We start from the raw sequence: 115,343 nt of genomic DNA, 5'->3' as shown, positions 1-115,343 counted from the left end.
ACAACGTCGGCCGCGCCGCAGGATCTCGTCGTCCTGGCAATCGATCTTGGCGGCTCGCATGTCAAAACGCGTCTGAGTTCCGGCAGCGACCGGCGGGCAGCCGTCTCCGGTGCGGCAATGTCCGCGCAAAAGATGGTCGAAGCAGTCAAGGAGCTTACCGCCGACTGGCAATACGACGTCATCGGCATGGGATATCCCGGCCCGGTCGCCGACAATAAACCAGCGGCGGAGCCGCACAATCTGGGGGCCGGCTGGAAGGACTTCGATTTTTCCGCCGCTTTCGGCAAGCCTGTCAGGCTCGTCAACGACGCAGTTTTGCAGGCGATCGGCAGCTATGCGGGCGGCAACATGCTGTTTGTTGGGCTGGGCACCGGGCTGGGTTCGGCAATGGTCGTCGATCACGTCTGCTTGCCCATGGAACTTGCACATCTGCCCTACAAAAATAATGAGACGTTCGAGGACTTCGCCGGCGAGCGCGGTCTCGTGAAATATGGCAAGAAGAAATGGCGCAAATCGGTCGAGAAGATCGTCGGCAGATTGCAAGCGGCCCTGCTGCCGCATGAAACTGTCATTGGTGGCGGCAATGTCGACAAGCTCGAGAAGCTGCCCGACGGCTGCCGCGCCGGCGACAACGAGAATGCATTTCTTGGCGGCTTTCGCCTATGGACGGACGAAAGCCTGAGATTTTAGGCTGAATCCGGCATGGCTTGCCCGCCTGCGCCTCCGTCTCAAAAACGAAGGAGATCGGAGATCGTCGATCGTGTTCCTGCGATCTGCGAGGATAGAACGGCTTCCTTCCTGACATACATCTAAAGAAACAGCTCTCGACGCGGAACGGCGTCGTGATATCGTCTAGCCGTCCGACGGCACGCTCCGCCAAGCTAAGCCGCGACAAAAGAAGGGGAGAACTTCATCAAAATCCTACCTTGATGGCTGAAATCTCCGGAAAATGGGAAACTCTTGAAGAGTTTCGGATTGTTGATAGTAAAGCACACGCGCTATAAGGTCAGTGCGCGAGCTAGATGGCCGTGGAAGTGAAGAGGAAATACGATGCCTACAGGTACTGTGAAATTTTTCAATGAAGACAAGGGATTTGGCTTCATTACTCCCGAGAACGGAGGAACGGATGTGTTCGTTCACGTTTCCGCTCTGCAGCGGGGCGGTTCTCTCAGAGAAGGTGAGAAGGTTAGCTACGAATTGGGCCAGGACCGGAAGACTGGAAAGTCGAAGGCTGAAAACGTCAGCGTGCTCTGATCGCATGAGCTAGCGGACCCGCCGCGGATTTAGCCTGCTTCATGATTAGAACAGGCTAAATCAACCCCACTGCTTGAGTGGAATCGAACCAGCCGCTCCGGCGTGCAGACAACGACTATTTCAGAACCCGGCCCGACATGGCGCCGCTTTCTTTTGGCTTGCTCTCCGAGCATGCCTGCTTTGTTCCGATCCGCGGGATTTTTGCGCCGTTTCGCTGCAAGGCTATCCGCGCAGTCGTCAGCGCGCCACGCCCCGACTGCGGCGCCCTCAACCCTCTGCGGTATCGACCAACCCAGCTGCGACATCGCGTGAGCACTCTTCGAGATCCTGTATTGCGCGCCGGCGATCAACTCGACGCCTCACAAGAGCGGTTTCCACGGGAGCAACACCAATCTCGATATATCTGATGGCGGGATTCGAATAGTAGCGCTCAAGGTGCTCGCCAACGATGACGACAGCCTCGCGTGATTCGACGACCGCAAGACGTTCCCCGATCGCCGTCATGACCGGCTCGCGCGCAATGGGCTTCCCAGAGGGCGTGTGGTCAGGGAAATGGATCGCCGCCCACGCTCCCAACCGATGATTATCCGGTAGTGTCGGCAAGGTCTCGAACGCGCGTTCCTTCGGATCGATCAGGTCTCTGTCGCACACCCTGTGATCGGCAGGCACGACCAGCTTCTTCTTCTCCTCGAACAGAACAGCGCATTGCACCGAGCCGTCACGGAAAAGCGGAAGTCTGCGAAGCGCTGCATCGACACATCACCAAGGGCCTCGCGAGCGGCGCGCTGAAGGCGATTTCGACAGATATGACTTTGCCTCAGGCGGTTTGAAGGGGCTCGAACCGCCAACCCATTTGCAGAAAGTTCCATGCTTACAAAGGGTTGGAATGGCAGACGGTAAATTGGCTTGGAATGTTTGCCCGGCATATCCGATCTATTGCAGCCGTTAGGCGCCTTCGCAGCGGGGCTATCTTGAATGCTTTCTGGCAAGGAAACATGGTCCAAAACGAAAAAGCCTGCCGCGGGAGGAGGTGCGGCAGGCTTTTCGAAAAGAACCGAACAGCGACTGGGAGGAGGAGTGGGCCGTCTGAAACTCGAAGCTCTGCGGGAGGAGGTGCATCACTTCGATGGAGCTAACAATACCCCAATCATCGAGATTTCATATAGCTTATGCTGCACTGCAGCTATGCAAGAAACACAAGTCGGAAAACTCGGTACAGAAGGAGGAGAAAACCGATCTCGAACAGGAGCGGCTGACGCAAAAACGCCCGCGTCATCAGCGGGCGTCGAGCAGTCGTAAAGACTATGCGGTTAGCGCGCGATCGATGCGCGGGCAACGCTGCGGATATCGGCACGATCGATGCCGAGGTCCTGCAGTTCGCGGCTGGACATGCGACCGAGTTCGTTAACAGTCTGACGGAACTTGCGCCAGTTGTTGAAAGAGCGTGCTACGTTCATGATAATCCCCTTTCCTGAGGCTTTCTGACGTCAGCAACCTTGTTTGGCCCCGGCGTCGTTTCGATGATTGGAATATAGGCGTTTCAATCGGTTTAAAACAGAGATAATCCCGCACTGCACCTATGCATTCAATGCATTGGTTTCACGGATTACATGAGGGATGATCGTTTTTTAGGCCAAAATCTGTTCGACGGTCCAAACATTGCTCGGCGCACCAGGCAGTTGTCTCGCATCTATCTCGATGAGGACAAGCTTCTGGGGCAGCTGCGCCATCGTGACCAACCCGGTCGCGGAAGCCTCGAAGAAAAATGCCACATCGCCCCGTTTCTCCGACGTGGATCCGCGCTATTCTCAAAGGGAGATTCACCCGGCGAGATAGCGCCCACAAGCCATCTGCGCCCCGTCTCACGACCGAAGGAGCAACTCCATGACGCAGACCCTTGCCGATCTGTTGGCTGAAACCTTGGCGGAAGCCGGCGTCGAGCGCATATGGGGAGTGACGGGCGACAGCCTGAACGGCCTCAACGACAGCCTGCGGCGTCTCGGCCGGATCGATTGGATGCATGTGCGCCATGAGGAGACCGCCGCTTTTGCGGCCGGCGCGGAAGCTGCCGTCACCGGCAAGCTTGCTGTCTGCGCAGGGAGTTGCGGACCGGGGAACCTGCATCTGATCAACGGGCTCTACGACTGCCAGCGCAACCACGTGCCCGTCCTGGCGATCGCCGCTCATATCCCGTCCTCGGAAATCGGCCTGGGCTATTTCCAGGAAACCCATCCGCAGGAGCTGTTCCGCGAATGCAGCGATTTCTGCGAACTGGTATCCAATCCCGCCCAGATGCCGGAGATCCTGCACAGGGCGCTCAACACGGCAATCGGTCGCAATGGCGTGGCCGTGCTCGTCATTCCAGGCGACGTGGCGCTCGCCGACGCACCAGCGGGCGCGAAAACAGGCTGGGCGCAACTGCAGCCGCCGCGCATTCTCCCTTCGGACGCAGAGATCAGCCGGCTCTCGACGCTGCTCAACGGATCGGACGCCATAACGATCCTGGCCGGCAGCGGCTGCGCCGGTGCCCATGATGCTGTGGTGGCGCTGGCTGAAAAGCTCGGCGCGCCGGTCGTTCATGCCCTGCGCGGCAAGGAACATGTCGAATGGGACAATCCCTATGACGTCGGCATGACCGGACTGATCGGCTTTTCGTCGGGCTATCATGCCATGTTGAACTGCGACACGCTCTTGATGCTGGGAACTGATTTCCCCTACCGTCCCTTCTATCCCAAGGATGCCAGGATCGTTCAGATCGACCGCAACCCAGGCGCACTCGGCAAACGGACGCAACTGACCCAAGGCATCGTTGGCGATGTGTCCGAGACAATCGCAGCGCTACTTCCGCACCTTAAGGATCGACCGAACCATGCCTTCCTCGATGCCGCCCGCAAGCATTATGCCGAGGCCCGAAAGGGACTCGACGATCTCGCCGTGCCGTCGGCGAAGGGCAATCCCATCCACCCCCAGTATCTGGCGCGGCTGATAAGCAAAATCGCGTCTGAGGACGCGATCTTCACCGCCGATGTCGGCACGCCGACCGTATGGGCGGCCCGCTATCTGACGATGAACGGCAAGCGTCGCCTGCTCGGCTCGTTCAACCACGGCTCGATGGCCAATGCCATGCTGCAGGCCATTGGTGCTCAGGCAGCCGCGCCCGACCGGCAGGTCGTGTCGCTCTCCGGCGATGGCGGCTTCACGATGATGATGGGCGACTTCATCACCCTTTCCCAGCTCGAACTGCCGGTGAAGATAGTCGTCTTCAACAACGGCTCGCTGGGCTTCGTTGCCATGGAAATGAAGGCCGGCGGCTTCCTCGACACCGGGACCGACCTGAAGAACCCGAACTTTGCCGCCATGGCCCAGGCGATGGGCGTCAAGGCGTACCGGGTCGAGGATTCCGGTAATCTCGAGGGCGCGCTGCGCGAGGCATTGGCGCATCGCGGCCCGGTGCTCGTGGATGTCGTCACGGCAAAGCAGGAACTGGTCATGCCGCCAAAGATCAAGCTCGAACAGGCCAAGGGCTTCAGCCTCTACATGCTGAAAGCGATCATCAATGGTCGGGGCGACGAGGTCGTGGAACTCGCCAAAACCAATCTCAGGCTCTGACAGGAGAGCGGCGCGTGACCGGACTGGAGCTCGCCAGGCATGTGGCCTTCGTATTGCGCTGCTCGGCTGCAGCGACATTCTCCTACATGCTGGCATCCGCTATCGGCCTGCCGCATCCGGTATGGGCGGCGATGTCGGGGATCATCGTCTCGCAGGAGAAGCTGACCGAAACGCGCAGCGCCATGGCCTGGCGGCTGATCGGCACGGTGATCGGCATCGTCGTCGCCGTGGCCGTCGGCAGCCTCACCGCTCCGCTTGGCGCCGATGTGGCAATCCAGATCGCGCTTGCCGTCGGGCTCTGCGCCATCGTCGCGCGCCGCTATCCCGCAGTTAGGGTCTGCATGTGGACAGGGCCGATCGTGTTCCTGACGGTAGATCCGGGCATGCCTCTCTACATGGTCGGCCTTTATCGCGGTACCGAGGTTTTTCTCGGCGGCTTGGTCGGTGCGGCGTTGCATGCCGTCTCGGAAGCAGTGATTAGGGGCATGTTTGGCAGAGCGGGGCCTGATCCTGCCGATTTGCCGGAAAAGCCGTGATGGCGCTCTCCCGTGCATGCCTGGAGAAACAACTGAAATCAAAAGCGTGGACATGCCCGTGGAAAAGGCGGTGATAACCGAGGCAATGTCGCGCTGCGTTTGAAGTGATAGATCGAGCCGCAGTCTTGACGGCTACCGAGATTCCGACTGCCACAAGCGTGGCGGTCACGGCTTTCCAGTGGTCCGGAGCGCGGACACGATGGGTGTGGGCGGCAAACGGACAATCAAAGATTAGATTCTTGTTAACCATCTTGACGCTATAAATTTCTGATCGAAAGGCGCATCCGCTTTTCCAGTTCTCGCGAATAAATCAGCAATGTCGATCATCCATGCTTTAAGCGCAAACAGCGGCCGCCTCGTCAGGCTCACCTTCGGCCCCGAATCGCGCGGGCGCCCTTCCGTGCAAACCAAAGGTCATGCCAAGCTTGCGAAAACCCGCATCGTGATGCTCAGCGGCGGGCTGATCATGATCTACGTCGTGATCTTCGCCAGACTTATCAATTTCGGCATGGGGCCAAGGGACGACACGTCATCGATCCCGGCGGAACATGTGACAGCCGCACGTCCCGATATCGTCGATCGAAACGGCGAGTTGCTCGCGACTGACATCCGTACCGTGTCGATGTTTGCCGAGCCGAACCGTGTTGTCGATCCGGACGAGGCGGTGGAGAAAATAGCCGAGGTCTTTCCCGATATCGACCGCAAATCCCTCTATAAAAAGCTCGCCGACCGTCGCTCGCACTTCGCTTGGCTGCGCCGCCAATTGACGCCGAAGCAGCAGAGCGAGATTTTGGCGCTCGGCATTCCGGCGATCGGTTTTCGACCGGAAATCAAACGTTTCTATCCAGGCGGCCGCACCGCGGCCCACATCCTCGGCTATGTCGATATCGACAATCATGGCGTTGCCGGAATGGAGAAATATCTCGACACTCAGGGCCTCTCGGATCTCGATTCCACCGGCTTGACGAGTCAAGACTCGCTGCAGCCTGTGCGACTTTCGGTGGACCTGCGCGTTCAGAACATCGTCCACGACGTGGTGTCGGATGCGATCGGCCGCTACCAGAGTCAGGCGGCCGGCGCCGTCATTCTCGACATCCACACCGGCGAAGTGCTGGCCATGGCCTCGGCCCCCGATTTCGATCCGAACGATCCGCAGGCCGACGGCGACAAGGGTTGGCTGAACCGAATGTCGAACGGCACCGACGAGATGGGCTCGGTGTTTAAGACCTTCTCGATCGCGTTGGCCCTCGATACCGGTACGGTCAAGCTGACGGACACCTTCGACGCCAGCGCTCCCCTGCATTACGGCGGCTTCACCATCCATGATGACCGCGACGTGCCGCGGCGTGTTCTTTCGATCCCGGAAATCTTCCGCTATTCCTCCAACATCGGCACCGCCAAGATGATGGACAAGGTGGGCATGAGCGACCAGAAGGCCTATCTGACCCGCTTCGGACTGTTGTCAAAGATGCAGACGGAACTGCCCGAGGTGAAAGCGCCGAGTCAGCCAAGAGTTTGGAAGAAGCTCAACTCCATAACCATAGCGTTCGGTCATGGCGTCGCCACCACGCCGATGCAGACCGCCGTCGCCGGCGCAGCCCTCATTGACGGCGGCAAGCTGATCGAGCCTACCTTCCTTCCGCGCACGCAGGAAGAGGCGGAAAAGACCGAAACGACGATCGTCAAGAAGAGCACCAGCGACACGATCAGATATCTGTTCAGGCTGAACGGCGAGCAGGGCACCGGTAGGTCTGCTGACGTCCCCGGCTATCATGTCGGCGGAAAGACAGGCACCGCAAACAAGGTGATCCACGGCGTCTATTCGCATAAGCTCAGCTTCAATTCCTTCCTCGCCGCCTTTCCCATGGCAAACCCGAAATATGTGGTGCTAGCCTTCATCGACCAACCGTTGACGGGGTTACACAACCTGAACCTCGCCGCCGAAACGGCCGCGCCGATGGTTCACGACATCATCAGCCGTGCGGCGCCGATCCTCGGCGTCGAGCCGGATTTCGGGACGAACGTGATTGCCGCCTATTGAGGGCGCCGTTGTTCCAACAACGATGAGATACGAGCACCGACAGGTCGCTTTACGAATAAATCTCTTCGAAGCCCTGTAGTCGGGTCTCCAGGGCTGCGCATGTTGCAGCGTAGAGCCAATCGGTGCAACAGGCCGCCGGCTATTACAATAGCGTCACGCGACGAAGCGGAAAAATCACCAAGCTTTTGTGCTCCCGCTCTGCCGAAATACATGTCATAATCTATGGCCAGACACAGCTGGAGCAGTATTTTATGCAACGCGAAGCAGTCTGGACGCTGGCTTTATTTATTCTCCTCATGATTAGCGCCACGGCTGGTTCGGTATTGCGCGACAGATTGCCTGCTCCGCACCGCGGCAACGAGACAATAGACTTTCTTCGAGTTGTAACAGCTTTGCTCGTGACCTTTGCCGCGCTCGTGATGAGCCTGCTGCTGGCGTCAGAGCTCAATGCATACACAACGGCTTCCCACGATCGCAACCACTACGCTGCCGGCCTCGCGGAAATGGACCTTTGTCTGAGAAATTACGGCTCCGCATTGGACAACGAAAGACAACTTCTGCACAGCTACACCGCCGCCGTCATTGCCAGCACATGGCCCGAAGAGCCACAGCCACCAGGGGTGGCGTATCCTGACATATCAAAACTGCCGTTGGTCGGCGAAGCGCCGGCTCTGGGGGTAATTCTGAACACCATAGGGCTCGGCATTGCCCACCAGCAGCCCGCCGATCCGTTCCATCAGGCGCTCGTCACACGTTGCCATCAGGTCTTCACCAATCTCATGATGGGGCGATGGACGGTCATAGAAGACGCGCATGGCTCACTGTCCGCGCCCTTTCTGGGAGTCCTGATCTTCTGGCTTATGCTCGTATTTCTAAGCTTCGGCCTTCAAGCTCCGAAAAATCTGCTCGCAGGCTCGATTGTCGCTGTCGCCATCGTTTCAGTCGCGAGCGTCATGTTTGTCATCCTGGATCTTGATCTCCCCTATGGCGGTCTTTTCGGTATCTCGAGTACATCCATGCGGAATGCGCTCGCCGATATGCTGGCACAATAGCGGTCGGCTACGTGCCGCTTGGCAGCCAAGGCGGCGGCTGGCTGGCAGATCATCCCGTGCTTCGGGGGTGTCGAGACGCTGCGCCACCTCGTCGACGAGTGCATGGGCGATACGCAGGCACCGTCCCGCCAGGCGACATGGACACGCGATCTGAAGATGATGCGAAAATGAATTAAAAATGATGCGAAAATGAACCTGAAATGTTGACATACGGATTCTTCGAACTAGTTCCTGCTTAGACGCCGGGGTTGCCCTTTGGTCGCCCTTTCACAGCGACATGTAATTCTGCCCAGCTGTTCCAGCCCGTAAGGGGTTGGTACGGCAACGAATATCCGCGCGGGTAACGGTGTGGTCGCATCATCGCACAGTGGGAACTTTAACATCGTATGGCCAACATCACCGGACGGCTCGTCAAGGGAAGCATGTGGTTAAGCCTGTCTCGGACGATCGTGAACGGGCTTGCCACCCTCAGCACGTTCGTTCTGGCACGCTATCTCGCACCCTCCGATTTCGGCGTGGTCGCTCTGGGCATGACGATACTGTTGATCGTCACGACAGTTACCGAGCTCTCGCTCTCTGAGGCGTTAATCCGTCATGCGGCGCCGGAAGAATCCCATTTCAGCGCTGCCTGGACCCTCAATGCCGCACGTGGGCTGGCAATCTGCATCCTGTTCGCGATCTTTGCCTATCCTACCGCCGTCCTGTTCGACGAGCCCAGACTGACAGGCGTAATGCTGGCACTTGGCGTCAGCATGCTGATGGGTGGTCTCACCAATCCGCGCCGTATCATGCTCCAGCGCGATCTGATTTTCTGGCAGGAATTCGTGCTTGCCGTTTCACAGAAGTTCGCCGGCTTCGTCGCCTCGGTGGCAATAGCGGTCATCTATCAAAGCTATTGGGCGCTGGTCGTCGGTACCCTCATAAGCCAGGCAACGAATGTCATCGTCTCCTATCTCGTGCTGCCGTTCCGGCCCAGGATCACCTTTCAGCATATGCGGGAGTTCTTCTCCTTTTCCGCCTGGCTCACCGCCGGCCAGATCGTCAGTACACTCAACTGGCGCTTCGATTATCTGTTGGTCGGCAAGATGCTCGGCGGGGTCCAGCTCGGCTTTTATTCGGTAGGAAGCAACCTCGCCATGATGCCGACGCGGGAAGCGGCCGCGCCCCTCACGCAAACAATATATCCGGCCTTTGCCGGCATTCACAACGATCCGGCCAGACTCGCCGCCGCCTATCAGCGTGTGCAGGCGCTCGTCGCCGCCATTGCGCTTCCCGCCGGCATCGGCGTTGCGGTGACCGCCGAGCCACTGGTCAGGCTTGCGCTGGGCGACAAGTGGACGCCGGTCATCTTCATCATCCAGTCACTTGCCTCAGTCTTTGCGCTGCAGACGCTGGGCTCGCTGGTGCAGCCGCTCGGCATGGCGAAGGGCGAGACGCGGGTGCTCTTCGTTCGCGATACCCAGATGTTCTGCCTGCGGGTGCCGATCATGATCGCCGGTCTGATGCTCTACGGCCTTCCGGGGGTCATCCTGGGCCGCGTGTTCACCGGCCTGTTCAGCACCGTTGTCAACATGATGCTCGTGCGGCGCTTCACCGGCGTTACCGTACTGAAGCAATTGTCGGTGAACCTTCGGGCGCTCGCAAGCGTCGCGGTGATGGCCGCCGGTGTCTCGCTCGCCTCGAGCCACCTGGCGCCCACGGACGACAAGGTCGTGCTCGTCACGCACCTCGCAATACTGATCCTGCTTGGCGGCCTGCTCTATTGCGGTTCGACCTTACTGCTGTGGACGTTGATGAAACGACCGGCCGGCCCCGAAACGGAGGTTCAAACCATCCTCGGCAAAGTGCTGCCGAAACTACGCCTTGCCTGAAGAATGTGCGGCCGATGTCGGCCGGACTGCCTTGTCGTCTGAATGGGGGAATGGGGAAATGACATTGCAATCCAATCTAACGCTGATCACGAAACTGGAAAGCACGGTCCACGATTGCCTGAGGGACTACATCAGTGATGACGAGCCCTTGGCGATCCTCGACTTTCCGGACATCCGCAACTGCGGCGACTCTGCCATCTGGTTGGGCGAAATGGCCTATCTCCAGAACAGGCACCGTAAGCGGCCGGCCTATGTGTCGCGGATCGATGACTTCTCGCCCGAGCAGCTCGAGCGTATCATGCCAACCGGCCCGATCTTCATTCATGGGGGCGGCAACTTCGGCGATATCTGGGACGCACATCAGGATTTCCGCGAAAAGGTCCTGGAGAGGTTTCCGAATCGTCAGGTGATTCAGTTCCCGCAATCCATCCACTACAAGTCGCAGGCACGTCTGGACGAGAGTGCCCGCGTCATCGGGCGCCACAAGCACTTCGTATTGCTGGTACGCGACGAAGAATCGAAGGAGTTTGCCCTCAAGCATTTCGATTGCGAGGTGCGGCTTTGCCCTGACATGGCCTTCTGCATCGGAGCAATCGAGCCGGAAGCGCCGGAATTTCCCGTCCTTGCCATGCTGAGATCCGATCTCGAAAAGGTAGGAGATGCAGACCTCTCCGCCTATCCCGACATTCCCAAAGAGGACTGGACCACCGAATCCGCCAGGCGCGTGCGCATCTCCAAGGCCGTCGGCGCGGCGACGGCTCTGCTGGCACTTAAGCCGGCCGAAATACGGCTGCGCAAACTCGACGCGGCGGCACATAACCGACTGCGTCGCGGCATCCGCCAAATCTCCCGTGGTCGCGCGATCGTCACCGACCGGCTTCATGTCCATATCTGCTCTCTGCTGCTTGGACGACCGCACGCGGTGCTGGACAACAGCTATGGCAAGATTCGTCGATTCATGGCTGCATTTTCCGGCGGCACCGATCTAGCCTACCGGGCGACATCGCTCGACGATGGGATTGCCTGGGCGCGTTATCAGGCCGACCAGCAGCTAGCGCCGGCTGCGTAACGCGTCGGCACCAGGGCTCATCATTGCCTTCGCCAAGTTGCCTCATCATGGGTTTCCCAGGTCATCCGACAAGGGCGTCAAGGGCTCCTGCCCATCGATCGCGCACCATTGACCTCATCAATGCCCTGACCGTCGGCCCAAGCGAAAACTCGCCGCGCTTGGGCCGACACCCGGCTGTCGCGCGTGACCGTGAGAATTGCACGCCAATGATTTCAGACGGTTCATCTCCCGCCTGATTTGAGAACGGTGCCGGCCAGTTGCTATTTAAGCTGAGAAGCGGCTTCGGTGCGTATGACGGCCGAGGATTTCAGGATTGAGGCATTCAGGCTTCATAGAATACAAAAGTTGCGGCGGCCTAGTTTGGAAGGCTCCCATGGCCAGCTCCAGGGGTCCACTCCCTCCTGGCGGAAATCAAGAGGATCGGGGAAGCGAACGGTCGAGACTTGTGTAGGAACAAGAGCTAGACTTCTTTTGCGGTGACACGCAACAACGTGACGAGGGGATTGACGGGGGAGATAGCGATTGCAATGGAGAGCGGCCCTGCAGCCCTCTCCATCGGCTTGCCCGGGCATGGGACAAGACACCGACGCATTCTATAGCGCAGAAGGAATATGAGCGATGGCCAAGCCTCCAGAGATGACGAAGTACCGCGGCTTTCCATCCGGCATGCCGGGAACGGGCATTCAATTCACCATTCGCCGCGCGAACTCCAAGGGCGTTACCCCGATCAAGAGCCTACCCCGCCGTGCCCGGCCAGGCTCTTCGGAACACCGCGTCGATGCAGCGTTCCTGCATGCGCTCTGGCACTATTTCGGTGCCGAGCCTTTCGCGCGTGGCAATTTGGACGCTGCCCGATTGAACTTGCTCTTTGGACGTGAGGTAGTGGCGGCCGACAAGGATTTCGATCCGATCTCTTACGATGCGATGCTCGTGATCAACGAAAAGCTGGCGCGGGAAAATTTTCCGGAAGCCTTCGAAGATGTGATGGAGGTCTGACAATGCGCTCTTGAGGTGGCGTCCCCGTCGCTCCGGCCATAGCGTCTGCGGTTTTCATTCCTCTATAATTTCAAACCGGACCGACGCATGATAAGCATTTCAAAGCAGACGCCGAAAAGTCTTAATCGATGACCTCTGCAACCAAATCGATCCTCAAACCTACGTCGCCTGTGGGGGCATTCAGGAATCTTTGCGGACGGAGTGCATCCGTCTAGTTGCCAAAAAACCATAATTGCTCCACGAACATCATACATTGAACACTCAACGTTGAGAATCGGGTCAAAGCTTAATGCGTATACAATATGGTTTCCTCTGCATGTTCCTGGCAATTGCCCCGTCGGCATATGCGCTGGAAACCGGTTCACCGCCAGTTCTGGCGCCGCTAGAGCAGCAGGCGCAAGCAGCTCATTTGAGCGCACAATTTCTGACGCGTTTCCACTATAAGCCGGTGCCGCTTGATGATGCCTTGTCGGCCAGGATCATGAACCGGTTCATCAAGTCTCTGGATCCGGACCGTGTCCTCTTCCTGAAGGCGGATATCGACAAGTTCATGGCCGACAGCGCCAAGATTGACGATGCCATCAACCGCGAAGACTTGCAGATCCCGTTTACCATTTTCAATGTCTATGAGCAGCGCGTTGTCGACCGCATGAACTACGCGCGCAGCCTGCTCAAGCAGGGTTTCGATTTCAGCGTACAGGAAGACTATTCCTTGCTGCGCGACAAGGAGCCTTGGCCGCAATCTGAGGCGGAAAGCAATGAACTGTGGCGCAAGCGCGTCAAGAGCGACTGGCTGCGCTTGAAACTGGCGGGCAAAGCCGACGCTGCCATTCGCGATACGCTCGACAAACGCTACGAAAACTCCCTTGAGCGCGCTTACAAGTACAAGAGCGACGATGTGTTCCAGTCATTCATGGACGCCTATACAACGTCGGTTGACCCGCATACCGACTATTTTGGCGCGACCGCTTCGGCTGAGTTTGATATTTCCATGAAGCTGTCGCTGGTTGGTATCGGCGCCGTATTGCAGGAAAGAGATGACTACACGACGATCCGTGAGCTTGTGCCTGGTGGCCCGGCGCAATTGTCCGGCAAGCTTGCGGTCGGTGACCGCATTACCGGTGTTGGCCAGGGCGAGAACGGCGCGATAAAGGAAGTTGTGGGGACGCGCCTTGATGAGATCGTCCAAATGATCCGGGGCGCAAAAGATTCCATCGTGCGCCTGGACATCTTGCCGGCGGATGCCGGACCGGACGGCAAACATCGCCTCATCAGCCTCGTGCGCGATAAGATCAGCCTGGAAAAGCAAGCTGCCCAGAAGACCATCCTCTCGGTAAAGGATGGCGACGCCACTCGTAAAATCGGAGTGATTACCCTGCCGGCGTTTTATGAAGACTTCGAAGCGCGACGAAAAGGCGACAAGGACTATAGAAGCGCAAGCCGCGATGTCGCCAAGCTTCTCGTTGAACTGAAGCAAGACAACGTCGACGGCGTTCTGGTCGACTTGCGCAACAACGGCGGCGGTTCCTTATCCGAGGCGATCGATTTGACAGGTCTGTTTGTCGGCAAAGGCCCGGTGGTTCAGCAGCGCGATGCAGGCGGCAAGGTCAACGTGGAGAGCGATGATCTTCCCGTACCTGCCTGGACTGGTCCGGTCGGAGTTTTGATCAATCGCGGCTCGGCGTCGGCGTCCGAGATTTTTGCCGCTGCGATACAGGACTACGGTCGAGGCGTGATTATCGGAGAACCCAGTTTTGGGAAAGGCACCGTGCAGACCGTAGTCAATCTTGACCAGGTGGCTCACAACATCAAGCCGAAATTCGGCGAGCTGAAATTGACGGTTGCCCAGTTCTTCCGTGTCAATGGCGGCACGACACAGCTGCGCGGCGTGACGCCTGACATCAGCTTGCCGGGTCTTTCCGACCCTAAGAGTTTTGGTGAGGCAAGCTATGACAATGCTCTGCCGTGGACGCAGGTCAAGCCGGCGAACTATGCGCCTGACGGTGATATAAAGGCATTGCTGCCGCAGCTGCAAAGCCGCCACGATGCTCGGATAAAGAACGATCCGGATTTCCAGCGCTTTGTGGAAGATATCGGCGAACTGAAGGCGCAGCGCGAGAAAAAGGTTATTTCACTCAATGAAACCGAACGCCGCAGTGAAATGACCGCTCAGGCAAAGCGTTTGAAGTCGCGCGAGCAGATAAACGATGGTGTGGATACAGGCGAAGACGATGGCCTGCAGGCGAACGAGCGCAGCCTGAGTGCCGATATTGCCATTGAAAAAGCCCGCAAGAACGCAAAGGACGTCCTGCTGAACGAGGCCGCCGCCATTCTTGCCGATGAGGCGGATCTGCAGGCAGGTGGGCAACGATAGGGAAGCGTTGACGGAAATTAGTATTTTCTCGATGAACACAGCCGCGGAGGTCGGATGAGCTATTCCAGCTCATAGGCCCGCCCGGCCGGAAGCACGACAGTGGCGTCGTGACGCCCTCTTTTTTTCGCTCCAGCAATACTAGAACGCGCCAAGTGGCAGAGGCGGCGCCTTTGGCCGCCTTGTCCTTCAAGCTTCGTCAAGCGCCAGCGCCAGATCGGCAATCAGGTCGTCGGGATGTTCGATGCCGATCGAAAGCCGGATCGTCGATTCAAGCACGCCGATGCGTTGGCGCACGTCCACCGGCACACCCGAATGCGTCGTCGTCGCCGGGTGGGAGGCCAGGGACTCCGTTCCGCCGAGGCTGACGGCGAGTTTGAAGATCGTCAAGGCGTTCAGGAACTTGAACGAGGACGGCTCGCCACCCTTGATGTCGAAGGAGAAGGTGGAGCCTGCGCCGGTGCACTGGGCGGCGAATGTCTGGCCGACAGGCGATTTCGGGTCGCTGTAAGACAGGTAGTGAATACTCTCGACCTTGGGATGCTCCCGCAGGAAATCGGCCACTGCCTTTGCATTGCTGTTCGCGCGCTCCATGCGGATCTGCAGCGTTTCGAGCGAGCGCCCGAGCATCCAACAGGAATGCGGATCGAGCTGTGTGCCGATCGCGCCTCTCAGCGCCTTCACCTGCTTCATGACCGCCTTGCGGCCGAGCGCGGCACCGGCGATCAGGTCCGAGTGCCCACCGACATATTTCGTCAGTGAGTAGAGCGAGATGTCTGCGCCGTGCTCGATCGGCCGCTGGAATACCGGCCCGAGCAGCGTGTTGTCACAGGCGATGATCGGCGTATGGCCTTGCTTCTCGCCGATTGCGTCGGCAACCCTGCGGATCATCGCGACATTCACGAGGCTGTTGGTCGGATTGGCAGGCGTTTCTATCAGGATGACAGAGACGCGGCCCTTGGCCATGGCCTCCTCTGCCGCAGCCTGCACCGATGCTTCGTTGACACCATCCGCGAAGCCAACGGCGGAAACGCCGAGATTGGCGAATGTCTTGGCAAGCAGCGTCTCCGTGCCGCCGTAAAGCGGCTGCGAATGCAGCACCGCATCACCCGGTCGAGCGAATGCAAGAAGCGTGGTGGCGATAGCCGACATGCCCGACGAGAACAGCACACAGCTTTCCGTCCGCTCGTAGACTGCCAGACGGTCCTCGACGATCTCGCTGTTCGGATGGTTGAAGCGCGAATAGACGAGTCCGGCCCCCCTTCCCGCTGGCGGTTCCTTACGGCCTGAGACGTAGTCGAAGAAATCGCGGCCGTCTTCCGCGGACTTGAAGACGAAGGTCGAAGTCAGAAAGACCGGCGGCTTGACGGCACCTTCGGAGAGCTCAGGATCATAACCGTAGTTCAGCATCTGTGTTTCGGGATGCAGGGCATGATTGCCGATATGGGTTCTCGGCGGGTGCGGCGCAGTCATGAGACGTCTCCTCCATCGGTTTCACGAGCCTTGCGCTGCAGATTATATCAAACGTGGCGGTGTATTCTTGCTATTTGGCGCGTTCTTTTGTTGTTTGAGGCAACTTCTTGCAATGACAACGCATCGCTTCGAACAAGCGAGAAGCGTTTTCCGGGATCAGACGAAGCCCAACAGGTCAGACCTCGCATCCTTTCAGGAAGATGTCGGCGCAAATTCGCGCGCGCTGGGCGATCTCCTCGATACCAGCCGGCTTCCGTTGACGCAGGATGGCGGCGCGCTGCGGCTCCATGATCATCATTCCGCGCAGCATGCCCGAGGCCATGTGCGGATCCTCGAGCTTGATCAACCCGCGCTCGGCCTGCCTTGTCAGCCATTTCTCCATGACGGCATTGGAACCGACGATAGCGGTCTCATAGAAGCTTGTGGCGATCTCGGGGAAGCGGTCGGATTCTGCGATAACGAGACGGGTCATGTCGACTGTATCGTCCGACATCGTCAACATGCCGTAGGTCGTCAGCAGCCGCTCCAGCCCCTGCCGCAGATCCATCGTCGCGAGCGTCGACTGGTCGAGTGCCAGGAAAAACCGATCGATGCGATCGGAAATGATGCTGGAAAACAAATCCGCCTTGGTCGGGAAGAGCCTGTAGAGCGTCTTCGTCGAGACGCCGGCCGTTTGCGCGATCGCACTGATGCTTGCGGCCGCATAGCCGTTTTCCCGGAATTGAGCGTCGGCCGCCTCGATGATCACGCTTTTCGTATCGTCGTCGCACCGGATTTGGGGGCGGCCTCTCGACCGCTTCTCAATTAATTGAATTTCGACCATGTTGATTTTCCAAATTCCTATTGACTTCCATTTTATAGCGCATATTTTGGAAAATATCAAGTTTCCTAAATATCCGTCCGAGAATTTTCGCGGGGCTATCCGCCCTCCCAAGACGATCGGCCTATCCGGAGAAACAGCAGTGGAAAACAAGGTTCACGTATTGAGTGCAAGCAAGCAGGCACCCGTCGCCGAGGCCCCGACCATGGACGCCGGCAAGCCGGATGTCTCGGCCGAACTGGCGCGTATCGCCGCTGAGGAAAAACCGGCGCCGAAACGCGGCAAGTCATTCCTGCTCGGAGCCACTGCGCTCGCTGTCATTGCTGCCGCCGCCTATTACGGTCATAACTACTGGACGGTCGGCCGCTTCCAGGTATCGACCGACGATGCCTACGTGCAGGCCGACAACAGCGCGATTGCGCCGAAGATTTCCGGCTACATCACCGATGTCGTCGTCAACGACAATCAGACGGTCAAGACAGGGCAGGTGCTTGCCCGCATTGACGACCGCGACTTCAAGACGGCGCTGGATCAGGCCAGGGCCGACGTCTCAGCCGCTCAAGCGGATGTCGAGGCCAAGCAGGCGTCCCTCGAGATGCAGCAGTCGTTGATCGCCGCCGCCCAGGCGACCGTCGATGTCGACAAGGCCAACGAGACCTTTGCCGAACAGAACGACAAGCGTTATGCGAGCCTCTCGGTCAGCGGGTACGCTGCGGTGCAAACCGCACAGCAAGCCGCATCACAGATCGCCGCCGCCCGCGCTGCGATCGACCGCGACACGGCATCGCTTGCTGCCACCACCAAGCAGGTCGATCTGTTGAAGGCGCAACTGGCGCAGGCCAAGGCAACGCTCGCCCATGACCAGGCCGTCCAAAGCCAGGCCGAACTCAATCTATCCTATACGGCGATCACCGCACCGCTCGACGGCGTAATCGGCAACCGCACACTTCGCGTCGGCCAGTATGTGCAGGCAGGCACACAGTTGATGTCGGTGGTGCCGACATCAGCCGCCTATATAATCGCCAATTACAAAGAGACCCAGTTGACTGACGTGCACGCCGGTCAGCCGGTCGACATCGAAGTCGATATGTTCCCCGGCCGGACCTATCACGGCCATGTTGACAGCCTGGCGCCCGCCAGCGGCCAGGAATTCGCGCTGCTGCCGCCAGACAACGCCACGGGCAATTTCACCAAGGTCGTGCAGCGTATCCCGGTCAAGATCGTCCTCGATGCCGACAGCGCCACATCGGGCGATCTGCGCCCCGGCATGTCGGTTCAACCGAGCATCGACATCAAGACGGCCGGTCAGAGCCACGGCGCGTGAACGGTGAGGGATGAGGAGTATTGAACCATGTCCACCATCGCAGCCACCGCCGTCCCACAGCCGAGTGCGAGGGCCAGCACCAGAGAATGGATTGCCGTACTCGCCGGCATGATCGGCGCCTTCATGGCCATTCTCAACATCCAGATCACCAATGCCTCGCTTCTCGATATTGAAGGCGGCATCGGCACGGGCGTCGACAACGGCGCCTGGATTTCGACCTCCTATCTGATCGGCGAGATCGTCGTCATTCCATTGACGGCTTTCTTCAGCAACGTCTTCTCGTTTCGCCGCTATATCCTGGTGAACTCGATCCTGTTTCCGCTGTTCTCGATTGCCTGTGCCTTTGCGCATGATCTCGGCACGATGATCGTGCTGCGCGGCTTGCAGGGCTTTGCCGGCGGCGTGCTGATCCCGATGGCATTCACCATGATCCTTACCAAGCTGCCCAAGGCGCAGCAGCCGACCGGGCTTGCCCTCTTTGCGCTCTCGGTCACTGTCGCCCCGGCCATCGGCCCGACCATCGGCGGTTATCTGACGGAAAATTACGGCTGGCAGACGATCTTCTTCATCAATGCCCTGCCAAGCGCCATCATGGCGATCGCCCTTGCGCTGACGCTCGATAAAGGGCCGATGCGGCTCGGTCTTCTGAAGCAGGGCGACTGGGCTGGGATCGTGACGATGGCGATCGGACTTTCAGCGCTGCAGACCGTGCTTGAGGAAGGCAACAAGGACGACTGGTTCTCCTCGCCCTTCATCCTGAAACTCAGCGCCATCGCTGTCGTCTCGCTCAGCGCCTTCATCTGGATCGAGCTGACCGTCCAGAACCCGCTGGTGAAGCTGCGGCTTTTGAAGCAGCGCAATTTCGGCATCGGCGTTCTCGTCAACGTCCTGGTCGGTTTCGCCCTCTTCGGCTCGGTCTATATCCTGCCGCAATATCTCGGCCAGGTGCAGCGTTACAATGCTGAGCAGATCGGTAATGTGCTTGCCTGGACCGGTCTGCCGCAGCTCATCCTCATTCCGCTGGTGCCGATGATGATGAAGCGTTTCGACGTCCGCTATATAGGCTTCCTCGGCATCGCAATCTTCGCGATAAGCTGCTTCATGAACGTGACGCTTTCGGCCGATACAGCCGGCGATCAGTTCTGGATCCCGAATATCGTGCGCGCCATCGGCCAGGCCATGGTCATCACACCGATCACCGCGATCACAACCGCCGGCATCGCCGCGGCTGACGCCGCCGCAGCATCGGGTCTTACGAACATGCTGCGAAATCTTGGCGGCGCCGTTGGAACGGCGACGCTCGGCACGGTACTCACCAAGCGCGAGCAGTTCCACTCCAACATCATCGGCCAGTCGGTGACATTGTCACGCGACGAGGTACGGGAACGGCTGACGCAGGTGACCAATTATTTCCTGTCGCATGGCGTCTCGGATCATGCCCTTGCCGCACAGAAGGCGACGGTCGCGCTTGGCAGCATCGTCAAACGGCAGGCACTGATCATGGGCTTCAGCGATACGTTTGCCGTGATCGGCATTCTATTGGCAACAGCCGCAGTCGCCGTCCTCTTTGCCCGCAAGCCCTCTCCCGGTGGGGGAGCAGGGGCTCACTGACGCCCTGCGGACTGACCACCGGGCGCCACGAGACCTTCCAGCCCGGTGGCAACGACCGATACCCTGAACACGCCATCGAGGTTTCTGTCAAAGATCGCTCCAACAACAATATCGGCATCATCGAAGACTTCGTCGCGTATGCGACTGGCGGCCTCATCGACCTCGAACAACGTCATATCGGTCCCGCCGGAAATGGAGATCAGCACGCCCCGCGCGCCCTTCATGCTCATGTCATCCAGAAGCGGGTTGGCAACGGCGGCATCAGCGGCTCTTAGTGCACGGCCTGGTCCTGTCGCCTCGCCTGTTCCCATCATCGCTCGACCCATTCCACGCATAACGGATTTGACGTCGGCGAAGTCGAGATTGATGAGACCTTCCTTGATGATCAGATCCGTGATGCAGCTGACGCCGGCATACAGGACCCGGTCCGCGGTCACAAAAGCATTGGCGAAGGTGGTCGTGGCATCCGCAATACGAAACAGGTTCTGATTGGGAATGACGATGACGGTATCCGCACTTTCGCGGAGCCGCTCGATACCCTCGTCGGCGGTGCGCATGCGTCGGTTGCCTTCGAACGTAAAGGGCTTGGTGACGACGCCCACCGTGAGAATCCCCGCCTGCCGTGCGACCTGAGCGATGATCGGGGCAGCGCCCGTGCCGGTGCCGCCACCCATTCCCGCCGTGATGAAGCACATGTGCGTACCCTGAAGATGATCCATGATCTCATCAATGGATTCCTCAGCGGCGGCGCGTCCGATTTCCGGCAAGGAGCCCGCGCCGAGACCTTCCGTCACCTGTGCACCAAGCTGAATGCGCCTGCTCGCCTTCGACGTCGCGAGCGCCTGTGCATCCGTATTTGCCGCGATAAATTCGACGCCCTGAAGCTCTTCCGCGATCATATTGTTGATGGCGTTGCCGCCGCCGCCGCCGACACCGACGACGGAAATCTTCGGTATCACCTCGGAAACTGGTGTGCGGATGTCGGCCATGAAGGACTCCATTGGATCAATTGCATTCTCAATCGCAATCGCCTGCCGCTTGCGGGAAGGAACATTGAAGCGATTCGCGAGAGCATAGAGATCCTAGTGAGGAACGTGTGCGCATTGCGGCACGAGCCGGCCGCCCTCCACAGGATATTGAGTCCGGCAAACGGCCGAACTTCAACGCCTAGTCATTTCCAGCGTGCTGACGTCGCTTTTGGCCCCCAATCCGTGCTCCGATCTCTGCATCAGAGGCCTGTGGATCGTAATTGCGAAGCCAGGCCACGTGCCTGCTGACTCGTGAACGTGAAACACGGCTATGAGGCAAGCGCCTCGCTCGCCTTGATGGGGACCGAACCGACTGCCCGTCATCTCGATTTCCTGGGATAACAATGATTTATGGAACCCATGAACCGAAGAAAGATTGGTGGCAGCTGCGTTCCCTCAGAATCAGTCTAAATATCAGACATTTTTCAGCGCAGCCGTTTCAGCATTGTAATATCAAGCAGCGCTATTGTAGTTCAGGAATGCAGCCCGTACTCGATTATGTCTCCATCTCAACTCTTCTTGCCGCATGTTAAGTAGTGATGGCCGCAACGCCTTCACACTGTGATTGCCTAAGCTCGGGCTTGCGCGATTTCTTGATTGTGATGACGTATTTGTGATAGGTTATGTTCTTTCGCGCCGGTGAGGCCGTCCTGTTGGACGAGGTACGCGATGAGGGTCGTCAGCGGATTTATAGCATGCCTTCTACTCTGGACGCCGCTCGTCTATGCAGGGCCGCTGCATGACGCGGCCCGGACCGGCGATCGGGAACGCGTGGCCCAATTGATCGCGGCCGGCATTGATATCGCCGCACCGAACGAGTCTGGCGAACCGCCCCTGCTAATTGCTGCGCTCGCCGGGCAGAAGGATATCGTCGCACTTCTGCTGGAAAACGGCGCCGATATCGAATGCCGCAACAAAGGCGGCCTTACCGCTCTGCACGCCGCGGCCTACGGCGGACATCTCGACGTGGTCGAGCTGCTCGTGTCGAAAGGTGCTAAAGTCAATGACGACAAGAACTTCTATCACATGTCGCCGCTGCATGCTGCGGCGGAGGAAGGACAAGCCGATGTGGTTGCCTTCCTGGTGGCACACAAGGCCGACCTAGAAGCGAAGGAACGTAATGGCTACACGCCGTTGACCCAGGCCGGATGGCGGTCCCACTGGGATACCGTCGAACTTCTGCTGAAAGCCGGAGCGGTCTGCCAAAAGGCTGATCTCGTCGGCGACTGGCTTTTTGCCGAATGCACCAAGCGCCAATAGCGCCATATTCACTGCCCGAAAAGGGAGGACTGATAACATGTCTCGCAAACAGACAGGACCCGCCGCGCTGATCCTCGCAGGCCTGGCAATCGCCTTTGCCGCGCCGGTCTGCGCCGAGGAGCTGGTCAACACCGGCTATTTTGGTGACGTCGCGATCAAGGGATACGATCCGGTGGCATATTTCGTTGAAAACAAGGCTGTGGAGGGATCCGCGGCCTATTCGCACCGCTGGCTGGGTGCAGAGTGGCATTTCGCCAGCGCCAAGAACCGTGACCTGTTCATCGCCGATCCCGGCAAATACGCGCCGCAATACGGCGGTTATTGCGCAGACGGCGTTTCATTCGGCACGGTGACCACCAATATCGACCCGAATGCCTGGCGCATCATCGATGGCAAGCTGTACCTGAGCTACGATCCGGGCGCCGCCGACGGCTTCGAGAAAAAGCCGACAAAGGTCGTCGACTCCAAGAAACACTGGTCTGAAGTGCAGAACACGCTGATTTCGGACAAAATGCAAAAGGACTGGCAGCACATGCCGGCAGACTGACCTCATGGCGCCGGCGAAAAGAACATCAGTGCCTGGGGGGTCACGTGGACATATTGGGCGTCGAGCTGTCCGGCGTCCCTGTTCCGGTAGACCTGCCCACAGACCATACGATCCAGGAAGTAACCGCTAAACCTTTCGCACAGCCTGTTTCCCTTCACGTCAACCGTGCCGGTAATATTGGTATTGGCGCTCCTGTAGGCGGTGTTGCCTGCCTTGTCGAAATACTGGACGAAGGCCGTTCCGTTCTTGTGTTTTCCGGCCCAGGTCTTTCCGTCGATGAGATCGCGCAGAGCCTTCTCGCCGAGCTGATCGGCATCGTTCCCGACAAATCCGAAAGGCCATGCCGGAATGCCCGCAGCCTTCAGCCCGGTCAGATGGTGTTCCAGGTCGGCGGGACGCCAGTAGTCGTAGAGATATTCGTAATAGGCGAGATTGCTTTCCGGAAAGAGTTCCAGAAGCTTGGTCTTCTCCGCCGCGCTGCGTACCCGGTCGCCATCAAAGCCATAGGCCGCCGTCAGATATTCGCGCGCTGGTTCGACGTTCGGCAATGCGTCGCGCGCCGCTTCTATCAGAGGGACGGCACGGCCATTGTCTCGCGCCGTGTAGAGAACGATGCCCGCCAACAGCTGGAAGCTCGGCGATGGCGACGGATCGAGCCTGAGCGCCCGGTCGATTTCGGCAATGGCCTCGTCATGGTTTCCTGTTTGGGATAGGATCAGCGCTAAGTTACCAGCAGCTTCAGCACTGTTCGGCTGGGCCGCCACAGCCCGGTTTGCCGACTCTCGGGCTTCTGCCTCCCTCCCGTCGACCAGTTGCAACAAGGCGAGCACGGTATGAGCGCGCGCATTGTTCGGGTCGAGCTTCAGCGCCTGCCCCGCCGCGTCATAGGCGATCTTGCGCGCCACCGCCGCCGACCAGAGAAAATTGTAATCGTTGCGCCAGACATCGACTGCGACGCGTGCGATACCGGCATGCGCGTCGGCGAAATCCGGATCGAGATCGATCGCCTTCTGGTAATAAGAAAGCGTCCGGCGATAGGTCTCCACGTCGCTGTAGAGCAACCCTTCGTGCTCCGCGCGCATGTAATAGTCGTAGGCCTCGAGGTTATCGCTTGGGATCTTCTCGATCTGGGTGCGCTCGCCTTCGCTGAGCTCCACCTTCAACGCCGAGATGATCTTGCCGGTCACATCGTCTTGAATTGCAAACAGATCAGCATATTGTCGGTCGTAACGTTCCCCCCACATGGAGAGCCCCGTCAGCGCGTCGATCAGTTTGACGTTGATCCGCAACTGTGGCCCCGCTCGCTGCAGCGTGCCTTCGAGCAGATAGTGCACGCCGAGCTCCGCTGCCACGTCCTCCGTCTTGCCCGCATTGCCCTTCAACGCAAAGACCGAATGCCTAGCGATGACGAAAAGCCCCGACACTTTGGAAAGTTCGGTAATCAGATCGTCCGTCAGCCCCTCGGCCAGATGATCTTGTTCTGAATCGCCGCTGACGTTGATGAAAGGAAGGACGGCGACCGAAGGCTTATCTGGCAGAGGATAAGCGAAGCGACGGACGAATGCAGGCGTCTCACCTATATCCAGTCTCTGCCACAGGTAAGCACCGCAGCCGGCAATCAGGGACAGTGCGACGGTCAGGATCGCGCCGCGGCGCACGCGCTGGGACCATCGCGGAAACCGGCGGGCCGCAGCCGGATCGAAAACAACTCTGTAGACCCGGATTGGCTCGGCAATGCTTCTGACTTTCTGCCGCCCGAGCGAAAAGAAACCCGCATCGATCTTCGTCTTCACCTGATCGTATGTCGTACCGGAGATGGCGATGCCGCCCGGTTCGGCTAGCGTCTGCATGCGATCGGCGATGTTTACGCCATCGCCGTGAATATCCTCGCCCTCGACGATAATGTCGCCGAGATTGACCCCGATGCGGAACCGCAGCGGTATGGCGTCACCGGAGGCCGGGTTCTGCTTCGCCTTCTCCCGCTGGATCGCGATGGCGCATTGCAGGGCGTCGACGACGCTATGAAACTCGACGAGCAGGCCGTCGCCCATCGTCTTGACCAGCCGGCCGTGATGTTCAGCAATTCTGGGCTCGATGAGATCATCCAGGTCGGCCTTAAAGCTGCGGCGCGTCGCTTCCTCGTCGATCTGGCTCAGGCGGCTGTAACCTGCGACGTCAGCGATCAGAATTGCTGCAAGACGGCGCTCCATGCCCCTCCCCGCTGACCGTGATGGCCCCTCCCGCACATCTTATCGCAGGTCGACTGGCGAAGCCATTCGTCGAGGACTATCTCTCATGCGAGATAGTCCATGGTGGCTTTGAAAGGATTCGAACCGGCGACTGGCATCTGGTCGACCGCTGTTGACAACGGCCGCTGGGCCTCAAACCCTGGCATCCCGAATGCGATCTCGATCGGCATGTGCGAGGGCACCGACCGCGCTTGACGATCCCGGCGGCCTGCACATCGCGGCTGTCAGGCGGGCGCCCTTCGATGGACAAGCCCGGCAAGCCCATTGTCGCTATGACTGAGGATTGCTCTTCGCAATTCCAGCATCGCCGATCGGATGTTGCGTAGCGACGGGGAGCTCTCCTCTCTTGAAGACTAATTTGATCCCGCCGTTGCCACCCAACTTTCCGCCGCTGCCAAACACACGAACCTCTCCCTCCGAGCTGATCTCAACCGAGAGCTCGACTTCGTCGAGCATCAGTCCCAATCGGCTCGGTGACTGATCGAAGACATGTTGAACCACTTCAAGCAGATTGGTCATCTGCTCTTTCAGCGCGTCGGCGCCAAGTCTGACCGCCTTGAACGGGGACCCGAGGACGGAGCCGAAACCGCCGCCGACGTCATCGCCACCCCGCGCACCCCGGTCACTAACGATGGGTCCGGTTGCAAAGCCGGGTGTTGGAGCTGCGTTGGTAATAAAAGTAATTTCTCTGTTCATGTCAGGCGCTCCTTGTTCATCCGTCATCGGACACGCTCGAGAAAACCTATTTCCCCGCGGCTCAGACCTCGCAAACCACCCTGAAACCGACACGCCCCTCCCATCCCGCCGTCGTCTCCTTCATCCAGTCCCGATATGCCGAGCGACAAATCGCCGGATTATGCGAGAAAGATCCGCCTCGAAGAACGCGGGTAGAGGAATCAGCATCGATGAACGGCCGACCGTCATGCGGTATCGATCGCACGTCGGGATTCCAATTGTCGAGGCAATGTTCCCAGACATTCCCATGCATCTCGAAGAGCCCATAACGATTGGGTGGGTAGGATCGAACGGGCTTCGTTGATCCGTAGAAGGTGCCTCGAGGGCCTTTGGCATAGGCGCCATCGGGATAGGCAACGTCGGCATAGCTGGCACGAGAGACATTCTCGCCGAAACTCATTCCGCAGACCGCGCCGCCCGTACCGCAGTAATTGGCAAGCGCCGGGGTCAGTGTCGACCCGAAGTGGAAGGCCGTCAGCGTGTCCGCCCTGCAGGCGCGCTCCCACTCGGTTTCGCTCGGCAATCGGATGACGCGCTCGGTCAATTTGGAGAGCCTGGCGCAGAACTCCATCACCTGCAGCCAGGTAACGGTTTCCACAGGGCGGTCGTCGCCCGGAAATGAGGATGGTGCCATCGGTAGCGAAAGGCCGGTCTGTTCGTGATAGGCAGCGATCACGGCACGCCATATTCGCTGCGTAATCGTCGTCCGGCTGACGGCGATGCGGCCGACGGTGACATCGACCTGCTGCTCAAACTGGCCGATGCGCAACAGCTCGCCATCAGGCGAACCCATCTTGAAGCTGTGGGCCGGCAGCAGGCTGAATTCGATGTCGTTTTCCGCATCGACTGGCTGACTGAAGGTTTCGACCGTCTCCCAACGCGTATCAAACAGCGTGCCCTCGTCGTTGACGGTCGTCACCGGCACCGTTTCGGCGCGGATCGGCGAGGGCCGCAGTTTCCCCCGGGTCCGGGCAACCCATGCCCCCGCTCCGATCGTGGCAACAAGACCGGCCGCACCAATCCCGTAAAGAAGCGTCCGTCGCGGAACCGTGACGGAATGCTGCATAGTCGATCTGTTCGCGATCGATGCGGGTGGGCCAACGTGTCCACCGGGCTGCTTCAGAGTGACGCGCCTGATGCCCTCTCTGGTTTGCGCATCTGCCGGAGCAACGGCATTGATGCGCCACCACAATTGTTCAGCCTCGGCGAGATTGCCGTTCGCTTCGGCCTCCAGCGCTTCGAGCTTCAGCGGCTCCAGATCTTCGGGTAGCGCACGCGCCGGAAGCAAGATGAAGTGGCGCTTGGCAAGCGGCTCGACAAAGGTCGAGGGTGTCTGGCGAGGCTTGCCGTATTTGCGGCACAAATCGGGGACAGCGAATTTCAGATAGTTGTCGAGCCGCTCGACCGTGGCACAATTTTGTGGACCTTCCAAGCCGAGCCCCTCGAGCAGCCCATAGGTGAAGGCACCGTGACCAAGTTCGGCAATCTCGTAGGAGAATTCCGAAGGACTGCACGAGCAGACGGTAACGGCGCCCTGCTGCCTGTCGAGACCGAGGCCTTGCCCATCGCGTGCGCCCTCATTGCGGCAGGCATCGAGAAGCAGGATGACATTGTCCGCGCCGCAGCGCTTCAATCGCTCGGCTATATGTTGCACCGAGATTCCTGTCTCCTCGACATTGCCGGGATCGGCATCGATCGGCAGCAGATAGTCCTGCTCTCGCTCCCGCCGCCCGTGGCCTGCAAAGAAAAACCAGAGATTGTCACTCGGCCGGAGGAATGGCTGTTCGAAACGCACGCGCAGAAAACGCATCAGATTGCCGAATGTCGGACGAGATTGCAGCGGGCTTCCGAAATCCGAAGGGAGTGGCGGCGCGTCCTCAGCCAGATAATAAACCTGGCTGAAATGGGCTGAAGCGCGAAAAAAATCGCTCATCGCTTGAGCATCCTGTTGGGCGTACTCGAGCGGTTTCAAATTATCGTAGCGATTTATCCCTATGCAGATCGCCCAATTCTCACTCATGCCCCAAATGCTCGCTCCGTGGCCAATGTCGACCAGCGCAGATAGCTTCCCCGTGTGCTCTCGATCGGGACAACCATCCTGTGTGCGGCTGCCACCCGGGCCTCCGCCAAACGCCGGCTTTACCTCACTTCATATTTCCGCTGCCGCCCGTGCCGCTGCCACCCATGCCACCGGAACCGCCTGTGTTGGTGCCTCCACTGGTGCTACCACTGCCCATACTGCCGGCGTTGCTCGTGCTGTTACCACCCATGTTACCGGCGCCGCCTGCGTTGGTGCCTCCACTGGTGCTACCACCGCCCATACTACCGCTGCCGGAATTGCCTGATCGCCCACCATAGGTGTCGTCATTACGGTTTCCGTGCCACGGCTTTTTCTTCTTGGCCGAGCTGTCCTGGGCTGGCGACGATGCCCAGGGCCACATAAACGGTTTGCGACCGGATTCACTATCGGCAACTGCGCGGCCCGTTGACCATTCGCTACGAATGTCGCCGTAGTTCTCAACCTTGCAATCATTCGCCTGCGCGGGAATCGCAAGTCGCCGGGTGACCAAACCGTCACTGCCGGAACCCGAATCCACGATCGGATCAACGAAAACAAAATACTCGGAACTAAATCCATGAGCGCTGGCGACGCCTGCACAGAAACCGGAGCTTAACATCGCAGCTCCCGTTAATATCACGCATAAGTCGTTCATCTCGACCTCCCCATATTGCGTGAAAACAGCACTATATAAAACTATCACTTGTACTTCGAATCACTTTTTACATCGCCGGATATTCAGCACATTTCAATCAAGCGCAGAAATGCGCCTTTCTCTAGTGCCAGTCCTGACGATGAGAGCGATGGGCGTCCGTCAGCCCGTTTTTGAAGTACCGGTCGTAGTAGCCAAGTTCGACATGATGTGCCTGGAGCCAGACGCCAGGCACATGGATCGCGTCGCAATGCGCCGGAAACCGCCCATGCGTCTCGTAAATGTAGGTGCAGATGTCGCGTGCGCAGTTGACGACGTCGTCGTTGTAGACGGCCGCTTCCGCCAGATAACGCCTGCCATAATCGTCCTTGTAGATTTCGGCAAACAAGGCCTGGTCGTTGAAAAGGCCGCGCTTGCCGAACTTCTCCTCGATGACGAAAGCAACGGCATCGGCCATGCTGTCGTAATAGGGTGGCGACATGCCCTTGATCAGGTGCTCGCCCTTGTAGCGCAGTCCGATCGGGTTGCTACGCAGATTGGAATAACGCGGCAAAGGAATCTGCCATCGCAGGATGTCCATCAAGCGCCAGCGCGGCGTAACGACGTCGAAGCCCAGCATCGCACCATAGGTTTTCAGGAATTTCGGATCGCCGACAAGGACAGGCGGGCTGATGGAAGCATGGATCCAGGCGCCAAGCCCCATGGCGTCGGCAGTCAGGAATATATTCTGCAGAAGAAGATCAGCTTCGATCTGCGTACGCAACGAACCGATGACGCCGAGCGGTATCTTGATATCCTTATTCAGAAAGCCCTTGTCCACCCAGCGCTTCACACCCGCGAGCCGATAGAAGTTGCGGTCGTCGACGATGGCCGGCCGGGCACCGTCCGGTTGGGTCAGAAGATACATCATGCCATTGATATATTGCCGGGAAAGGTCGACGACCGGCAGGAAGATCGTCGTGCCTGGCTGGTTCGACAGGAAACGATTGGAATCCAGATAGACCGGAAAGGCACGCTTGCCGTCCGGAACATCGAGGCGGTGATCGAGAATGCGCACCTTCGCCTCCGCCGCCCGGGCGATCAATCTCTCCGGCGTCAGCGCTTTTTCACCGTCCGGCGGTGGCGGCAATTTTCGGATGAAATAGGTGCCGCTGTCGTTGATCATGAAGAAATGCGTGCCCTGGGCATTGTCGGGGCTGCCGGCGGTGCGGCCTTCCATGGTGAGGTTCGGCTTGGCCATGATCGGCTGATGCGTGGCGGGGTCCTCGAAGGGCCGGTCCGGCATGGTAAGCCCGGTCGAACCGGTAATGGCGATCAGCACCGCCTCCTCGAGTTCCGAAAGAGGCTCGCGCGGCTGATCCGATTGATAGCTCATGGTGCCGGCGAGCACCGAGCTTCCCTGGCTGACGCGATGGGTGCGACGGCGCCATATCGCCTCGATGAGCGGCCGGCGGAAAAGCGCGTCGAGACCACGATTGCCGGTCGAAGTCTCCGACGCGGCGGCGTTTGCTGGCGAAGAACCATCTGCTCCGGATATGTTGGTCATGATGCCTTCCTTTCCAGATCCTGCTTTTCACCGCCTGGAAGGATCGGCCGCCAGGGCACAAAGGCACTGGCATTGCGCGGCACCATCGAGGCGAGGTCAGGACAGTGGCGCAGGATCAGGCTCGTCATGCCATTATTGGCGATCCAGTCGATCCCGAAGGGCGAATAGACTTCGGGGCGGAAATCCACCGTCAGGAAACGGTCGCTTTGCAGCCGGCGCGAAGCCATGAGGATAAAGATGCGGAATGCGGTGTCGCTGAAGCCGAAACCGGTCGGCGGAGGCTCCGCAAATAGGCCGACCACCGTGTCGACACGGTCGATATCGCCGTAGATTTCCTTGATCAGCCGCACATCTTCCGGATTGGTCGACAATTCCTCCCAGTTCTTGATCCGTGGCCGGTGCAGGCCGGCCCTGAAATCATTGTAGCGCGGCACGCCACGGTGCCGTGTGCGCACGAGGTCAACAACGGAAAGATCGATAATCTCGTTGTCGCGCGTGAAAGCCTGCAATGCACGAGGGAAGTTGTGCAGCGTGATCGCGCCGGGGTGGGCAGTGCCAAAGGAATAGAGCGTGTTGCGAAGGCCGTATTGCCGCATGATGTCGTCGGCGCCTGGGCCTTGGATATCCATGAAGCTCTTGTCAGCGATCTTGCCGCCCGTTTTGTGGTCGTAGAAGCAATAATCATCAGGCAGCAGCGGGTGCATGCGGTAGACGGTGACAAAATCCTCCGTCAGCGAATAGGGCGTGCCGTGGTGATCCGGCATCGTCTTCGGAATGCCGGTGGACGCATGTTGGTCTATCAGCCACAGGCCCGCCCTTGTCAGCCAGTCATTGGCGGGCGGACCGTTCCAATTGCTGGAGAGGCCGACTTCGATCGCCTTGGTGGCAAGGATCGCCGGCGTCCATTCGACCGTATGGATCTTGGCGATCAGTGCCGAGACGATCAGCCTCGCCGTCTGATAAACGCGCTCATCGTCCCAATTGCCATACTGGCGGCGCAGTTCGTCACACAGCAGATTATGTTCGCGCGCAAACAGGGTGTGCATCGCACTGAGGCCGAGCCACCAGCTCTCGTTGAAACCGGTAACCTCGAAGCCATGAACGTCGACCGGCAGATGCCCATTGACGAGACGGATCTTTGGTCCCTCCCGCAACAGCTTCGCCTTCTCGCTGTCAGGGCCGTAGACCTCGGATCCATCCCACCAATGGGAGGCGGCGTTGCCGAAATAGATGGGCGGCTTGCCGGCATAGCCGGCGATCTCCATGTTTCCGGCAATTCGCATCACGTCTTCCGGCTGGCCGCCGACCTCGCTGGTCCATTTCATGCCGGCGGGAAGGCCAACGACCACGTCTTTTTTCCCGAGTGGATGGCGGGCATGGTTGACCCAATCATGGACCTGAAACTGGATCCAGGCGGCGGCGAGGATGTTGAGCGAGCGCGCCGGAATGAATGTATCGCGATGCATCAGTTGCTGCGCGACCACCACCGGATTGGGCGTGTCGAACAATTCGGGCGCGAAAACCGGTGCCAGGTTGCGGCCAAAAGTCGAGCCGACTGCGCCCATCTGCGGCGCCGACAGATCATTGAAAGTGCCGTCATAGGTCCGCATTTGCCGCTCGCCTTCGGCAATCGCCGGCGGCGGCGTCGGGCGCGCGACGGGCGGCGCTTCGACGGGATCCGTTCCGATCAGGTTCTTTTCACGCAGGACATAGCGGAAAGCATCGAGATTGAGCAGGCTCAGCCGTAGCGACAGGCGATGCCAGGCGATGTAGCGATTGATGACCAGAAAAGCACGGCGCACTATACTTCCTGCCAGCCGGTTGCGAAAGGGCACCGGGCTTGTCCAGCGGAAACTGTGGCGATAGGCAGCACTGGCATCGTAGACCACCTTGCGTGCCCGGTTGAGATTGCCGAGCGGCCTGAAGGCGTCGGTCGTGTTCCAGGGGTTGAAAGCCAGTTCGTCGACAAGGCGCGCATTGGCAATGGCCTCGGCGTCTCCGGTCGTCGGTTTGCTGACCTTGAGATCTGCCACCTTGATCGGAGGCGAGGCGGTCTCCGTCCATTCGACGGACGTGTCTTCGATTGGCGTTGACTTCGGATCGGCGAAAAGCTGGAGACAGAGTTCGTAATGGATGTCTCCAACCTCCAGCCGCCGGGCGAGTTCGGTGGAGAGATAGCCAGGATCGGTCTTGGACGGATCGGGAGCATGTGGCGCATTCGGTGCGGGACGGAATAGATAGCGCACGGCCAGCTTGTCGCCCCAACAGATCGCGCCGCGGCTCCAGAAGGTCTCGAGCGCCAGGCTGCGGACTTTGCGGTTGCGGCCGGTCGTGGCGTTGCGGATCATCCGCAGGGTTTCCGAGGGTCCGAAGGTGAAGGCAAGGCCGATCACACCCAGGAGCCGACTTAAGCCTCCTCCCGCCGTCGCCTTGGCGAAAGCAACGAATTGCTTGGCATCGCGGGCATGTGAAACCGGAAAGTTGGTCGCCAGCAGATCGTGCTGCTCCTGGTCCGAGACATTGATCCGCACCGCCAGCCCGCGCAGATCGGGCTTATAGTCCGGTTGACCGTAGCCGCTGGCATTGGACAGGCGCAGTATCGCGGAATAGCTCTTGCCAGGCCCGGCAAAACCCACTCTGAGATCATCGGGCAAGTCGTCTATGAAGGTCAGTTTAGCATCTATCGCCGCAAAAACGGCCTTGCTGTGAAAGGCGCGCTGAATGTCGGCGGCCTTGGCATAGGCGCGCGTCTTATACTGCGCGCGCATCATATCCTGAGCGAGGCGCTCGAACAGGAGGCGCTCGGCCTCGACATCTCCTTGATAGGATTCACTCCACGCCATTACCGCTCGCCCTCCGTGAACGCATCGAACAATGGCCCTCGGCGCATCGCATCGATGGACTGCATGGGATACAAAAGAGGCGGACGTTCCCCCGTTTCCCGTCGCCGTCCGCTATGCGACCGGGAAACGCCTGCTTATTTCGGCTTGTCCCGCCGACGACCAAAATGGCTATTGCCCACTGTGACCCGGCAAGACCCGATCCTCGACCATCTCTGCGATGCCGGAAAGAAGCCCTTTCGGTGATGGGCTGTAATGCGGCAGCGCGAGCCTGGTGATGTGGGCATCGATGATTGCCGGCTTGCCCAGTGCCAGCGCCTCGTCGAAGGCGCTTTCGAATTCATCGATTGTCTCGACTCTGTATCCCTGCGCGCCGCAAGCCCTGGCATAGGCAACGTAATCGGGATTGCCGAATTCGACGAGGGCCGATTCCGCATAGGCTTCGAGTTGATAAAGCTTGATGAGCTTGAACTCGCCGTCGTTGAAAATAATCCAGATGACAGGAATATCGTATTGAACGGCGGTCAGAAGCTCGAAGCCCGACAGCAGATAACATCCATCGCCGCAACCGACGATAACCGGACGGTCGGGATTGGCGCATTTGGCGCCAAGCGCGCCGTTGACATGCCCCGCCATCGGTCCGAATCCGCCAGGCTTTCGGAAAAACTGTCCCGGCGACAGCTCCAGATAATAGCCGAGCCAGGCGAGATGCGCGCCGGCGTCCGCAAGGACGATGGCATTCTTTGGCAAACGCTTGGACAGGGATTGCGCAAGCTGTCCTGGATGGATTTCATCCAGAAGATGGATGATCCGCTCCGCGTCGTAATCGCGCCCCTCGGCGGGTCTTGCTGCAACAGCCGCGGCCTTGGGCGATATCTCCTTGTTGAGCGCCGCAACCGCAAGTTTTGCATCGCCGATGATGGCGGCATCGGCCTTGTAGACCTTGTCGATCTCGCCGATATCGATGTTGATATGGATGAGCGTCTTGCCGGCCAGAAGATCATCGCGAAAATTGAAGGTGGCGTGCTGCGCGAAGGAGTTCCCCACCGCAAGGATGACATCGGCCTGCAGGAAAGCTTTCCAGGCGGCGCTGTGGCCACTGTCGCAGAACACGCCAACCGAGAGAGGATGACGCTCCGAGATGATGCCTTTTCCATCGAGCGTCGTCGCGAACGGAATCTGATAGCGCTCCAGAAGCTCCCTCAGCTCCGGCCCCGCGCCACTGCGAACAGCGCCGAAGCCGATCAGCGCCAATATCTTCTTGTCCTTGGCAACGGCGTCCGCCAGAAGCTGGGCAACTTCGGTCACCCGCTTGGACTCCGGCGTCACCGGACGTCGCCGGAGATCGATAGCGCGAAAATTGTCAACGGAAACGCCATGATGCGTCAGGTTCTCCGGGACATGGATGTGAACTGGGCCAGGGCGGCCGTCGAAGGCCAGGTTGACTGCCTCCTCGACGACGTCGCAGGTCTTGGCCGCATCCGTCAGCAGAAATGACTTCTTCGTGGTGGCGGCAAACATCGCCTGGGAATCTGGAGTGCGACTGGTGCCGGAGGTTTCGTTCAACGCCCCCTTTCCCTTCCAGTCAAGGGAAGCATAGCCGGAAACGGCCAATACCGGATAAGAATCCGACATGGCGACAGCCAATCCGGAAAACAGATTGAACGCGCCCGGTCCCGCCGTCGCGAAGCAGAAGCCCAACTGATCCGAATGCATGGCGTAGCCGCAAGCCATGAATGAGGCCGCTTGTTCGTGGCGAGTAATGACGGGGCGGATTGAGGAATGTTTGAGGGCAAGCATCAGACCGGCGGCATTTTCGCCCGCTCCACCAAAGGCGGCGCCGACCCCCACTCCCTCCAGCGCCTTCACGATCGCCTCGTAGACTCTCATCGAGAATGCCCTCCAGACAGACACCCAAATTGACTGGGCGTATTTAGTCTCCCACCGAATTGCGCATGCAGAATACTGCTATTGCTATGCTTCAAGGCCAATGAATATTAGAAGATTACGATTTGAAATCGGTCCACTGCGTCGCTTTGCAACGCCCTGCGAGCGGACGTTCAAGCTGCTGATTCGAAACATGCTATCGAACGAAAGTGCAGCTGGCGGATGATGTATCCCATCTCGCCCTTTTCCAGGCTTGTCGCGTTATATTCGCGCACTTTGTAACAGAATTCAACTTCAGATTACCACGGGGCCTCATGGCGACGGGCAGACAAGGCCGCGCCTTGTTCTTTTCTAAAGCCGGGCGGTGAAAGCCTCTCGCATCGCCGGTGGAATATTGAGCAATGCAAGCGCTGCGACAAGCTCATCGATCCAGCCGGGCTGGAAAGCCGAAGGTCGGGCAAAATTGTCCTTGCCACTGAAGAAATGCTGGACGGCGTGAAAGCCAAGCGCCCTGTAAACCTCGAACTGCTCCTCGCTAAAAAACTGGTCGAGGGTCGTCTCGTGTGGGAACGTCGGGTTCCGCCTCTTGTAGTCCATGATGTAGTCGTTCTCGTCGCCGGTCAGCGACGATTTGATGTAAAGCAATATGCCCCTTTCGTCCTCGCCATACTCGATGATTCCGACGGCGATGTGGGGTCCTGCGGATTCGACCGAAGCGGCGACGTTCGGTGCCAAATGCTCGGCCACTTCCAGGGTTTTCCTCTGTATATCCTGCCACGGAAGCTCGATGCGGACGCCAAGGTCGATACGCGCCATGATCTGAAGCTTTACGAAGGATTCGAAGGTCATGCTTGGATCGGCGTCGGCGTCGACTGCCACAATGACCTTGCAGCGTCGGCGCAGCAGTTCGTATATGCCGAGATTTTCGATGTGGCCGCCATCGGTCAGATAGACATTCAACTTCTTCTCGTCCAAACGGCCGGCGGTTTCATTGGCAAAGTACCACGTGCCGAAATTCGACCACCATCGGTTCCACCAATGACAGAATGCGTCGAGTCTTGCCGGGTTGGCAAGCCAGTAGCCCAGACGGACGTTGAGCAGGGAAAGGCTGAAGGTCAGGATCCGGATGGTATGGCTGCCCATATTCGCCGAGGCGGCGGCGCCGGATGTGGCCATCGCCGTTGCGAGCGTGAGCGACGGCACGGTATCTTCCATATCCTGGGTCGCCACATAATGCGTTGCCTGGCTGCCGACATGCAGTGGACTGAAGATGAAGCTGTCGGCATTGCGGCCGCGCTTGTTGAGGTTCTTCGATCCGATCAAATTGATCGTCGTGTTGACGAGAAGATAGGGAGAATAGGCAGCCCCCTCGGACCAGCCGTCGCTTGCGGCATCAAAAGGTTTCAGCGATGAAAACTTCCAACCGTCGACATCGACCGACGGCTTGTTCTTCTTAAGGAGTGCGCGCTCAAACAGAAAAGCCCGGCTGAGACGGTCCCGATAGAGCTGGTTGAGCGAGTTGGAATTGGGGCCGATGAAAAGGCAGGCGAAAGCGAGCCCCAATGCGATCCATAGGTAGAACGAGCCGATTGCTCCCAGGCGGCCGATCACGGGGAGGCAATGCGCGACAAGGAGAGACAGGTCGGACAGCCATGTGGGAGCGACTGGCGCAGGCGGATCGGCGCTGGCCGCACCGATCGCAGGCGTTATCGCCCAAAAGCTGAGGTAGAGATAGGAAACCCACAACAGCAACGGCACGACGATAGCCGAGAGATAGAGCGCGATGCGGCTCGCATATTTCTGCAGCATCGCCGTCCAGGTCGCCTCCCCGAGCGTCGATTTTGCGATGTTTGCCAGCTTCTGCGCCGCGCCGATCAGAACAATGGCCGTTGGGATCAGGGCGCTTGTCAACGCAGGCACGATATGCGCGATCGCCAGAAGGACACTTTTCAAGTTGCCGTCCTCCAGGCCGGTAACCGCAGCCGAACCGGCATCTGTCTTTTCGAACATGCCGCTGAGGATCAGCGGCTGCAGCTCGATGAGAAACGCAAGGGCGATGGCCGCCACCAGCCAGCCAAGGATCCGCGCAAGCCTTTCGCGCGCCGCCAACTGGCTTGTCTGAAAGGTCAGGGAGGTCGTGATTGCGCTTGCGAACATCAGGATCGAGACGGCGATCAGAACATTGACCGTCAAGGTGAAGGCTTCCATGCCGCTGACGGTGACGAGCGGAAGCCCGTCGAGCGGAAAGCCGAAGATATCCGGCTGCCCAAGATCGATTGACCGCGGATTGCAAGCGACGGTCAGCACCGCCAGAAAGAGCAGGCCAGGCAGGACGATCAGCGCGTTTACGAGCAATCCGCGCATCAAAAGCGCGGCGCTGGTCAGATAGTCGATCAATCCGTTCGGGACGAGGAAGTTCGAATAGTTTCGCAGATGTTGAATTTCCGGCGTTTCCTGAGCGTCGAGTTTGCTGGCGAAGGGAAACGTATAGGGCTCCTGCATCATGCCTGAAACGATCGAGGTGCCGATGTAGCCGCCGCCGGACACTGTGGAGAGATAATCGAAGGCGTCGAGAACGCGCGGTTCACCGTCATGCGAGAGCGAGTCCAGCGCCTGTGAAGCGCCCAAGCAAAAGGCCGCGGAACGGATACCGCCGCCGGAAAACGAAAGCCCCGTCAGGTTGCTGCCCGTCTCCATTCTTACCGTGCCACGCTTGTCCGCGCCGACGTGGTCTTGCGACAGTTTTGCCGCACGACGAGGGATATGAAACCGTGCGCTATCCTCACTCGCCGCTCGCTCGGTGCGATGAGCTTTCGCACCGCCATTCTGAAGTGACTGACGGCGGAAATTGATGACATCCAGTTCGCGTCTAAAGATTGCTTCGAAATCCAGCTTCATGTGCCCCACCCAATTGCCAAGAATGGTTGCCACTCAACAGAAATGCGCGCTGCAACTGTATCAGAAATATTTCGCGGCCCAGGAAGCATTTTCCTTTGCACCGCATGCACGGCCCCATCAGGACGTGCGAGACTGATCATCCATGTTCGTCACTTCCCGATGGAGCGATGACGTGGACGACCTCCACCTCCGATGCTCATCAATGCGTGGGAGCCGGCTCTGCTTCAGACGCTTCCTGCTTGTGATGGTCCGCAGCCAATAGCATGTAGACAGCGGGCACCACGAAGAGCGTGAACAATGTACCGATAGCCAACCCCGTTGCGATCACCAACCCCATATTGTAGCGGGAAGCCGCGCCAGCGCCGGTGGCCAGGATCAGCGGCACCACGCCCAGAACCATGGCGCCGGTCGTCATCAGGATCGGACGCAACCGGATGCCGCAGGCGCCCTCGATTGCCTCGCGCTTGGACTTTCCGGAAGCCTGCAACGTGTTCGCCACCTCGACGATCAGGATGCCATGCTTGCTGATCAACCCCATGAGCGTCACCAACCCGACCTGCGTATAGATGTTCATGGTCGCGCCGCCGACACCAACGCTTATGAACGCGAGTGCGCCTGCTATCGACATCGGCACCGACACGAGAATGATCAGAGGGTCTCGGAAACTGTTGAACTGAGCCGACAGCGCCAGAAAAACGATGATCAGCGCGAGACCGAAGGTGGTGGCCATGCCGCTGGATTCCTGCACGAACTGGCGCGACTGGCCGCCATAGTCGACCGTATAGCCCTGCGGCAGGGTGCGCGCCGCGATCGACTTGAGGGTATCAAGAGCATTGCCGACGGCGACGCCCGGTGCCGGCACGCCGGAGATGGTGGCAGAGTTCAATTGCTGGAAATGCGCGACCGAGCGCGGGGTTGCCTGGAGTTTCGCCGTAGCGATTGCCGAAAGCGGGATCTTTTCGCCGTTCACGCTTGCGATCGGATAATTCATGATCTGATCGATGGTCTGGCGTGAGCGTTGCTCCACCTGCGGGATGACCTGGTAGGAGCGGTTGTCGATGCTGAAATAATTGACGTAGCCGCCGCCCAACATGGAGGAGAGGGCCGCACCGACTGTGTTCATGGATAGCCCAAGCGCCGACGCCTTGCTGCGGTCGATCTGGATCGAATATTGCGGATTGTCGATGTAGAGATCCTTTGTCAGGAAGATGAACTGACCGGATTTCTGCGCCTCCTGCAGGAAGGTGTTGGATACCTCATTCAGCTGGTCGAAGCCGCTGGTGCCACCGATGGCGAACTGCACCGGCAAGCCGCTGGCGCCAGGCAGCGGCGGTATCTGGAAGACCACTGCCTGGCCGCCGGCAATTTTTGCCATGTCGGCCTGCACCAATGGCTGCAGATCGTTCGCCGTTCTCGTGCGTTGATCCCATGGCTTCAGCACCATACCCTCGAAGGACGTGCCTGGCGCCTCGACCTGCAGGGTCTTGTCGGTCTCCGGGAAGCTCTTGAAGATCTTGGTGACCTGATCGGAATTAAGCAGTTTCTGTTGAAGCGTCGCGTTGGGAGCGTTGGTGACCTGCGCACCAAGGAAGCCCTGATCCTCGTTAGGGGCCAGCTCGTTCTTGGCGCTGGAATAGAGGAAATAGATGCTGCCCAGAACGATGGCAGCGAACAACAATGTCACCGGTACCGTGTTCAAGCTGCCGTGCAGCATGCGCGTATAGGGCCGATGGATCTCCGAGAAGCGGCGGTCGATGAAATCCGAGACACGCTCCTCCCAGCCACTGCGGTCGGTCAGATGCGGCTTCAGGATGCGCGAGCACATCATCGGCGTCAGGGTCAACGCGATGATCATCGAGACGGTCACGGCGCCGACCAGCGTGAAAGCAAATTCCGTGAACAGAGCACCGGTCAGGCCGCCCTGAAAGCCGATCGGCACGTAGACGGCGATCAGCACCACGGTCATGGCCAGGATCGGCCCGACCAGTTCGTGCGCAGCGGCCAGCGCCGCCTGCATCGGTGCGGCACCCTCCTCGATGTGACGGTTGACGTTTTCGACGACGATGATGGCGTCGTCGACCACAAGGCCGATGGCCAGCACCAAGGCGAGCAATGTCAGAAGGTTTATCGAGAAGCCGAAGACCAGCATCATCGCGAACGTGCCGACCAGCGACAACGGTATGGCGACGATAGGAATGGCAACCGAACGCGGCGAACCGAGAAATGCGAACACCACGAAGATGACGATAACCAAGGCTTCGAGCAGGCTTTTCACGACCTCCTCGATCGACGTCGTGACGAAGGTACTGGAATCGTAGACGATATAGCCCTCGAGCCCCTGCGGCAGTTGCTCCTGAATGCCCGGGAACACCGCACGCACGCCCGCGATCACGTCGAGCAGGTTTGCCGTCGGTGCGATCTGGATACCCATAAAGACACCGGTCTGCCCATCGAACCCGACCTGGACGTCGGTGTTCTGCGACCCGAGCACAACGGTAGCGACATCCTTCAGGCGCACGGTTGCGCTGCCGATCTGCCTGACTACCATCTCGTTGAATTCGTCGACCGAATGCAGGTCGGTCCGTGCGGTGAGCACTGTCTGCGTCATCTGTCCGCGCGTGGTGCCGATGCCGGAAATATAGTTATTGGCTGCAAGTGCGGTCCCCACATCGCCGGCCGTCAGCCCATAGGCGGCCAGCTTGTCGGGTTTCAGCCAGGCCCTCAAAGCGAACGTTCTGCCGCCAAGAATTTCGGCTGTCTGAACACCGTTGACCGTTTGCAACTTAGGCTGGACCACGCGCGACAGATAGTCGGTGATCTGGTTCCCGGCCAGAACATCGCTGCGGAAGCCGATATACATCGCGTCGATCGACTGGCCGATGGAAACCGACATGATCGGCTGCTGCGTGCCCGTCGGCAGTTGATTGAGAACCGAGGACACCTTGGCGTTGATTTCCGTCATTGCCGCATCCGCATCATAGTTGAGGCGCAGGTTGACGGTGATGGTCGACGTACCGCTGGTGCTCGTCGAGGTCATGTAATCGATGCCGTTGGACTGGGCGATGGCGTTTTCGAGCGGCGTCGTGATGAATCCGGCGATCACGTCGGGTGCGGCACCCGGATATGTGGTCGTCACCGTGACGACGGCATTCTGGGTCCGTGGATATTGGCGCACGGTCAGCGTGCGGAACGACTGGTAGCCGATCACGATAATCAACGCGCTCACCACCAGGGCAAGAACGGGGCGGCGGATGAAGATGTCGGTGATATTCATCGTCACGCCTCAGTTGGGATTTGCAGGATTGGCATTGGGATCGTTCGAAGGCTGCACCTCATTGTTGATAATGACAGGCGAGCCGTTGTTCAGTTTCAGCTGGCCGGAGGTCACCACGACGTCACCTGCGTTCAACCCCTTGGTCACCGCAATCTGATCGCCCCGCGCCTGCCCGGTGGAGACGAACTTCTGGTTGGCGACGAGCTGCGGCTTTCCGTCCGCGCCGTTGCCTTTGTCGGTCACGATATAGACGACGTTGCCGTAAGGGTTGATGGTGACGGCGGTCTGCGGCAGGGAGATATAGTTTTGCGGCTCTCCGACGACGACAGACACGTTGCCGAACATGCCCGGCAAAAGCCTGCGGTCGGGATTGGCGAAAGTCGCCCGGATGGTGAGATTGCGGCTCTGGCTGTCCACCAGCGGGCTGATCGCCGTGATCTTGCCGTCGAAGGTCTGGCTGCCATAGGCGTCGATCGTTGCAGTCACCGCCTGGCCGACCTTCAATTGTGACAGAGCCTGCTGTGGCATCGAGAAATCAAACTGGATCGGGTCGAGCGACTGCAAGGTCACGACTGCGGTTCCGGCCGCCAGATATTGACCGAGGCTGACCAGCCTGACGCCGAGGTGCCCATCGAAGGGGGCACGTATGGAATATTGGTCTATCAACGCCTGCTGGGAGGCGACCTGCGCCTGCGCAGCCTTCCAGGTTGCCAGATCGCTGTCGACCTGGCTTTGCGCGATGGTGTTCGCCTTGATAAGCTTGGAATCGCGATCATAAGCGATCTGCGCATTCGCCGCCGACGCCTGGTATTGCTGCAGCGTGGCAATCTGCTGATCGGCAAGCAACTGCACGATGAGATCGCCATTCTTGACGTCCTGGCCATCCTGAAAACCGATCTTCTGCACGATGCCCTGGACCTGAGCCGAGAGATTGGCGCCCTGGACGGCATTGAAGCTGCCTATGGATTGCAGTGTTGTCTGCCATGGGCTCATTGCAGCCGTAATTGTCGAGACGGTCTGCGGCGGCGCCTTGAGATTAGCCAGATACGCCGCGATCATGCGGTTCTTGAATGCCTGAAAGCCGAAAATCCCGCCCAGGATCAGGCCTATGACGATCAACATGATCACCATGCGTTTTATCATGATTGCAAACTCTACTCTTCAGGGACGGAAGGGAAGAAGATCTGATTGGCATCGGCTCTGGCGCGTCTCACCGAAAACGTCTCTCCGTGGGCGTGGTGGCGAGCGCGCCGCCAGCCGCATTCAGAGCCTGCACGACGGCCGATGGTGATATGGATCGGTGGGGTCGAGTGGACAAAGGCGTGTGCATCGAAAGGCGCCGCAGACCAACATCTCCCGCGCGCTGAAGGCGAGGTTTACTCGGCCATGATCGAAGCAGATCCCGTCGATCTCGACCATCCTCACGCAAACCGGACCAGTCAAACCTCATCAGCAGGCCTCCGTTTCCGATCGAGCACGATTTGTCTCGGTCATATTCACGATAACTGATTCAGTATGCCGCGACCATATCGAGGAGCCTCGAAACTATCTCCAGCGAAGTCAACCTTTGTTGACCTCAGTTGTTGCAGGTCACTTCATCCGAAATGCGATGGTTGCTGTCCATTTCAGGGCAAAATGGATGATCGGCGACACGAAGTCCATGCGGCGGATTTGCTCGTTTTGAAAGGTCTTCCAAGACATTTCGCTGGAAATACAGATACCAGGCAAGAGGAACGGCGCCCAAGGGTATTCGAGCGATGTCGCGCTGTTCAAACTATGGAAACAGAAGAAAAGCAGCCGCTAGGCCGCCCCAATTGTTGTTAAGCAGTCGGCAAATCAGGGCTCTAACCCACGGGAATGGCGACCAGCGCCGGGTCGTCGGCCGGCGGCAAGGGCGGCAGCGGAAAACACGGCTCACCGATTACCTGAACACCGATCCCGAGCACACTCACCTGTTCGACATTCGACGTGCTCCCAGTCGTGGTCTGTGGAGCCTGCATCAGAAGAGGTCCCAGGAATGCGTCGTTGCGGCTTTTACGCCTGTGGCAAACATTCAATTTACAGCCGCTTCATTTGCGGATATATATTGTCCTTAATAAGGAGCATCGGCGCCCCGCCGGCATCAAGTGAGCTAGAATGATCCTCAAAAGCCAGGTCGAGTGGGCGTTGCATTGCTGCGCTATTCTCGCAGGTCTGCCGCAAGGGCGGTATCTTTCCACGAAAGCCTTGGCCGAGCTCCATGGCCTGCCGAAGGAATATCTTTCCAAGGCGTTGCAGAGCCTATCCCAGGCATCGCTGGTCGAGACGACGCTTGGGCCGAGCGGCGGTTATCGCCTGGCAAGACCGACTTCGGAGATCAATTTTCTCGATATCGTCGAGGCGGTGGAAGGGAAGTCGCGCACCTTCACCTGCTCCAATATCCGGGCAAACAACCCCTGCCGTCCGAAAGATTTCTGCGACAGCAAGCCCTGCTCGGTTGCACGCGTCATGTGGCAGGCCGACGAGGCCTGGCGCAACACGTTGAAGAGCGTTAGCCTCGCAGACCTCGTTGAGACCCTGTCGGAAGACGTCCCGGCCGACATCTGGAAAAACACCTTCGAGTGGGTTTTGCAGCGCGCCGGGTAAGACATCCATGGCCTGTTTCAACGGCCGAAGATCATTCGCATCGCCTTCAGCATCCTCAGCGTGCGTCGCTCCCGCTCATGCGGCAGCGCGTGCTCTGGCAGATGTCCGGTGTGCCGCGAAAGATGGGCGGCGATCTCCTCGGCAAGAGCGGGGCGCGCTGCAAACAGCGGTTCGAAGGCCGGTTGGCCGATGTCGTAGACCGTCACCCGCGTCAGCGCCTCCAGCGTGAAGGCCTCTTCCATGCCGGCTAACAGGCCAGTTTCGCCGAAGTAGTCGCCAGGCGAAAGCCGTTTCAGCTCCCGCCCCTCCTCGCGCATCACCACTATTCCTGCGCGGATCATCATCAGCGACGGCAGCGTCTGCCCCTCCTGCACGATCACATCGCCCTTTTGGAATTCGCGCGTGACTGCCGCGTCCGCCAGGCTCTCCTGTTCCTGCGGTGTCAGGCTTGTAAAGATCGGGATCGCCCGGATGAGATCGAGTGGCGTCACTTCCGGCGGCTTCGCCGCCTCCTCGCTCGGAAGTGCCGCCACCACGGCGGTGACGGCCGGCGGCATGGCAAGCAGCAACCCGGCCGACTTGCAATGACGATAGAAGAGATCGATGACCTCGTTTCTCGCCCGGATGCGCACGGACGAACTCGTCACGCGAAACTGCAGCTCGATCTCCAGCGCGGTCGCATCCACGCCCTTCAGCGCCACGAGGGGCGGCGGCTCGCGGAGGATGGTGTTGCAGCCGGCAAGAACCGTGCACATCACATCCTCGACGATCGAAGGCATTTTGGTCGGGGCGACGCGGAACGTCATGGTGACGAGATGCGTCTCGTCGGGCTGGCTGACATTGGTGAGCGCAAGCTTGGCCAGCAGACTGTTCGGAAGGATGGCGATATTGTTGGCGCCGGTCAGGATGTGGGTGGAGCGCCATGTGCTGGCGATCACCCGCCCTTCAATTCCGTCGCCAAGCGCGATCCAATCTCCGAGTGAATAGGGCCGGCCGATTGTCAGCGCAATGCCGGAGAAGACGTCGCCGAGCGTATTCTGCAGGGCAAGGCCGAGGACGATCGCGACCACGCCCGAGGTCGCGACCAGCGTTCCGATCGGCACACCGAAGACGAAAGCGAGAACGGAAAGGGCGACGCAGAGATAGACCAGGCCGACGACAATATCCTGTAGCAGGCGAGCTTCGCGCGGGCGCCCCTCCAGCACCAGATAGATGCGTACGAAACCGATCAGCGCCCACGAGAGATGCAGCCACCAGAGGGATTTCGCCAGGATGACGTTGAGCGAACGGGCATCGTCGGTGCCATAGCCCTCGAAACTGTTGGGGGCGATCTTGCCGTTGAGAAGAATGGCAGTCATGACGCCGAAGAAGATGATCTGCACCACGAGCCGTGTATAGGCCGAAGCGCGCGGGATCAGATGCCAGACGAGGATTCCCGCAAGGCCCACGCCGATCAGCGAGGTAAGAGGTGAACTGGCTACCACATCGGGAAGCAATTGCGACACAGCGAGCTCCTCTCCTGCACTTCAAAGAACGCCGCACCCACGCAGAGCCAGTGCGGCGCGCTTTCAGCACTCACTTCTTAAGGGGATAGGTGAGCTCTTTCTGACTGGTATCGACGACGAAGACGGCCAGCAGCTTGGCGGGCGCGGTCTTGCTGTCATTGGCGCTGACGCCGTGGCGGTCGCCCGGCATTTCGGAAAAGCTTTCGCCAGCCTTATAGACTTTCACCGGGCCGTCATTGACCTGGCTTTTGATCGCTCCTTCAAGAACCGTGGCATAGATGAAGGCCGAGCTCGGATGGGTGTGACCCTCGGAAAAGCCGCCCGGCCCGTATTCCACGAGGATGCCCTTGATGCTCTTGCCGGGAACGTTCGGCAGTTCGTGCTCGTAGACGAGGCTGACTTTGGCGGCGTGGTTGTCGTCTGCCTTCGCAGCGCCTGCGGCGGCGAGCAGCATGCTGAGTGCGATAAGTTGCGTTCTGAACATCTCGATCTCCTTTTGGTGAATAGCATGCCAGGCAGCTAAACCGCCGGGCACGCGGGGTTACATCAAAGATTGCAGTTCACTTCGGCTGGCCGGCCTTGGCGAACCATTGCTCGAAGGTGATGTGGCCGAGGCGCGGATTGTTGTCGGAAACGAGCGAGCCATCGTTCAGTTTGGCGCCGAAGTAGCGAGCCTCCGGATCTGCCTCAACCTTGCGGGCATCGCCCATTGCTTTCAGATAGCGAGCAACAAGCTCGTTCAGCCGGACGCGCTCAGGCCCCGAGATCTCCAAAATCCCATTGATCGGCTCGGCTGTCGCAACGGCGGCCATATTGTCCGCCACATCGTCCGAGGCGATCGGCTGGACGTAGGCTGGCGACAGATGCACGGTGTCCCCGATCGTGCCGGACTGGGCGATGCCACTGAGGAATTCCATGAATTGCGTCGAGTGGACGATGGTATAGGGAATGCCGGCCCCCCGGACGATCTTTTCCTGAGCGACCTTGGCCCGCATATAGCCGCTGTCAGGTATGCGATCGACGCCGACGATGGAAAGCGCGATGTGATGCTTGACGCCGGCGGTCTTCTCGGCGGCAAGCAGGTTGCGGCCCGAGGTCTCGAAGAATTCGAGCACGGCCTTATCCTCGAAGGACGGCGAGTTTGCGAGGTCGATGACGACGGAGGCGCCGGCAAGCGCTTCAGCTAGTCCCTCGCCGGTGATCGTATTGACGCCGGTGTTTGGAGCGGCGGCAATGACTTCATGGCCTTGCTTGCGAAGGCGGTCGGCTGTCTTTGAACCGATCAGGCCGGTTCCGCCAATGATAACGATTTTCATAAGCTTCTCCATTCGCGGCCGCTCAACGCGCCGCATTGTCCATTCGTTTCTGGATGGTGGTTGTGGTTCAGGCCGCGTAGATCTTATCGGCCAACAAGCGTCAGTAGTCCCAGAAGGCCGGTACCCAGCGAAAGGCATCGCCATCGACCGCCACCCGACCAACGGAGGGGAATGGCAGGTGAGTGGCTACCAGCTGCTCGCCAGTCGCCGCCAGTTCCTGCAAGAGACGGATCCGAACGCGAGCCGCCTCTTCGGGGTCGTGTTCGAAACCGTTAAACCAGTCGGGGTGGTCGAACCCGACCGTGAACACGGCGTCGCCGGCAAACGTCAGCCGATCGCCGCCGGATGCCAGGCGGACCACGCTGTGTCCGGGGGTGTGGCCGCCGGTGCGATGGACAACCACCCCAGGCGCCACCTCGTACTCATCATCGAACAACCGCAGTTGGCTGCCGTACTCTTTCGCGAACCGCTTGGCGGCCAACCGAAGCGCATCCGGGAAGCCTGGCGGCATGGAGACATGGGTGAAGTCGGGCGCCTCCCAGAATTTGACCTCGGCGGCCGCGACGTGAATCCGCAGGTCCGGACGCAGCCGGTCCTTTACCCCGTCGACGAGCAGCCCGCCGATGTGGTCCATGTGCATGTGGGTAAGCACCACGTCGGTTACGGACGCAAGATCGATACCGGCGGCCTCCAGTCGCTTGATCAACTGCCCGGCCCGCGGCAAGTTCAGGTTCGGGTCCAATCCCAGTCCAGCATCGATGAGTATGGTCTGCTCGCCGCTGTGCACCACGACCACGTTCAGCGACCAGTCGAAAGCGTCCGGCGGCAAGAACATGTCGTTCAGCCAGGCCGCCCGGACGGCCGGGTCGGCGTTGTGCGCCAACATCGTGGTGGGGAGCGGCAGCACTCCATCGCTGATCACCAGCACCTCGATTTCGCCGACGCGCACCGCGTAGCGTGATGGAACCAGCTCGTCCTTGGCTGGCTTACCGGGATGGGAGATAGTGTCTACGGTCATGTCTGTCTCCTGTGGAACACGGTCTTGGAACCGGGCAGGCCGGTTACACCGATAATGACGGTTGTCGTAAGATGTCTTCTGTCGCAGCTGCCCATGCGGACAGGCATTATTTGATGGGTCCTCGGGCGAGAGGCTTAGTTCAGGCCGGCCTTGTCGAGACCATAGGCCTTGTCGGCCGAACCGGGCACGGCCTTGAAGGCGATGCTGGCACGGTTCCAGGCGTTGATCGCCATCACGAGGAAAGTGAGATCGGAAATCTCCTTTTCCGAAAGCTGGCCGCGCACACGCTCATAGATTTCGTCCGGCACGCCGCCTTCCGGCAGCTTCGTCAGCGCTTCCGTCCATGCAAGTGCCGCGCGCTCGCGGGGCACGAACAGGTTGGATTCGCGCCAGATGGCGATGTGGTAGAGGCGCAGTTCGGTCTCACCGTGGATCTTGGCTTCCTTGACATGCATATCGAGGCAGAAGGCGCAGCCATTGATCTGCGAAGCGCGGATCTGCACGAGATCGTGGATCCTGTCCTCGATCACGCTGTTCTTCAGCGCCATGCTGAATTCCATGAATTTCTTGAACAATTCGGGGGACTGTTGGGCATAGTTCAAACGCTGGGTCATCGTCTCTCTCCTATTAAGGATATTATCTATCCTTATGGATATAAAATATCCGTAATTGCTGGACTGTAAAGCCTTCCCGGCCTATGCTGCGTGCATAAGGCTTATGTCGAAAAGTATGGGGGACAGCGAAATGGATATCGTTTCGGCGTTGCGCACATTTCTGCGGGTAGCGGAAACCGGCTCGTTTTCCGCCGCAGCCGCCGATCTTAATCTGACGCAGCCGGCGGTATCGCGGCAGGTTGCGGCGCTGGAAAAACACTTCAATACGAGGCTTCTGCACCGCACGACGAGCGGCCTGTCTCCGACGGCGGAAGGCGAGCGCGTACTGCCGATCGCGCTGCGGATCTTGGGCAATGTCGACGATCTTGGCGACGCCCTATGCCCGGATGGCACGCGCACATCAGGGAAGGTGAAGCTCGCCCTGCCCGCTCCCCTCGGCCTTCTCGTCAGCGACCGGCTGGTGGACCTGCTCAGCGCGCACCCGAACCTGTCGCTCGAACTCGCCTTCCGGGAGCAGGCCTCCGCTCTCATCGAAGAGGGTATCGATCTCGAAGTACGCATCGGCGCCGTGGCCGACAGCAGCCTCATCTGCCGCCGTATCGGCTGGACGACGGCATTCCTCGTCGCAGCTCCGTCTTACATCGCTCGGCGCTCGCCGCCGAAGGTCCCTGCCGATATCTCAGCCCATGACTGCATCTGCTACGCCAGGGGCGGCCACGGCCGCGCCTGGCTTTTCTCCGATGGATCCGAGGATATCGCGGTGCCGATATCGCCGCGGCTGGTGGCGGACAATGCCCTCTCCATCCACCGCGCCGCCCTTGCGGGTGCCGGCCTTGCCATCCTTTCCCACATCATCGCCGTGCCGGATATATACGCCGGCCGGCTGATCCACTTGATGGAGGACTTCCCCCCGGCAAGGCTGCCGATCTACCTCGTCTACCCCTCGCGCCGGAACATTCCCCAACGCGTCAAGATCGTCCTCGATTTCCTGACCGCCCTCATCGATGCCGATCCCTCCATGTCGGAGCGAACCACCACGACGCCCTGCGAGACGCCGCATATGCCGGCGGCATGACTGCACCGTGGAAGGGCTCGCCTGGCCATCGGAAAGAAGGACTTGGCGTTTGCGTTCATGACGCTGTCCCACTCGTCCTCGGAGGTTTCGTGGACTGACCTCGAAATGATGAAGCCTGCGTTGCTGACCAGACCGTCGACAGGCCCAAACTTGCTCTCTGCGAAATCATAGATGGTGTTCACATGGTCCGATTTCGTGACATCGCCAGCGATCGAGGCCACCTCGTCTGCGCCACTCGCCGCGAGCTCCAGAACGTTGGCGACAGATCCGTTGCGCAGACGCGCGCGCCCGTTGCCGCGAGCTTGCTGACGACCGCGCGACCCATGCCGCCGGCAGCGCCCGAGACCACGATTGTCCTGCCAGCCAGATCCAATGGCATGATGCTTCCTTCTCCCACCTAGACGGCCGTATTTGCCGCGGCAAGTCGCTGCGGATTTGGTCGAAAATCAACACACGTCTGGTCCGTATGTTCTGACAGGCGTTTCGCATTTTTGCGCCGCCATTGTTCAGGCGTCTGTCAGGCTCTTGCGGCATGTCATGGAAACTTCACAGAAGGACGGGCTGAAAGAGCAATGACTGTATTTCGCAAGGTGGCCCTCGCCGCCCTTGGCGCCATCGGAATTCTGGGCGCGAGTTGCGCGGCTTATGCTGGCCTTCTGCAGGCCACCGGTAACTTTCATTCGGTGATTGATGGCCAATTTTACCGCTCGGCTCAGCCAACATCCGATGAGCTCATCTCCTACATACGGACACACGGAATCAAGACAGTCATCAATCTGCGCGGAACGCATCCGGGTGCTGCGTGGTATGACGATGAAGTCACGACGGCTCGTGGCCTTGGCATAACGCATATCGATTTTGGTATGTCGGCTTCGAAAATTATCTCGCCTGAAAAGGCGCAGCGGCTTGTCGAGTTGATGGCCTCGGCCCCGAAACCCATCCTTATTCACTGCCTCTCGGGTTCTGATCGCAGCGGTTTGGCCGCAGCACTTTATGTCAGGAAGATTGCCGGGTTGGATGAGGCCAGAGCTGAAGAGCAACTATCCTTCTATTATGGGCATGTGGGCATACCCGTAGTTTCAGCGGCCTACGCAATGGACAGGAGCTGGGAGGATGTCGAGGCTCAGGACAAAAAGCAGGCGCGGGCCGAGCTTGTAAACGGTGCCACTGTGCGATAGCGACGGAAGCTGAGCGGCGACTTTTTTGAAGTGAATGCGTCCAGCTGGGCGTCGATGGTAGCTCGCAGGCCTTCGGCACGACCGAGAGACGCATCAGGCTGGTCTTGTCCGCTGCCCATCCAGCAACGTCGCTGGCTAGAGATACCCCTCGGGCACGCTGGATCATCGGCAACAAGAGAAAATTGAGATCGGATAATATCGTGCGACAGGTTCAGGCTCTTGGGGCCACACACAAGCACACTGTCATGCGCCTTTTTGTCGTTGGCATGATATGCGCGCTTCTCGATTTTATGGCTTTCGTGGTGCTGATCAGAGTTGGCATCGACCCGATGAAAGCTCACGTTCTGAGCTTCGTCTGTGGTGTTCTCTTATATTTTGTCTGCATTGCGACCGGGATCTTGGCGCGGATCGATCCCGCTGTGGACAGCAATTCCAGTTCGCAGCAGCTGGCAATTTTCCTCTTCCTGAGGCTTTTGACGCTCAGTCTGAGAGGCGGAATCTTCGTTGTCGCAATGACAACCCTCAATCTTCCGGTCGTTCTTTCCGGCGCCTCCGTGGTGCTTGCAAGTGCTGCCATTGGTTTGCTGGGCGACACGCTTTTCTTATGGCCGACCATATCCATTGAAAGGCGAAAGCTGTTCGCGGCGGTTGGCCTCATCATCTATCTTCTTTCACTTCGCCTCGTATTTCTCGGTTTCGCCAACCTTCTGCCTGAAGAGGCCTACTATTGGAATTATGCGCAGCATCTGGACATCGGTTATCTTGATCATCCGCCGATGGTCGCATGGTTGATCTGGCTGGGAACCACGGTCTTTGGAGATAACGAGTTCGGTGTTCGCGTCGGCGCATATATTTGTTGGCTGTTGACCGCCGGTTTTTCCTTCTATCTCGCGCGGAATCTCTTCGATAAGGCGACGGCAATAGCGTGCGCTCTGCTGGTTGCCGTGCTCCCATTTTATTTTTCAACCGGCTTTCTGATGATGCCGGACGCGCCGCTGGCTGCAGCATGGGTGGCCACGCTGTATTTTCTGGAGCGAGCTCTCCTTGGTGAGAAGCGTCTTGCCTGGTTCGGGGCTGGCCTGTCGTTTGGTATAGGCCTGCTGTCGAAGTATACGATACTGCTATTGGGGCCGGCAGCGTTGCTGTTCGTTTTGATCGACCCGAGATCGCGCCGATGGCTTGGTCGAAGAGAGCCATATCTTGCCGCTGCAATCTCGGCCCTGTTATTTTCGCCAGTGGTTTACTGGAATGCAACGCACCAATGGATGTCCTTCGCATTCCAGGGGTCGAGACGCGTGGGTGAGGCATTTCAATTCACTTTGCCATCTCTCATCGTCAGCGCCGCTGTTCTATTGACCCCCACCGGCCTCATCGCCGCGGCCGCCAGCCTGAAGGAAAATGTCTCTGCACTCCGATCACGACCAGGCGCGACCAGAGCGCTTTTCGTTCTCCTCTTCACGCTTATCCCGCTTAGTGTGTTTGTTCTCTTCAGCCTTTTCCATGAGAACAAGCCGAATTGGACCGGCCCTCTGTGGCTCGCGGTCCTTCCCTTCATCGCATCCGTGCTTGCCCGAGCGGCAGGAGAAGAGCGGTGGCTGGGACGGCGCCTGAGACGCGCATGGATACCGACGATCGGAATCACAACGGCTGTTTATGCGGTGCTTTTTCATTACGTGGTTCTGGGTTTACCCGGGGTCGGCTACATTCATAACATCCGCACATTACCGGTCGCGTGGAGCGAATTCGGCGAGGCGGTCGGCGCAATTGAGGCCACGGTAGCCAAGGAGAATGCAGCTCCCGTCGTGCTGATCGGTACGGACAACTACTTCCTTGCCAGCGAAATGGCCTTCTATGCGCGCCAAGCACAGCGCATTCGAGACAATTCAATAGGGCTGAGCGCCATTGGCGGCAGCAGTCTGATGTATGACGTCTGGCATCCGGCCAAAACAGTGCGAGGAAGTACAGCAGTGCTCGTTTCCCTGAAACGAAACGAGTTGGAGCAAGACGACATCCCTCGATACTTCTCGCGTCTGACCGACATTCAAGAGCAGGTCGTGCGAAAGAACGGCGTCGTCGTTGGGAGCTTCTATTATCGCGTGGGTTTTAATCTTGGTGGTTGCGAGAATGCAGGCATGCAGTGCGTCTCGTCGTCGGGAGGCTAAACATTTCCTGTGCCGGCTACATGTGCTATGGGTGGATAGGTCCCAAATTTCGACGCGAATTCAGAGTATTGTCAGGTGATCGTGGCATATAGGCGATATCGAAGTCGCTCCGGCGTCATGGCGGGCCAATGGGCGAGGAAGATTCGTGGGAGCAAATTGGCTTCATGAGCCGCTGAAGCGGTCGCATGTGTTCGGCTCGAACCTTCCGCGAATTCGTCGACAGGACTCGCTCTTCCCTCCAAGGAATATTAGACCCATATGACTTCATCTCGTTTGGCTCCCATCAGCGCATGGCCTGGGGATTTGGCAATCTTAAAGAGCGAAATCCCACGGCAGGAGGGCTTTGAGCTCTCCATCGTCATACCGACCTTCAATGAACGTGAAAACATCGTCCCGCTCATCGAACGCCTTCGGGCTGCGCTTGTCGGTATCGCATGGGAGGTGATTTTCGTTGATGACGATTCAAGCGACAAGACCGTGGATGTCGTGCGAAGCCTGTCTCTAACCGATCGGCGTATCCGAGGGATCCGACGGATCCATCGGCGCGGACTTGCCGGTGCTTGCCTAGAGGGCATTCTCTCGACATCGGCGCCTATCGTTGCCGTTATGGATGCTGATCTGCAGCACGATGAAACACGGCTGGTAGCCATGCTTGCCATGATGCGCAGCAATCGGACCGATCTGGTGGTTGCAACGAGATATGGCGGGGAAGGCTCGTCGTCTGAGGGGTTCACTGGCGTCCGCCAAGTGGGAAGTCAGATGGCCATCCGGATTGCCAGGCGTCTGCTGAGGATCGAGACGTCCGATCCGATGAGCGGGTTTTTCATGGTCAAACGCGCGCTGATCGACGAGCTTGCTCCGAAGCTCTCGCAGCAAGGCTTCAAGATCCTGCTGGATATTATAGCGTCATCGCCCGTTCCCTTGAAAATTGGGGAGATTTCATACGTGTTTCGGCCGAGGATTCACGGCGAGAGCAAACTGGATGCATTGGTGGTATTCGAATATCTTGGGCTCCTCGTCGCAAAATGGTCGGGCGATATTATCTCCTCGCGAATGCTATTGTTCGGCTTGGTCGGCCTTAGCGGTGTTGTCGTTCACCTGACTATCTTGCGGCTGCTGCTGCTGGGCGGGCTGGAGTTTCCGGTCAGCCAGGCTGCCGCCATGTTGGCCGCAGTCGTCTCGAATTACACGTTCAACAATGCCCTCACATATAGAGATCGACGCCGCCGCGGCGTGCGATTCCTGACAGGCTTGATGTTGTTCTCGGCATTTTGCAGCATTGGAGTTCTCGCAGGGACCGGTGTGTCGTCACTTTTTTACAGTCGGGAGCCGCAATGGTGGCTCGCCGGCCTGGCGGGAGCCGTCATTGGTGCAGGCTGGAACTATATTACCAGCTCCATGATTACCTGGCGGCGAGCAGGCTGATTGGAGGCTTCGGCTTAATCTGGACAGGGACACAGGATGAGCGGAGTTGTGGACCTACCTATGAGGGCAATCGACAACACGATTTCGTGCCAGGTTGCCACAGCGGCGGTACGGCATTGACGATGGTCGGAAGCGCCAAGTGTTTGCGGTGCAGATGAAAAAGGTGAGCGATCGGGCCCATTGATTGCTAACCCCGGGTCATCTCTGAGGTTCTAGGAATAGGCCGCCTCATGGAAATCGATCTCCAAGCGTTGCACCAGTCCGAAAATCATGCTCAGGCGTTTGCGCTCGGCGGCATCCAGCGTCTCGCCGGCTTCGTCCAGCACGGTCTTCAACCATCGCGCCTGCGCCTCGAATGCCGGTTCGGCGTGGAGCGCAACCCATTCCTTCAGAAGCGGATCGTTGATCGTGCATCTGCTGGCGGTCTTCGACCAGGTCCAGTACATCCATTCGGCGGCAAACATCGCCGCAATCGTATCGAGGAAGCCGCCATTGCGCGCGATCGCCAGCATCCCGTCGCGGAAAGCGGCGACATCCTCGCGGCTGGTGTCATAGCTGGCCGGATCAATGCCACGGACGACGAAGGTCTTTTCGAAATAGGCGATCTGCTGATTGGCTAAAGCGTCGAGCACGCCGATCAGCCAGCGCTTCTGCGCCATCGTCTCCGCTTTGGCGGTGGCATAGGCGAAGATCGCGATCGCGGTATCGACAAAGGCGCCTTCGAAAACCAGATAGCGCTCGAAAGCGGCGACTGGCAGTCGATCAGCCTTGATGTCCTCGACAAATCGATGATGAACCATGGCATCGAATATATCGCGGTTTTCTTCGAGCATCTGGTCGGAGAGGCTTTGCATCATTTGCTCACGCCTCCAGGCCGGGTGCAGCAGCGGCCACAAAAGCTGCGACGCGGGCTGGATCGACTGGGCTCCACCAGACACCCCCCTCTTTGAGCGAGGAGGCAACAATGACGCCGTTCGTACGCCTGAGGATTTCAACGATATTGTCCTTGGTGACGCCGGATCCGACGAGCAGCGGCAGATGCGTTGCCGCGCCGATTTCCTCGATCTCTTCAATCGTCGCGCTATTGCCCGTTCGCTGGCCGGTGGCAATCACCACGTCGGCATCGAAGAAGGCAAGATCGCGCGTCAATTCATCGATCGTCCGGTCTGCGGTGATGGCATGCGCGCCATGCTTCACGTGGCTGTCGGCAAAAACCCTTATATGCTCGGCGCGCAGCAGCGACCGATAACGCATCGCCTCGGCAGCCCGGCCCTCCATAAAGCCCTCATTGGCGACATAGGCATTGGCCCATTGATTGACGCGGATGAAGCGCGCGCCTCCGGCCATGGCAATCGCGAAGGCGGGGATAGGCGCATTGGCAAGCACATTGATGCCAAGCGGCACACCGACGGCACGGGCAATGCGATCCGTGATAACAGACATGAAGGCGGCCGTCTCGTGTCCAATGTCTTCGGGCTTGGAGAAGGGAATATCACCGTGGTTTTCAATGATCAGCCCATGCATGCCACCTTTGACAAGCGCTTCCGCATCGCGCATGCAGGCGTCATAGATCGTGTCCATCGCGGCACTGCGATAACGCGGCGCGCCCGGAAAGGCCGGGCAATGAATCATGCCGATCAGCGCCTTGTCAGTCCCGAATATTTCCCTTATGGCGCTTGAAGCTCTGTCCGATATCAGTTGCATTTCTCTTTCCCTTCCGAAGGTGTGCCATGCGTGCCTATGTCATCGGTAACGTCGCCATCGACGAAACCATATCCGTATTATCGATGCCCGAAGCGGGCGCCTCTATCCTTGGTCGGGAGGAAACCCGCGACCTAGGCGGCAAGGGCGCCAACCAGGCAGTCGTGATGAGCCGGACCGGCCTCTCCACGACGCTCGTCGCAGCTGTCGGCGAGGATTTTCGCGCCCAGACGATCCGCGACCAGCTTGCCGGAGAAACCCTGCATGCCCGGCTGTCGGGCAGTCCTGCCCGCTCCAGCGACTTTTCCATCATCTTCACCACTCCCGACGGCGAAAACGCCATCGTAACCACCACGGCTTCCGCCGAAGCGCTGTCCCTTTCCGAGGCTCTTGCGCCGCTGGACGACGCCGCAGCCGGCGACCTCGTCGTGTTGCAAGGCAACCTCAGCCAGGATGTCACCCGAGGCATCCTTACCGAAGCAAGGCGCCGCGGGCTCACCACGGCCTTCAACCCCTCGCCGCTTCGACCCTACTTCACCGACCTCTGGCCGCTGATCGACATTGCCTTCCTCAACAAAGGCGAGGCGGAAAGCTTGACCGGATCCTCGGGCGAGAACGCCATTCGCCACCTTGCCGAAGCCGGTGTTGCCCAGACCGTTCTGACGCTCGGCGGCGAAGGTGCGATCCTTGCACATGCAAACCAAATCGTCGCAACCGTCCCCGCGCTTACCACTGACGTCGTCGACACGACCGGTGCCGGCGATACATTCATGGCCATCGCCCTCGCCTCGGCAGCGCTCAGAAACGCCGCGCTCGACATCAGGGCTATCGGCCATGCGACGGCGGCTGCGGCCATTACCGTCAGCCGGCGGGGAACAAGATCCGCATTCCCCAGCCGCCAGGAGCTTGCCGACATTCTTGCCGGCGGCTGAGCCTACGACCTCTCGGTCAGCCAACCGAGAATGTTCTTCCAAAGGCGTCCGTAACCCTCCCATTCGCAGAAGGCCGGCGATAGCCAGTGCGGCCCGATATCCGACGTCCACGCAGCCGTGCGGCCCTTGCCGAATTTGCCTGTGACGAGCAGCGGATGGCCGCCTTGGTCGTCCGGCAGGCGGGCAATGACTTCGATGTCGGCCCGTTCCCGCACCTCGACCTCATTGACACCCAGGAGCAGAGGCCATTCCTTCGGCATGCCGGTGACGGTCGCATGATCCGGCTTTTCGATGACGGCCATGGTCCCTTCCGGGATTTCGACGCGGTCGTCATAAGGCAGGCATGTGACCGGCAGCACATCCTCGACGGCGGTGCGACGCCAGCGGGCCTTGCCGTCGATCCCCTGGAACGAAAAGTAGCCGCCGACCATCAGCAGGCCGCCGCCCTTCTCGACCCAGGCCTTGAGCAGCTTCAGGCGGTTCGGCACGGTCTTGGAATGCAGCCAGACGTCCGGTGGCAGAAGAAGAGAATTCGCACCGATATCGGAAAGGATGATGGCATCATAGACGTCAAGTCCCGCCATCTCGAAGGGCAGCTTTTCGACCGCTTCGTGGGCGGGCATATAGGTCAACTCATACTCGCTGCCTGCGAGAGCCTTGACGAGCGGCTCGGCGCCGAGATGAAAAGTGACGCTTCCGAATTGGTCGAACCCTTTGTAGTGCGTCGCCGAACTGACCCAGCTTTCGCCGACCAGAAGAACCTTCTTCGTCATGATGTTTCCATTTCTGTTTTTTCTTGATGGTTAGATCGTCGCTTCGAAGACCGACCGTGGATTGGCGCGCATGAAAATGTCGAGCATCTTGTCATCCAAGCCGTGACGCTTCAGTCGCGGCAGGAAGTGGCGCAGGATATAGGCATAGCCGTTGCCGCCATAATGCTTGAGCATCATCTTCAAGAAGACGTCGTGCGACAGCAGTATCCGGCCGGCATGGCCCATCTCGACCAATTTGACGATCGCGCGGGCCACCTCCTCATCGCTCGGGCACTGCACCTGCTGGTCGGCATAGAAGAAATCCATGCCGATCATGTCGTATTCGAGGAAGGCGCCGCGGGCGGCCAGCTCCGACTGATAGGTGAGATCGTCATGCGACGGGTTCATGTGGCAAAGGACGGTATGCCTGAGATCAGCGCCCTCGGACGAGACGATGTCGAGGACCTTGTGACCCAAACGAAACCAGCCGGGCAAATGCACCATGAGGGGCAGGCCGGTGCGTGTCTGCGCCTGCGCTGCGCCACGCAGCGACTTTTCCTCCTGCGCGGTAAAGTCGGAAGAGACGCCGATCTCGCCGATGAGGCCGATCCTGACATCGGTATTGTCCGCCCCGACCGTGGCTTCAAGGACGATTTCGTCGGCGATATCACCGACCGACATGTCGGCGACCCTTGCCGGATGCGAGGAGCCGAGATAGAAGCCGGCCCCCATGACAATGTTCAATCCCCTCGCCTTCGATATGCGCCGCATCGCCAGCGGATCCCGTCCGATGCCCTGGCAGGTAGGTTCGACGACGGTCTGGCCGCCAAGCCCCGCGAAATCCTGAAGCTCGGTGACAGCAAGCTTTTCATCATCGAGCGTAATATTATGCTTGTTGACGAAGGGATCCTGCCGAAGCTCACTCAAGATTTCCATGCAGACGAAGCCTTCGGCAAGGTATTGCCGTTCGGGCGTCTTCGGCGCATGCCACCAGCAGCGGCAATCGTTGAGGATATGCTCGTGCATCAGCGTGACGCCGAGGTCGGATACCGGAATTGGTCCGTCCACGGTCATTACCATGCCGGAGCGCACATGACCTGGTGAAAGCTCGTCGATCTTCATGTCAGGCTTTCCTCTTGCGGGCGAACCGGAAATTGGTGGTGAAGATGCGAGTGTTGAGCCAGATGGCGACGAGGATGATCGCGCCGGTGACGATCTGGGTGAAGAAGGGCGAAATATGCATCAGGATCAGGCCGTTGCCGATGACGGCGATGGTCATGGTCCCGAGCACCGTGCCGATCATCGTCCCACGCCCGCCCATCAATGACGTGCCCCCGAGGACAACCGCCGCAATCACCTGCAGTTCGAAACCGACGGCGGCATTCGACGAGCCGGAACCGAGACGCGCCGCGATCAACAATCCGGCCAGCGCGGACGCAAGGCCCGATACTAGATAGACCGAGGCAACGATCCATTTGGCGGGCATGCCGACACGGCGAGCCGCCTCCATGTTGGAACCGACCGCCACGATCTGCCGGCCGTATTTCGTGGCCGCAATGACGACATAGCCGAAGACCGCAATGACGATTGCGATCAGCGCCGGCACGGGAAAGCCCGCCAGTTCGCCGCGCCCCATGTAGAAGAAGCCCGGGACGTCATTGATGGGGATCGAATAGCCCTGCGTCAGATAGAGTGCCACGCCGCGCAGGATGGAGAGCCCGGCCAGGGTGACGATGAAGGCCGGAATGTCCTGATAGGCAATGAACCAGCCCTGCAGCAGGCCAATAATACCGCCGAACAGAAGCATGCCGAGCGACACGAGGGGCCAGGGCAGGCCCGTGGCGAGCGTGATCGCGGCAACCGCATTTATGAGCGCCAGCATGGAGCCGACCGACAGGTCGATGCCCCCGGTGACGATGACCATGGTCATCGCGATCGCCACGATGAGAATGGGGGCGGCCTGACGCACGATGTTGAGAATATTGCCGGCGGTCATGAAGGTGGTGGTCGTCAGCGAAAAGAAGACGAGGCAGGCCAGGAAGAAAAAGGCGATGGATAGAACCTGGGCATGCTCGCCGAAGAAATCGGCCAGCGGCGAACCCTTGGCGCGTTCGGTATAGAGGGTCAATGTCCTTCTCCCCCGACGATGAGCTTAACGAGATCCTCGAGATTGGTCTTACCGATATCGCGCTCGGCGACCTTGGTACCCTCGTACATGACCGCGATCCTGTCACAGACCCTGAAGAGATCCTGCAGGCGATGGGTGATGAGGACGACGGAAACGCCTTTGGCCTTGACCCGATTGATCAGGGAAAGGACCGCCTCGACCTCAGCCACTGCCAGAGCCGATGTTGGCTCATCCATGATCAGAACCTGCGGATTGAAAGAGGCAGCGCGCGCAATCGCGATCGCCTGGCGCTGGCCGCCGGACAGTTTCTCGACCTTGGCCGAAAGGCGCGGAATGCGGATTTCCAAGGCATCCAACATCCCGCGAGCCTCGACCAACATTCTCTTGCGGTCAAGAAACGGCCCCCTGGTCAGCTCGCGCCCGAGGAAGAGATTGCCGACGACATCGATATGATCGCAGAGGCTTAAGTCCTGGAAAACCATCTCGATATGGCGGTCGCGAGCGTCCGCCGGACCGGAAAGGCGGACCTCTTCGCCGTTCAATGAAATCGTCCCCTCATCCGGCAGATAAGTGCCGGAGATAATCTTAGTAAGCGTTGACTTGCCTGCGGCGTTATCGCCCACAAGGCCGAGGCACTCGCCGGGAAAAAGATCAAGATCAACGCCGCGGAGCGCCTGATGCGAGCCGAAAGTCTTTCGGATGCCCCGCAAGGAGACGGCCGGCGTCGGCATCGATCGGCCGGGAGGCTGCGAGGAGGCTTTCGCCTCCCCGGCTCCGGCATGAACAGGCCGATTCTCTGTGATCATTTGAAAACAGCCCGGTACGGCTCGACATTCTCCTTCGTCACGATTGTGATCGGCACGGAGATGCTTTTTTGGACGCTGCCGCCGGACGTCAGCTTGGCAAGCGCTTCGACGGCCGCCGTGCCTTCGCCTGCCGGATCCTGTTGAACCACGGCAACAACATAGCCCGCATCAAGGCCGGCGATAGCCTGTGCGGTGAGATCCCAGCCAAACACCTTGATGCTACCTTGCTTGCCTTGGCTTTGGACGGCGGCGATCGCTCCAAGAAGAGCCGGTTCGCCGGTCGCGTAGATTGCCGTCATGTCGGGATTGCCGGTGATGAGATTTTCGGCGGCAGCCAGCGCGTTATCCTGGATATTCTGGCCATCGACAACGCCGACCGTCTCGATCCCATCACCCTTGATGGCGTCTTCAAAGCCTTTCTGACGAACGTTCTGGATATAGGAGTTCAAGGCGCCGACAATTCCGACCTTTGCCTTGCCGCCCATGTTTTTCTTCACGTAGTCGAGGAAATGGGCGCCGATGTCGGCACCTGCCTTGCCGTTGTCGACGCCGATCTGCGATTTCTGTGGGCCCTCCGGCAGGATAGCGTCAATCGCGACGGTCGGAATACCTGCGTCGGAGGCCAGTTTGACGGCCGGCATGATACCGTTCACGTCGATGGCGACAACGATCAGGCCGTCCACTTTCTGCTGGATATAAGTCTCGATGGCGCTGTTTTGCGCCGCGGCGTCATTGTTGGCGTTGAAGATGACCAGCTTGTCGCCCGACGCATCGGCCGCCTTCTGCGCACCTTCATTGATCTGGTTGAAAAAGAGGGCCTGCTGGTTGATCTGCACAAGCGCATAGGTCTTGCCCGCGGCATGAGCAAGCGATGCGCTCATGGCGACACCGGCAAGGGCTGTGAAAGCGAGCGCGGTATTGAACGCCCGACGTCTGATCTGTTTCATCATGTTCTCATCCTCTGGTTTCGTTATCTTTGCTTATTGTTACCGTTGCTTATTACGGGTCGACGGCGGTGCAACGGAGTTCCGCACGACGATTTCGACCGGCACGAGTTCCTCGGTGGCAAGCACCTCGCTCTCTTGCCAGTTTGTTTCTAGAAGAAGGGATAGGGCACGCCGGCCGATGGCACGCACCGGCTGGCGGATCGCCGTCAAAGGCGGTGCAAAGAGATGCAAGGGGCTGACATCGTCGAAACCGATGATCGACAGATCATCGGGAATGGAGATGCCGTGTTCGCGCAGCACTTCGATCATGCCGATCGCGATTTCGTCCGAGCTGGCAAAAATGGCCGTCGCAGGGGATCCTTCCTCAAGGAAACGCCGTGCCATCTCCCGGCCGCACGCGACCGTATATTCGCCGCTATAGCGCCGGATCGAAAATGCCTCGCCAAACCGTTCCTGCAGACCGCTGCGCAATCCATTGAAGCGGCGCTGCGTGCTGATCATCGCGTCGGGGCCTCCGACAAAAAGCACGTTACGATGACCGAATTCGGCCAGGTGACGGCCCGCGAGATAACCACCCTGCAAGTTGTCGGAAAAAAGTTTGGGCACCATCGCGAGCGGTACGTCTTCGTCGACAACGATGACCTTCCCGGTTCGATTGATGAGTGCCGCCAGTTCGCCGTCGTCCGGATGGTTGGTCACGAAAACAAGGCCGTCGACATGATTATGCTCAAGCAGCCGAAGATAGGCGACTTCACGCCCGGTGCGATTGAGGGTCGCATATAGCGAGACCGCAAGGCCCAGATCATTGGCTGCCTCCTCGACGGCGGCAACCATGGTGGCAAAAAAGGGATTCGCGATGTCGGGGACGACGAGCCCGATCGTATCGGAACGGCCACGGCTCAAACGACGCGCATGAGGGTTGGGCTGATATTTTAGCGCGGAGATCGCTTCGTCGATGCGTTGCTTGGTTGCGGCCGGCAGATCGAGTGACCCATTCAGCATGCGCGAGACGGTTGTCACCGATACCCCGGCGGCTTTCGCCACATCTTTCAAACCGGGAGCTCGTTCATGCGCCATTGTCTTGTAAACCGCTTTAGTAAATCGCTTTACTAATCCTGTTTGACAATCGCGGATCTGTCAAGCGCCGCACTGTGTGTTCATTCATTGACAAACACGGCGTGTCCGTCGGCCAAGCATTCCAACGAATGGATCCATTGACTTAGGTGTTCGCTCCACGCCGCTCGACGGATGCAACATAAGCATCAAGGAACTCACCTATTGAGGGTCGAACACCTTGCTCACCAATTTGAAGGGGCTGGCGACCGTGGCTCCCGCCGCGTCGAAAATGAAGGCGCCGACCTGTCCAGCGGATCTGCGGTTGGGCGGCTCATCGAGCGATGCCAGTTGCGGATAAAGTTTGGCAAGGCTCACAAAACGATCATGGCCAAGCCCATCGGATCCTTTGACGGATGTGATGTCGATGACCTTAACCCCGAACCTAACTGCCGCTTCCCTGACTTGCGGATCATCGATATCCAGACGTCCTACCCTCGGATGATTGGCATCAAGAAAGCTGGACGCGGCAAGCGCACGGTCGTCTTTCGAAACAAGCAGGTTTAGCGGTATCTTCAGTTTGCCGATCACGTCCATCTGCCGGCGAAAAACGTCGGCATCGATGTCAGGTGCGGCCAGCACGATGCGCAGCTTCGACAGGACATCGTCCCGGCCTTCGAGCTTGAGCTGCCGCACGGTTTCCATGATCAAAAATCCACCCATGCTGTGCCCAAACAGGATGATATCCCCGCTGTTTCGATCAGCCGAGATCGAGACCAGAAGCGAGGCGAGATAATCTCGGGAATAGAGTACGGATTCGCGATCGGCGACGTAGCCCGTCAATGCCCCTTGCGACGGCCATGCGAATAGAATCGGAACCACGGCCATCTTTGCGTCGGCCGCCATTTGCGCCAACCGGAAAAGCGATTCCTGAAATGTATAGTTATAGCCATGGACAAATATGGCGACGGGCCGGTGCCGCATCTGTTGGGTGGCCACATCCTTGTCAAAGACCGGTGCCGTCAGTGTGCTTTGAGAGGTGACAACGAAATCGGTTTTTGCATTCGGCGCACCCTTTGGCCATTCGATCGTCGAAGCCTTGTGAGCCGGCGGGATCGATATCGTATATTTGGTGTAATTCAGATCATCAGCGCGTCCCACGGAAAACCCGTTGTCGTTTCCCTCGTCCTTTGTCCTGGTCGTCGCTGCGTAGAGGGTAACTTCTTGTGTACCGGCGCTCTTTGCCGAGACGACCTTGAGAACCTCAGGCCCAGGACGTCCGGCACATGCACCGAGGATGAGAAGGATGCCAAGCGGGAAAAGCAACCGTGGGAAACGGCGGAAGGAGGCGAGAAACTGCATTGTGCTGAAATCCGATAAAATCACTATTTCGTGGATTGTACCGACGTCGGCTGCTCAACAGCTTTGCCGACACCGTTCTCGCTTAGCTTCAGCCCTCTGCTTGGATCATATCCCGTGCCGACGAGCCCGAGTTGGGCCGAGCGACATGGAATTTCCAGCGCACCGCCGTCCGGACCGGCGATGCGCTATGCCTCGTCAAGTGTGTGGCACGCCTTCACTCCCATGGGGTGACGTGCGCTTGATCCTGAACCACGCGACATAGAGCGCCGGCAGGAAGAGCAGCGTCAGGACGGTGCCGACCACGATGCCGCCCATCATGGCGTAGGCCATCGGTCCCCAGAACACTTCCCTCGATATCGGGATCAGCGCGAGCGTGGCGGCCGCTGCGGTCAAAAGGATCGGCCGCATTCGATGCTCTGTCGCCTCGACGACGGCTTGCCAGGGGGGCACGCCGCTCTCTCTTAGATGCTCGATCTGCACGATCAGGATGACTGAGTTGCGGATCAGAATGCCGATCAGTGCGAGAATGCCGAGGATCGCCACGAACCCCATGGGCGCATTGCTCGACAGTAGCGCGATGACGACGCCGATCAGTGCCAGCGGGGCAACGGCGAAGACCAGAAACAGGCGGTGGAAGCTCTGAAGCTGGATCATCAGGATGGTCGCCATTGCGAACAACATCATCGGCGCCACCGCTGCGATCGGGCCTTGCGCCTTGCCGCTTTCCTCGACGGCGCCGCCCACGGCGACCGAGTATCCGACAGGGAGGGTCTTTTCGAACTCGGCCACCTTCGGCTCCAGCTGCGTGACGATCGTTGCCGGCTGGATCGCGCCGACGACGCCGGCCTTGATCGTGATCGTGGGCACCCTGTTACGCCGCCAGACAACCGGCTGCTCGAGCTCGTAGCGGAATGTCGCGACCGCTGACAGCGGCACCGATTTGCCATTGGAGCCAGGCAATTGCAGGTTCTGCAACGTGTCGATAGATCCGCGTTCCGATCCCTGGGCGCGGCCGATCACATCGACGAGATAGATGTCGTCACGGACTTGCGTGGTGCTGGAGCCCTCGACAATACCGTTGAGCGCCGTTGAGATGTCCTCTGACGTCACCCCAAGCTGCCGTGCCTTGTCCTGAAGAACATCGACCTTGACGACACGTGCGGGCTCATTCCAATCGAAGGTCAGGGCCGCGAGAGAGGGGTTCGTGCCGACGATGCCCGCAAGCTTCTGCGCAAGATCGCGGACGGTCTGAATGTCCGGACCACTCACTCTGTACTGCACGGGCTTGCCGACCGGCGGGCCGATATCGAGAAGCTTTACGAACGCGTCCGTTCCGGGGAAGGTCTTGTTGAGATAGGCCTGAAGATCGGCCCGAACCTTGTCACGCACGTCCAGCCCCTTGGTGACGATGACCGTCTGGCCGAAGCTGACGTCGGCGGGCTGAACATCGAACGACAACAGGAAGCGCGGGGCGCCCTGGCCGACATAACTGGACCAATGGTCGATCGACTGATTTCCGACCAGCATGTCCTTTTCGAACTGCGCCATCTGGCGATTCGTCTCGCCGATCGAGCTGTTTTGCGGCAGATTCCAGTCGACTACGAGCTCGGGCCGGTCGGAAGACGGAAAGAACTGCTGCTGGACGAAGCCCATTCCGGCGACGGAAAGCCCAAAAGCGGCAACCGTGATGATGATCGTGACGTAGCGGAAGCGCATGGCGAGATCGAGCGCGGCCGCAAAGATCGACGCGAACCTGCCCTTCTTCTCGTGATGCTGCTTCATCGTTTTCGGCAGGATGCTGACACCGAGCAGCGGCGTGAACAGGACCGCCACGATCCAGGAGACGAGGAGCGAGACAGCAATGACGACGAATAGCGTAAAGGTGAATTCACCGGCGGCGCTGTCGTTGAGGCCGATCGGAATGAAGCCGGCGACCGTAACCAGCGTGCCGGTCAGCATCGGAAAGGCGGTGGAGGTGTAGACGTAAGTGGCTGCCTTGCGCAGGTCGTCTCCCAATTCCAGCCGCGCCACCATCATTTCCACCGCGATCATGGCATCGTCGACGAGAAGGCCAAGCGCGATGATAAGCGCGCCCAAGGAGATACGCTGCAGCGATATTCCCGAATAGGCCATGACCAGGAAGGTAATCGCCAGCACCAAGGGGATCGAGATCGCCACCACGAGACCGGCGCGAAGCCCGAGGCTGATAAAGCTGATGGCAAGAACGATGACGATCGCTTCGAACAGTGCGCGTGTAAAGCCCGAAACCGCCTCATCGACCACGGCCGGCTGATCGGACACTTGATGGACGTCGACGCCGATAGGCAAATCGCCGACGATGACGCCCATCTCCTTTTCGAGGGCCTTGCCGAATTCCAGCAGGTTCGATCCGTCCTTCATGCCGATCGCCAGACCGATTGCCGGCTGTCCGTTGAAACGGAAGAGCGAAGACGGCGGATCGACATAGCCGCGCTTGATCGTCGCGATATCCGTCAACGGGAAGAAGCGATCGTTGACGCGAAGGTTGATGGCGCGCAGGCTCTCCTCGGACGTGAACTGCCCTCCGACGCGCAAAGCGATGCGCTCGGGGCCAGCTTCCACAAAGCCCGACGCCGTCACTGCGTTCTGCGCTTGCAACGTCGAAATCACAGCTTGCCGATCGATGCCGAGAGCTGCGATCTTGCGGGTCGAGAATTCCAGGTAGATTGCCTCGTCCTGAGCGCCGATGACGTCCACTTTACCGACATTGGGCACAGTCAGGATCTTCGAACGGGCGTCCTCGACCCGGTCGCGCAGCTGTCGCTGCGAGAGACCGTCGCTGGTGAAGGCAAAGATGTTGCCGAAGACATCACCGAACCGGTCGTTGAAGAACGGCCCGACGACGCCGGACGGGAAGTCGCCCTTGATATCGGCGATCATGTTGCGGATGCGCACCCAGGTTCCGGCGACATCCTTCGCTTTCGTTGTTGCGAGGAGGTCGACAAAGACAATCGTCTGTCCGGCGGTCGTGATACTGCGCGTCACATCGAGCGACGGCAGTTCCTGAAGCTTCTTTTCGATGCGATCGGTGACCTGCTTCGTCACATCCTCGGCGGATGCGCCCGGCCATTGGGCCTGGATGACCATCGTCTTGATCGTGAAATTCGGATCTTCCTCGCGTCCCAGGCTGACGTAGGAGAAAACCCCGGCGATGATGAAGACGATCATGAAATACCAGACGAGGGAGCGATGCTCGAGCGCCCAATCGGAGAGGTTAAACGTCTTCAAGGGGTCGTCTCCTGATTAATTCTGACTTGCTGGCCTTCGGAGAGGTGATTGACACCGGCTATCGCGATACGGTCGCCGGGCTTCAGCCCCGACAGAACGGTGACCGGGCTTTCGTCGCCATCCGGTTTTGCGATTTCCACCGAGTGCAGCGAAACGGTTTTTTTCTCCGGATCGACGACCCAGACGCTCGCCTTGCCATCTTTCTGCAGAATTGCCGGTGGCGGGACGGAGATCGTCGGCGAGGCATCGGTCGTTGCCGTGACGGTGACGACCGAGCCGAGCCGGAAGGCCGACGGCGGATTGTTCAGACCGATCTTGATACGCTGCGTGCGGGTTGCCGCCTCGGCTTCCGGAGCGATCTCGCGAACCGTGCCGCTGGCGCGAATGGTGGTGTCGAGCTGAAGGGCGATCTCGAACGGCGAGCCCATCTTCAGACCCTGCATGTCGGCTTCCGGAATATCGACGACCACGTCGCGGAGGTCCGGCTGGGCGACCGTCAGAACGGTATCTCCCGCGGACACCACCTGTCCGACTTCCGCCGATGCCGCCGTGACGACACCATCGAACTCGGCTTTCAACTGCGCATATCCAAGCTGTTCTTCCGCCTTTGCAAGATTAGCCTGCGCCTTGGCAACGGCGGCGCTGGCGGTTTTCTCGGCCTGCTGTGCGCTCTCGAGAGCTGCCTCGCTGCCGGATTTCGCGTCCGCAAGCGCCTGCTGCCGTTGCGCGGTCGTGGAGGCGTTGGCCAATTGCGCCTGGCTGTTCGAAAGATCGGCCTGCGCGCTGCGAACCGCGAGCTGCAGCGACAACGGGTCGATGGCGGCGACGACTTGTCCCTTGGTGACGACGTCTCCAACCCCGACCTCTCTGGCAATGAGGCGGCCGAGTACCCTGAAGCCGAGATCGGTTTGAATGCGGGGCTGTACGACGCCTGCCAGCTTCAGAGTGGCGGCCGCTTGCGGCTGTACCACGACCGACAACAGTGGACGGATTTTCTCCGGTGGAGCATCGGTTTTCTGCCCGCAGGAGGCAAGGGCGACGGCTATTGCGGAGATCGCGATGATCGAGCGTTTATTCATTATTTCGTCTCCGGTGTGGCCGATACCTGCTGCCCGGGCCGGAGGAACTTGCCTCCTTCAACGACGACCAGCTCCTTCGGCTCAAGACCGCTGCTGACGGCGAACTTGCCCGTTTGATACTCCGCGACATCGATCTTCTTCATCGAGACCGTCTGCTTGGATGGATCGACAACCCAGACGGCAGGCGTGCCGCCGCTCGAGGTCATTGCGCTCCATGGCAGCAGGATCGCCTGGCGTGGCTGCGCCGTGAACGTGCCGACGACCACCGCACCGAGCGGCATGCCGTCGCCGCTTTTATCGAGGCCCACTTTCACGCGGATCGTGCCCGTGGCGGAATCGATCGTGGGAGACACCTCGCGAACGGGCACCGATATCCGTTTTTCGGGGCTCGACAGAAGGCTTACCTGAACATCCGCTTTGGACTTTTGAAGGAACAGCGATTCGAATACGTTAAAGACCGCATCGCGCGGTCCGTCATGGGCAAGCGTAAACACCGACTGGGCGGCTTGTGCCACCTGCCCTACCTCGGCATTGCGTGCCGTAATCACACCATCCGCATCTGCCCGCAACTCCGTGAACGAAAGCGCGTCCCTGGCGGTCCCGAGCTGAGCCTGCGCCGCGTCGAGCGTGCCTTGCGCAGTCAGAAGCGCTTCCTGCGCCGCGTCATAGCTGGCGCGGGTCGTCACTTGATTTGCGAAAAGACTTTTCTGGCGATCCGAGGCAAGTTGGGCCTGCATCAGCTGAGCTTCGGCCGAATGGAGGCTCGCCGTTGCGACATCGACATCCGCTTGCTGCTCCTGGGGATCGATCTTCGCCAGAACCTGACCGGCCTTCACCTTGGAACCGACGTCCACCGATCGCTCAATGATCCGGCCGCTGACGCGGAAAGACAATTCCGATTGAATCCGCGCTCTGACCTCGCCGGTCACCGCCGTATTGGAGGCATAGCTGGAGAGCTCGGCGCTCACGGTGCGCACTTCCCGGCTGACAGCGGAGTGATCACCGCTTTTTTCGCTACATGACGAAAGAATGGCTGCCGACATCGCCAGCCAGATTAGATTTCTGGAAATTCCCATGAAGGCCCCGATCGAACACCGAACCACTTTACGTTTTCGGACAGATAAACTTGACTAACCGATTAGTCAATGAGATGGTTTCTCGTCAGCATTGGAATGCCTGTCGGAGGGATAATGGCGGAGAAAAAAAAGCTCGGGGTGCGTGCGCAGCGAAAGGCTGCCAGGCCGTTGGAGATCCTGGACGCCGCTTTTGAGGAATTCGTTGCTCATGGCTATGTGGCAACCCGCGTCGAAGATATCGCTGCTCGGGTCGGAGTGACCAAAGGAACAGTGTATTTCTATTTTGAGACGAAAGAGGTTCTTTTCGAGGCAATGTTCAAGCACATGGCGGTTCCGTTTGCCGATATAAGAGCTCAGCTGAAGACGCTCACCGGCCCTTATGCGGACCGCATCAAGGCATTCTTCTATTTCTTTTACGAACGGATCGTCCTCGACCGCAGATCGAGAGAAATGCTGCGCTTCATCATATCAGAAGGGTCGCGGTTTCCGCAGGTGGTTGATCGCCACTATGAAGAGACCATCGCGCCAATGTTCGATGCAGCAAGAGAGCTCTTCGAAGAGGGAGTAGCCGCCGGCGAACTGCGGGCTTCTGCTGCTTTGCAAATCCCCGAACTTACCCTCAGTCCTGCGATAATGCTGAGCTTTTGGTACATGTTGTTCGCCGATCGAAAACCTCGCGACGTAAAAGCCTTCATCGACGGACACGTTGACCTGCTTCTCAACGGGATGGTGACACGAGCCGAGCGCACAATAAAATAGGGTTCACAGGGTGCCGATTACGCCGCCCGCCACGAGCGCTGAAGGTCGGCAATGGGATAAGCGCGGCCGGTTCCGGAGCTTCTTGAACAAACCCATAGCCCTACCGGAACGAGAAGCGCCATAAAAGTCCGTTGCAAGTATCCAGCACCAAGCAACCTGCTCCTAGCTTTTCAGCCCAAAGCGCTTTTCAAGCTGCTCCCAGCTTTCGTCCATCGCATAGGTGGACGAAAGATAGGGGATCCCTAAGTGACCATAGAGGATCGATAGCTGCCCTTCCGCCTTTTTCTCGTCAACACCCGCGATTTGCTGAAGATAAATGGCCGACACGAGGCCGGTAGGGTCGGCACCGGTTTCACAATGAACAAGGATCGGCTTTGGTGAATCGCGCAGAATGGCGACTAGCCGGTTGGCCTGCGCTGGTGTTACTTCCTTAGATGGTGGCAACGCAAAATCAATATGGGAGATACCGGCATGCTGTGAGGCACCGATCTCGTCCTTATACCAAAGGGCGTCGCTCCTGCCTCTAAGGTTGATGATGGTCCGGATACCATAGTGCTTCACATAATTGTCAATATCGGCCTGGGAAGGCTGCGCGGAACGATAGAGCTGACCCGGCACCACCTCGTCGAAATTATCCGTAAGCTGGATCGCACTCAGATGCGAGCCGAGAAGCACCATCGAGATACCGGCGATCCAAATAGATGTCTTTAGTAGTTTGATCATGGTCTCATTCTCGTTTCTGCGGAAAATCCAGTATGACGCCGCCCGATGCTGAGGCGAACCGATGCCGGTACTCTTTCTTGATCTTCGCTGCTTGCATCGGCTCCTGCCGTCGAAAGATGCAGGACATCGAAAGTTCGCAAGCTTCGCAGATCATTATGTCCTCAAGGCGGTAATATTCTTACATTTTCGTAAGTATAGCTTGGAGCTCAAGCGCTATCGTAGCCAGTGGTGTCCGCACGGGAACGGCGACTGAAGGAAGAAAGCCGCTGTTTGCGTCTTGCAATATGCGCTTGCGATGATTTTGGGTTCGTATTCGGTCAACGCGTGATGAGACGAATGCGCGATCCCGCAGGTCACTGGTCGATGGCCAGATCCATGTTGTGAAGTCACGCGATTGCCGCAACCAGACTGAGGCCGGCCCGTTACCCGGAGAGTGCCTGCTGCGTTCTGCTCTATAAAATCGCCTTAAAACCGCTTCGGATTCCTCCGGCCGGATGCCGGGACCTGTGTCTTCGACAACAAGCACAGTTCCTTGGCCGTCTTGCGCAGGTTGCGACGCTTTTTACGCAAGTCAGCCAATATCACGTCGTCATGGAACTCGACCCGCGCTTTGTCCTCTCCGCTGACGCGCTCTCGCATTTGTACTCGAAGTCGTCGACCGCCGACAAGCTCGTGCCGCTCAACATGCTGGGCACCCTGCAAACAGGCGTGCCGCCGGTCTCCATCAATCACCAGGGCAATTGGGCGAGGATATCACGGTTGAGCGCACGCCGACGATCATGGTCACAAGATCTGTCCCGCCGGGATCGGCGATGAAATATTTTGGATCGATCGCCGGATATTCCGTCGGGTCCGCCAAGCGCAGCATGATCTCGCCCCGGCTGTTCGGTCGCTGGAGCACCCAATTGGCGTTCAAGCCCGATCGGCTGCTCCACCGCGCCAAAAATAACACGACATCACCGTCATACAGTTTTCAAGCTTTGCCCATTGACAGACGGCCACCCCGCGGCAATCATTCGTATACAAACGAAGGGCGGCCAAGACCCTTGGGAACAGAGCCTATGAGAATCCTGACAACGCGCGGCTGCGACCGCCCGATTTCGCGTGGCGTCCTGCCATCCTCTGCGGTTGGCGGGATTGTTCCGGGACGGCAGGGAACGGCGAGCCCTTCCATTGCTTTCGCGTCAGGAAGGGAGCTGCGGTGAAGACTCGTCCGATCGCTCTTAGTGTCAATGGGCACTGCCACACGCTCGACCTGCCTCCCGAAACGCCTCTCCTCTATATCCTGCGCAACGATCTCGGTCTCAACGGGCCGAAATTCGGATGCGGCCTCGGCGAATGCGGCGCCTGTGCGGTGCTGATCGGCAAGCGCGCCGTGCGGGCCTGCACGATATCGGTTGCCGCCGCCGAGGGACGCGCCATCGTCACCCTCGAAGGTCTTGGCACAAAGGACAAGCCGCATCCGGTGCAACAGGCCTTCATCGAGCAACAGGCCGCGCAATGCGGCTATTGCCTGAACGGCATGATTATCGCGACCACGGCCCTGCTCCTGCGCGACGCGCAGCCGGACGAAAGTGCCATTCGCGCAGCCCTCAGCCGCCACCTCTGTCGCTGCGGCACGCATATCGAGATTCTCGCAGCGGCCCGGCGGGCCAGCGAACTGATGGCTGCCCTCCCCTTGTGGGTGATTGCGGAGGATGCGCCATGACCGCACTGCAAGAGACGCCCCGCACCCGCTATCTCGAAGCGGATGAAATCCTGCTGGTGGTCAAGCCTGGAGACGCGCTTCAGCCCGACATTTTCCTTGCCCTTCATCCCGATGGGACCGCAAGCGCCTTCAACGGCCATGTCGATCTTGGCACAGGCATCCGGACGGCTCTGGCGCAGATCGTAGCGGAAGAGCTCGATCTGCCTTTCGAGCGGGTCCGGATGGTGCTCGGCAGCACGACGGCGGCACCCGATCAGGGTGCGACGATCGCCAGCGAAACGATACAGGTGACAGCGATACCGCTGCGCCAGGCGGCGGCAACCGCGCGGCAATGGCTTCTCGAACAAGCTGCCCTTCGATATGGCGAAGCACCGCAGACACTCACGGTCGAAGAAGGCATCATTCACCCCGAAACACCGGCCAATTGGTCGATCACCTTCGGCGAGCTGATCGCCGGGCGCCATGAGCGGATCGCCATCGACGTTACCGCGCCATTGAAGCGGGTAGAAAACTACAGGATCGTCGGCAAGCCGCAGTCACGCAACGACATCGCCGCAAAGGCGACGGGACAATGGACCTATGTCCATGATGTCCGCGTGCCGAACATGCTGCATGGCCGCGTCGTCCGCCCGCCCTATGTCGGCTTCGACCATGGCCCGCATGTCGGCCATAGCCTGATCTCCGTCAACGAGGCCTCGATCTCGGATATTCCCGGCTTGGTCGGCGTCGTGGCGATCGGCGATTTCGTCGGCATCGTCGCCACGCGCGAGGAAAACGCTGCCGAGGCCGCACGCCGGCTCGAGGTCGTATGGCGCGATCCGCCACTTCTGCCCGACCTCAACAATCCCGAGCAGGCGCTGCGCGACAATCCGGCCAAGAAGCGCATTCTAGCCGATCAGGGCGATGTCGACCGCGCACTCGAAGGCGCCTCGCCGCGTTTTGATCGCAGCTACGTCTGGCCCTATCAGATGCACGGCTCTATCGGCCCATCCTGCGCCGTTGCCGATTGGCGCCCGGAGCGATTGGTCGTCTGGTCCGGAACGCAAAACCCATATCCGATGCGCCGTGATCTGGCGCTTCTTCTTGACATGCCGGAAGAGGCTGTTCTCGTCGAGCGGCTGGAGGCGGCCGGCTGCTACGGGCGCAATTGCGCTGACGACGTGACCGCCGATGCCGCCCTTTTGTCGCGCGCAGTCGGCCGGCCGGTGCGCGTGCAGCTCACCCGCGAACAGGAGCATGGCTGGGAACCGAAGGGCGCCGCGCAGGTGATCGATGTGCGCGGCGGGCTCGATTTCGAAGGCGGGCCGGCGGCCTATGATTTCGAGACGCGCTATCCGTCGAACCTGTCGCCGACGCTTGCCCTGATCCTGACCGGCAAAGCCTCGAACATCGCGGCAACATCGGACATGGGTGACCGCACGGCGATCCCGCCCTATGCTTTCAGCAATATGCGCATCGCCGTGCAGGACATGCCGCCGATCGCGCGGGCGTCGTGGTTTCGCGGCGTCTCAGCCATGCCGAACAGCTTCGCGCATGAAAGCTATATCGACGAACTCGCCTTCGCGGCCAAAGTCGATCCAATCGAATACCGGCTGCGCTACCTGAAGGATCCAAGAGCGGTCGATCTGGTCCATGCGGTGAGCGCGCGCGCCGGCTGGACGCCGCGCACTGAGCCGGGAACGATAGGCGGCGAAGGCGACCTGCTCTATGGCCGGGGCTTTGCTTACGCGCTCTATGTCCACGGCAAGTTTCCGGGAACGCCGGCCGCCTGGTCGGCCTGGGTCGCCGATGTCGCCGTCAACCGCAAGACCGGCGAAATCGCGGTCACGCGCGTGACGGTCGGCCAGGATTCCGGCATGATGATCAATCCGGATGGCGTGCGTCACCAGATCCACGGCAATGTCATCCAGTCCACCAGCCGCGTGCTGAAGGAGAAGGTGGATTTCTCCAGCACCGCGGTCGAGAGCGCGGAGTGGGGCGGCTATCCGATCATCACCTTCCCGGAAGTGCCTGAGATCGACGTGCTGATGCTTTTGCGGCAGGACGAAGAACCGCGTGGCGCCGGTGAATCCGCGTCGGTCCCATCGGCTGCAGCCATCGTCAACGCCGTCTTCGACGCCACCGGCATTCGGTTCCGCGAACTGCCGCTGACACCCGAACGCGTGCTAGCAGCCCTTGGTGAAACACCTCCGGCACTCGCTCCGCCGACACCGGTCAAGAAACCATGGTGGCGGCGCGGATCGACGCTCGCAGGCGCAGGCGGCATCGTCGCAGGCGTGCTTGCCGGCGGCATTCTCGCCGCCTCGCCCTGGCGCGGGGCCTATCCCGAGATCACGCGACCGGACCCCGGCACCTACAGCGCCGCCACGATCGAACGCGGACGGCTGGCGGCGGCGGTCGGTGCCTGCAATGTCTGTCACACCGGACCGGACGGAACACCCTTTGCCGGCGGCCGCGCCTTCGACACGCCGTTTGGCGTGATCCATGCCACGAACATCACGCCCGACGCCAAAAGCGGCATCGGCGCCTGGTCCTATCCAGCCTTCGAACGGGCGATGCGACAAGGCGTGCGCCGTGATGGAAAACATCTCTATCCCGTGCATCCCTATCCGTCCTTTGCCGGTGCCACCGATGCGGATCTTCAGGCGCTCTATGCCTTCCTGATGACGCAGGCACCTTCTGCCACAAAGACCAAGGACAACGCCTTGCGCTTTCCCTTCAACATCCGGCCATTGCTGGCCGGCTGGAACATGCTCTTTCCCGGCGGAATGACAGTGCCGGCGGACGCAACGAAAGGTGAAGCCTGGAGCCGCGGCGCCTATCTCGTCGAAACCCTCGGCCATTGCGGCGCCTGCCATACGCCGCGCAACGTGCTCGGCGCCGAGAAGAAGGGCGAGTTCCATCTTGCGGGCGGTGTCGCGGAGGGCTGGAATGCACCGGCGCTGAACGGTGCCGGTCTTGCCCCCGTCGGCTGGAGCCAAACCGCTCTCTACGACTATCTGCGCACCGGCACCGCCAAGGGCCATGGCAGCGCCGGCGGGCCGATGGGCGCGGTCGTCAAGGCGCTTGCTCCCCTTCCCGACAGCGATATCCAGGCCATGGCGACGTATCTGGCAAGTTTCTCTGGCCAAACCGAAGACGGTGCGGCCGCGCAGCAAACGACCGCGCTCGCTGCCACAAAGGCGGCCGAGGCGATGGCGGCACGCATCGCGCCGGTGGGAGCAAGGCTATTCGAGGGTGCCTGTTCAGCCTGTCACACCGAAACTTCACCGCTCGGATCGCTCACCTTCAATAGCAACCTGCACGCTGACCGACCCGACAATGTCCTGCTGACGATGATGCACGGGGCGGAAGCTCCGGCGCTGCTCGCCCAGAAGGCAGGTGCCGATGCCGCCGAGATCATGTCCATGCCGGCTTATGGCGAAAGCCTGAGTGATCGCCAACTGACCGACCTCGCCACCTATCTACGCGCCCGCTTCGCCCCCGATAGACCCTCCTGGCAGGAGCTTGGTGCCGCCATCGAACGCGCTCGCGCCGCCCAGCCGATGGATTGAGGTGGGAGCGAATGCGCACGATGGAGGAGGCCGGAAAAATGGAAAGGACTGAGCAGACAGCGCCGGACTGGTTTGCAGCTCCGCAATCCCGTTTCCGTCCAGCCGCCTACTGGTTCTGGCACAGTCTGCCGTCTCCAGACGAGATGAGGGCGCAACTGACGGACTTTCGCGACAAGGGTTACGGCACGATCCTCATCCAGGCGCGCCTTGCACTCCCGCGCTCGGTCTACCTCTCGCCTGCCTTTCTGCAGGCCTATGCGCAGGCAGTCGCGATTATGGGCGACCTCGGCCTCACCGCCGGGCTGTACGATGACTACAACTGGACGAGCGGTCAGGCCGGCGGGCGCACGGTCGAAGGCGCGGACCACTTGCGCGAACGGCATCTCTTCTGGGCAGCCGAAGAGACGCCCACAGGCGAAATCGACGGGATCGAGGCGCCATTCGCGGCCGCATTAGGCCCGGATATTGCCGATTGGCTATATGACGGCGGTGTGCCGCGCTTCGGTGACTGGCAACGCGTCGCCGCCTTGCTGCATCCCGTCGATGCGCCGTCTCCGGACCTGATCCTGGACGTGAGCGATCGGGTTCGCATTGTGGGGACAGACGAGGGCTGCCGCTTCTCTTACGATGGCCAAATTCCGAAGGGATGGAGGCTGACGGTGTTCGCCTCGGCGCGCTGCCTAACCTCTCGGCTCATCAACTATCTTCTGCCGGAAGCCGGCCAACGGTTCGTGGACGTCGGCCTCCAACCCTATGCGGATGCGCTCGGCAGACTGATGCCGAAGCCGCTTGAATTCCTGTTCTTCGACCAGCCGGGTCCCGGCTTCTATCGCTGGCGACAGCAGACCGGCAACCTTGGCAACAGCCCGCTCTATGCGCCGCTGCTGGAAGCCGCGGTCGAGACGGCAAGCGGAACCGCGTTCGGCACTGTGTTGCTGTCGTTGGTGACGGACCTGGGTCCGTCGACCGCACGGCTGCGCTGTCTCTTCTACGGAACCTATACCCGGCTAATGTATGATGGCTTTTTCCAGCCGCTGAAGGCGTTTGCGCGAAGGCATGGCCTGTCCCTGACCGGACATGAGATCCTGCCACATGTCGGCAGCTTCGCGCTCAATGGCGGCTTCTCCTCGATCGACCCGCGGGTCACCCCTGCTGTCGACTTTTTCGGCCTCGACGCATTGCGTGACGAGACTGCCGTCGATGCCAATAATTTCGCGGCACAACTCGCGCCGAAGCTCGGCGACTCCGTTGCTCGCGCCCACGGACGTTCGCGGACGATCGTCGAACTCTACACGACCGCCACCCGCACCGAGCGACGCGGTGCCGGGCAATGGGAGCTGACGCCAGCAACGCTGCGCGCGCAATCGATACGGCTGCATCTGCTAGGCGCCCGCCAGGTGCTGATGCACGCGCTCTACCAGACCGACGGCGACGATGATGACGACAGGCTGTTCGTCAATCCGCGTTTCGACTTCGCGCCCGGCCTGAATTTCGAGCCCTGGTGGCCGCATCATGCCACCATTGCTGATGAGACCGCACGGCTCTCGGCTTTCCTCGAGGATACGGCACCGCTTGCGCCCATTGCACTCTTCTACCCGCTCCACACGGCATGGGCGGAAGGGCCGCGCCATGCACACGCCCGGCATTTCGGCAGATGGTGCGAGGCTCTTGCCGAAAACGGCTGCGACTACATGGTGATCGACGAAAAGAGCCTGATAGATGCCGAGATCCGTGACGGGCGGCTGCATGTCAACGGTCTCCGTTTTGCAGCCCTCGCCCTGCCGGCGGTCAGAATTCTCGGGAGCGTTCGGACCACCCGCATACTCGGCGAGTTTGTTGCCGCGGGTGGCGAGCTGTGGACTTCGGGCGACGCTCCGGAAGGCGCATGCGACGGAAGCTTGTCAATCAGCTCGACAGCCCATCTCGACACCGAACCGGACGCGCAGATGATCACCCAACTGCTGAACAGGTTGCCGGCGCAAGGTCCGACAATATCCTTCTCCGGCAAAATAGGCCGCCACATCGCGAGTGATCGCGAGGATTTTTTGCGCGTTGTGCTCTTCAACGAAGGAAACGACGCGGACGACCTGCTGATATCGCTTGGCGCTGGCATGGAATACGAAATCTGGGACGCGGTTAAGGGGACGCACACGCCGATCGCAACGGCAACATCCTTGAGCATCACCCTCGAGCCGCAACAACTCGTGTGTCTTCGCCTACGCGAAAGTCCGGCAGCATCCGGAGCAATCGCGCCCCTGTTCAAACAACCGAATCCATCGCGTGCGGTGGCTCTCGATCGCGGCTGGACGTTCAGGACATCGGAAGGCGGCGATGCCCTCGCGATCAATGTCGATGAAGGCTGGCAGGTGCAGGGTTTTGCGAATTTCTCCGGCATCGGCCTCTATCGCCTTACATTCGATCTCGACGCCGCCGCCGATATTATCCTGGATCTCCCCTCGGTGGCGACGGCCGTCACGGTTCGCATCGATGGGCGTGATGCTGGCATGCGCTGCTTTCCGCCCTTTCGGATTGCTCTCGGCTGCCTGTCCGCGGGGCCGCACGATCTTGAACTTGCGGTCAGCAACACGGCTGCCAATCGCTATTATGCCGGAACGCCCTATGCCGGCTCGGTCTGGCCCGATGAAAGCGGCTTGACGGCAGCGCCGAGGCTGCTCTTCTACGACCCGTTCAGTGTGAAGGAATGAATGTAATGCCCGGCCATGTCACGATCCCACTTGCCCGCGCCTGGAACAGCTGGTCGTCCCGCCCGGCGGAATTGACCTTCCTTCCGCTTGGCCTGCGCATTACGCCGGTGCTCTATTCGACCCGCGCGCGACGGGCGAGCGCCATCGAACCGCGCCACGATCCCGTCCGTTTCGGCCGCCACACGATCGACAATAGTCTGATCGAGCTCGAAACGGAGCTTGGCGGAACGTCGATACGGTTTCAGGCGAGTGCGTCGGATCCTTTCGCCGTCCGGGGACAATGGGAAGCGCCTCAGCTCGGTGAGTGGGGGACGCGGTTCTGGTTGACGCTGGCCATATCGTCCGATGGCGGCGAAGTGGTTCGCTACGACGCGGAAAAGGGCGCCGCCATCATCAAGATCGACCGCCGCTTCGCGGCCATCGTCACCCGCGCACCGGCAATCCAGGTGACAGGTCACGACAGCATCGATGCCCTGCGCGCCGACTTCGAGACCAACGGCTATTTCTATACCGCGACCCGCAGCGACAGCGCACCGGTACTCGGTCTTCGCTTCAACATGGAAATGATGCGCGAAGGCGCCTACGCCGCTGCGGTCGCCGACAGCGAGGACCTGGCGGTCCTGAATGCGCGCGCCTGCCTCGAAGCGGCCTCCCGACCGGCGCCTTCTCTGCATGACGGACAATTTGCCGGCGCGCTCGATGCCGTGCGCGATGTCGTCGGCTGGAACACGATCTGGGACAAGGTCAACCATCGCCCCTACACCGCCGTCACCCGGATCTGGAACCTCGGCGAGTTCGCCGTCTGGTACAATGATCAGACATTCGCGGCCTTGCTGGCCGGTGTTTTCGACACCGATATCGCCCGCGAGAACATGGCTGCGGCGCTCGCCGGCGCCACACCGCAGGGCAATATCGCCTGCATCGTCACCTCGAACGACGCCTGGGTCGACCGCAGCCAGCCGCCGCATGGCAGCCTTGTTGCCTGGCTGCTGTATCTGAGAAATGGCGAGCGCTCGATGATCGAGGCGAGCTATGAGGCGCTCGCGAGAAATCAGCGCTGGTGGCGAAGCCATCGCGATCCCGATGATTTCGGACTTATCTCCTGCGGCACCAGCGATGTCGGTGAAGGGCTCTATAAAGGGACGATTTTCGGCGCCCGCAACGAGACTGGAATGGACAATTCCGCGACGCATGACGAGGCCGTCTACGATCCCGTCACCCGAACCCTCTCGACCTACGATCTCGGATTGAACTGCGCCCTGGCGCTCGACGCGGAAATGTTGTCGCACATGGCCGCCCTTCTCGGCCGCGCCGAAGAGGCCGATGAGTTCGCGGCACTCGCAGACCGGAGCCGGCGATTGATCCGAGAGCATCTCTGGGATGCCGATCGCGGCATCTTCGCCAATCGCCAGCGCAAGGGCGGCTTCGTCCGCTCGCTGTCGCCGACAAGTTTCTATCCCCTGATGTGCGGCGCGGCGAACGCTGAACAGGCCTCGCACCTCCTGGCATATCTTGCAGATCCCGCGACCTTCGGCGGTGCCTTCGTGCTGCCGAATGCCACGCGCAACGATCCGGCCTTTGCCGAAAACGTCTATTGGCGCGGCCGCATCTGGCCGAATGTCAACTTCATGGTATGGCTTGGGCTCAAGCGTTATCGCTTCGATGCCGAGGCCAGCCATCTGGCGAAGCAAAGCTATGATCTCTTCATGCAGTCCTGGCGGGACCGACGCATCGCCGCCGAGAACTACAATGCCACGACCGGCGAGGCGATGGACCAGGGCGATACCGATCCTTTCTACATCTGGGCGGCGCTGCTTCCCTTGATGGTGGTCGAGGAGCTCTGCGGCTTCGACCCATGGAACGGCTGGAGCCTTTGCAACAACGGTGCTGACGCAAATTTCGGTCCGCTGTTGTCACCCGCAGGACGTATCCATGTCAGCTCGGAAAACGGCGTGCTGACGGTGACGCGCGATGGTGTGCCGTTCCTGTCGACAAATAATCTTGGGCGGTTCACCCATCTCGTCGTCGGGGATGGCTACATTTCCTGCCGCATCGAAAGCGCATCGCAGAGTGCGGCGGAACTGCATCTCGTCGGGATCGATGCAGGCGAGGTCGTGGCGGTGAAACTTGGCGAGATGGATGCCCAATGGCGCGCGGCCGACATCGGTATTGTCGTTGCTCTTCCCACAGCGGACAAGACCCGGGAATTTCACCTATGGCATCGCCGGCAAGTAAAATGAAGCCTAGATCACATCAACTCGTTGCCCGTGCTTGACAAGACAATATCTCCGCATTAATCGTTTGTGTACAAACAAAAAAGAATAGGGAACGACCGAAGAACTTATTTCGCGCCAGATGCGAAAACCTTGGAATTGGCGATCAATTCCGGGATGTATTCTTTCGCTCAAGAAACTATACGGAAATAGGCCGCGTTCCGAGAAAGCCGGCGATTTCCACTTCACTGATACGTATCCATTTCGATATCCGCTAGGACTGCGAGCAAGACGAAGCCTTCACCACCATCGGTAAATGGACCAAAAATCAGACAAAAGGGGAACATCAGGATGAACACCACACGACGTCAAACTCTGGGCCTGATCGGCGCCGGCGCCCTCGCCGCCGCCACATCGTCCCTGTTGTCGCGCCAGGCGCGCGCCGCCACCAAGATCACCGTTCTCAACTGGCAGGGCTACGGCACCGACGAAGCCTGGGCTCTCAAAGCCTTCACCGAAAAGACCGGCATCGAGGTCGTTCACGACTATTTCAGCTCTGAGCCGGAAATGCTGACGAAGCTCAGGACCAATCCCGGCGTCTACGATGTGGTGCTGATCAACAGCGCCCGTTCGCAGCAAGCGGCGAGCGAAGGTCTCATCTCTCCCATCGACTTCTCCAAGGTGCCGAATGCAACGGGCCTGTCGCCCGAACTGAAGAACCATGCGAACCTCCAGCTTGACGGCAAGACCAACGGCGTCTCCTGGGTCTGGGGCATCACTTCGCTTGCCATCACCGAGGGGTCGCCCAAGCCGGACAGCTATGCAGCGCTTGGCGATCCCGCCCATAAGGGCCGAGTCGCCCTGTTCGACGATGCCGTCACCGGCGTTGCGATCGGCGCACTGTTGTCCGGCCAGGACATGAACAATCCGAAGGACCTCGCCGTCGTCACCGAGAAGCTGAAGGCATTCAAGCCGAACATCAAGCTGCTCTGGTCGAGCGAAGACGAATGGAACAAGGCATTCGCCGCCAAGGAATTCGACCTTTCGATCTTCTGGTCGGGTGCGGCCGTCCGCTCCAAGCGCAACAGCAAGCTGCCGGTCGAATTCGTGGTTCCGAAGGAAGGCGGCATCGGCTGGCTGGACAGCCTGTCTGTCCCGGCGACGAGCACCAATCCGGATGCTGGCCTTGCCTTCATCAACTACATGATCGACCCTGACTTCTATTTCCAATGGGCAACCAAGGTCGGGGCGCCGGCTTCGGCCAATGCTGCCGCCATGGAAAAACTGCCGGCCGACGATCTCAACCGGGTGATCCACAAGCCGGAATATCTGAAGACGATGACGATTCAGTCGGCCCTGCCCGACGATCGCCGCGAAGCTTTCAATAACCTCTGGCAGGAAGTGAAAGCCTTCTATGCAGCCTGAGGCAGTTTCTGCATCGACGACGCGCGGACCGGAAGGTTCGCGCGCCCGGCCAGGCATCCCCGGTTGGCTCGCGACGCTGGTGCTGCTGCTGCCCACCTATGGATGGCTCTTCATCGCGGTTCTCCTGCCGCTTTGCACGATGTTCGTGTTCAGCTTCATGAATGCGACACCGATGGGCAAGGCCCCCATCGTCTTCACGCTCAGGCAATACCAGGTCTTCTCCACACAGCCCTATCTCCTGGGCATCGCCTGGACGTCGCTGCTGATGGGTTTCTGGACGACATTTGCCTGTGCTGTCCTTGGTTTCTTCGCGGCGCTGGCGCTGGCGCGCGCCACCATCGGCCGTACGCGCGAAACCCTGCTGATCCTCATCCTGCTGCCGTTCTGGACGAATGGTCTCGTGCGCATCTTCTCCTGGACGATGGTGCTGCGCGAAGGCGGCTTTCTCGACGATGTGCTGCACTGGGTCTGGCCGGGAGCCGGTTCGATCGGCTTTCTCTACACCAGATCGGCAATCGTGGTCGGCCTCGTGCACGGTTATCTGCCCTACATGATCCTGACCTGCTACATAGCACTGGTCACGATCGACGATGCGATCATCGAGGCCGCCGCAAGCCTCGGCGCCCGCTGGTGGACGATCCTCTTCCGCATCCTCATACCGATGGCGGCACCCGGCCTGATCTCCGGCGCCGTGCTGACTTTCGTGCCGGTGCTGGGCTCCTTCATGGAGCCGCGCATTCTTGGCGGCCGTGTCGGCGTCACCATGGGTACGGTCATCGAGGACCAGTTCACCCAAGCCTTCAACTGGCCGCTGGGTGCAGCACTATCCTTCACGATGCTCGCCGTCGTGCTTGCGATCTTCGCGACGTTTTCGGGCGTGCTTCGGCGCGGCAGCGGGGCCGTCGCATGATCGGTCTTGCGCGCTTCTATCTCGCTGCCATCCTGGTCTTCCTCTATCTGCCGATCGTGGTGATGATGGCTATGGGCTTCAACGAGTCCTCGCTCTATGAGCTGCCGTTTCACTTCTCGACCAAATGGTATGTGGCTCTTGCAGGCAACGACCAGCTGATTTCAGCCGGGATCAACAGCATCGTCATTGCCGTCATCACCGCTGTCGTCTCGACAATCCTCGGAACGATGGCCTCGGTGGCGCTTGCCCGGCGAACATTCAAGGGGAAAACGCTGTTACAGCTCATGCTGCTGCCGCCGATCGCCATTCCCTGGCTGATCACCGGAACGGCCATGCTCGTCTTCTTCTTCTGGACCGGTATCGGACGCGGCATGCATGCACTGCTGATCGGCCATGTGGCGCTCGCCATTCCCTACGTGGTTCTCGTCGTCGGAACCGGCTTCCAGACGATCCGGGCCGATCTTGAAGAGGCGGCCATGAGCCTGGGTTCGACACCGATCCATGCATTCTTTTCGGTGACGCTGCCGCTTCTCGCCCCGAGCATCCTTGGCGCGGCCCTCTTTGCTTTCGCCGTTTCGCTCGACCAATTCGTCATTTCCTATTTCCTCGCAACGCCCGGCTTCACCACCTTGCCGGTGCAAATCTATTCGGCGATCCGCAAGGGCTTCACGCCAGAGATCAACGCCATCTCGACGATCCTCTTGATCGGTTCGATGGCCGCCATCCTCGTCTTTGCGATCTTTGCCAGGCCCGGAGGCGTCAGTGACAAACGTTGAAGTATCATCGGTCGCCAAGACCTACGGCCGGACACCGGTGCTGGCCGACATCTCGACGGATTTCACGGAAGGATCCTTCACCAGCCTGCTCGGTCCCTCCGGCTCCGGCAAGACGACGCTTCTGCGCATCATCGCCGGCTTCATCACACCCGACAGCGGCAAGGTCGCGATCGGCGGCCAGGACGTGACAGAGACACCGGTCTGGGCGCGCAATATCGGCATGGTCTTCCAGTCCTATGCGTTGTTCCCGCATATGACGGTCGCCGAAAACGTCGCCTTCGGCCTGGCGCGGCGCGGTATTCGCGGTGCGGAGGCCAGGCAACAGGTCGATCGCGCCCTGGAAATGGTACGCCTGCCGGGCTTCGGCGATCGCAAACCGAAGCAGCTCTCCGGCGGGCAGCAGCAACGCGTGGCGCTTGCCCGTGCCATGGTCATCAAGCCGAGCGTCCTGCTGCTGGATGAACCGCTCTCGGCGCTCGACCGGCGACTGCGGCAGGAGATGCAGGTCGAACTGCTTCGCATCCAGCGCGAGACCGGGTTGACAACGATCTTCGTCACCCATGACCAGGAAGAGGCGCTGACGCTCTCCGACAAGGTCGCGATCCTCGATCGTGGTCGTATTGTCCAGATCGGCGCTCCTGCGGAGGTCTATGAGCGCCCGAAAACGCGCTTTGCAGCGCAGTTCCTCGGCGATTCCAATTTTCTGAACGGCACGATTGCCAATGGTGGTGTCAGGCTTGCGGATGGCACGCTGGTGCGCTGCCATGGCCCGCTTTCGTCCACAGGCAACAGCGCGACGCTCGCCGTGCGGCCGGAAAAGATGTCGATCCTCCCAGCAGGTACATCGCCCGAAGCGGGCCTCAACGCCTTGGCGGCTCGCATCGAGACTGTGATCTATGCCGGCCCGGCGCTCACCTATGTGCTGGTAACGCCGGATGGAACTTCGCTGAAACTCTTCGCGCAAAATCGCGATGGCACCGTGCTCGCAAGCGGAACGGACGTGACCCTCGCCTGGTCGCCGGACCACACCATTGCCGTCGAGGATTGAAGATGACAGCGCCGTCGCTCACCAATTCCCGCCATATCGTCATCGACATGCAGCGGCTTTTTGCCGAAGAAACGGTCTGGCACACGCCGGCGGTGACCGAGATCCTACCGAACGTGCTTGATCTGACGCACGCCTTTGCCGACCGGACGCTGTTTGCCAAATTCATGGTGCCTGCCGCACCAAGCCACGCAACGGGGCGGTGGCGAACCTATTACGAGCGCTGGTCGATGCTGACGACGGGAACGATGGATCCGGCGATGCAGGATCTGGTCGCCCCGCTCGCGGCCTTGGCTGAGCCTCGGAACGTGATCGAGAAGACCACCTATTCCATTTTCGGCGCGCCGGGTTTTCATGAGCGGATGATCGCAGAGGGTGTCGATACGCTAATTTTCAGCGGCGTGGAGACGGATGTCTGCGTTCTGGCGAGCCTGTTTCACGCGATCGATGCCGGCTTTCATGTCATCGTCGCGAGTGATGCGATCGGCAGTTCGACGCCGCTGTCACATGCGGCAACCCTCGAACATATATTGTCGCGCATGCCCGAGCAGGTCGAATTTCGGACCACGGCCGAGCTGGTCACTGCCGCATCCCACGCTTGAATAGGAAATACTCGAAACCGCTTCTACGGTTTCGAGCCTGATCGATGCGCTCAGCCGACGAAGGCGCGCTCGATGACGAAGGTGGCCGGGGCATTGTTGGCGCCTTCAACGAGACCGAAGGATTCCAGAACAGCCTTGGTATCCTTCAGCATCGCCGCCGAGCCGCAGATCATGCCGCGATCCTCGTCCGGATTGATGCGCGGCAGGCCAGTCTGTTCGAAGAATTCGCCGCTGGTCAGAAGGTCGGTGATGCGGCCCATGCGCGCAAAGGGCTCACGCGTCGTTGTCGTATGCAGACGAAGGCGATCGCCGACGAGTTCGCCGATCAGCGGATCGTCCTTCAGCGCCTCGACCATCTCCGTGATGTAAGTGAGTTCGTCTACGTCCCGGCAGGTCTGGACGAGAACAATCTCCTCGAATTTCTCGTAGGTCTCCGGATCGCGGATCAGGCTTGCGAAAGGCGCGACACCGGTACCGGTCGACAGGAGGTAGAGCCGCTTGCCTGGGATCAGCGCGTCGAGCACCAGCGTGCCGGTCGGCTTCTTGCGCATCAGCACGGTGTCGCCGGGCACGATCTTCTGCAGATGCTCCGTCAGCGGGCCGCCCGGAACCTTGATGGAATAGAATTCGATCTCCTCGTCCCAGAAGGGGCTGGCGATCGAGTAGGCACGGAAAACAGGACGCTCGGCATTCGGCAGGCCGATCATGATGAATTCGCCGGAACGGAAACGGAATTCCGCCGGGCGCGTGATGCGGAACTTGAAGAGCCGGTCGGTGAAATGCCGTACCTCGGTCACCGTCTGCACAAAGACATTGGCGGGCACCGGAAAGGCCGGCGCGGTACTCGCCTGCTGACTGTCGGTGATGACTGCTTCTTCCGCTGACAAGCTCATCCGTTTTCCCTCGTCTTATTTATTTATTTCATTTGTACACGAATGAATTTTATCGCGCAATCCATTCCTTCCACCGAGAACGCGATGTTTTGTCATAATCGAAGACGTAAGGATGGAATCGAGGGTTTGACGGCAGCCGCTCAGCAGATTTTCTGCAGCAGTTCGAGGAACATCATCCGCTCGCCGGAGGTCAGCGGCGCCAATGTCTCCTCGGTCGCCGCGACCGCCGCGCCGACATTCGCGGCGATGACCGCGAGGCCATCTTCGGTCAGCGACAGGACGACCCGGCGCCCATCATTTTGGTCCGGCGCGGTGGCAACGAAACCGCGCTTCACCAGGCGGTCTACGACCCCTTTGACGGTCGCGACATCCATCGCCGTTTCGCGCCCGAGCTGGTTCTGCGAGCAGGGTTGGATTTCCTTAAGCTTCGAAAGCGCCGACCATTGCGTCGTCGTCAACTTGTCGCCGATGGCATTGGCGAAGATCGCGACATGCCGCTGGTTCGCCTGCCGGAGAAAGAACCCGACCTGCCGATCGACATGGTATGCGGGTGCGGCGGATTGTCTGTCTTCATGAGATTTCTGCATTTGTCCCGCCCCGGATCTGCGCATATGGTTGCGATGTGGATAAGCTGTTCCAGATTCAAAAGATTAGAGCGTCATTGTCGGTTGATGTAAACGCTCGAGGTCCCAAGCCTCTACTTTGAACACCATATTTGTCAACGCCATAGCCCGACCGATAACAGGGCTGGTCGCAGGCGGCGGCAAAGTCCATCCAGGCCGACGGCCGCATTTTTGCCAGGGCTCCCCACCGTCGCTTGACAGGACGGAAAGACCGGCTGATACTCATTCGCATACAAATGAAAAATTGGGAACAATGACGGTCAAATATCCGTCCATGGGCTAATGGCAGCACCACCGGACAAGCGGCCGTGTTAAAAGGAGAGTGCCATGGTCAAGCAACGCGTGGAAAGCGTCGCAAACGGCAAGATACGCTGCGATGCCTGTCCCGTCATGTGCTACATCTCCGACGGCCGGTCCGGCGCCTGCGATCGCTATGCCAATGTCGGCGGCGAGCTGATCCGCGTCGATCCGCTGACGATCATCGAGAACACCATTTCCGAAGGCGGCAATGTCGTGCCGTTCCTGGCCCAGCCGGGCGAGAGCGAATGGGACGGCGATATCGTCCACGCCACCAGAAGCTTCATCACCGCCGTCGGCGCCGGAACGACCTATCCCGATTATAAGCCGGCACCCTTCATCGTGTCGCAGCAGGAAAGCGGCGTCGACATGGTGACCGTCGTCACCGAAGGCATCTTCAGCTATTGCGGCGCCAAGGTGAAGATCGACACCGACCGCTTTCTCGGCCCCGAAGCCGCAACCGTGTTGGTCGACGGCGAAGCCATCGGTCACGTCACAACAGGCGAATACGGCTCGCAGATGCTGTCGCTCGGCGGTGTGCACCACCTGACCGGCGGTTCGAAGAAGGAAGGCCGCGTTACCTGCGACGCGCTCTTGAAGCTCTGTAATGGCGAAGCCGTCGACATGCAGGTCGACGGCGGGGTCAGCCTGACCATCAAGGCAGGCGCTGCTCCCGTTATCAACGACGTCGAGGAAAGCCGCATGCGCGTCGGCTGCGGCTCGGCGACCATTGGCATGTTCGCCAAGCAGTGGATGGGCCATGTCGATGAGGTGGTCGTTGTCGACGACCATATCACCGGCGTGCTCTCCGAACACCAGGCGGGACGCCTGCTCGACGTGCCAGCCACCGGCATTCGCATCAAGGGCCGGCGCTCGACGCCCGGCCGTTACTTCCAGGTCGCCGAGCCCGGCATCGGCTGGGGCGGCACCAACATCTCCGACCCCCTGACGATCCTCGGCGATTTCGACCCCAAGACGGCCTGGCCGGGCATGCGCATGCTGATGGTATCGACCACCGGCGAGCAGTACGGCTATTATATTCTCGACGACAATCTGCGACCGGAACTGCAGACAATTCTTCCCGCAGCCTTGCAGGAATCGGTCGAGATCATTGCCGAAAATTGCGAACCGGCACTCACCTCGGTCCTGTTCATCGGCGGTGCCGGCGGCAGCCTACGGGCTGGTGTCACCACGAACCCTGTCCGCCTGACGCGCTCCGTCAAGGAAGCGCTGACCCATGTTTCCTGCGGCGGCGTTCCGGCCTACGTTTGGCCGGGCGGCGGCATCACCGTCATGGCCGATGTGACGCAGATGCCGAGCAATGCCTTCGGCTACGTGCCGACGCCCGCGCTCGTCGCGCCGATCGAATTCACCATGCGGCTCGATGATTACCGCGCGCTCGGCGGCCATATGGACGCCGTCATCCCGATCGAGCAGGCGCTGGAAATGGCCGAGCGTAGGGTCACACCGATCGGACGCGGCCCCTGGCCGACGGAAAGCAGAAATTTCCGGTGGGGCGGCTGACGACAAAGGGAGCGATAGCATGTCGCGGCCTGTTGCCCGATATCTCGATGGCGATCCAAACGGCCGGCTGCATTTGCAGCACGGACCGATCGACCTCGTCATTGGCGTCGATGACGGCAGTGCTGAACGCAAGGACGAAGCCGAACGGCGCGCCCGTGCCTTCACTGCTGCCATCGCCCGTTTCCAGACCGTCCTTGACGAACTGGTGAGCGAACTGCCCCTGCTTCGCACGGCAGCCGAACTTGCCGGCCCGATGCCCGAGGGCTCGGTTGCCCAACGCATGGTCACCGCGGTCCGGCCGTTTGCTGCTGACCATTTCATCACGCCGATGGCGGCAGTTGCCGGTGCCGTCGCGGACGAAATCCTGGCGGCGATGTTGGCCGCGTTCGACAAGGAAGACCGCCCTGCCCGCGCCTATGTCAACAATGGCGGCGACATTGCCGTGCATCTTGAAAGTGACGCGGAGTTTCATGTCCGTATGGCGCGCGAAGACGGAATTTCGCTCGGCGATTTCGCGCTCCATGCTTCCAGCCCCACACGCGGCATCGCCACCAGCGGACGCGGCGGACGCAGCCTGTCGATGGGCATTGCCGACTCGGCGACCGTATTGGCAGCGAATGCGGCGGCGGCCGACGCGGCGGTCACGATTGTTGCCAATGCCGTCGATCTCCCCGGCCATGCCGCCATCAGCCGGGCACGCGCCATCGATGTCGTCGACGACAGCGATCTCGGCGAGCGCCTGGTCGTCACCGGCTGCGGCCCCCTGACCGATGCGGAAATCGACATGGCACTTTCCTGTGGCCTTGCCAGAGCAGAGCGCTTCATCGCACTCGGCCTCATCGATCGCGCCGGCCTCTTTCTCAGGAACCAGGGCCTGCTCGCCATGCCGACCGCGGCCCGGCCATTTACAGCCTCACCTCTTTCAATCGATCAATCCATGGAGCGGTTTTCCAATGCCTGACGTCAAGATCCGCAAGTTCCTCACCATCGTGGAGGAGATTTATCACGAAGGCGGCAAGCCCGTCGCAAAGCCGCTGAAGCGGGGGGCGATCGTCGCGGTCATCGAGAACCCCTTCGCGGGCAGCTATCATGAGGAAATCACCGGTTTCATGAAGGATCTGGAGCCGCTCGGCCTCGATATGGCAAAACGGCTGGTCGCCGCGCTCGGCGGAAATGTTGCTGACGTCGAAGGATACGGCAAGGGCATCATCGTCGGTCAGGCCGGCGAACTGGAGCACGGCGCCCTCTGGCACGCGCCGGGCGGCTACGCCATGCGCGAAGTGCTCGGCGGCGCCAAGGCGATCGTGCCTTCCTCGAAGAAGGTCGGCGGGCCCGGCACGCGGCTCGACGTACCGGTTACCCATATCAACGCCTCCTATGTGCGAAGCCATTTCGACTCGATAGAAGTCGGCGTGCCGGACGGCCCGCGCGCTAATGAGATGGCGGTCGTGCTTGTCATGACCACCGGTCCGCGCGTCCATGCCCGCAGCGGCGGCCTTAAGGCCGAGGACATCAAGGGCGAGGACGGCCTGCGTTGAGCGCTGAGATCCGCAAGATCACCGTCTTCGTCGAGGAGACACTGACCGAGATGGGTCAAACCATCTCGCCATCCACGCGCAAGGCTGCTGCGGTCGCCGTCATCGCCAATCCCTTCGCCGGCCGTTATGTCGAGGATCTGACGCCGCTGATCGAGATCGGCGCGGAACTCGGCGGCCTGCTTGGCCGCAAATGCGTCGAGGTGCTCGGAATTTCGCCGGCGCAGGTCGAAAGCTATGGCAAGGCGGCGCTGGTCGGTGAGGATGGCGAGCTGGAACATGCGGCCGCCCTGCTGCATCCATCGCTCGGCAAGCCGCTGCGCGAGGCGGTGGAAAAAGGCGCCGCACTTGTGCCCTCCTCGAAAAAGCGCGGCGGCCCCGGCCGGCCCCTCGATATTCCGCTCGGGCACAAGGATGCCGCCTATGTGCGGTCGCATTTCGACGGGATGGAGGTGAGCCTCGCCGACGCGCCGCGTCCGGCGGAAATCATGGTGGCCGTCGCCCTTACCGATAGCGGCCGGCCGCTTGCCCGCGTCGGTGGGCTGAAGGCGTCGGATATCGAAGGCAAGGATGGTCTGCGCTAGGGGCATGCTCGAAGATCGCGCCGCTTGACAGCGGTTCGATCTCGTCCATAAATTCATTTGTATACAAACAATAATGGGAACAGTCGTGACTCAGTCTTTTCCGAATGAACCGTCGGGCCCGACACCTGAACAATCGCAGGTCGCGGGCATCGATGTCGGCGGCACGTTCACCGATCTCGTGCTCTTCGACACGGTCTCCGGCAAGGTCCGTCTCGCCAAGACGCCGACCACGCTCGACAATCAGGCTTTCGGCGTTCTCAACGCACTGGATGCGGCTGAGGCCGATATAGCGGCGCTCGACCTCATCGTGCACGGCACCACCACCACCACGAATGCCGTTCTGGAGCGCAACCTCTGCCGAACAGGTCTCATCACCACACGCGGCTTTCGCGACGTGCTGGAGCTCGGCCGGCGCACGCGCCCGAACCCCTACGGCATGAAGGGCGAGTTTCGCCCGATCATCCCGCGCGACCTCAGGCTCGAAGTTCCCGAACGCATGGATGCCGCCGGCAACGTGCTGATCCCCCTCGACGAGGAAGCGCTCCGCATTGCGCTCAAAGCCCTGGTGGATACAGGTTGCGAGTCGTTGGTCATCCACTTCCTGCATGCCTATGCCAATCCGGCGCATGAGTTGCGCGCCGGCGAGATCGCCGCCGAGATCTGGCCGAACGGCAATATCACGCTCGGCCATGCGCTTCTGTCCGAAAGCCGTGAGTTCGAGCGCGGCGTCACGGCGGCCGTCAATGCATCCGTGCAGCCGCTCCTGGCGCGCTACATCGAGCGCCTCGCCGATCAACTCGCCACCAAGGGCTACAGGCACGACGTTCTCGTCATGAACGGCAATGGCGGCATGGTGTCTGCGCGCCACGTCGCCAAGGAGGCCGCAAAGACCGTCATGTCCGGTCCCGCCTCCGGCGTCATGGCAGCGGCCTATACCGGCCGACGCGCCGGCATCCCCAACCTCATCACCTATGACATGGGCGGCACGTCGACCGATGTTGCCCTGATCCGTAACGCCGAACCGGCTGTTTCCAACGAGATCGAGATCGAATATGCCATGCCGATCCATGTGCCGATGGTCGATGTGCGCACCGTCGGCGCCGGCGGCGGTTCGATCGCCAAGATCACCGCCGCGGGCCTGCTCCAGGTCGGCCCGGAAAGCGCCGGCGCCATGCCGGGGCCGATCTGCTACGGCCGCGGCGGCACGACGCCGACCATCTCCGACGCCAACCTGCTGCTCGGCCGCCTCAACCCCTCCAGGCTCAACTCGGTTCCCGGCAGCATTTCCATTGACGACATTCGTGACCTGTTCGAGGAAAAGCTCGGCCGTCCGCTCGGGCTCGACGCCACGGCGGCGGCGGCGGCCGTCATCCGCATCGCCAATGCCCGCATGGCGGACGCCGTGCGCATGGTCTCGGTCAGCCTCGGCGAGGATCCACGCGATTTCGCGCTGTTCTCCTTCGGCGGAGCAGGCCCGCTGCACGCGACCGCGATCGCGCGGGAGCTCGGCATTCCAAGGGTGCTGACACCGTCCCGTCCGGGGATCACCAACGCGCTCGGCTGCGTCGTCGCCGATCTCCGGCACGATTTCGTCAATACGGTCAACCGCCCGCTCGATGTCGCCGATATGGACGCGGTGCACGCACTCTTCGAAAGGCAGTCGGCGGAAGGGCGTCGGCTGATCGGCAAGGAAGCGGTCGCCATTCGCGAGATCCGCGAGATTTACTCCGTCGATATGCAATTCATCGGCCAGACGCATCTGCTGCGCGTCCCGCTGCCGAGCGCAATGCCGACCAGGGCCGAACTGCAGGCACGGTTCGAGGAGGCTTATTTCAACCGCTTCCATGTCGAACTTCCGGAAATCCGCGCAAGCCTCGTCAACGTCAACACCTCGGTCATTGGCCGGCGCACCGAGATCGATCTGTCCATGCTGATCGATGCGGCCGGACGCAAGGCGACACTCGCCGAAGCACAGACCGGCATGCGGCCGGTCTGGTTCGACGGCTGGCGGGAAACGCCGATCTACTGGCGCGATCACCTGCCGCTCAAGGCAACCATATCCGGACCGGCGATCATCGAGCAGATGGACACGACCATCATCCTCGAGCCCGGCGACGTCGCCACACAGGACGACGACGGCAATATCATCATCACGATCGGAGCCGGCCAATGAGCATCGACCCCATCACGCTGAGCGTCATCCAATCCGGCCTGCAGCAGGTCTGCGATGAGATGGACCTGACCTTCTCCCGAGCCGCCTTCTCGCCCGTCATCGCCGAGGCCAACGACCGTTCGGACGGCATCTATTCGGCCGAGGACGGCTCGCTGATCGCCCAGGGGGCCGGCGGCCTGCCGGTCTTTGTCGGCACCATGCAATATTCGACCCGCACGCTGATCGAGATGATCGCCTCCGGCAAGGCAGCGGCGCCGAAGCCGGGTGACATCTATATCGTCAACGACCCCTATCTCGGCGGCACGCATCTGATGGATGTGCGTTTTGCGATGCCCGTTTATCGCGATGGCAAGATCTTTTGTTGGTTATCGAACACCGGTCACTGGCCGGATACGGGCGGCGCTGTCCCCGGCGGTTTCTCGGCGTCGGCCACCTCCGTCGAACAGGAGGGCCTGCGCCTGCCGCCGGTCCGGCTTTTCAAGGAAGGCAAGCTCGACACCGAGATCTATGCGATCATCTGCTCGAACATCCGTGTCTCCGAACAACGCATCGGTGACGTAAAGGCACAGGCGGCCGCCCTTCTTGTGGGGCAGGAACGGCTGGTGCGCATTCTCGAACGCTACGGCGACGATACGGTCGCCCAAGCGATCGGCGAGTTGCGCCGCCGCGCGGCCGAGCAGATGCGCGCCAATATCCGGCTGATCCCGGAAGGCACTTATCGTTCCGTCGCCTATATCGACAGTGACGGCGTCGTCAACGAGCCACTCGAAATCCGTCTGACGATCATCGCGACAGGCGATGAACTCTCCTTCGATTTCGAGGGATCGTCGAAGCCCTGCGCCGGACCGATGAACTCGGTGCTGGCGACGACGCTATCCTCCGTCTACCTTGCCATGCGCCATATCTTTCCTGATGTCCCGATCAGCGCCGGTGCCTTCGAGCCGTTGAAGGTGAAGACGCCAGAGGGAACCTTCCTCGACGCCCATTATCCGCGCCCGGTTTCCGGCTGTGCTGCGGAAGTCAGCCAGCGGATCGCCGAGGCGGTCTTTGCGGCATTGGTCGAGGCACTGCCCGATCGTGTGACGGCCTCGCCCGCCGGAAGTTCGGGCAATTTCGCGCTCGGTGGCCACGATCCGGAGCGCGGGCGCGGCTACGTCATGTACCAGATTTCCGGCGGTGGCTACGGCGGCAACAGCGATCACGACGGGCTTGCCAACGGCTGTTCGACCATCGGCATTTCCAAGGCACCGCCGGTCGAGATCATGGAACAGCAATTCCCCGTCCTCTACCATCGCTATGCCCTTCGCGAGGGGTCCGGCGGTGCCGGCAAGCATCGCGGCGGCTTCGGTCTCGACTACGAGATCGAACTCAGGCGCGGTGCTGCCACCGCAAGCTTTGTTATGGATCACGGTCGTTTCGGGCCGCAGGGCGCACTCGGTGGCAGCGACGGGCGGACGAACAGCGTCACGGTCTGGCGCGACGGCGAAGCGATGACGCCCGAGCATCTGTCGAAGGCGCAGGATATTGCGCTGAAACCCGGTGATCGCGTTCGCGTCGGCACACCGGGCGGCGGCGGCTACGGCGATCCGCTGACACGCGATCCGAAAGCGGTGAGCGAGGATGTGCGGCTCGGTCGTTATACGACGGCAGAAGCGCTCGATCTTTTCGGCGTTGTCGTGACGGCGGATTGCCATTCGGATACGACCGCCACCGAACGAGCCCGCGCCAGCCGCAAGGCGTAGACTGACAGCGATCGAGAAAAGAAAGATCTGGGAGACGACAGCATGAGCCGCGAGATTTTCGACTGGGCCGATCCGTTCCGGCTGGTGGAGCAGCTGAGCGATGAAGAACGCATGGTGCTGGATACCGCGCATTCCTATGCGCAGGAGAAGCTTGCCCCCCGCGTGCTCGAAGCCTTCCGCCATGAAAAGACCGATCCGACGATCTTCCGCGAGATGGGCGAGCTCGGCCTGCTCGGACCGACGATTGCGCCGGAATATGGCGGCGCCGGCCTCGGCTATGTCGCCTATGGCCTGATCGCCCGCGAAGTGGAACGCGTCGACAGCGGCTATCGCTCGATGATGAGCGTGCAGTCCTCGCTGGTCATGGTGCCGATCGATGCTTTCGGGTCTGAGGCGCAGAAGCAGAAATATCTGCCGAAGCTTGCCACTGGCGAATGGATCGGCTGCTTCGGCCTCACCGAGCCGAACCATGGCTCCGACCCCGGCTCGATGGTGACGCGGGCAAAGAAGGTCGATGGCGGCTATAGCCTCACCGGCGCCAAGACCTGGATCTCCAACGCACCGATCGCCGATGTCTTCGTCGTCTGGGCAAAGACCGAGGACGGCATCATCCGTGGCTTCATCCTTGAAAAGGGCTGGAAGGGACTGTCGGCACCCGCCATCCACGGCAAGGTGGGCTTGCGCGCCTCGATCACGGGCGAAGTGGTCATGGAGAATGTCTTCGTGCCGGAGGAAAACCTGCTGCCGAACGTTTCTGGCTTGAAGGGTCCGTTTACCTGCCTGAACTCCGCCCGCTTCGGCATTGCCTGGGGCGCATTGGGTGCGGCCGAGGATTGCTATGCCAAGGCGCGGCAATATGTGCTCGACCGCAAGCAGTTCGACCGGCCGCTTGCCGCCAACCAGCTGATCCAGAAGAAGCTCGCCGACATGGTGACCGAGATCACCCTTGGCCTGCAGGGCTGCCTGCGTCTCGGCCGCATGAAGGAAGACGGCCATCCGCCTGTCGAACTGACGTCGATCCTCAAGCGCAACAGCTGCGGCAAGGCGCTCGACATTGCCCGCGCAGCGCGCGACATGCTCGGCGGCAACGGCATTTCCGACGAGTTCGGCGTTGCCCGCCACCTCGTCAACCTCGAGGTGGTCAACACCTACGAGGGAACCCACGACATCCACGCCCTCATCCTCGGCCGCGCCATCACTGGCATCGCCGCTTTTGCGAATTGAGGCCGGCTTTGCGGTCACGATTGACCTGAAAAAGGAGATGCTGTCCAGCGATGGCATTTCCTGCCGGTCTATTTCTCCGTCGCGTTCGATGATTTGTCATCATGATAGTTCAGGATGCGGCGCAGCAGATAAAGCAGGGCCACTCGTTCGGCGGGATTGAGGTCGGCCATCGTCAACTCGCTGATGAGGCGGGCGGCCGGTATCATTTCCTCCAACAGGTGCTCGGCGGCCGGCGTCAGGGACATGATGATCTTGCGTCCGTCCTGCTCATCCCCGGAAGTCGTGATTAGGCCTCGTGCGGACAGTCGTTCGATGATGCCCCTGATCGTGCCCTGATCGACGGCCGTGGCCTTGACGAGTTCGGTCTGGGAACTTGGCCCATGATCGCGCAGCGCACAGAGGGTGACGAATTGCACTGAGGTCAGATTGGGATCGGAGGCGTTTTCCTGGAAGATGGAGAGATGACGTTGATACACTCTGCGCAACAGGTGGCCCACCTGCTGCGTGACATCATAGTCGTCCGTATCCGGCCTATCGTGCTTCACATCAGCCATCCGCTGCCAAGATTAGTGTGTACACGCGAATTTCCACGTTCTTCGAACGATTGGCAAGCTGGAAATACGGGATTTTCGCGCAATTTGCCTAAAAAATGCACAGAGAAAGATCTTGCATTTATAGTGAACACACCAGATCATACCTTCAGGCGACAAGCTATGGATCGCGATTGCACGCGCTCGAAATTCGATGCCGCCGATGACGTGCCGTAATAACAAGAATCAAAACAGATCAATCCAGAGAGGACGGAAATGAGAGGACTTTTTGCGATTATGGGTACGGCCCTTTGTCTGGCGGCCGGGACACAAGCGATGGCCGGTGAGATCAAGGTCGGCGAGATCAACAGCTATTCTGCCCTTCCCGCGTTTACCGACCCTTACAAGAAGGGCTGGCAACTGGCGCTTGACGAGGTCAATGCGGCGGGCGGCATCAACGGCGACAAGCTCGTAATCATTTCCAAGGATGATGGCGGCAAGCCCGGCGACGCGCTGACGGCCGCAAACGAATTGGTCGCAAAGGAAGGGGTGGTGATGATCTCCGGCTCCTTCTTCTCGAATGTCGGCATGGCGGTTGCCGATTTCGCCAAGCAGAAGAAGGTTTTTTACCTGGCCGGAGAGCCTCTGACCGACGCGATGATCTGGTCGAAGGGGAACGACTATACTTTCCGGCTGCGCCCGCCAAACTACGTGCAGGCCGCCATGCTGGCGCAGGAAGCCGCCAAGCTGCCGGCGAAGCGCTGGGCGACCATCGCGCCAAACTATGAATACGGACAAAGCGCCGTGGCTGTGTTCAAGGAATTGCTCCAGAAGGCCCGACCCGATGTGGAGTTCGTCGGCGAGCAATGGCCGCCGCAAGGCAAGATCGATGCCGGCTCCGTGGCGCAGGCCATCGAGGCCGCCAAGCCGGATGCGATCCTCAATGTCGAGTTCGGCGCCGATCTGGTGAAGCTGGTGCGCGAGGGCACGACCCGCGATCTCTTCAAGGGCCGCTCGGTCGTTTCCTTCCTGACCGGCGAGCCGGAATATCTCGATCCGCTGAAGACAGATACGCCGGAAGGGTGGATCGTGACGGGCTACCCCTGGTATTCCGTCGACACATCAGCGCACAAGGCCTTTCTCGACGCTTACCAGAAGCGCTACAACGACTATCCTCGCCTGGGCTCGGTGGTCGGCTATTCGCTGGTCAAGTCGATGGCCGCCATTCTGACCAAGGCCAAGTCGACCGACACGGACGCGCTGATTGCCGCCGCCAAGGGTATTTCGGTCGACACGCCGTTTGGCCCGATCACCTATCGTGCCGCGGATCATCAATCGACGCTCGGCGCCTTCATCGGCAAGACCGCCCTCAAGGATGGAAAAGGCGTGATGGTCGATTTCCAGTACCATAGCGGCAACGACTTCCTGCCGAGCGAGGCCGACGCCGCCAAGCTCCGCCCCTAGCGGAACCGTCAAAGGCCGGCGGTCGCGGCTTCATGCCCTTCCGCCGGCGAAACGGGCATGTATTCCGTCATAACGCATCGCGCCGGCATTCATTCCGTGGATCGAATGCCACCCTTGTTAAATGGGCAGGGAGCCTCCGTTGGACCTTTATCTTCTGCAGTTCCTGACCGGGCTTTCCAATGCCGCCTCGCTGTTCCTGGTCGCCTCCGGACTATCGCTGATCTTCGGCGTGACGCGCATCGTCAATTTCGCTCATGGCGCCTTCTACATGTTGGGCGCCTATCTGGCCTACAGCCTGACGACCCGTTGGGAAAGCGCCTTCGGCTTCTGGGCAGCACTGCTTGTCTCCGCCGCCATCGTCGCAGCCTGCGGTGCTCTGCTGGAAATCCTGCTGCTGCGCCGTATCTACCGTGCTCCCGAACTGTTGCAGCTTCTGGCCACATTCGGCGTTACGCTCGTCGTCGAGGACGGCGTGCGGCTGATCTGGGGACCGGAGGACCTCGTCGGGCCACGGGCACCCGGATTGTCCGGCGCCGTCCAGATTCTCGGCCGACCCTTTCCCGCCTATGATCTCGTGCTCATCGCTCTCGGACCCGCCGTTCTCGGCCTGCTGTGGCTGCTGCTGCACCGCTCGCGCTGGGGCATTCTGGTGCGCGCGGCTACCCAGGACCGCGACATGGTCAGCGCGCTCGGAGTGAACCAGAAATGGCTTTTCACCGGGGTCTTTGCTCTCGGCGTCTTCCTGGCAGCCTTCGGCGGCGGCCTGCAAATCCCGCGCGATGCCGTCACGCACTTCATGGATCTGTCCGTCATCACCGAGGTATTTGTCGTGGTGGTAATCGGCGGGCTGGGCAGCATCGGCGGCGCCTTCCTGGCCGCCATCGTCGTCTCCGAGCTGAACGCCTTCGGCATCCTGGTGTTTCCAGGCATTTCCCTCGTGCTGATGTTCGTGGTCATGGCGGTCGTCCTTGTCCTGCGTCCTTGGGGCTTCTTCGGCAAGCCCCTGCCCGCCTCCCGCGCCGGCTATGCGGCAAGGACGACGTGGCGGCCGCTTGGCCCACGCAGCCGTGCTACCGCCGGCATACTCATCCTCAGCGCGATCCTCTTGCCGCTGGTGCTCGGCAATTACGGCCTCGGTGTCGCCAGCGAAGTCCTGATCGCCGTTATCTTCGCCACCAGTCTTCAGTTCATGATGTCGGTGGGCGGGCTGGACTCCTTCGGCCATGCGGCGAGCCTCGGATTAGGTGCCTATGGGGCTGCGCTATCGGTCCAGTGGTTTGGCGCGCCGATGGAGCTTGCCGTCCTCATCGGGCCTGTTGTTGCAGCTGCCATATCCCTCGTCTCGGGTTGGTTCTGCGTCCGGCTGTCCAACATCTATTTTGCCATGCTCACCTTGGCCTTCGCGCAGATCTTCTGGTCGATCGCCTACCAGTGGGTCGACGTGACAGGTGGCGACAATGGCATCGTCGGCGTCTGGCCGTCCGAATGGGCAAGCGGACCCAAGGCCTTCTATTGGCTGACGCTCGTGGTGGCCGTCCTATCGGTCGGCTGTATCCGCTATCTGACCTTCGCGCCGTTCGGTCATGCCCTGAGGGCGCTTCGGGATTCACCGCAGCGCGCGGCGGCAACCGGCATTCCGCGCCGCACCGTCCAGCATACCGCATTCGTCGTGTCGGCCTTCTTTGCTGGCCTTGCCGGCTCGCTTCTGGCCTTTCAGAAGGGAAGCATCTTTCCTGAGGTGCTTGCTATTCCGATGTCGATCGACGGGCTCGTCATGGTCCTGCTCGGCGGTTTCGGTACGGTATCGGGCGGCATCGTCGGTGCAATCGTCTACAAGACCGCCTCGATCTGGCTGATGAGCAATACCGATCTCTCCCGCATGATCCTCGGCGGCCTCATCATTCTCCTGGTCGTCGCATTTCCGGAAGGGATCGTCGGGACGCTGGGCCGAATATTGGGGACTCGCAAGCAACGGCTCCAGATCCTGCCGCAAACCCTTTCGCAACCGGCCGCCAAAATGGGGGATGCGCCATGACCCCACCGCTTCTGTCGGTATCGCATCTAAGCAAGAGTTATCAGGGCGTCAAAGCGGTCACCGACGTCTCCTTTTCGCTTACCCGTGGTGAACTGATGGCGCTTATCGGCCCGAACGGCGCCGGGAAAAGCACCTGCTTCAACATGCTGAACGGCCAGATCAAGCCCGATGCCGGATCGGCGGTCCTCGATGGGGTCAAGACATCGGGCCTCTCGCCTGCCAGGATCTTCCGCCTCGGCGTCGGCCGTACGTTCCAGATCGCGGAAGTCTACCTGTCCATGACGGTTCGCGAGAATGTGCAGGTGGCGATCCTGTCCCATGCCGGACATCTTTCCGGTTGGACCGGCTTCTTCGGGCGGCTGGACCGCAAATTTCGCCGCGAGGCCGAAGAACTGATCGGCCTGATCGGTCTTGGCGACCAGGCCGATCGCGCCTGTCGCGAGCTTCCTTACGGCGACGTCAAGCGCCTCGAGCTTGCCATCGCGCTGGCCGGCGATCCGAAGCTGCTGCTGATGGATGAGCCGGCCGCCGGAATGGCCCCGCGGGAGCGCATCGAGCTGATGAAACTGACCGCCAGGATTGTCGAGGAAAGACAGATCGGCGTTCTCTTCACCGAGCATGATATGGATATCGTCTTCGAGCATGCGTCGCGGATTCTAGTGCTCAATCGCGGCACGATCATCGCGGAAGGAGCCCCAGAGGCGATCCGGGCCAATCCCGACGTCCAAGCCGTCTATCTCGGCTCCGGCTTGCTTTACGCCAACAGATCGGAGGGCTGATGCTGGAAGTATCCCGTCTCAATAGCTGGTACGGACCCGCCCATATCCTGTTCGACGTGGAATTGCAGGTCGCGGAGGGCGAGGTGATCGCCCTGCTTGGCCGCAACGGCGCCGGCAAATCGACAACCTTCAAATCGATCATGAGCCTTCTCCTGTCGAAACAGGGGGAGATCCGGTTTCGAGGAGAGGATATTTCCAGGCTTCCTCCGTTCGACATCGCCCGCCGGGGGCTCGGCTATGTGCCGGAAGACCGGCGCATCTTCACCACCCTCACGGTGGAGGAGAATCTCGAAGTCGGACGACAGGCGGGCCGAGACCAGCGCGCGGTGTGGACGCCCGAGCGCATCTACGAGATCTTCCCGAACCTCGGCAACATGCGCAGGAGACCGGCCGGCAACATGAGCGGCGGCGAGCAGCAGATGCTGACAATCGGCCGAACCCTCATGGGCAATCCCCATCTGATCCTGCTTGACGAACCATCCGAAGGGCTGGCGCCCAAGATCGTCGAGCAGATGGCCGATGCGATCCTCACGATGAAGCGCGAGGGACTGTCCATCCTCTTGTCGGAACAGAACCTGCATTTCGCCCGGCTGATATCCGACCGCGCCTATATTCTGGAAAAAGGCGCAATCCGATATTCCGGCACCATTGTAGAACTCGAAAGCCGGGAGGATATCCGGCAGGCCTATCTCGCAATGTAATGGGCGAATGCGGGTCGAAAGAGAGGATCCGGCGCGCGTCTCAACGAAGGTTGAGCAACTCGCGTGCGCGAATGAGCTCACGGGCTCTTTGGACCTCGCCGTTCGCGATCCAGATCTGAGCGAGTTGCAATGCTGCTCTCAATTCATATGAAAGTGCCGATTGCTTCCGGGCCAAGATCCATCGATCTCATAAGGCCGGCCTGTGGTGTGCTCACGCCGATCATGGCCGCCGTATTGTCTCGGCAAGCCCACCGGCGGCAAGGCGTCGGATCATTCCAGGCGTTAAGCATCAGGCCCCACAAAGGCCTGAACAATCGACCGAGATGCGCGCATCTGCCGTTTCGAAAACGAGAGAGAATGCGCCGGGGCTTTCGCTCAATAGACGTTTACAGCATTTCGTTTCGCTGTTTTCCGCCGCCCGCGCCCACATCGTCTGAAACCGTCAGCACCGGACTTAACGCGCTTGTCATTCAAACACGCTGACAACACCGCCCGCGGGAAAGGGATATCTCAAGCACGAGAAAGTCATTTCCTCGACAGCCGAAACATCCGTCACTCGATCTCCGCTAGCGAGCGGAAGCTCTTGCCTTCTTGGGGCTCGAAATACCGCTTTCCCGCTCAAGCTTTTTGCGAGCGAGTTTGCGGACACGCCTGATACCCTCAGCCTTTTCGCGAGCACGCTTTTCGGAGGGCTTTTCAAAACGCTCCCGAAGTCGGGCCTCGCGGAAAACGCCCTCGCGCTGCAACTTCTTTTTCAAAAAACGGAGCGCTTGCTCAACGTTGTTGTCACGTACCAAAACCTGCATTCTAAACTCCTAGGATCACTCACGCGCCTCATTAGATCTATGTGCCTTGATGATCAAGGCCTGGAAGACAGTTTGCCTAGATTCTCTGTCGCCACTGATTTCATGCGCATGATCGCGAATGGGGCTAGAGGTAAGCTCCGAAGGCGATTAGTGGGTCAGAAGTTCATATCCTTTCGAGAGCAAAGGCCGCCAAAACCCACCTGACGATGGTTCCTGTCATTGGCAGCGGGCTTGGCTCAAGTCAATGATCAATACCGACAATTCATCAGGCGCAGCCTTACGAACCGGCAGACTGCGCTTTCAGTCGTGGGTTGGACATCGAAGAGCAACGGCTTGCCCTTTATCTCTGCTTTCCGCTCAACGAAACGCTCTCCGGCAGCTTGGTTTCCGCGATGAATTTCCAGCCCCAATCCGATCGATGCAAGCAGGGTGCGGCCGGGGTCTGCGCGTCGGTGGGGACGATCACCCTTCTGGACCAACGGAGCTTGTCGTGAGGCTCCGTTCAGATGGCTAGCGCATATGGCGGCTGCTCCGCTCGCAGATTCTCCAGTGTCCGCGCGATGCCCTCTTCCAGACTGACCAGCGGCTTCAGTCCGTAGGAGCGTTGCAGCACCGTATCACCGCAGCGGTAGAAAACACCTTCGGGATGGTTCGATCGGCCTGTGACGACCGGCTGCCAGCCGATCTGCCGACTGATGATCTCCGCCAATTCGATGAAGGACATGGCAATGCCGGTCGAGAGATTGAGGCTGGCGCCATCTGGAAGCAAGTCCTTCGTCTGCCAGATGAATTCGATGCAATCGGAAATATGAATGAAATCGCGGCACTGACGGCCTGTGCCCCAAACGAAAACCTCTGCCGCACCTTTTTCCGCAAGCAGCCGGCGACAGATCGCCGGGAAAGGATAGGCCAAATCCTGACCCTCGCCGTAGCCACTGAACGGTCTGTAGGCGATGGCCCGTTGGCCGTAGCGCTCGACATAGAGCTTCATCAGATATTCGCCGGTCAGTTTCGCCCAGCCATAACTGAGGTCGGGCATGCCGACAGAGGTATCGAAATTGATCATGTCCTCCGACAGCAGCCAATGATTTTCGACCGTCTGAAGTGACACTGGATAGGCTGCGCTGGAGCTGAAGAATACCACGGTGCCAGGCTTGGCGCGTGAGGCCCACTGCCATAGCTTCGCATCGACAGCCAGATCCTCGGCGACATCGAGCGCCCGTGTCTCCAGCGTCACGCGGCCGCCGACCAGCGCGGCTAGATGGAAGACATAGTCAAAATGCTCGGGCGCGCGGGCAAAGAAAGTGCGACAATCCTCCTGGAGAAAGGTGAAGCGGGAGCGCGTAAAACACTGCCACAGATCAGCATGAAGCGCGCCCGTCCCCATGACCAGCGGATCGACGCAGACGACATCCAGCCCTTCGGCAAGAAGTCGTCGGATAAGATGTCGGCCAACGAAACCGCAGCCGCCCGTCACCAAAGCACGTGCCATTGTCCCCCCCACTAATGCGCAAGAAAATCGCTGCGCCCCATATAGATGTCCACCATTCGGCGTCCCCATTCCGCTCTGCTCGGCGCGATGCGTTGGCCAAGGGCAAACGCACCCTCGCTCAGCCTCCGCATCAGGTTGTCGTCATCGGTCGCCGCCAATTTCTCGGCCAGCGAATCCGCATCGCCGCTCTCGAAGACCAGACCGGCGCCGTTGTTCTCGACTTCCGTCGCAATCAGTGCATTGCTGCTGACAATGACCGGTATGCCGGACATCAACGCTTCGGCCGCGACCAGACCGTAAGGCTCGGGCATGCGCGACGGCATGACGAAAACGCGCGCTTCACCCGCGAGCCTCGCTACCTCCTCATCGCTCAGCCAGCCGGGCACGAAGCAATGCGGCAACGCGTGCTGCATCTCCTCAAGCAACGGTCCGCGCCCGATGAGCGTCGCCGTCCTTCCCGTTTTGTTGAGCGCATCCGCCAGCGTCCGCACCCCCTTTTCCCAGCACATGCGGCCGAGAAAAACGGTGCGGTGGTTGCGCCACGCTTCTACCGGTCCGGGCGTCAATGGCTCCGTGGGCGTGCGCAGCGTCGTGAAATGTCGTAAAGGACCGGAGCGGAGATGCGCCTCCATGTTTTCATGCGCCAGCACGATGCCGATGCGACCCCAGAATTCCTCGCCGACGCCCCGCTGGGTCAAGGTTCGGCGGAAACGCCAGAGCTTATGGAAATAATTGCGCTTGTCGCAATTGGTTGTCAGACATGCGGCGGACAGCGGCTTGATATGGCAGACTTCGCCGCTATGGAAATTAATGAGACCCCCGTTGGGGCAATTCAGGAAAAAATCATGCGCCGTGACGATGACTTTGGCCTCATGCTTGGCAAGCGCGTAGAAGATCGACGGCGACAGGATCTGCGACCAGCCATGCACATGCACGACGGTCTCCTCCTCCGATTCCTTAAGCAACCCCTCCAAGGCCTCATAGGCGCGCCAATTGTAGTTCTTCGCGAAGACATCGGTGAAAGTCGGACCTTCCCGAAGGGGACGCTCGCCAAGCGCAACTGTCCGGATGCCAGCAAACCGCGACTTGAGGCCTTCGCCATCATCGCCGACCAGTATGGCGCAAGTCAGACCCGCATCCCTGCTTGCCTCAAGACACTGCAACGCCACCTTGGTCGCGCCGCCGCGAACGGTTGAAACATCATTGACGAGTATGAGACGCATAAGATTAGAAACTCGCCCCCTTGTGTCTTCGGGCCGGACGAAAGAAATTGGTCTCTTCTGTCACACGCCTGACACATATAAAGCGGTCTAACGCAGCGGCATTTCAATTCATCCATTCGCACGAAGGCATCCCGCTTTCAGATTGAATCGACAGGATCCTATAGATTCAAAGGACTAGAACGCTTTTTGCGCGTGCATAATATGGTCGTTACTCTAGGGTAGGTTGATTGAGCCGATGCTGAAAATAGCAGCATCGATTGACATCCGACGCGAGGCACCGGCAGCGCATTCGAGCTTTGAGGAGTCCCCCGCCGGTTCGGATCGGGCGCCGTAGGGTTAAGATAGCGCTTTTTCTATCCAGCACAGCGCTTCAATTGTAACCGGGAGGTGAAAGCGGCTTCGACACCCCTTACCCAAAATCGAGAACGTAGGGCACGTTGGGTGGCAACGTTTCACGAAAGAAGTGTGTAAGAGGATCCATTCTCAAAACCCCTTGCGGCGTCGAGGATTTCGAACTCGGCCGAATCATGATCCAAACTCTGAATGACCAAGAGGCCGTACCTCGCTATTTTACGGACAGCTTAGAATGTATCGGATTTCAGGACTTGCCGCGTTTCTCTGCTTCAACCTTCTGACCTCGCCAGCTTGGTGTCTTGATTGCGCAAACGCCAAACAACCGGTTGATCGACTTATTTGCAACAACCCGTCACTTCGAAAAGCGGACACGGAAATGAGCAAGGCGTATTTTGATCTCCTGAGAAGCGTCAAGGACCCGGAAATTCACCAAGCACTTGTCTCCAGCCAGCAACGATGGGTAGGTCTTCGATACATCGAAGGATCACGATTACAACCAGACGAGCGCAAGCAGGAAATCAATTTGCTGCGGGACGACACCGCGCAGAGAACAAGGAATCTCGCGATGAAAGGAGGAGTTCCGGAAAGCTCAGCGCTCGTGGCGAATGCGGTTGCCCAACAGCGTTATGTCTCCCGCTTTTCTGGCGGCCCGTATTCCGGCTATTGGACCGAGTGCGATTTCATTCCATCTGGTGAAGACAGCCACGATTACGAGTGTTTCGGTGTAAAAGCGATCCAAAACGCAGCACGGGTCTGCAGCGACTATACTTATTGGGCTTCAGGTCGATATTACGATTTCAGCAAAGTTGCCAACGTATCGAACGGCAAGTTGGTCACGGTGGCGGGATGTGGTGGAGAGGATGCGCAGTGCCCCGACGATGCGGCCGCTGGCCTCGATAAAGGCAAGACGGGTTGGGACTTCCATGTCGATGAGCATGACGACAGGTATAACCCAGATCTTAGCCATTCACCGGTTTTCCGCATCGATCCGGATTTTAAGGATGAGGACGATATCTCGGGAATTGCGCCTGACTGGATGACACAATGCCTGGCCGATCCGGACTTTCCCCCTCGCTCCCTGGAAAGCCCCGCCACGGCCCAGTAGCATCGCCTTCCCGATGCTTAACTAGGTCGCCAAAGGCGGTGATGCTTCCTGGCCGTATGTGGGGCCGATGTAGATCGCTGCCCCTTGCGGGTTTGTACGGACGTTCCCACCCAATCTGCCCCACTTATCCAAAATCGACACCGAGTTTTCCAGATACTCAGCGTATCAACCATATGAATCAAACATAGAGTTTCCGGATATTGAAATTAAACCACCATTAGCTTCCGTCATCCATACAGCCCCCAACCGCGCCGATCACTATCGATAGGTACCAGCTGTCGGCACCTAGCCCCTAACAGTGCCTCCGATAGCAGAGCGGATCGTGAGATCCATGGAGTTCGCGCGTTGCTGACCGCTTCCCTGCAACGAACACAGCAGGCAGCCAAAGCGTCGCGATAGAAGGGGTCAATTCGCCTGGAGTTTCTTCACGGCTTCGAGATCTTCGTGCGTTACGAATTCACACGCAAGCAGTGTTTTGCCGGGAAAGGCCGCCGACTCGCGGGCTACGATCGACACGCCCCCCATTTCCCTGGTGGGCTGATCGGCCTTCACCAATGCACGCGCATACGACTTTGAAGCCGCCCCCAAAAGACTGCCAAGATTGTCCGATTTCAGATGATAAGTCTTGGCGAGTTCATCCGCCCGCAAGCCTTCGATCAGCACGCCGATGCTCGAGCCGGCGAAAATGAGTTCATTTGTCTTGAAGCCCTGCTTGCCGAAGTCCGCGGACAATTTATAAACGGCAGCCGTCAGGAGAGATGTATCGGCCTTTGCGAGTTTTTCGGCCTCATTGTACATTTCCGTTGCCGAGGTTGTCGTGTACGGCGGCTTGCAGAGCGCGGCATCAAAGAAGGCTGACTTATCGAACGCCAGGGCAGACGAAGCAAGCGAGAGCGAGATAACAACACCCAGGGACAAGAACGCTTTCATATTCAAGATGCTTCTCTCCAGAAGATAGATAAGCCATTCAGCCTTTGGCTTTGCGGGTTGCGGCGCCATCTGTATCGCAACAGCAGCCACCAGCCAAGGCGGGTTTCGCAAGGGCAAGCTAGCCATGCCGATGTCTTCACATTTTTCGATGGAACATGTCGTCACTTGCGATGCAAACCGGCTCACCGACATCCGCGAGCATGCGATTGGGCCAACCTTGGCCCAGCGGCCGGCGGCGACGGAGTTCGCGAATTTGCGCGTCGAGCATTTCATGGACAAAGACCCCGCGCGGGATAAGCCACAGGATGGCACCTCCCCTGCCCCGCTTCCCATTCGAGAATCAACGTCGGCGGCACCGACTATCCCTGCCTGGATCGTCGCGAAAGCCTTTAGCACAGGAAGAGCACATCGGCGGGCATACCCTGCGGAAACACCATCCCTATCCAAATCGCCGTATCGGTTCGATCCCGGTGCGACAATGTGTGCTCTCCATCTCGCAACACATGAACCGACCACGATATTTAAAGCGTGAGAAGCGCGCGTGGCCATGGCTCGGCAAGCGCTATTAATATCGGCAGTTGGGGCGAGGCCCGTCAGTCCGGAAGGTGGGTTCGAAAGTGCCCCGGTCGACATGCTTGGCGTCGGCGGGCGGTGAGGCGCTCGGCAGGCGGGGATTCCGCGGTAAAGCTCCGGCAGCTCGCGCGACTTTGGAAAGAAAGACGCGCCGCGTACACAATACCCTTCGCGGCTAGGTGCAAGCTATCCGCCAAACTATAAAAATCCTGTTAACGCAAAAGCTTGCAGCGCGCTTTGCGCTTCCATATATGGTCATTGGCTTTGCATGGTGGCCATGTTCGAGAGCAAGCTTGTTCGCCGCCCCGTCAAAATCACTTCACAATCGATCCGTAATGGATTTCGATACAAAGGAGCGATTTCATGGAAGAACCCTGGACGATCAGTCGAGACCCGATTGTTGCAACGGAGCTCGACGTTAGAAAAGCAAAGGCGATTAACGCCCTCCTGGTCCGTCCGATCGATATCTTGCCTTCCAAACCCGGCGAGATCATTCGTCCTTTTGCGCTTGGTCTCTGGAACGAGATTCGCCCGCTTCTGAAGCCCGACACCCCGGTCATGGCGCTCCGCCGCGCCACGAGTGCATTTCTCCACTCGAAGCAATATTACTTTGCAAGCGCCCAACCCGACTCGATGCGCCACGATATCGACGGCAACCCGATCGAGCCGCTGTCGCCGGAAGACAGGCTTGCTGCGAGGCAGCGCCTCACGACGTTGAAACAGACGCCCGTCAAAACAGCCGAACCTCAGGAGCAACCCGCTCCGCCGCCGCCAGCGTTGAGCAAATCGGAACTGATCCGCGCCGCACTTCTTCGCAGTGGCAAGCGCTCCGATCGCCTAGTGCGCTAGCACGCATCGCCATCCGCGCTGACATCGTCAGCCCCACCCTGAATTCCTTCTCGCGTACCTCCCAGTGGATAGCCGCAGGGAGGTTTTGCGTTTCTTTGGTATGTAGGCGCTAGCGATTGAGACCTCATTCACCTGCCAATCGATCAATCCCTTTTGCACCTTTGGAACAGTCAAAGGAACGAAGCGCTGCTCAGCCAATAAGTCTCTTCGCTGCGGTCGTTTTTCCAAACGCGGATCAGGTAGTCCGCGGACAATCGGCTGCGCTCTGCCGGGACGCCACAGCTGAAAATATCTGAACACTCGCCGACCCGACAAATCCTCGCGCCCTGCCAAGCACCCATCGACCGGAAGTAGTCCGCGGACTACTTCCGGTCGATGGGGCTCTGCCCAATGGGCCTGCCCGGCTTGATGAAACACAGAGCAAACCGGATGCTGCCAGGCATAGAATCTGTCTCAAGGAACGGGCTTGAGCATGCCGAATGAGTAAAAAACCGCCAAAAGTCGCTATTTGTTTAAGCAATTGTAAAACTGCAACGAATCGGGGCATATTGTAACTGCGTAGTTAAGCAGCTTTCTGTAACAATTGCGCAGTTAATTGGGAAAACCGCCATGCAGCCGAGTCTCGTACTCCAAGACGACCAAGAGCATCTTCCGACGCTTCTGGCAACAGACGCGCTGGAGCTGTCTTACCAGCTCCAGCAACACCAGGCAAAACTCTTTCCGCCTCAGTCGCAAAAGACGATGCGGACATTTTCGCCGGCTGAAGCTGCCGCCTTTATCGGCATTGGAGAAGGCTATCTTCGCCAGATCGCTGCCGATGGCCATGGACCGGATCCGCTTGCAAATGGACGCCGGCTTTATACCGCCGAGGATATGGATCGAATCCGTAAAGTTCTCGATGAACGGAACGGCACCCCGAAATATGTGCCCTGGCGCCGGGGAGCGGAAAAACTCCAGATCATCTCGGTGATGAATTTCAAGGGCGGTTCCGGCAAGACGACGACAGCCGCCCATCTCGCGCAATATCTGGCGCTGAGAGGCTATCGAGTGCTGGCCATCGATCTCGACCCGCAGGCTTCGCTCTCAGCGTTGTTCGGACATCAGCCTGAGCTCGATGTCGGCGAAGGCGAGACGCTTTATGGCGCCATTCGCTACGAGGAGCCCCGGCCGATTGCCGACATCGTTCGGTCGACCTATACGCCGAACCTGCACCTGATCCCCGGCAATCTCGAACTCATGGAGTTCGAGCACGAAACACCGCGAGCAATGGCGGCTGGCAGAGCCGAGACGATGTTCTTCGCGCGCATCGGCGAGGCTCTAACCGAAATCGAAAGCTTCTACGATGTCGTGGTCATTGATTGCCCGCCGCAGCTCGGTTTTCTGACAATGTCGGCGCTCTGCGCCGCGACGTCGATATTGATTACCGTTCATCCGCAGATGCTCGACGTGATGTCCATGTCTCAGTTCCTGACCATGACAAGCGAACTCATGACCGTCGTCGAAAGGGCAGGCGGGCGTACCAGCTACGACTGGATGCGCTATCTCGTCACCCGCTTTGAGCCCAATGACGGGCCGCAAAGCCAGATGACCGGCTTCATGAAGGCGATCTTCGGCAATCGCATGCTCCACAACGCCATGGTCAAATCGACGGCTGTCGCCGATGCCGGCGTCACGAAACAAACCCTTTACGAAGTCGAACGAGCCCAGTTCACAAGGGGCACCTACGACCGCGCTCTGGATTCCCTCAATCTCGTGAACGGCGAGATCGAGACGCACATCCGTTCAACATGGGGAAGGAAATAGATAGATGGCGCGCAAGAATCTGATTGAGATTTCAGCTCCGAATACGGGGCGCGCCGATGCCGTTGCAGCGAAAGACAATCGCCCCATCGCCGGCTTCCTGCCGCAGCAGAGAAGCGGCGGTCCGGTGGGCGGCATCACCAGGACGCTCGGAAACATCACGGAAAAGATGGAGCGGGCCAGCGACCTCGAACGGCAGCTGGCGGAGGGTCAAACGATCATTGATATCGATCCTGACCTTATCGACGGATCGTTCGTCACCGATCGCCTTGAGGTAGATCCTGTTGAACTTGGCCAACTTGTGGAGCAGATCCGCGAACACGGCCAGCAGGTTCCCATCCTCGTGCGCCCGCATCTGGAAGCCAAGGGACGTTATCAGGTCGCATACGGGCATCGCCGGCTGGCCGCAACAAAGGCGCTCGGCATCAAGGTGCGCGCCGTCGTGCGGCAGCTCACCGACGATCAGCTTGTCGTGAGCCAGGGCCAGGAAAACAGTGCGCGCACGAACCTGTCCTATGTTGAGCGCGCTTTGTTTGCGCTGCGGCTCGAGCAGCGCGGTTTTGGCAGGGATATCATCATGGCCGCGCTGGGCGTGGACAAGGCCGCGCTTTCCAAGATGCTGATCGTTACCAGGCAGGTGCCTTTGGCACTTATCAGCGCGATCGGACCAGCTCCCGAGATTGGCCGGCGACGGTGGCTGGAGCTCGGAGAACGTCTCGAAAGCGTTGCATCTGAACCGATCGTCGCCGAGTTGTCCGCGGACAACTGCCGAAAGCTATCGAGCGATGAACGCTTCCAGCAGGCAATGGCGCTGGTTATCAGCAAGCCTGTGTCTGCCAAGCCACCGGCGGCACCATCAGAGATAGCCGGCGTGCCTGTCACGCTTAAGAGAACACCGGCGCGGGCAACCTTCGTCTTCGACAGCAAGGCCGCACCCGGTTTCGATCAATTCGTACAGGAGAGGCTACAGGCTCTCTTCAATGAGTTTCAGCAAGGAAAGGAAACGTAACCGCAAAAGAAAAAGGCCCCCAAACGACGCCGTCGTGGAAGCCCTTCTCTGATCTTAAGCAAATCAAGAATCGCATTTCCCCGAATCACAGTCAAGAGTCTTTGGCATCGTTTTGATGAGCGGATTTCTTTTGCCTCAACGTAGGTGAAGGAAAAATGGAAGCTGAATACGTAACGACGCCTTTCGGGCGGCGGTCGATGACGCTTGGCATGTTGTTAGCTCAGAAAAGAGCCTGCAATGTCGAGCCCACCAAGTCCGCCGACAAATGGAAAATCTATCGCGCGCTCTGCGAAGCCAAGCCCCTGCTCGGCATAACGGATAGAGCGCTTGCCGTTCTCAATGCGCTCTTGAGCTTCTACCCGAAGAATGAGCTTTCGGATGAAGCCGGTCTGGTCGTGTTCCCTTCGAATGCGCAATTGTCTCTGCGCGCCCATGGCATGGCCGAGCAAACGATCCGACGTCACCTCGCTGCGCTCATCGATGCCGGCCTCCTCGTGCGCAGGGACAGCCCCAATGGCAAGCGCTATGCCCGCAGAAGCAGGGCAGGGGACGTCAATGAGGCCTACGGCTTCTCACTGGCGCCTCTTCTCCATCGTTCCGAGGAGATCGAACATCTCGCTGCCGCAGTCGTCGCCGAGCGGCTCCACACCCAGGGTCTACGCGAACGCATCAGCCTCTACAGACGCGACATCACAAAGCTGATCCAGACGGCGCTCATCGAGCAGGTCGACGGCGACTGGGAAGCCGCACATTCCAGCTTTCGCGACCTCATCGAGAGCCTTCCGCGCTCGCCCAGCACAGCAGAATTGGAAGCCCTGCTCCAAAAGCTTGGCCCTCTGCACGGCGAAATCGTCAACCGATTGGAAAAACACGTAAAAGCAATAGAACTAGGCGGCAATCCCTATCAAAATGAGCGCCACATACAGAATTCAGACTCCGAATCCTCAACTGAATCTGAAGCACCACAAGCCGCTCGCACAAACGAACCCGATACACAGCCGCAACCAGCCTCCACCAGGGCTGCCGCCCCCACTGCCGTTCGCCAAACAAGACCCCAAATGCCCCCACGCCATGGTTCTGAAAGCCTAGGCGTCGCTTGTACTGAGTTGAAATCATTTCCGCTCGACCTCGTTCTACGAGCCTGCCCCGAAATTGCCGCCTATAGTCCGGCCGGACAGATCAACGGCTGGCGCGATTTGCTGGCCGCCTCTGTGATCGTGAAATCGATGCTTGATATCAGCCCTACCGCCCATCAGGAGGCATGTACCGTCATGGGGCTTGAAAACACCGCCACCGTGATCGCCTGCATCCTCCAACGAGCTTCCCATATAAAGTCGGCTGGCGCCTATCTACGAGATTTGACGCGGCGAACGCAAAGAGGAGAGTTCGCGATCGGTCCTATGTTAATGAGCCTTCTACGCGCAAATGCAGCTTCAGCCACACAAAAGGTGGCTTAGCCATGCCCCGTCTTCAATGCCGCAAGTCTCTCCCCCGGCGGATCTGGGGATCCGTTTTCACACAAAGAGGGCACGCGAAATGTCTACCTGATCCGCGAAGTTGGTCAGCTCGACAGACAAGCCTGTATGGACTATGCGGACGTGGCGGTAAGAAAGGAAGTTATAGCTTCTACTTGGAGGATTTGTTTCAATAAAATCAATTGACTACCAAGTGGGCCAAATACAGTAGCAGAGACCAATTACGGGCGAGAAAGGCTACATGCACTGACCAATTCCTGCACTTTTATGCCGTTTTTGCCGGCAAATGTCCACACATTTTCAACTGCGAGCACATTGCCAACTATGACTCGCCCCCAAAACCAACCAGGATGTCAGGATGCAGAGAAAATCCATGCCTCAAGCACCGCGCGGTCGGTTCCGGGCAGTTCAGGAGCAGGAGAGGGAGGTCTGCTTGCGCATCGAAGCAGACGCATCTAATTGCCAGGTTCGCCACGGGACAAACGTCAGCGCTATTGGCAGATCGGTATTGGTCGGGACGGCGGCGCCGGGTGATCCTGTTTATACTGGGCGATGATCGGCTCCAGGGTTTCCTTTGGCCAAAATTTCGGAGCGCCGATTGCTTTCAGGCAGGAATCGTTCCAGTACAATCCAGCCTTCGATGGTGAACGACCGGCAGCCACGGCTTTGGCAACGGCGTTTATATCGGCTGACTCAGGATAGATGTAGAGCGTCGTCGGATTGTCCTTCACCATGGAGATGATCTGGCTCGCGTCCGACGCTGCCCAGCTCGTGCAGCCATCGCTGCGGCCGCCGGCATACTCGACCAGCTTTCCAAGGGGGACGTATCCGTCACGGTTGGCATAGGGGCTTTGCGGATCTTTCTTCATGCATATGCCGGCCACCTTTGCAGCTGCATGTCCTCCGATCGCGCGTTGCCGCGCATTGGCGGTCTCGCCCTCGCCATCGAACTGGAGGAAGGTGCGAAGATATGCAGCATCCTTCGTCTGGGAAATTGGATAGTAGCCCTTGAAGGTCGTTTTCGTCTCCTCGGTCATGTAGGAGCCGCCGGCAGTTAGGTTCGAATCCATCGCATTGCCGAAGTTCCTGGCGCACATCCGCCCGTTGCCGAAATCCACGACGCCCTTCAAATCACGGCCGCTGCCGTGTCCGGACGAAACCACACGGAACGTCTGGGTGGCTTCACAGACGATATAGAAGCGGCCTCCCGATTTGCCATCGCCGGGATCGTTCGGGCGCGTGGCATCCATAACAAAGTAGCAGGGATTCCTGACCTTGCCTTCGCTCACCTTTCGCATGTAAAGCGCGCGCGCCCTCTGCAGGATCGGTTGCGCGATTTGGCCGTCACCTTCGCCCACATAGGCGCTCAACCATTCCGGAATGTCCGACTGTCGCTGCGCTGCGATTGATGGCGTCGATGCCGAGAAGGCGAGCAAGCAGAAGCCGAGTGATTTGGCAACGCTTCGAAGGGCAGTTCTCAACCGCACTGGATCAGATCTCCTGTTAAAACCTTTTGAACTTGCTTGTCTCGCCGCCGGCCAGAGGCAGCAGCGACGATCGAACCATTGCAGCCATCTCGCAGAGCCCAGGGCGCCATCGCCAGCTGCTTTCCCGCAAGTCCGGCCGCTATGACTTAAGATTCGGCATTCATAATTGTGCATCGCTTTGTTGAAGAGAGACCTAACAAGAATCGAAAATATCAGCGGTCATCACAGGCCCGTCATCAAATCTGCTCCGTGCATTTCCGTGCCACAATTCGTTGCCCAAAAAGGCGCAAATAAGACCAGCTGAATCCGGCAGACCACTTACGGCTGAAGGGCATCTTGCCTTAGGGTGGAGACTCAATCAAACCCACCATATGATGGTGGCAGCGATATAGCATGTAGCTGCGAAGTTGATGGCGAGCTTGTCATATCGTGTTGCGACGCGGCGCCAGTCCTTGAGACGGCAGAACATGCGTTCGATGATATTTCTTCGCTTATAGGCCTGCGGATCGAAAGGCTGGATGCGTTTGCGGGTTGGATTGTTTGGGATGACGGGGCAGGTTCCTCGCTGAATGAGGAAGCGGCGAAAGGCATCGCTGTCATAGCAGTATCGGCTGCGCATAAACGGCTGGGCGGCAGGGGTGCAAGCAGGTTGGCGGCGATGGGAGCGTCGCCACGTTGTCCGGGGGTTATTTC

The 115,343-nt window shown here is 59.7% G+C and carries 91 protein-coding genes and 4 pseudogenes (1 of these 95 running past the window's edge); 48 read left to right on the top strand and 47 right to left on the bottom strand.

Going from position 1 to position 115,343, the window contains the following annotated elements:
• Positions 1 to 690 carry the 3' portion of an ROK family protein gene (locus GA0061101_RS25515; RefSeq protein ID WP_051963496.1) on the top strand. 30 nt of this gene lie to the left of the window's left edge, so the window shows 690 of its 720 coding nt (coding positions 31-720); its start codon lies beyond the left edge, outside the window; it ends in the stop codon at positions 688 to 690.
• Positions 691 to 703: 13 nt separating this feature from the next.
• Here the strand turns inward: GA0061101_RS25515 and GA0061101_RS25510 are convergent.
• Positions 704 to 898, bottom strand: a pseudogene (locus GA0061101_RS25510) (Fic/DOC family N-terminal domain-containing protein); the annotation flags it as partial.
• A gap of 152 nt (positions 899 to 1,050) precedes the next feature.
• Between GA0061101_RS25510 and GA0061101_RS25505 the strand changes: the two are divergent.
• Complete coding sequence (locus tag GA0061101_RS25505; protein WP_007693942.1) at positions 1,051 to 1,254, top strand: cold-shock protein; 204 nt, start codon at positions 1,051 to 1,053, stop codon at positions 1,252 to 1,254.
• A 267-nt stretch (positions 1,255 to 1,521) separates the two neighbouring features.
• Here GA0061101_RS25505 and GA0061101_RS25500 read toward each other — a convergent pair.
• Together GA0061101_RS25500 and GA0061101_RS25495 are read right to left on the bottom strand one after the other, a co-directional pair.
• Positions 1,522 to 1,998 (bottom strand): annotated as a pseudogene (locus GA0061101_RS25500) (hypothetical protein); the annotation flags it as partial.
• Between the two features lie 566 nt (positions 1,999 to 2,564).
• Positions 2,565 to 2,711 (bottom strand): DUF1127 domain-containing protein, encoded by a 147-nt coding sequence (locus tag GA0061101_RS25495; protein WP_080739486.1) that lies wholly within the window; start codon positions 2,709 to 2,711, stop codon positions 2,565 to 2,567.
• Between the two features lie 427 nt (positions 2,712 to 3,138).
• Between GA0061101_RS25495 and poxB the strand changes: the two genes are divergently transcribed.
• The 9 genes from poxB to GA0061101_RS25455 all read left to right on the top strand — a co-directional run bounded on the left by poxB (position 3,139) and on the right by GA0061101_RS25455 (position 14,802).
• Complete coding sequence (gene poxB / locus GA0061101_RS25490; RefSeq protein WP_037197039.1) at positions 3,139 to 4,863, top strand: ubiquinone-dependent pyruvate dehydrogenase; 1,725 nt, start codon at positions 3,139 to 3,141, stop codon at positions 4,861 to 4,863.
• A gap of 14 nt (positions 4,864 to 4,877) precedes the next feature.
• Complete coding sequence (locus tag GA0061101_RS25485; RefSeq protein ID WP_245297572.1) at positions 4,878 to 5,399, top strand: FUSC family protein; 522 nt, start codon at positions 4,878 to 4,880, stop codon at positions 5,397 to 5,399.
• Positions 5,400 to 5,715: 316 nt separating this feature from the next.
• On the top strand, positions 5,716 to 7,440 hold the full coding sequence (locus GA0061101_RS25480) for a peptidoglycan D,D-transpeptidase FtsI family protein (protein WP_037197041.1): 1,725 nt from the start codon (positions 5,716 to 5,718) through the stop codon (positions 7,438 to 7,440).
• A 122-nt stretch (positions 7,441 to 7,562) separates the two neighbouring features.
• The gene (locus tag GA0061101_RS25475) at positions 7,563 to 8,492 is read left to right on the top strand and encodes a bestrophin-like domain (protein ID WP_245297571.1); all 930 of its coding nucleotides are present in this window, start codon (positions 7,563 to 7,565) and stop codon (positions 8,490 to 8,492) included.
• A gap of 18 nt (positions 8,493 to 8,510) precedes the next feature.
• Positions 8,511 to 8,663 carry a hypothetical protein gene (locus GA0061101_RS39540; RefSeq protein WP_162734476.1) on the top strand — a complete coding sequence of 51 codons (153 nt, stop codon included), beginning with the start codon at positions 8,511 to 8,513 and terminating at the stop codon, positions 8,661 to 8,663.
• Positions 8,664 to 8,878: 215 nt separating this feature from the next.
• Entirely contained in the window at positions 8,879 to 10,363 is a 1,485-nt protein-coding gene (locus GA0061101_RS25470; protein ID WP_092575545.1) for a lipopolysaccharide biosynthesis protein, read from the top strand.
• A 58-nt stretch (positions 10,364 to 10,421) separates the two neighbouring features.
• Positions 10,422 to 11,432, top strand: a complete 1,011-nt coding sequence (locus GA0061101_RS25465) for a polysaccharide pyruvyl transferase family protein (RefSeq protein ID WP_037197043.1) — start codon at positions 10,422 to 10,424, stop codon at positions 11,430 to 11,432.
• A 618-nt stretch (positions 11,433 to 12,050) separates the two neighbouring features.
• Entirely contained in the window at positions 12,051 to 12,428 is a 378-nt protein-coding gene (locus GA0061101_RS25460; RefSeq protein WP_037197044.1) for a hypothetical protein, read from the top strand.
• A gap of 289 nt (positions 12,429 to 12,717) precedes the next feature.
• Complete coding sequence (locus tag GA0061101_RS25455; RefSeq protein ID WP_092575542.1) at positions 12,718 to 14,802, top strand: carboxy terminal-processing peptidase; 2,085 nt, start codon at positions 12,718 to 12,720, stop codon at positions 14,800 to 14,802.
• Between the two features lie 186 nt (positions 14,803 to 14,988).
• On the opposite strand, the gene GA0061101_RS25450 is transcribed toward GA0061101_RS25455, so the two are convergent.
• Both GA0061101_RS25450 and GA0061101_RS25445 read right to left on the bottom strand, forming a co-directional pair.
• Positions 14,989 to 16,272 carry a cystathionine gamma-synthase family protein gene (locus GA0061101_RS25450; protein ID WP_092575539.1) on the bottom strand — a complete coding sequence of 428 codons (1,284 nt, stop codon included), beginning with the start codon at positions 16,270 to 16,272 and terminating at the stop codon, positions 14,989 to 14,991.
• Positions 16,273 to 16,447: 175 nt separating this feature from the next.
• Entirely contained in the window at positions 16,448 to 17,095 is a 648-nt protein-coding gene (locus tag GA0061101_RS25445; protein ID WP_037197048.1) for a TetR/AcrR family transcriptional regulator, read from the bottom strand.
• Between the two features lie 160 nt (positions 17,096 to 17,255).
• Here GA0061101_RS25445 and GA0061101_RS25440 point away from each other — a divergent pair, with 160 nt between their 5' ends.
• Positions 17,256 to 18,416, top strand: a complete 1,161-nt coding sequence (locus GA0061101_RS25440) for an HlyD family secretion protein (protein ID WP_210255737.1) — start codon at positions 17,256 to 17,258, stop codon at positions 18,414 to 18,416.
• 27 nt (positions 18,417 to 18,443) lie between these two features.
• Positions 18,444 to 20,027: a DHA2 family efflux MFS transporter permease subunit gene (locus GA0061101_RS25435; protein ID WP_037197051.1), complete on the top strand. Its 1,584-nt coding sequence runs from the start codon at positions 18,444 to 18,446 to the stop codon at positions 20,025 to 20,027.
• On the opposite strand, the gene ftsZ is transcribed toward GA0061101_RS25435, so the two are convergent.
• On the bottom strand, positions 20,021 to 21,016 hold the full coding sequence (gene ftsZ / locus GA0061101_RS25430; RefSeq protein WP_037197124.1) for a cell division protein FtsZ: 996 nt from the start codon (positions 21,014 to 21,016) through the stop codon (positions 20,021 to 20,023). The two genes, GA0061101_RS25435 and ftsZ, sit on opposite strands and share 7 nt — an antisense overlap.
• A 708-nt stretch (positions 21,017 to 21,724) precedes the next feature.
• Here ftsZ and GA0061101_RS25420 point away from each other — a divergent pair.
• Together GA0061101_RS25420 and GA0061101_RS25415 are read left to right on the top strand one after the other, a co-directional pair.
• Positions 21,725 to 22,315 (top strand): ankyrin repeat domain-containing protein, encoded by a 591-nt coding sequence (locus GA0061101_RS25420; protein ID WP_037197052.1) that lies wholly within the window; start codon positions 21,725 to 21,727, stop codon positions 22,313 to 22,315.
• Positions 22,316 to 22,352: 37 nt separating this feature from the next.
• Entirely contained in the window at positions 22,353 to 22,862 is a 510-nt protein-coding gene (locus GA0061101_RS25415; protein WP_047552670.1) for a YHS domain-containing (seleno)protein, read from the top strand.
• 2 nt (positions 22,863 to 22,864) lie between these two features.
• On the opposite strand, the gene GA0061101_RS25410 is transcribed toward GA0061101_RS25415, so the two are convergent.
• The 11 genes from GA0061101_RS25410 to GA0061101_RS39535 all read right to left on the bottom strand — a co-directional run bounded on the left by GA0061101_RS25410 (position 22,865) and on the right by GA0061101_RS39535 (position 43,002).
• Complete coding sequence (locus tag GA0061101_RS25410) at positions 22,865 to 25,072, bottom strand: adenylate/guanylate cyclase domain-containing protein (RefSeq protein ID WP_047552674.1); 2,208 nt, start codon at positions 25,070 to 25,072, stop codon at positions 22,865 to 22,867.
• A 309-nt stretch (positions 25,073 to 25,381) separates the two neighbouring features.
• Positions 25,382 to 25,807, bottom strand: coding sequence for a Pepco domain-containing protein (locus GA0061101_RS25405; protein WP_208865030.1), 426 nt, complete (start codon positions 25,805 to 25,807; stop codon positions 25,382 to 25,384).
• A gap of 61 nt (positions 25,808 to 25,868) precedes the next feature.
• A complete protein-coding gene (locus GA0061101_RS25400; RefSeq protein WP_092575529.1) occupies positions 25,869 to 27,866 on the bottom strand; it encodes an SUMF1/EgtB/PvdO family nonheme iron enzyme in 1,998 nt (665 codons plus the stop codon).
• Between the two features lie 124 nt (positions 27,867 to 27,990).
• On the bottom strand, positions 27,991 to 28,560 hold the full coding sequence (locus tag GA0061101_RS25395) for a hypothetical protein (protein ID WP_092575525.1): 570 nt from the start codon (positions 28,558 to 28,560) through the stop codon (positions 27,991 to 27,993).
• Between the two features lie 121 nt (positions 28,561 to 28,681).
• On the bottom strand, positions 28,682 to 30,103 hold the full coding sequence (locus tag GA0061101_RS25390) for a hypothetical protein (protein ID WP_092575522.1): 1,422 nt from the start codon (positions 30,101 to 30,103) through the stop codon (positions 28,682 to 28,684).
• Positions 30,100 to 32,946, bottom strand: a complete 2,847-nt coding sequence (locus tag GA0061101_RS25385) for a peroxidase family protein (RefSeq protein WP_092575519.1) — start codon at positions 32,944 to 32,946, stop codon at positions 30,100 to 30,102. Before GA0061101_RS25385 ends, GA0061101_RS25390 begins: the two co-directional genes overlap by 4 nt.
• A gap of 168 nt (positions 32,947 to 33,114) precedes the next feature.
• Positions 33,115 to 34,833 carry a thiamine pyrophosphate-binding protein gene (locus GA0061101_RS25380; protein ID WP_092575516.1) on the bottom strand — a complete coding sequence of 573 codons (1,719 nt, stop codon included), beginning with the start codon at positions 34,831 to 34,833 and terminating at the stop codon, positions 33,115 to 33,117.
• Between the two features lie 348 nt (positions 34,834 to 35,181).
• Complete coding sequence (locus tag GA0061101_RS25375; RefSeq protein ID WP_092575513.1) at positions 35,182 to 37,728, bottom strand: patatin-like phospholipase family protein; 2,547 nt, start codon at positions 37,726 to 37,728, stop codon at positions 35,182 to 35,184.
• Between the two features lie 199 nt (positions 37,729 to 37,927).
• Positions 37,928 to 41,002: an efflux RND transporter permease subunit gene (locus tag GA0061101_RS25370; RefSeq protein ID WP_047552690.1), complete on the bottom strand. Its 3,075-nt coding sequence runs from the start codon at positions 41,000 to 41,002 to the stop codon at positions 37,928 to 37,930.
• 9 nt (positions 41,003 to 41,011) lie between these two features.
• A complete protein-coding gene (locus GA0061101_RS25365; protein ID WP_234903964.1) occupies positions 41,012 to 42,133 on the bottom strand; it encodes an efflux RND transporter periplasmic adaptor subunit in 1,122 nt (373 codons plus the stop codon).
• 713 nt (positions 42,134 to 42,846) lie between these two features.
• Positions 42,847 to 43,002 carry a hypothetical protein gene (locus GA0061101_RS39535; RefSeq protein ID WP_162732605.1) on the bottom strand — a complete coding sequence of 52 codons (156 nt, stop codon included), beginning with the start codon at positions 43,000 to 43,002 and terminating at the stop codon, positions 42,847 to 42,849.
• Positions 43,003 to 43,138: 136 nt separating this feature from the next.
• Here GA0061101_RS39535 and GA0061101_RS25360 point away from each other — a divergent pair, with 136 nt between their 5' ends.
• Positions 43,139 to 43,627, top strand: coding sequence for an RrF2 family transcriptional regulator (locus tag GA0061101_RS25360; protein WP_037197063.1), 489 nt, complete (start codon positions 43,139 to 43,141; stop codon positions 43,625 to 43,627).
• Positions 43,628 to 43,644: 17 nt separating this feature from the next.
• Here GA0061101_RS25360 and GA0061101_RS25355 read toward each other — a convergent pair whose 3' ends face one another.
• The 5 genes from GA0061101_RS25355 to GA0061101_RS25335 all read right to left on the bottom strand — a co-directional run bounded on the left by GA0061101_RS25355 (position 43,645) and on the right by GA0061101_RS25335 (position 48,080).
• Positions 43,645 to 45,123: a cyclic nucleotide-binding domain-containing protein gene (locus GA0061101_RS25355; RefSeq protein WP_092575583.1), complete on the bottom strand. Its 1,479-nt coding sequence runs from the start codon at positions 45,121 to 45,123 to the stop codon at positions 43,645 to 43,647.
• Positions 45,124 to 45,202: 79 nt separating this feature from the next.
• The gene (locus tag GA0061101_RS25350) at positions 45,203 to 45,616 is read right to left on the bottom strand and encodes a cupin domain-containing protein (protein ID WP_047552693.1); all 414 of its coding nucleotides are present in this window, start codon (positions 45,614 to 45,616) and stop codon (positions 45,203 to 45,205) included.
• 76 nt (positions 45,617 to 45,692) lie between these two features.
• Entirely contained in the window at positions 45,693 to 46,448 is a 756-nt protein-coding gene (locus GA0061101_RS25345; RefSeq protein WP_092575510.1) for an SDR family oxidoreductase, read from the bottom strand.
• 100 nt (positions 46,449 to 46,548) lie between these two features.
• Positions 46,549 to 47,466 (bottom strand): MBL fold metallo-hydrolase, encoded by a 918-nt coding sequence (locus GA0061101_RS25340; RefSeq protein WP_037197068.1) that lies wholly within the window; start codon positions 47,464 to 47,466, stop codon positions 46,549 to 46,551.
• A 134-nt stretch (positions 47,467 to 47,600) separates the two neighbouring features.
• A complete protein-coding gene (locus GA0061101_RS25335) occupies positions 47,601 to 48,080 on the bottom strand; it encodes a carboxymuconolactone decarboxylase family protein (RefSeq protein ID WP_047552696.1) in 480 nt (159 codons plus the stop codon).
• Positions 48,081 to 48,210: 130 nt separating this feature from the next.
• On the opposite strand from GA0061101_RS25335, the gene GA0061101_RS25330 reads away from it, so the two are divergent.
• Positions 48,211 to 49,155, top strand: a complete 945-nt coding sequence (locus tag GA0061101_RS25330) for a LysR family transcriptional regulator (RefSeq protein ID WP_092575580.1) — start codon at positions 48,211 to 48,213, stop codon at positions 49,153 to 49,155.
• Between the two features lie 29 nt (positions 49,156 to 49,184).
• On the opposite strand, the pseudogene GA0061101_RS40320 reads toward GA0061101_RS25330, so the two are convergent.
• Together GA0061101_RS40320 and GA0061101_RS40315 are read right to left on the bottom strand one after the other, a co-directional pair.
• A pseudogene (locus tag GA0061101_RS40320) lies at positions 49,185 to 49,406 on the bottom strand (SDR family NAD(P)-dependent oxidoreductase); the annotation flags it as partial.
• Complete coding sequence (locus tag GA0061101_RS40315) at positions 49,334 to 49,534, bottom strand: hypothetical protein (RefSeq protein ID WP_244655272.1); 201 nt, start codon at positions 49,532 to 49,534, stop codon at positions 49,334 to 49,336. The pseudogene GA0061101_RS40320 and the gene GA0061101_RS40315, both read right to left, overlap by 73 nt.
• A gap of 193 nt (positions 49,535 to 49,727) precedes the next feature.
• On the opposite strand from GA0061101_RS40315, the gene GA0061101_RS25320 reads away from it, so the two are divergent.
• The 3 genes from GA0061101_RS25320 (at position 49,728) to GA0061101_RS25310 (ending at position 53,920) form a co-directional block, all read left to right on the top strand.
• A complete protein-coding gene (locus tag GA0061101_RS25320) occupies positions 49,728 to 50,333 on the top strand; it encodes a dual specificity protein phosphatase family protein (protein WP_080760435.1) in 606 nt (201 codons plus the stop codon).
• A gap of 245 nt (positions 50,334 to 50,578) precedes the next feature.
• The gene (locus GA0061101_RS25315; protein ID WP_141694119.1) at positions 50,579 to 52,495 is read left to right on the top strand and encodes a glycosyltransferase family 39 protein; all 1,917 of its coding nucleotides are present in this window, start codon (positions 50,579 to 50,581) and stop codon (positions 52,493 to 52,495) included.
• Positions 52,496 to 52,753: 258 nt separating this feature from the next.
• Positions 52,754 to 53,920 (top strand): glycosyltransferase, encoded by a 1,167-nt coding sequence (locus tag GA0061101_RS25310; protein WP_092575504.1) that lies wholly within the window; start codon positions 52,754 to 52,756, stop codon positions 53,918 to 53,920.
• A gap of 212 nt (positions 53,921 to 54,132) precedes the next feature.
• Here GA0061101_RS25310 and GA0061101_RS25305 read toward each other — a convergent pair whose 3' ends face one another.
• Positions 54,133 to 54,777, bottom strand: coding sequence for a TenA family protein (locus GA0061101_RS25305; RefSeq protein ID WP_092575501.1), 645 nt, complete (start codon positions 54,775 to 54,777; stop codon positions 54,133 to 54,135).
• Positions 54,778 to 54,781: 4 nt separating this feature from the next.
• Positions 54,782 to 55,624: a BtpA/SgcQ family protein gene (locus GA0061101_RS25300; protein ID WP_092575498.1), complete on the bottom strand. Its 843-nt coding sequence runs from the start codon at positions 55,622 to 55,624 to the stop codon at positions 54,782 to 54,784.
• Positions 55,625 to 55,650: 26 nt separating this feature from the next.
• Here GA0061101_RS25300 and GA0061101_RS25295 point away from each other — a divergent pair, with 26 nt between their 5' ends.
• Positions 55,651 to 56,553 carry a PfkB family carbohydrate kinase gene (locus tag GA0061101_RS25295; RefSeq protein WP_092575495.1) on the top strand — a complete coding sequence of 301 codons (903 nt, stop codon included), beginning with the start codon at positions 55,651 to 55,653 and terminating at the stop codon, positions 56,551 to 56,553.
• Positions 56,554 to 56,555: 2 nt separating this feature from the next.
• Here GA0061101_RS25295 and GA0061101_RS25290 read toward each other — a convergent pair whose 3' ends face one another.
• The 10 genes from GA0061101_RS25290 to GA0061101_RS25245 all read right to left on the bottom strand — a co-directional run bounded on the left by GA0061101_RS25290 (position 56,556) and on the right by GA0061101_RS25245 (position 69,023).
• Positions 56,556 to 57,326, bottom strand: a complete 771-nt coding sequence (locus GA0061101_RS25290; RefSeq protein ID WP_092575492.1) for a glutamine amidotransferase — start codon at positions 57,324 to 57,326, stop codon at positions 56,556 to 56,558.
• A 30-nt stretch (positions 57,327 to 57,356) separates the two neighbouring features.
• Positions 57,357 to 58,427: a phosphotriesterase family protein gene (locus GA0061101_RS25285; protein ID WP_208865029.1), complete on the bottom strand. Its 1,071-nt coding sequence runs from the start codon at positions 58,425 to 58,427 to the stop codon at positions 57,357 to 57,359.
• A gap of 1 nt (position 58,428) precedes the next feature.
• Positions 58,429 to 59,433: an ABC transporter permease gene (locus GA0061101_RS25280; protein WP_092575489.1), complete on the bottom strand. Its 1,005-nt coding sequence runs from the start codon at positions 59,431 to 59,433 to the stop codon at positions 58,429 to 58,431.
• Positions 59,430 to 60,239, bottom strand: coding sequence for an ATP-binding cassette domain-containing protein (locus GA0061101_RS25275; RefSeq protein ID WP_037197078.1), 810 nt, complete (start codon positions 60,237 to 60,239; stop codon positions 59,430 to 59,432). The genes GA0061101_RS25280 and GA0061101_RS25275 overlap by 4 nt, the downstream gene beginning before the upstream one ends.
• Positions 60,236 to 61,186: a substrate-binding domain-containing protein gene (locus GA0061101_RS25270; protein WP_092575486.1), complete on the bottom strand. Its 951-nt coding sequence runs from the start codon at positions 61,184 to 61,186 to the stop codon at positions 60,236 to 60,238. The genes GA0061101_RS25275 and GA0061101_RS25270 overlap by 4 nt, the downstream gene beginning before the upstream one ends.
• A 39-nt stretch (positions 61,187 to 61,225) precedes the next feature.
• Positions 61,226 to 62,263: a LacI family DNA-binding transcriptional regulator gene (locus GA0061101_RS25265; RefSeq protein WP_037197080.1), complete on the bottom strand. Its 1,038-nt coding sequence runs from the start codon at positions 62,261 to 62,263 to the stop codon at positions 61,226 to 61,228.
• 198 nt (positions 62,264 to 62,461) lie between these two features.
• Positions 62,462 to 63,601: an alpha/beta hydrolase gene (locus tag GA0061101_RS25260; RefSeq protein ID WP_051963513.1), complete on the bottom strand. Its 1,140-nt coding sequence runs from the start codon at positions 63,599 to 63,601 to the stop codon at positions 62,462 to 62,464.
• 195 nt (positions 63,602 to 63,796) lie between these two features.
• Positions 63,797 to 66,868 carry an efflux RND transporter permease subunit gene (locus GA0061101_RS25255; protein WP_092575483.1) on the bottom strand — a complete coding sequence of 1,024 codons (3,072 nt, stop codon included), beginning with the start codon at positions 66,866 to 66,868 and terminating at the stop codon, positions 63,797 to 63,799.
• Positions 66,865 to 67,947: an efflux RND transporter periplasmic adaptor subunit gene (locus GA0061101_RS25250; RefSeq protein WP_037197082.1), complete on the bottom strand. Its 1,083-nt coding sequence runs from the start codon at positions 67,945 to 67,947 to the stop codon at positions 66,865 to 66,867. The genes GA0061101_RS25255 and GA0061101_RS25250 overlap by 4 nt, the downstream gene beginning before the upstream one ends.
• Entirely contained in the window at positions 67,947 to 69,023 is a 1,077-nt protein-coding gene (locus GA0061101_RS25245) for an efflux RND transporter periplasmic adaptor subunit (protein WP_167669594.1), read from the bottom strand. Before GA0061101_RS25245 ends, GA0061101_RS25250 begins: the two co-directional genes overlap by 1 nt.
• 114 nt (positions 69,024 to 69,137) lie before the next feature.
• On the opposite strand from GA0061101_RS25245, the gene GA0061101_RS25240 reads away from it, so the two are divergent.
• Positions 69,138 to 69,782, top strand: coding sequence for a TetR/AcrR family transcriptional regulator (locus tag GA0061101_RS25240; protein ID WP_047553297.1), 645 nt, complete (start codon positions 69,138 to 69,140; stop codon positions 69,780 to 69,782).
• Positions 69,783 to 69,944: 162 nt separating this feature from the next.
• On the opposite strand, the gene GA0061101_RS25235 is transcribed toward GA0061101_RS25240, so the two are convergent.
• Entirely contained in the window at positions 69,945 to 70,505 is a 561-nt protein-coding gene (locus GA0061101_RS25235; protein ID WP_092575479.1) for a dual specificity protein phosphatase family protein, read from the bottom strand.
• Positions 70,506 to 71,229: 724 nt separating this feature from the next.
• A complete protein-coding gene (locus GA0061101_RS25225; RefSeq protein WP_245297570.1) occupies positions 71,230 to 71,421 on the bottom strand; it encodes a GMC family oxidoreductase in 192 nt (63 codons plus the stop codon).
• Between the two features lie 285 nt (positions 71,422 to 71,706).
• Between GA0061101_RS25225 and GA0061101_RS25220 the strand changes: the two genes are divergently transcribed.
• The 9 genes from GA0061101_RS25220 (at position 71,707) to GA0061101_RS25180 (ending at position 85,443) form a co-directional block, all read left to right on the top strand.
• Positions 71,707 to 72,213: a (2Fe-2S)-binding protein gene (locus GA0061101_RS25220; RefSeq protein ID WP_037197086.1), complete on the top strand. Its 507-nt coding sequence runs from the start codon at positions 71,707 to 71,709 to the stop codon at positions 72,211 to 72,213.
• Positions 72,210 to 75,767 (top strand): molybdopterin cofactor-binding domain-containing protein, encoded by a 3,558-nt coding sequence (locus tag GA0061101_RS25215; protein ID WP_092575476.1) that lies wholly within the window; start codon positions 72,210 to 72,212, stop codon positions 75,765 to 75,767. The genes GA0061101_RS25220 and GA0061101_RS25215 overlap by 4 nt, the downstream gene beginning before the upstream one ends.
• Before the next feature lie 38 nt (positions 75,768 to 75,805).
• On the top strand, positions 75,806 to 78,472 hold the full coding sequence (locus GA0061101_RS25210; RefSeq protein ID WP_092575571.1) for a hypothetical protein: 2,667 nt from the start codon (positions 75,806 to 75,808) through the stop codon (positions 78,470 to 78,472).
• 5 nt (positions 78,473 to 78,477) lie between these two features.
• Complete coding sequence (locus tag GA0061101_RS25205; RefSeq protein ID WP_092575472.1) at positions 78,478 to 80,712, top strand: MGH1-like glycoside hydrolase domain-containing protein; 2,235 nt, start codon at positions 78,478 to 78,480, stop codon at positions 80,710 to 80,712.
• A 324-nt stretch (positions 80,713 to 81,036) separates the two neighbouring features.
• Positions 81,037 to 82,110 carry an ABC transporter substrate-binding protein gene (locus GA0061101_RS25200; RefSeq protein WP_047639121.1) on the top strand — a complete coding sequence of 358 codons (1,074 nt, stop codon included), beginning with the start codon at positions 81,037 to 81,039 and terminating at the stop codon, positions 82,108 to 82,110.
• Positions 82,100 to 83,020 carry an ABC transporter permease gene (locus tag GA0061101_RS25195; RefSeq protein WP_080760437.1) on the top strand — a complete coding sequence of 307 codons (921 nt, stop codon included), beginning with the start codon at positions 82,100 to 82,102 and terminating at the stop codon, positions 83,018 to 83,020. The genes GA0061101_RS25200 and GA0061101_RS25195 overlap by 11 nt, the downstream gene beginning before the upstream one ends.
• Entirely contained in the window at positions 83,017 to 83,796 is a 780-nt protein-coding gene (locus GA0061101_RS25190) for an ABC transporter permease (protein WP_037197090.1), read from the top strand. Before GA0061101_RS25195 ends, GA0061101_RS25190 begins: the two co-directional genes overlap by 4 nt.
• Positions 83,783 to 84,844 (top strand): ABC transporter ATP-binding protein, encoded by a 1,062-nt coding sequence (locus tag GA0061101_RS25185; RefSeq protein ID WP_037197091.1) that lies wholly within the window; start codon positions 83,783 to 83,785, stop codon positions 84,842 to 84,844. The genes GA0061101_RS25190 and GA0061101_RS25185 overlap by 14 nt, the downstream gene beginning before the upstream one ends.
• A 2-nt stretch (positions 84,845 to 84,846) precedes the next feature.
• The gene (locus GA0061101_RS25180) at positions 84,847 to 85,443 is read left to right on the top strand and encodes a cysteine hydrolase family protein (RefSeq protein WP_037197092.1); all 597 of its coding nucleotides are present in this window, start codon (positions 84,847 to 84,849) and stop codon (positions 85,441 to 85,443) included.
• Positions 85,444 to 85,493: 50 nt separating this feature from the next.
• Here the strand turns inward: GA0061101_RS25180 and GA0061101_RS25175 are convergent, their stop codons facing one another.
• Both GA0061101_RS25175 and GA0061101_RS25170 read right to left on the bottom strand, forming a co-directional pair.
• Positions 85,494 to 86,336 carry a ferredoxin--NADP reductase gene (locus GA0061101_RS25175; RefSeq protein WP_092575468.1) on the bottom strand — a complete coding sequence of 281 codons (843 nt, stop codon included), beginning with the start codon at positions 86,334 to 86,336 and terminating at the stop codon, positions 85,494 to 85,496.
• A 140-nt stretch (positions 86,337 to 86,476) separates the two neighbouring features.
• Positions 86,477 to 86,923: a MarR family winged helix-turn-helix transcriptional regulator gene (locus GA0061101_RS25170; protein ID WP_047552745.1), complete on the bottom strand. Its 447-nt coding sequence runs from the start codon at positions 86,921 to 86,923 to the stop codon at positions 86,477 to 86,479.
• Positions 86,924 to 87,286: 363 nt separating this feature from the next.
• Between GA0061101_RS25170 and GA0061101_RS25165 the strand changes: the two genes are divergently transcribed.
• The 7 genes from GA0061101_RS25165 to GA0061101_RS25135 all read left to right on the top strand — a co-directional run bounded on the left by GA0061101_RS25165 (position 87,287) and on the right by GA0061101_RS25135 (position 96,038).
• Positions 87,287 to 88,780: a 6-hydroxynicotinate reductase gene (locus tag GA0061101_RS25165; protein ID WP_092575465.1), complete on the top strand. Its 1,494-nt coding sequence runs from the start codon at positions 87,287 to 87,289 to the stop codon at positions 88,778 to 88,780.
• A gap of 19 nt (positions 88,781 to 88,799) precedes the next feature.
• Positions 88,800 to 89,741, top strand: coding sequence for a UPF0280 family protein (locus GA0061101_RS25160; RefSeq protein WP_092575462.1), 942 nt, complete (start codon positions 88,800 to 88,802; stop codon positions 89,739 to 89,741).
• Positions 89,734 to 90,318, top strand: a complete 585-nt coding sequence (locus GA0061101_RS25155) for an amino acid synthesis family protein (protein WP_037197101.1) — start codon at positions 89,734 to 89,736, stop codon at positions 90,316 to 90,318. The genes GA0061101_RS25160 and GA0061101_RS25155 overlap by 8 nt, the downstream gene beginning before the upstream one ends.
• The gene (locus GA0061101_RS25150) at positions 90,315 to 90,899 is read left to right on the top strand and encodes an amino acid synthesis family protein (RefSeq protein WP_092575458.1); all 585 of its coding nucleotides are present in this window, start codon (positions 90,315 to 90,317) and stop codon (positions 90,897 to 90,899) included. The genes GA0061101_RS25155 and GA0061101_RS25150 overlap by 4 nt, the downstream gene beginning before the upstream one ends.
• 73 nt (positions 90,900 to 90,972) lie before the next feature.
• On the top strand, positions 90,973 to 93,072 hold the full coding sequence (locus GA0061101_RS25145; RefSeq protein ID WP_092575455.1) for a hydantoinase/oxoprolinase family protein: 2,100 nt from the start codon (positions 90,973 to 90,975) through the stop codon (positions 93,070 to 93,072).
• Entirely contained in the window at positions 93,069 to 94,814 is a 1,746-nt protein-coding gene (locus GA0061101_RS25140) for a hydantoinase B/oxoprolinase family protein (RefSeq protein WP_092575452.1), read from the top strand. Before GA0061101_RS25145 ends, GA0061101_RS25140 begins: the two co-directional genes overlap by 4 nt.
• 42 nt (positions 94,815 to 94,856) lie before the next feature.
• The gene (locus GA0061101_RS25135) at positions 94,857 to 96,038 is read left to right on the top strand and encodes an acyl-CoA dehydrogenase (RefSeq protein WP_092575450.1); all 1,182 of its coding nucleotides are present in this window, start codon (positions 94,857 to 94,859) and stop codon (positions 96,036 to 96,038) included.
• Between the two features lie 68 nt (positions 96,039 to 96,106).
• Here GA0061101_RS25135 and GA0061101_RS25130 read toward each other — a convergent pair whose 3' ends face one another.
• Positions 96,107 to 96,592, bottom strand: a complete 486-nt coding sequence (locus tag GA0061101_RS25130) for a MarR family winged helix-turn-helix transcriptional regulator (RefSeq protein ID WP_037193125.1) — start codon at positions 96,590 to 96,592, stop codon at positions 96,107 to 96,109.
• A gap of 252 nt (positions 96,593 to 96,844) precedes the next feature.
• Here GA0061101_RS25130 and GA0061101_RS25125 point away from each other — a divergent pair, with 252 nt between their 5' ends.
• The 5 genes and pseudogenes from GA0061101_RS25125 to GA0061101_RS41140 all read left to right on the top strand — a co-directional run.
• Entirely contained in the window at positions 96,845 to 98,032 is a 1,188-nt protein-coding gene (locus tag GA0061101_RS25125; protein ID WP_047558570.1) for an ABC transporter substrate-binding protein, read from the top strand.
• A 139-nt stretch (positions 98,033 to 98,171) separates the two neighbouring features.
• Positions 98,172 to 100,067, top strand: a complete 1,896-nt coding sequence (locus GA0061101_RS25120; protein WP_245297569.1) for an ABC transporter permease — start codon at positions 98,172 to 98,174, stop codon at positions 100,065 to 100,067.
• Positions 100,064 to 100,846 (top strand): ABC transporter ATP-binding protein, encoded by a 783-nt coding sequence (locus tag GA0061101_RS25115; protein WP_037193117.1) that lies wholly within the window; start codon positions 100,064 to 100,066, stop codon positions 100,844 to 100,846. The genes GA0061101_RS25120 and GA0061101_RS25115 overlap by 4 nt, the downstream gene beginning before the upstream one ends.
• Positions 100,843 to 101,547, top strand: a complete 705-nt coding sequence (locus GA0061101_RS25110; RefSeq protein WP_376774253.1) for an ABC transporter ATP-binding protein — start codon at positions 100,843 to 100,845, stop codon at positions 101,545 to 101,547. Before GA0061101_RS25115 ends, GA0061101_RS25110 begins: the two co-directional genes overlap by 4 nt.
• Before the next feature lie 254 nt (positions 101,548 to 101,801).
• Positions 101,802 to 101,969: pseudogene (locus GA0061101_RS41140) on the top strand (IS6 family transposase); the annotation flags it as partial.
• Positions 101,970 to 102,113: 144 nt separating this feature from the next.
• On the opposite strand, the gene rpsU reads toward GA0061101_RS41140, so the two are convergent.
• The 3 genes from rpsU to GA0061101_RS25090 form a co-directional block, all read right to left on the bottom strand.
• Entirely contained in the window at positions 102,114 to 102,353 is a 240-nt protein-coding gene (rpsU, locus tag GA0061101_RS25105; protein ID WP_037193112.1) for a 30S ribosomal protein S21, read from the bottom strand.
• Between the two features lie 502 nt (positions 102,354 to 102,855).
• Positions 102,856 to 103,845, bottom strand: coding sequence for an NAD-dependent epimerase/dehydratase family protein (locus GA0061101_RS25095; RefSeq protein ID WP_092575442.1), 990 nt, complete (start codon positions 103,843 to 103,845; stop codon positions 102,856 to 102,858).
• An 11-nt stretch (positions 103,846 to 103,856) separates the two neighbouring features.
• Positions 103,857 to 105,068 carry a glycosyltransferase family 4 protein gene (locus GA0061101_RS25090; RefSeq protein ID WP_092575440.1) on the bottom strand — a complete coding sequence of 404 codons (1,212 nt, stop codon included), beginning with the start codon at positions 105,066 to 105,068 and terminating at the stop codon, positions 103,857 to 103,859.
• Positions 105,069 to 105,654: 586 nt separating this feature from the next.
• Here GA0061101_RS25090 and GA0061101_RS25085 point away from each other — a divergent pair.
• Positions 105,655 to 106,527, top strand: coding sequence for a lysozyme inhibitor LprI family protein (locus GA0061101_RS25085; RefSeq protein ID WP_113102917.1), 873 nt, complete (start codon positions 105,655 to 105,657; stop codon positions 106,525 to 106,527).
• Between the two features lie 405 nt (positions 106,528 to 106,932).
• On the opposite strand, the gene GA0061101_RS25080 is transcribed toward GA0061101_RS25085, so the two are convergent.
• Complete coding sequence (locus GA0061101_RS25080) at positions 106,933 to 107,730, bottom strand: hypothetical protein (RefSeq protein ID WP_245297568.1); 798 nt, start codon at positions 107,728 to 107,730, stop codon at positions 106,933 to 106,935.
• 663 nt (positions 107,731 to 108,393) lie between these two features.
• Here GA0061101_RS25080 and GA0061101_RS25075 point away from each other — a divergent pair.
• The 4 genes from GA0061101_RS25075 (at position 108,394) to repC (ending at position 113,145) form a co-directional block, all read left to right on the top strand.
• A complete protein-coding gene (locus tag GA0061101_RS25075) occupies positions 108,394 to 108,879 on the top strand; it encodes a ProQ/FINO family protein (RefSeq protein ID WP_092575435.1) in 486 nt (161 codons plus the stop codon).
• A gap of 609 nt (positions 108,880 to 109,488) precedes the next feature.
• Complete coding sequence (gene repA, locus GA0061101_RS25070; protein ID WP_037193099.1) at positions 109,489 to 110,682, top strand: plasmid partitioning protein RepA; 1,194 nt, start codon at positions 109,489 to 109,491, stop codon at positions 110,680 to 110,682.
• Between the two features lie 4 nt (positions 110,683 to 110,686).
• A complete protein-coding gene (repB, locus tag GA0061101_RS25065; protein ID WP_092575432.1) occupies positions 110,687 to 111,688 on the top strand; it encodes a plasmid partitioning protein RepB in 1,002 nt (333 codons plus the stop codon).
• Positions 111,689 to 111,843: 155 nt separating this feature from the next.
• A complete protein-coding gene (repC, locus tag GA0061101_RS25060) occupies positions 111,844 to 113,145 on the top strand; it encodes a plasmid replication protein RepC (RefSeq protein WP_092575430.1) in 1,302 nt (433 codons plus the stop codon).
• 509 nt (positions 113,146 to 113,654) lie between these two features.
• Here the strand turns inward: repC and GA0061101_RS25055 are convergent.
• Together GA0061101_RS25055 and GA0061101_RS25050 are read right to left on the bottom strand one after the other, a co-directional pair.
• A complete protein-coding gene (locus GA0061101_RS25055; RefSeq protein ID WP_092575427.1) occupies positions 113,655 to 114,650 on the bottom strand; it encodes a hypothetical protein in 996 nt (331 codons plus the stop codon).
• A 358-nt stretch (positions 114,651 to 115,008) separates the two neighbouring features.
• On the bottom strand, positions 115,009 to 115,343 hold a 335-nt coding region (locus GA0061101_RS25050; protein WP_208865028.1), incomplete at its 5' end, for a transposase.

This window comes from Martinezella lusitana (genome assembly GCF_900094565.1).
GTDB lineage: Bacteria > Pseudomonadota > Alphaproteobacteria > Rhizobiales > Rhizobiaceae > Rhizobium > Rhizobium lusitanum.
The sequence above is the reverse complement of the archived record's forward strand: the minus strand, read 5'-3'. Positions and strand labels throughout refer to the sequence as shown.

Excerpts from the sequence above, each read along its gene's own strand:
- GA0061101_RS25505 (WP_007693942.1), top strand. The coding sequence starts at position 1,051 with ATGCCTACAGGTACTGTGAAATTTTTCAATGAAGACAAGGGATTTGGC.
- GA0061101_RS25495 (WP_080739486.1), bottom strand. The coding sequence starts at position 2,711 with ATGAACGTAGCACGCTCTTTCAACAACTGGCGCAAGTTCCGTCAGACT.
- poxB (WP_037197039.1), top strand. The coding sequence starts at position 3,139 with ATGACGCAGACCCTTGCCGATCTGTTGGCTGAAACCTTGGCGGAAGCC.
- GA0061101_RS25480 (WP_037197041.1), top strand. The coding sequence starts at position 5,716 with ATGTCGATCATCCATGCTTTAAGCGCAAACAGCGGCCGCCTCGTCAGG.
- GA0061101_RS25470 (WP_092575545.1), top strand. The coding sequence starts at position 8,879 with ATGGCCAACATCACCGGACGGCTCGTCAAGGGAAGCATGTGGTTAAGC.
- GA0061101_RS25465 (WP_037197043.1), top strand. The coding sequence starts at position 10,422 with ATGACATTGCAATCCAATCTAACGCTGATCACGAAACTGGAAAGCACG.
- GA0061101_RS25460 (WP_037197044.1), top strand. The coding sequence starts at position 12,051 with ATGGCCAAGCCTCCAGAGATGACGAAGTACCGCGGCTTTCCATCCGGC.
- GA0061101_RS25455 (WP_092575542.1), top strand. The coding sequence starts at position 12,718 with ATGCGTATACAATATGGTTTCCTCTGCATGTTCCTGGCAATTGCCCCG.
- GA0061101_RS25450 (WP_092575539.1), bottom strand. The coding sequence starts at position 16,272 with ATGACTGCGCCGCACCCGCCGAGAACCCATATCGGCAATCATGCCCTG.
- GA0061101_RS25445 (WP_037197048.1), bottom strand. The coding sequence starts at position 17,095 with ATGGTCGAAATTCAATTAATTGAGAAGCGGTCGAGAGGCCGCCCCCAA.
- GA0061101_RS25435 (WP_037197051.1), top strand. The coding sequence starts at position 18,444 with ATGTCCACCATCGCAGCCACCGCCGTCCCACAGCCGAGTGCGAGGGCC.
- ftsZ (WP_037197124.1), bottom strand. The coding sequence starts at position 21,016 with ATGGCCGACATCCGCACACCAGTTTCCGAGGTGATACCGAAGATTTCC.
- GA0061101_RS25420 (WP_037197052.1), top strand. The coding sequence starts at position 21,725 with ATGAGGGTCGTCAGCGGATTTATAGCATGCCTTCTACTCTGGACGCCG.
- GA0061101_RS25415 (WP_047552670.1), top strand. The coding sequence starts at position 22,353 with ATGTCTCGCAAACAGACAGGACCCGCCGCGCTGATCCTCGCAGGCCTG.
- GA0061101_RS25410 (WP_047552674.1), bottom strand. The coding sequence starts at position 25,072 with ATGGAGCGCCGTCTTGCAGCAATTCTGATCGCTGACGTCGCAGGTTAC.
- GA0061101_RS25405 (WP_208865030.1), bottom strand. The coding sequence starts at position 25,807 with ATGAACAGAGAAATTACTTTTATTACCAACGCAGCTCCAACACCCGGC.
- GA0061101_RS25400 (WP_092575529.1), bottom strand. The coding sequence starts at position 27,866 with ATGAGTGAGAATTGGGCGATCTGCATAGGGATAAATCGCTACGATAAT.
- GA0061101_RS25395 (WP_092575525.1), bottom strand. The coding sequence starts at position 28,560 with ATGAACGACTTATGCGTGATATTAACGGGAGCTGCGATGTTAAGCTCC.
- GA0061101_RS25390 (WP_092575522.1), bottom strand. The coding sequence starts at position 30,103 with ATGACCAACATATCCGGAGCAGATGGTTCTTCGCCAGCAAACGCCGCC.
- GA0061101_RS25385 (WP_092575519.1), bottom strand. The coding sequence starts at position 32,946 with ATGGCGTGGAGTGAATCCTATCAAGGAGATGTCGAGGCCGAGCGCCTC.
- GA0061101_RS25380 (WP_092575516.1), bottom strand. The coding sequence starts at position 34,833 with ATGAGAGTCTACGAGGCGATCGTGAAGGCGCTGGAGGGAGTGGGGGTC.
- GA0061101_RS25375 (WP_092575513.1), bottom strand. The coding sequence starts at position 37,728 with ATGAAGCTGGATTTCGAAGCAATCTTTAGACGCGAACTGGATGTCATC.
- GA0061101_RS25370 (WP_047552690.1), bottom strand. The coding sequence starts at position 41,002 with ATGAATATCACCGACATCTTCATCCGCCGCCCCGTTCTTGCCCTGGTG.
- GA0061101_RS25365 (WP_234903964.1), bottom strand. The coding sequence starts at position 42,133 with ATGGTGATCATGTTGATCGTCATAGGCCTGATCCTGGGCGGGATTTTC.
- GA0061101_RS39535 (WP_162732605.1), bottom strand. The coding sequence starts at position 43,002 with ATGCAGGCTCCACAGACCACGACTGGGAGCACGTCGAATGTCGAACAG.
- GA0061101_RS25360 (WP_037197063.1), top strand. The coding sequence starts at position 43,139 with ATGATCCTCAAAAGCCAGGTCGAGTGGGCGTTGCATTGCTGCGCTATT.
- GA0061101_RS25350 (WP_047552693.1), bottom strand. The coding sequence starts at position 45,616 with ATGTTCAGAACGCAACTTATCGCACTCAGCATGCTGCTCGCCGCCGCA.
- GA0061101_RS25345 (WP_092575510.1), bottom strand. The coding sequence starts at position 46,448 with ATGAAAATCGTTATCATTGGCGGAACCGGCCTGATCGGTTCAAAGACA.
- GA0061101_RS25340 (WP_037197068.1), bottom strand. The coding sequence starts at position 47,466 with ATGACCGTAGACACTATCTCCCATCCCGGTAAGCCAGCCAAGGACGAG.
- GA0061101_RS25335 (WP_047552696.1), bottom strand. The coding sequence starts at position 48,080 with ATGACCCAGCGTTTGAACTATGCCCAACAGTCCCCCGAATTGTTCAAG.
- GA0061101_RS25330 (WP_092575580.1), top strand. The coding sequence starts at position 48,211 with ATGGATATCGTTTCGGCGTTGCGCACATTTCTGCGGGTAGCGGAAACC.
- GA0061101_RS40315 (WP_244655272.1), bottom strand. The coding sequence starts at position 49,534 with ATGCCATTGGATCTGGCTGGCAGGACAATCGTGGTCTCGGGCGCTGCC.
- GA0061101_RS25320 (WP_080760435.1), top strand. The coding sequence starts at position 49,728 with ATGACTGTATTTCGCAAGGTGGCCCTCGCCGCCCTTGGCGCCATCGGA.
- GA0061101_RS25315 (WP_141694119.1), top strand. The coding sequence starts at position 50,579 with ATGCGCCTTTTTGTCGTTGGCATGATATGCGCGCTTCTCGATTTTATG.
- GA0061101_RS25310 (WP_092575504.1), top strand. The coding sequence starts at position 52,754 with ATGACTTCATCTCGTTTGGCTCCCATCAGCGCATGGCCTGGGGATTTG.
- GA0061101_RS25305 (WP_092575501.1), bottom strand. The coding sequence starts at position 54,777 with ATGATGCAAAGCCTCTCCGACCAGATGCTCGAAGAAAACCGCGATATA.
- GA0061101_RS25300 (WP_092575498.1), bottom strand. The coding sequence starts at position 55,624 with ATGCAACTGATATCGGACAGAGCTTCAAGCGCCATAAGGGAAATATTC.
- GA0061101_RS25295 (WP_092575495.1), top strand. The coding sequence starts at position 55,651 with ATGCGTGCCTATGTCATCGGTAACGTCGCCATCGACGAAACCATATCC.
- GA0061101_RS25290 (WP_092575492.1), bottom strand. The coding sequence starts at position 57,326 with ATGACGAAGAAGGTTCTTCTGGTCGGCGAAAGCTGGGTCAGTTCGGCG.
- GA0061101_RS25285 (WP_208865029.1), bottom strand. The coding sequence starts at position 58,427 with ATGAAGATCGACGAGCTTTCACCAGGTCATGTGCGCTCCGGCATGGTA.
- GA0061101_RS25275 (WP_037197078.1), bottom strand. The coding sequence starts at position 60,239 with ATGATCACAGAGAATCGGCCTGTTCATGCCGGAGCCGGGGAGGCGAAA.
- GA0061101_RS25270 (WP_092575486.1), bottom strand. The coding sequence starts at position 61,186 with ATGAAACAGATCAGACGTCGGGCGTTCAATACCGCGCTCGCTTTCACA.
- GA0061101_RS25265 (WP_037197080.1), bottom strand. The coding sequence starts at position 62,263 with ATGGCGCATGAACGAGCTCCCGGTTTGAAAGATGTGGCGAAAGCCGCC.
- GA0061101_RS25260 (WP_051963513.1), bottom strand. The coding sequence starts at position 63,601 with ATGCAGTTTCTCGCCTCCTTCCGCCGTTTCCCACGGTTGCTTTTCCCG.
- GA0061101_RS25250 (WP_037197082.1), bottom strand. The coding sequence starts at position 67,947 with ATGAATAAACGCTCGATCATCGCGATCTCCGCAATAGCCGTCGCCCTT.
- GA0061101_RS25245 (WP_167669594.1), bottom strand. The coding sequence starts at position 69,023 with ATGGGAATTTCCAGAAATCTAATCTGGCTGGCGATGTCGGCAGCCATT.
- GA0061101_RS25240 (WP_047553297.1), top strand. The coding sequence starts at position 69,138 with ATGGCGGAGAAAAAAAAGCTCGGGGTGCGTGCGCAGCGAAAGGCTGCC.
- GA0061101_RS25235 (WP_092575479.1), bottom strand. The coding sequence starts at position 70,505 with ATGATCAAACTACTAAAGACATCTATTTGGATCGCCGGTATCTCGATG.
- GA0061101_RS25215 (WP_092575476.1), top strand. The coding sequence starts at position 72,210 with ATGACCGCACTGCAAGAGACGCCCCGCACCCGCTATCTCGAAGCGGAT.
- GA0061101_RS25210 (WP_092575571.1), top strand. The coding sequence starts at position 75,806 with ATGGAAAGGACTGAGCAGACAGCGCCGGACTGGTTTGCAGCTCCGCAA.
- GA0061101_RS25205 (WP_092575472.1), top strand. The coding sequence starts at position 78,478 with ATGCCCGGCCATGTCACGATCCCACTTGCCCGCGCCTGGAACAGCTGG.
- GA0061101_RS25200 (WP_047639121.1), top strand. The coding sequence starts at position 81,037 with ATGAACACCACACGACGTCAAACTCTGGGCCTGATCGGCGCCGGCGCC.
- GA0061101_RS25195 (WP_080760437.1), top strand. The coding sequence starts at position 82,100 with ATGCAGCCTGAGGCAGTTTCTGCATCGACGACGCGCGGACCGGAAGGT.
- GA0061101_RS25190 (WP_037197090.1), top strand. The coding sequence starts at position 83,017 with ATGATCGGTCTTGCGCGCTTCTATCTCGCTGCCATCCTGGTCTTCCTC.
- GA0061101_RS25180 (WP_037197092.1), top strand. The coding sequence starts at position 84,847 with ATGACAGCGCCGTCGCTCACCAATTCCCGCCATATCGTCATCGACATG.
- GA0061101_RS25175 (WP_092575468.1), bottom strand. The coding sequence starts at position 86,336 with ATGAGCTTGTCAGCGGAAGAAGCAGTCATCACCGACAGTCAGCAGGCG.
- GA0061101_RS25170 (WP_047552745.1), bottom strand. The coding sequence starts at position 86,923 with ATGCAGAAATCTCATGAAGACAGACAATCCGCCGCACCCGCATACCAT.
- GA0061101_RS25165 (WP_092575465.1), top strand. The coding sequence starts at position 87,287 with ATGGTCAAGCAACGCGTGGAAAGCGTCGCAAACGGCAAGATACGCTGC.
- GA0061101_RS25160 (WP_092575462.1), top strand. The coding sequence starts at position 88,800 with ATGTCGCGGCCTGTTGCCCGATATCTCGATGGCGATCCAAACGGCCGG.
- GA0061101_RS25155 (WP_037197101.1), top strand. The coding sequence starts at position 89,734 with ATGCCTGACGTCAAGATCCGCAAGTTCCTCACCATCGTGGAGGAGATT.
- GA0061101_RS25145 (WP_092575455.1), top strand. The coding sequence starts at position 90,973 with ATGGGAACAGTCGTGACTCAGTCTTTTCCGAATGAACCGTCGGGCCCG.
- GA0061101_RS25140 (WP_092575452.1), top strand. The coding sequence starts at position 93,069 with ATGAGCATCGACCCCATCACGCTGAGCGTCATCCAATCCGGCCTGCAG.
- GA0061101_RS25135 (WP_092575450.1), top strand. The coding sequence starts at position 94,857 with ATGAGCCGCGAGATTTTCGACTGGGCCGATCCGTTCCGGCTGGTGGAG.
- GA0061101_RS25130 (WP_037193125.1), bottom strand. The coding sequence starts at position 96,592 with ATGGCTGATGTGAAGCACGATAGGCCGGATACGGACGACTATGATGTC.
- GA0061101_RS25125 (WP_047558570.1), top strand. The coding sequence starts at position 96,845 with ATGAGAGGACTTTTTGCGATTATGGGTACGGCCCTTTGTCTGGCGGCC.
- GA0061101_RS25115 (WP_037193117.1), top strand. The coding sequence starts at position 100,064 with ATGACCCCACCGCTTCTGTCGGTATCGCATCTAAGCAAGAGTTATCAG.
- rpsU (WP_037193112.1), bottom strand. The coding sequence starts at position 102,353 with ATGCAGGTTTTGGTACGTGACAACAACGTTGAGCAAGCGCTCCGTTTT.
- GA0061101_RS25095 (WP_092575442.1), bottom strand. The coding sequence starts at position 103,845 with ATGGCACGTGCTTTGGTGACGGGCGGCTGCGGTTTCGTTGGCCGACAT.
- GA0061101_RS25090 (WP_092575440.1), bottom strand. The coding sequence starts at position 105,068 with ATGCGTCTCATACTCGTCAATGATGTTTCAACCGTTCGCGGCGGCGCG.
- GA0061101_RS25085 (WP_113102917.1), top strand. The coding sequence starts at position 105,655 with ATGTATCGGATTTCAGGACTTGCCGCGTTTCTCTGCTTCAACCTTCTG.
- GA0061101_RS25080 (WP_245297568.1), bottom strand. The coding sequence starts at position 107,730 with ATGAAATGCTCGACGCGCAAATTCGCGAACTCCGTCGCCGCCGGCCGC.
- GA0061101_RS25075 (WP_092575435.1), top strand. The coding sequence starts at position 108,394 with ATGGAAGAACCCTGGACGATCAGTCGAGACCCGATTGTTGCAACGGAG.
- repA (WP_037193099.1), top strand. The coding sequence starts at position 109,489 with ATGCAGCCGAGTCTCGTACTCCAAGACGACCAAGAGCATCTTCCGACG.
- repB (WP_092575432.1), top strand. The coding sequence starts at position 110,687 with ATGGCGCGCAAGAATCTGATTGAGATTTCAGCTCCGAATACGGGGCGC.
- repC (WP_092575430.1), top strand. The coding sequence starts at position 111,844 with ATGGAAGCTGAATACGTAACGACGCCTTTCGGGCGGCGGTCGATGACG.